Source organism: Streptomyces sp. NPDC090798, from assembly GCF_044768965.1.
GTDB lineage: Bacteria > Actinomycetota > Actinomycetes > Streptomycetales > Streptomycetaceae > Streptomyces.
The window spans coordinates 228,700-340,140 of the sequence record NZ_JBIVXA010000008.1 but is presented as its reverse complement, the minus strand read 5'-3'; the positions used below and the strand labels follow the sequence as shown (position 1 = coordinate 340,140).

Sequence of the window (111,441 nt, the reverse complement as noted above, 5' to 3'; positions counted from 1 at the left end):
AGGGGACATGGCCTCCGGGTTGCCGCGTATCCGCGGATGAAACCCGTGGGGAACGGAACCCGAACGGGTCGCTCGAGTGGCGCAGCGGCCGTGTTCGGGTGAGCCTGCTGGAAGAGCCGTGTCTCCCGGAAACCGGGAGAACCGTTCCTTTCCCCGGAGGACCCCGTGCCCGTACCGATACGGCGCCTCGTCGTGGCGCTCACCGTCTGTTGCGCCCTGCTCGCCGGCGCCACGGCCTGCGGCAGTGGCAGCAGCGCCACCAAGGACACCGCCGCCGTCGTGGCGGCCGCCACCCCGTCCAGCAGCAGCACCGTGGAGAAACAGAAGCTCTCCAAGACCCGCTTCGTGGCGAACGCGGGCCTCGCGGCCGGAGCCACCTACCAGTGGATCGTGAAGCCCTGGAAGGCCGGCAAGTTCAAGAAGGGCGCCAAGGGCCGCAGGACCGCCCTGATCAAGGCGGCCCTCGCCGGCACGTTCGCCTACAACCGGCTCAAGGCCGCGAGCCGGAACGCCCAGGGCGACCCCACGCTCTCCAAGGCCGTCGCCCCGCTCACCGCGGGCATCGACGCCCTCAAGAACCTTCCGTCCAAGCTCCGCAAGGGCGACTCGACGGACGCGACCGTGGGCTCGTTCGACGACATCATCAACAAGGTGAAGGACGCGGGCAAGAGCGCGGGCGCCCCGGTCACCGACAAGGTGCCGTCGGCCTCGCAGCTGTCCGGCGGCTGAGCCCCACCCGCCGTACCGTTCCCAGGAGCCGGGACAGCCGAGGACGTGGACCGTGCCGCGCCGCTAGGAGTTGAGCTCGGCGAGAACCCGCAGCGAGTGAGGGTCCGGTGACAGCGCCAGCAGGTCTGTCACCGGACCCTTGCGCCACAACTCCAGCCGCTCGGCGATGCGTTCACGTGGTCCGACGAGGGAGATCTCGTCGGCGAACGCGTCCGGGACGGCGAGCACCGCTTCCTGGCGGTGTCCCGCGAGGAACAGCTCCTGGATGAGCCGGGCCTCCTCCTCGAACCCCATCCGTGCCATCAGATCGGCGTGGAAGTTGCGCGCCGCGTGACCCATCCCGCCGATGTAGAAGCCGAGCATCGCCTTCACGGGCAGCAGTCCCTTGGCGACGTCGTCGCAGACACGGACATGGGCCATGGGCGCGACGAGGAAGCCGGCGGGGAGATCGCTCAGCGCGGCCTCGTACGCCCCCGAGCGGGTCGGCGACCAGTACAGCGGCAGCCAGCCGTCCGCGATCCGCGTCGTCTGCGCGATGTTCTTCGGCCCCTCGGCGCCGAGCAGGATCGGCAGGTCGGCGCGGAGCGGATGTGTGATCGGCTTCAGCGGCTTGCCGAGCCCGGTGCCGTCCTCGCCACGGTAGGGGTGCCTGTGGAAGCGGCCGTCGAGCTCGACGGGCCCTTCGCGCCTGAGGACTTGGCGTACGACATCGACGTACTCCCGGGTCGCGGTCAGCGGCGACTTCGGGAACGGACGCCCGTACCAGCCCTCCACGACCTGTGGCCCCGACAGCCCGAGGCCGAGCATCATGCGTCCGCCCGAGAGGTGGTCGAGGGTGAGCGCGTGCATCGCGGTGGTGGTGGGCGAGCGGGCGGCCATCTGCGCGACGGCCGTGCCGAGGCGGATACGGGTCGTGTGCGCGGCGATCCAGGTCAGCGGGGTGAAGACGTCCGAGCCCCAGGACTCGGCGGTCCACACGGAGTGATAGCCGAGCCGCTCCGCCTCCTGGGCGAGCGGCAGATGGTCCGCGGAGGGGCCGCGCCCCCAGTAGCCGAGTGCGAGGCCGAGCCGCATGAACCCTCCAGGCGTTTGGTTCTGACGAGACGTCAGTCACGTGCGGGCCAGCCGACTGTACGGCAACGGCCCCCCGCCCGGAAGGACGAGGGGCCGTAGAGGGCCTGATGGAGCGGACGCGACAGCTCAGCCGCGCTGGATCCCGGAGGTGTCCTGCAGCACACCGCGACGGCCGTCCTGCGTCTGCGCCACCAGGTTCGCACCGCGCTGCTCCACGGCCAGGTACCAGGTGCCCGGCGCGAGTTCGGCGATCGGCGCCTGCGAGCCGTCCTCCGAGAACAGCGGACGCGGCACCGGCACGGCGAACCAGAACGGCGAGAAGTCACCGGCGGGCGGCTGCGCCTGCGGGGTCGGCGCCTGCTGCGGCTGGCTGGGCTGACCACCGAACGGCTGCCCCTGCTGCGGCTGACCGCCGAAGGGCTGACCCTGCTGCTGGGCACCGGGGTAGCCGTAACCCCCGGGCGGCTGGGCGCCGTAGGGCTGGGGCGCGGCCGGCTTGGGAGAGGGGACGAGCGCGGCCTGGAGGGCGGGGACGAGCGGGGTGGCGATCGCGGCGCCGGCCATGATCAGCGTCGCGATGAACGCGAGGATCAGGCCGGTGCCGGCGCTGATACCACTGTCTTCGCTGCCGGCGATCGGGTCGAACACGTTCCCGAGCGCACTCCACGCGGCGAAGACCGTGAAGGCGACGCCGAACTGGCCGAGGTCGAGCCCGACGATCTTGGGCACCTGCGGCAGGCCGTGGGAGACGACGACCAGCGCGGCCCCGATGATGCCGGCCAGGACCACGCTCAGCAGGACCGGTCCGCTCGACCAGGCGCTGGGGATGCTGGCACTGCTGGAGACCCCGTCGATGGAAAAAAGGTCGAGGAACGACGCGATGAACAGCAATACCGCTGCTCCGATCACCACGCCGTCGCCTCGAGTGAGGGAGCGGATATTCACTTCAGGTCCTTCGTCAGTCGTCTCGTCGTCGGTGGAGGCGTCGCTGACACCATGTCGCCGTAAGGCCCGGGTGTGAAGCGCGGGGGTGGCCCCTCATCGTAGGGATGACACTATCGCCCGTCCGATCGGGGTGTCCGTCGGGTTCGATCCGCCGATCACTACCCGCGCAGGAAACTCACGATTCCCTCAGAGATCCCACGCGCCGCCTTCTGCCGCCATGCGCCACTGGTCAGCAACGCAGCGTCCTTGCTATCGCGCATGTTGCCGCACTCGATGAACACCTTCGGAACCGTTGACAGATTGAGACCGCCGAGATCACCGCGGACGTCGAGTCCGGTGCCGCCGCCGATGTAGTTGGAGGGCGCGCTGCCGGTGTCGCGGACGAAGTTGCCCGCGATGCGCTCGCCGAGATCGCGGGAGGGGGCGACGATCGCGCGGGTGTCGGCGGCGCCGGAGTGGACGGACGCGGGGAGGATGACGTGGAAGCCGCGGTTGCCGGCCGCGGAGCCGTCCGCGTGGATGGAGACGACCGCGTCGGCGTGCGCGTCGTTGCCGATGCGGGCCCGCTCGTCGACGCACGGGCCCCAGGGACGGTCGCCGTCCTGGGTGAACTTCACCGTGGCGCCCTCCTGTTGGAGGAGCGTGCGCAGCCGGCGGGCGACGTCGAGCGTGAACCGTGCCTCCGTGTAGCCCGCGTTGGTCGACGTGCCGGTCGTGTCGCATTCCTTCCTGTTCGTACCGATGTTCACCTTGCGGTTGATGTCGGCCGAGTGCTGGAAGTTGCCGGGGTTGTGGCCCGGGTCGATGACGACGATCTTGCCCTTGAGGGGCCCCGCGGCGGCGGGCAGGTCCGAGGCGGCGGGAGTGGCGGGGCCGGAGAAGGTCGAGTTCGGTGGCTTCCCGTCGTCCGTCCCGGACGCGCTCGGTGTCCGCGCCGGGGTGGAGGAGGATCCGGATGCCGCGGAGGAGGACCCGGGTGCGCCGGCCGAGGCCGTCGACGTGGCGGACGTACTGCTCCCGCCGCCCGAGTCACCCACCGCCTGCCACACCAGCCACCCCACCAGCGCCCCCGGCACCAGCGCGGCCACCGCCACCGTCAACGGCCCACGCCGGGGGCGACGGGGGCCGGGAGGATCGAAGTCAGGACCTACGTACGACACGTCAGCGACTCTAACCGCGCTCTCAGATCCCCGCTCCCGTTCGCCGCAGGACGCGCAGTGAGTCGGTCACCGAGACCTCGGTGAACGCGCCGGACTCCAGGGCGCGGAGGTAGACGCGGTAGGGGGCCTGGCCGGTGAACTCGTCGGCCGGGTCGGGGAACACGTCGTGGATGAGGAGCAGGCCGCCCTCGGCGACGTGCGGCGCCCAGCCCTCGTAGTCGCCGGAGGCGTGCTCGTCCGTGTGACCGCCGTCGATGAAGACGAGACCGAGGGGCGTGCGCCAGAAGGCGGCGATCTGCGGCGAACGGCCGACGATCGCGACCACCTGATCCTCCAGGCCCGCCTTGTGGAGGGTGCGGCGGAAGGTGGGAAGGGTGTCCATCCGGCCGATCTCGGGGTCGACCGTGGCCGGGTCGTGGTACTCCCACCCGGGCTGCTGCTCCTCGCTGCCCCGGTGGTGGTCGACGGTGATCGCCGTCACCCCGGCCGCGCGCGCCGCGTCCGCGAGCAGGATCGTGGAGCGCCCGCAGTACGTGCCGACCTCGAGCAGGGGCAGTCCGAGCCGGCCCGCCTCGACCGCGGCCTCGTACAGCGCGAGCCCTTCGCCGAGCGGCATGAACCCCTTCGCGGCCTCGAAGGCGGCCAGGATCTCCGGCTTGGGCGCCGCGGGTGTGGGGTCCTGCATCGGGGTCCTCCATCGGGTGCGAACGGCAGCGTCGCACGTCTGCCTGTGCGGGTCCGCGCGCAGCTGTGTGCGGGTCCGCGTGTACGTGACTGTGAGCGCCCCATGCTGCACCACACCCCCGCCGCGTCGGCGACGGGGGTGTGGTGCGGATGGGCCGGGCCCCAGGGCCTGTCGGTCCGGATCAGGCCTGGGCCGCAACGGTCTCGCTCGGCAGTGCGAGGTCAAGCTCGACCGGGCGGTCGTCGCCGGAGTGGGTCGCCGAGGAGGCGAGCGGGCCGTGGCCCGGTGCCCTGGCGGCGAGGACGTACGCGCCCTCGGCGGGCACGGCGAGCGCGTAGCTGCCGTCCGCCTCGGAGAGCGTGGCGCCCGCCTGGCGGCCCCGCCGGTCGATCAGGGTGACCTTGGCACGGGCGACCGTGCCGCCGTCGGCGTCCAGCACCCGGCCGCGGAAGCCGCGGAGCACCTCCTGGGCGCGCTCCAGGGCCGCGTCCTCCTCGCTGCTCGCGCGCAGCTGCGGCTTGGTCGCCTGGCGCCGGCCCGGCAGCAGCAGGGCGAAGAGCAGACCGATGGCGACCGCGCCGGTGGCGATCAGGAAGGAGACCCGGAAGCCGTGCATGGTGGGGACCTCGAGGCCGCCGACGTTGTTCGCGGTGTTGGCGAGGACCATGCCGATGACGGCGCTGGAGACCGACGTACCGATCGAGCGCATCAGGGTGTTGAGGCCGTTGGCCGCGCCCGTCTCCGAGGCCGGGACGGAGCCGACGATCAGCGCGGGCAGCGAGGAGTAGGCGAGACCGATGCCCGCGCCCAGGACCACCGAGATCACGATGGTCTGCCAGGCGGCGCTCATCAGGCCGAGGCCGGCGCCGTAGCCGATCGCGATGATCAGCATGCCGAGGATCAGGGTGACCTTGGGGCCGTACTTGGCGGAGATCCGGGCGTAGACCGGCGCGGTGAACATCATCGTCAGGCCGAGCGGCGCCACGCACAGACCCGCGACCACCATCGACTGGCCGAGGCCGTAGCCGGTGGCCTTCGGCAGCTGGAGCAGCTGGGGCAGGACGAGCGAGACGACGTAGAAGGAGACGCCGACCATGATCGAGGCGAGGTTGGTGAAGAGCACCGAGCGGCGGGCGGTGGTGCGCAGGTCGACCAGCGGCGCCTTCACACGCAGCTCCATCACGCCCCACAGGAGCAGGACGACGGCCGACGCGGCGAACAGGCCGAGCGTGGTGGTCGAGGTCCAGCCCCAGTCGCTGCCCTTGGTGATGGGCAGCAGGAAGAGGACGAGGCCCGCGGACAGGCCCGCCGCGCCCAGCCCGTCGAAGGTGCCCTCGGCGCGCATCGGGGACTCCGGTACGGCGACGAGGGTCAGGACTATCGCGACGACGCCGAGACCGGCGGCGAGGAAGAAGAGGGCGTGCCAGTCGGCGTGCTGCGCGACCAGGGCCGCGACCGGCAGCGCGAGTCCGCCGCCGACGCCGATGGAGGAACTCATGAGGGCCATCGCCTCGCCGAGCTTCTCGCGGGGAAGCATGTCGCGCATCAGGCCGATGCCGAGCGGGATCGCGCCCATGGCGAAGCCCTGCAGGGCGCGGCCGACGATCATCACCAGCAGTTCGCTGGTGAAACCGGCTATGAGCGAGCCGACGACCATCACGGACAGGCTCGCGAGCAGCATCCGCCGCTTGCCGTAGAGGTCACCGAGCCGGCCCATGATCGGCGTGGCCACGGCTCCCGCGAGCAGCGTCGAGGTCATCACCCAGGTGGCGTTGCTGGGTGCGGTGCCCAGCAGCTCCGGCAGGTCCTTGATGACCGGAACGAGCAGGGTCTGCATCACCGCGACAACGATGCCCGCGAAGGCCAGTACCGGCACGATCGCGCCGCCGGGCCTCCGGGTGGGCTGGTCGGTCGTCGTGTGGGTCATTACGTGAGGCCTCCAGGCCAAAAGAGAGAGGGAGGAAGGTGGAGAAGGGGGGGCGGGCGATCCATGCGTGACAGGTGTCCGTGCGGGATACGTGCAAGAGGAACCCGGTGCGCCCGGGCAACTATTCCGATGCTTCGGCGTGCTAACAAAATCTTGACCTTCCCATGAGGAACTGACCCGGCGTCAGACCTGGCGGCCAACTGAAACGTGTTCTAGTCTGCGCGCCATGAAGGCCTATGTCGCCGGGGTCGGGATGACCAGGTTCGAGAAGCCCGAGACCCGTGATTGGCAGTACTGGGACATGGTGCGGGAGGCGGGGAGTGCCGCGCTCGCGGACGCCGGGATCACGTATGCCGAGGTGGAACAGGTTCCTGTCGGCTACTGCTTCCAGCCCTCGACCGCCGGCCAGCGCGCCGCGTACGAACTCGGACTGACCGGCGTCCCCGTCTACAACGTCAACAACAACTGCGCCACCGGATCGAGCGCGCTGATGCTGGCCCGGCAGTTCGTCGAGGGCGGGGTCGCGGACTGTGTGCTCGCGCTGGGGTTCGAGAAGATGAAGCGCGGGGCGCTGGGGGGTGGGGCGGACGGGGGAGACTTCTCGACGTCCCCGGTGGCCCGCCACTACGGCGTCATGGCCGCCCGGCACGGCTTCGAGATGTCCCCGCCCACCGCGCAGATCTTCGGCGACGCGGCGCGCGAGCACATGGAGAAGTACGGCACCACCGAGGCGCAGCTCGCCGCCGTCGGCGCCAAGAACCACCGGCACTCGGCGAACAATCCGTACGCCCAGTTCCAGGACGTGTACGGGGTCGACGAGATCCTCGCCGCCCGGGTCGTGCACCGGCCGCTGACGAAGCTCCAGTGCTCGCCCACCTCGGACGGGGCCGCCGCCGCGGTCGTCGTGTCCGAACGGTTCGTGGAGCGCCACGAGTCGGCGGACCGGGCCGTCGAGATCGTCGCGCAGGCCATGACCACCGACACCGAGGAGTCCTTCGCGTCCGGCTCCTGTATCGACGTCGTCGGACAGCCGATGTCGCGGGAGGCCGCGCGCCAGGTCTACGAGCGGTCGGGACTCGGCATCGACGACGTGGACGTCGTGGAACTGCACGACTGCTTCTCCATCAACGAGCTGCTGACGTACGAGGCGCTGGGGATGTGCGAGAAGGGGGAGTCCGGCAAGCTCGTCGAGTCGGGGGCCACGACGTACGGCGGGCGGTGGGTCGTGAACCCGTCCGGCGGCCTGATCTCCAAGGGGCATCCGCTGGGGGCGACCGGGATCGCCCAAGTGGCCGAGCTGGTATGGCAGTTGAGGGGCGAGGCGGGACCCCGGCAGGTACCTGGCGCACGGGTCGGGCTCGCCCACAACATCGGGCTGGGCGGGGCGGCGGTGGTCACGCTGCTGCGGGCGGCGGGCTGATCACTCGGGGTCCGCTCGAGGCTGCCTCGACGTCCGGTGCACGGGTGGCCCTAGGTCCTGTCGCCGAGGGGCGAGTGCGGCTAAATCCCGATGCGGGGGCCGTAGGGCGGTTGAGAGCATGACAGTCATGCTTCGAGCCGCGGAAGACACCCGAATATCAGCTCGCGTCGCGCCGCCCACCTGGCTGGTGGTGGCGCTCGCCTGCGCCGGACAGTTCCTCGTGGTGCTCGACGTGTCCGTCGTGAACGTCGCGCTGCCGTCCATGCGGACCGACCTGGGGCTGAGCGCGCCGGGGCTGCAGTGGGTGGTCAACGCGTACGCGATCGCCTTCGCCGGGTTCATGCTGCTCGGCGGGCGGGCCGGTGACCTGTACGGGCGCAAGCGGATGTTCCTGGTCGGGCTCGCGCTGTTCACGGTGGCCTCGCTGGGCGGCGGTATCGCCCAGACGGGCTGGCAGCTGCTGGTCGCGCGGGCCGCGCAGGGGCTCGGAGCGGCGGTGCTCGCCCCCTCGACGCTGACGATCCTCACCTCGGCGGTCCCGGAGGGCGCCGCCCGCGCACGGGCCATCGCGACCTGGACGGCGGTCGGCGCCGGGGGCGGGGCGGCCGGTGGCCTGGTCGGCGGGCTGCTGGTGGACGGGCTGTCGTGGCGGTGGGTGCTGCTGATCAACGTGCCGGTGGGCGCGGTGGTGCTGGCGGGCGCCGCACGGTGGCTCGTGGAGAGCAGGGCCGGGGACGGGCGGCGGCTCGATCTGCCCGGCGCGCTGCTGGTGACGGCGGGGCTCGCGACCCTCGCGTACGGGATCGTGCAGACCGAGGCGCAGGGGTGGGCGGCGGCCGCGACCCTCGTGCCGTTGTGCGCCGGGCTCGCGCTGATCGGCCTGTTCCTCCTGGTCGAGGCGCGGACGCGGGTGCCGCTGATGCCGCTGCGACTGCTAGGTGCGCGGGCGGTGGCGTCGGCGAACGCGGCCATGTTCGTGTGCGGCTCCGCGATGTTCTGCATGTGGTTCTTCATGACGCTGTACGCGCAGAACGTGCTCGGCTACTCGCCGCTGGGCGCCGGGCTCGCACTGGTGCCGAGCTCGCTGGCGGTGGTCCTCGGCTCGAAGTTCGCACCGCGGCTCATGCCGGTGGTCGGGGCGCGCAACGTCGCCGTCATCGGGTCGCTGGTCGCCGCGGCGGGTTTCGGCTGGCAGTCGACGATGACGGCCGACGGCACGTACCTGACGGCGATCATGTTCCCCGGGATCCTGATGATGGCGGGCGCGGGGCTGGCCGCCACCCCGCTCGCCTCGCTGGCGACCTCGGGCGCGGCGCCGGGGGACGCCGGTCTGGTGTCCGGACTGGTCAACACCTCCCGCACGATGGGCGGTTCACTCGGACTCGCCGTCATGTCGACCATCGCGGCCTCGCGTACGGGGGGCGGCTCGTCGGCCCAGGCGCTGACGGAGGGGTACGCGCTGGCCTTCCGTACGGGCGGGTACGTGCTGCTCGGCGGGGCGGTGCTGATGCTGCTGTGGCTGCCCTCGAAGATCTCCGCTCGCTGAGGCAACGAAATCCGGTCCTCGTGGACTCCTTTGTACATCTAGGAGGTGCCCATGGGGGATCGGAAGCAGGCTCGGGACGAGGAGTTCCAGCGCTTTGTCATCGGCCGCTGGCCGCGGTTGATGCGTACGGCATTTCTCCTTACGGGGGAGCAGCACGCCGCCGAGGACCTGGTCCAGACGACGCTGGAGCAGGTCTATGTGGCCTGGCGCAGGGTCGGCGCGGCCGACGACCCGGAGGCCTACGTACGGCGCGTGATGATCAACGCGCATGCCCGGAAACACCGCAGAAGGCTCAAGGAGTTCCTGGCACCGAAGGACGACTCGGGGCTCACGCGCGAGCTGCCCGACCAAGGTGACCGCATCGCCCAGGCCGACGACCGCAGCGCCCTGCTGACGGCGCTCGTCCAACTGCCGCCGCGCCAGCGCGAGGCGGTGGTCCTGCGGTACTGGGAGGACCTGAGCGAGAGCCAGGCGGCGGAGGCGATGGGGTGTTCGGTGGGCGCGGTGAAGAGCAACGCGGCGAAGGGGATCGCGAAGCTGCGCGCCATACCGGGTCTGGCGGACATGGTGACACACGGAGGGCGGAAGTGATGAGCGCGGACCGGGAGACGAACCACGACATGACACACAGGGACATCGCCTTCCTGCTGGCCGACGCCGCGGACGAGGCGGAGATCGGCATAGCCCCCTACCAGGCGGTGGTCCGCGGCGGCCGCCGCCGCAAGGCCCGCCGCTGGGCACTGGCGGCAGCGGCGGCGCTGGTGATCGCCGGTTCGACGGGGACGCTGGCGCTGGCCGGGGTGACGGACGGCGACGCACGGCGGGTCGCGCCGGCGGCGACGCGGCCGACCACGGGAGAGGAGCGGCATGTGTACGAGCCGCAGCGGACCATGCTCGCGAAAGGGGACGACGGCGGCAATGGCTGGGAGGTCACCATCGACGTGTGGGGGGCGTCGAAGAACGGGTCGGAGGCCCAGCGCCAGTGGACCGCCATGAAAGATTACGGCGGGACGCCGATGGGAGCGCGAGACGCCAAGGAGCTGGTCGGCAAGGCCTGGTACTTCGTGCACGCGAGGGTGGGCGACCGGACGTCGATGGTGATGACCGGTCAGTTCGACAAAGGCGACTCCCTGTCGGGCGCGGAGTTCGAGGCGGGTGCAATCCGCATGCCGTCCAGTGAGTCCGCCCGACCCGGCGCGTCCAACCGGCTCGTGATCGGCGACGTCGCCCCGACCGCCCGGCAAGTCACCTGCACGTGGAACGACGGCACGAAGACCGAGGTCCCGCGCGCGCCCGAGGGCGCCGGCTTCGGCCCGGACTCCAAGCCGTACATCCGCCCTGTCAAGGGCTCCCAGCCGAACTGGTTCGTGTGCGTGGCCCCGGAGGGCAAGAGCTACAAGTCGGTGAAGGTGACGGGCTGATGTGAGCCGACCGGATGGGCCGGGGGAAGAGAGGCGGGGGCTACAGCCACCCTTGTTGGCGGGCCTCCCGCATCGCCTCCATGCGGTTGCGGGTGCCCGTCTTGCCGATCGCGGAGGAGAGGTAGTTGCGGACGGTCGACTCGGAGAGGTGGAGCTTGGAGGCGATGTCGGCGACGGTGGCGCCGTCCACCGAGGCCTTCAGGACGTCGCACTCGCGGGCGGTGAGCGGATTGGGTCCGGCGCTGAGCGCGGCGGCGGCGAGCGCCGGGTCGATGACCGTCTCGCCGGTCAGCACCCGCCGGATCGCCTCGGCCAGGTCCTCCACGGGGCCGTCCTTGACCAGGAACCCGGCGGCGCCCGCCTCCATCGCGCGGCGCAGATACCCGGGCCGACCGAAGGTGGTGAGGATCAACACCCGGCAGTCGGGCGCCTGTTCGCGCAGTACGGCGGCGGCGTCCAGGCCGCTGATCCCGGGCAGCTCGATGTCCAGCAGGGCCACGTCCGGGCGGTGCGTCAGCGCCGCGTCCACGATGGCGTCGCCCGCCGCCACCTGGGCGACGACCTCGATGTCCGGCTCCATCCCCAGCAACAGGGCGAGCGCGCCCCGCATCATTCCCTGATCCTCGGCAAGCAGGACACGCACGGACTTCGTGGGCCGGTGGTCCCGGGGCATCTCGTTCACGGGGCCAAGCGTAAGGCGGGGGAGGGCGCGTGACCCGTCGTGGTGCGCACTTCGCCGGTCGTTAAAAACTCTCCATGGTTCGACTCCGCGCGTCTTGACGGCCCTTGACTCCGGGCAAACAATCGCCTCGACATTCCGTGATCGCCTTTGCCGTTCCTGTGCCGAGCCGATATCCGCAAACGTTCGACATTTCGACCGGGAATGGGTTCGGTATTTCGATCGAACGATGTCCGGTATTTCGACCGGGTACCCGCACTGTCCTACCAGGAACGGAAGAGGTGCACCGTGTTCCCCAGATCGTCGCGCTTAAGAAGCGCCGTGCTCGCCGTGCTGTCGGTGCTGGCGGCCGTCGTCGCGCTCGCCGTCGGCGCCCCGGCGGCCACCGCCGCGGGATCGCTCCCCTGTGACGTCTACGCCGCCGCCGGCACGCCCTGCGTCGCCGCGCACAGCCTCGTCAGAGCGCTCTACTCGTCGTACAACGGCTCGCTCTACCAGGTGCGGCGCGCCTCCGACAGCGCCACCGCGAACATCGGTCTCCTGGCGGCGGGCGGGTATGCGAACGCGGCGGCGCAGGACTCCTTCTGCACCGGCACCACCTGCGTCATCAGCAAGATCTACGACCAGTCCGCGCGCCACAACGACCTCACCGTCGAGGGCGCGGGCGGGGCGGGCGCGGCCGATGTCGGGGCGCCCGCGGACGCGCTGCCGGTGACCGTCGGCGGCCACCAGGTCTACGGCCTGGAGATCTCGGCCGGCATGGGCTACCGGGACAACTCCACCTCGGGCGTGGCCACCAACGGGGCGGCCGAGGGGATGTACATGGTGACCTCCGGCACCCATGTGAACGGCAGCTGCTGCTTCGACTACGGCAACGCCGAGACCAACAACAAGGACACCGGCAACGGTCATATGGACGCGATCAACTTCGGCACCGAGTGCTGGTTCGCGCCCTGTTACGGCCAGGGCCCCTGGGTGCAGGCCGACCTGGAGAACGGGCTGTTCCAGTCGGACTCCGGCTACAGCAAGAACACGTCGAACACCGGCACCGGATCGACACCGTTCGTGACCGCTTTGCTGAAGAACAACGGTCAGGACCATTTCGCGCTGAAATACGGCAACGCCCAATCGGGAGGTCTCACGACCACTTATTCCGGGGGTGAACCCACCACCAGTGGTTACTCGCCCATGCATCAGGAGGGCGCGATCGTCCTGGGCACCGGCGGCGACAACAGCAACGGCTCCATCGGGTCCTTCTTCGAGGGCGTCATGACCTCGGGCATCCCGACGGACGCCGCCGACGACTCCGTCCAGGCCAACATCGTCTCCGCCGGCTACGGCGGTGCGACCGGCAGCGCCGGTTCGCTGACGGCCGGGTCGGAGATCTCGCTGCGCGCGACCACCTCGTGCTGCACGGCCGACTACATCCGCCACCAGAACAACGCGGCGGTCATCTCGGCCATCACGTCCAGCAGTTCGACGCTGGACAAGAGCGACGCCACCTGGATCGTCCGCAAGGGCCTCGCCGACAGCTCCTGCTACTCCTTCGAGTCACGGAACTACCCGGGCGACTTCCTGCGGCACTACAACTACCAGCTCTACCGACAACCCATGGTCGGCACCACACAGTTCAGACAGGACGCCACGTTCTGCGCCGGGACCGGCAAGAGCGGGACGGGGACCTCGTTCGCGTCGTACAACTACCCGACGCGATACCTCCGGCACTACAACTACAACGTCTACATAGCGAGTGACGGCGGCTCGAACACCTTCGACAGCGCCACCTCGTGGACCGACGACGTGAGCTGGGCGGTCACGGCTCCCTGGGCGCCGTAGCCACCGAAGAAGACGCCAGGTCCGCCGCCTCCACCGGGAGTTCGGCGGTGACCGTGAAGCCGCCGCGCGGCGACGGGCCGGCCCGCAGCGACCCGCCCGCCGCCGCGAGGCGTTCCGTCAGGCCCTTCAGACCGGTGCCGCCGATGCCCTCGGCGGGACCGGTCACGCAGGAGCCTCCCGTGCCGGCGCCGTCGTCCGTGACGGTCAGGCGGACGTGGCTGTTCAGTACGCCCTCGACGGTGATCTCGCAGCGGGCCGCGCCGCTGTGCCGTACGACGTTCGTCACCGCCTCCCGGACCACCCAGCCCAGCAGGGCCTCGTTCTGCGGGGTCAGCGGGGCGCCGGACTGGCGGACCACGGGCTCGACGCTCGCCGCGGACAGGGCGGAGCGGGCCCGGTCCAGTTCCGTGGTGAGGCTGCCCTCGCGGTAGCCGGTCACCGCCTCACGGATCTCGGTCAGCGCCTGCCGGCCCACGGACTCGATGTCCGTGATCTGCGTCAGGGCCGCGTCCAGGTCGCGCGGGGCCAGCCGGCGGGCCGCCTCCGACTTCACCACGATGACGGAGAGCGTGTGGCCGAGCAGGTCGTGCAGGTCGCGGGAGAAGCGCAGGCGCTCCTTCTCGACGGCACGGCGGGCCAGCTCCTCGCGGGCGGCGCGCAGTTCCCGTACCGCCTCGGAGAGGGAGAGGATCGCCGCCGTCACCATGGTGGACAGGAAGGTGCCGTACGCGACGTTCACCGCGTCCCAGCCCGCGCGGACGAAGGAGACCACCGCCGCGAGCGCGGTCAGGCCGAGACCGATCTGACCGAGCCGCGGGCCCCGCAGCACCGCGCCGGTGGCCAGGCCGAGGAGCGGGAAGAAGTACAGCCAGCTGCCGCCGTACCCGAGGGCCAGCCCACAGGTGACCAGGCCCATCAGGACGAGCGCCACCTTGGTGGAGCGGGCCTCGCGGGCCTCCTTCACGAAGGCGCGGAACGTCACGTAGATGTAGAGGGAGTTGAAGGTGAACAGACCCAGGCCGCCGATCCAGGGGTTCGCGGTCTTGCCCTGGAGGAGGTTGGAGAAGGCGCCCATCCCCATCAGCAGCCACGGCAGCAGCGCGAAGCCGGTGGGTGGCGGCCCCGGGTTCTCGGGCATCTTCCCGCCGCTCTTGCGGGCGGCCCGCTGCTCGGCCTTGAAGCGTTCCATGTCGGCCCGCCAGCGCGCCCGCGCCGCCCGCCACTCCTTCACCTGGCAGGTGACCTCTCGCATCCAGGACATGTCCCCGCTCCCCCTTCAGACGGTCCGCGTGGCCCTGCGGTACGAGACCACAGCGTACGAACCGAAGGCCAACAGCCAAGCTGTGAGAACCACCACCGCACCGAGCGCCGGCGCGTCGCCGTCGGCGACGGATGTGCCGAGCTGGGCGATGCGGTTGGTGGGTGTGTAGTCGGACAGGGACTGGAGCCAGCCCGGGAAGAGCGTGAGCGGGAACCACAGGCCGCCGACCACCGAGAGCCCCAGGTTGCACACCATGTTCGCGACGCCGGTCGTCTGCGCGGTGAGCCGGTAGCCGTTGCCGAGGCCGAGCAGGGTGAAGGGTATCGAGCCGAGCCACAGCAGCACCGCGACCGCGGCCCACTGCCAGACGTCCAGCCGCACGCCGTTGACCAGACCGCCCGCCGCCAGCACCGCGGCGATCGCGGGCAGCACGGTCACCGCGCCGGTCAGCGTCCGCCCGAGCACCACCTCGCGCGGGGTCATCGGTGTCACCCGCAGCTGCCGCAGCCAGCCGATCACCTTGTCCTCGGCGACCCCGCCGCCGGTGTTCAGGGCCGAGCCCACCGCCCCGTACGCGGCCATGCCGATCATCGAGCCGGTCTTCCAGCCGCCGTCGCTGTCGTCACCGAGGTTGGTGAACAGGAGGTACATCATCACGGGCATCGCGATGCCGCCGATGACGAAGCCGGTGTCGCGCAGCGTCCGGCGCACTTCGAGGCGCAGATAGTCCAGCATCACACCGTCTCCAGAACATGCGAGGTGAGCGCCATGAACGCGTCGTCCAGGGAGGCGGGGACGACCTCCAGAGAGCGGATCGCACCGAGCTCGGCCAGTGCGAGCACCGTCGCGTCCGAGTCGTCCGTGCGCAGCCGGGCCCGGTCCCCGCGCACCTCCACCGACACCACACCGGGCAGCAGGGTCAGCCCCTCGGAGCCCCGGCCCGCGAGGTCGAAGGAGACCAGGTTGCCGCCCACCGACCGCTTGAGCTGCTCGCCGGTGCCGTCGGCGACGAGCCGGCCGTGGTCGATGACGAGGATCCGGTCGGCGTGCGCGTCGGCCTCCTCCAGGTAGTGCGTGGAGAACAGGACGGTGTGGCCACGCCGCGCATAGGACCGCATCGAGTCCCAGAACGCGCGCCGTGCCTCCACGTCCAGCGCGGCGGTCGGCTCGTCGAGCACGATCAGGTCGGGGTTCCCGGCGAGCGCCACCGCGAACCGCACCCGCTGCGCCTGTCCGCCGGAGAGCCGGTCGACGCGCCGCCCGGCCAGCTCCGGGATCCCCGCGAGCTCCAGCGCGTCGGCGACCGGCAGCGGCGCGGGATAGCGGCCCGCGACGAAGGAGACCAGCTCGCGGACGGTCACGCGGGGCACCGGCCGGGTCTCCTGAAGCATCGCGCCGACCCGCCCGGCACGCACGGCCGCCTCCGGGGGGCCGCCGAAGAGCGCGACCGTCCCCTCGTCCGGCTCGTTCAGACCGAGCAGCAGGGAGATCGTGGTCGACTTCCCCGCGCCGTTGCGCCCCAGCAGCGCCACCGTCTCGCCGCGCCCGATCTCCAGATCCACCCCGTCCACGGCGCGCACCGCGCCGAACGCCTTGACCGCCCCCGTGAACGACACGGCACGCTCTGTCCCACCTGTCTGTGTCATGCCTCAGACGGTACGAATCCGCCCCCCGTGCCCGGCAGATGCGCTTGTACGGACTCCGGCAGGACAAATGTCACGGCCGGGCGAACGGACCACTCGCCTGACACAGCGTCAGGAGCCTTCACAACTGCCGAGTGCTGGGCTATACAAGGGTCGCCGGACTGGAACGCGTTCTAGATCGGCCAGTGTCGACCTCGGTGCGGCCGACGGTGCGGACGGCCGCACCGAGGTCTTTCGCGCGCTACTGATCAGGAGCCCCATGCCCATCGACGCCGCCAAGGCCCTCGCCGCCGAACCCCACCGCGGTGAGATCACCTGGGACCGTAAGGACGTCCTGCTCTACCACCTCGGCCTCGGAGCGGGCGTCCCGGCGACGGATCCCGACGAGCTGCGCTACACCCTCGAATCGAAGCTGCACGTCCTGCCGAGCTTCGCCACCGTCGCGGGCGCCGGTTCCCCCGGAGTGATCAGCGGTCTGTCCATGCCCGGTGTCGACGTCGACCTCGCCCGCGTCCTGCACGGCGGCCAGACCATCGAACTGCACCGTCCGATCCCGGTCGAGGGCAGGGCCGTGGCCACCGGGCGGATCGCCGCCGTGTACGACAAGGGCAAGGCGGCCGTCCTCGTCATGCGCACCGAGGTCGCCGACGCCGAGGGACCGTTGTGGACGAACGACGCCCAGATCTTCGTACGGGGAGAGGGCGGCTGGGGCGGCGACCGCGGCCCCTCCACCCGCCTCGAGGAGCCCGCCGGTGCGCCGGACCGGACCGTCGAGCGCCCGATCCGCGAGGAGCAGGCGCTGCTCTACCGGCTCTCCGGCGACTGGAACCCGCTGCACGCCGACCCCGAGTTCGCCAAGCTCGCCGGGTTCGACCGGCCGATCCTGCACGGGCTGTGCACGTACGGGATGACGCTCAAGGCGGTCGTGGACACGCTGCTCGGCGGGGACGTGGCGCGCGTCCGCTCGTACACCACGCGCTTCGCCGGGGTCGTGTACCCGGGCGACACCCTGCGCATCCGTATGTGGCGGCGGGAAGGCGGCGTCCGGGTGGCCGTGAGCGCCGTCATGGGGGTCCCCCCGCTCGAGCGAAGCCGAGAGTGGGGGAGTGACGACGCGCCTGTCCTCGCCGACACCGTCGTCACACACTCCTGAGCCAAGTCCGTCAGTGACCAGCCCGTTGTCGAGGGGAGCCGCACCATGCGCGCAGCCGTACAGCACGAGATAGGCCAGGACAAGCTGGAAGTCCTCGACGACATCGAGGCGGTGGGCTTCGGGCCGGGCAGGGTGCGGATCCGGATACGGGCCACCGGGCTGTGCCACTCCGACCTGTCCGCGATGAGCGGCGTACTGCCGCAGCCCGCGCCGTTCGTACCGGGCCACGAGGGCGCCGGGGAGATCGTCGAGGTCGGCGAGGGCGTCACCCATCTCAAGTCCGGCGACCGGGTCGTCGTCTGCTGGCTGCCCGCCTGCGGCGTCTGTCCCGCCTGCAAGCGCGGCCAGAGCCAGCTGTGCCTGGCCGGGTTCATGAACGCCGGCACGCCCAACTTCCGGCGCCCCGGCCAAGACGTCTTCGGCTTCGCCGGCACCGGCACCTTCACCGAGGAGGTCGTGGTCGACGCGGGCTGCGCCGTGCCGATCCCGGACGACGTGCCGTTCGACATCGCGGCCCTCATCGGCTGCGGAGTGACGACCGGCCTCGGCGCCGCCCTCAACACCGCGGACGTGGCGGCCGGTTCGTCGGTCGCCGTGATCGGCTGCGGAGGCGTCGGCATCTCCGCGATCCAGGGCGCGCGCCTCAAGGGCGCCGCCGAGATCGTCGCCGTCGACCCGGTCGCCTCGCGCCGGGAGGCCGCGCTGCGGTTCGGCGCGACGAAGGCGGTCTCGCCGGACGAACTCCCGGGCGCGAAGCAGTCGGTGACCGGCGGCGAGGGTTTCGACTACGTCTTCGAGGTCGTCGGCCGCTCCGCCACCGCCCGCACCGCGTACGAGAACACCCGCCGCGGCGGCACCCTCGTCATCGTCGGCGCGGGCGCCATGGACGACTTCCTGCAGCTCAACATGTTCGAGCTGTTCTTCGACGAGAAGCGGATCCTGCCGTCCATGTACGGCGGCGGAGACGTCCTGCGGTCGTACGAGCGGACGGTCGCCCTGTGGCGCGCGGGCCGCATCGACCTGGAGAGCCTGATCACCCACCGGGTGCCGCTGTCCGGGATCAACGAGGCGCTGGACCAGATGCGGACGGGAACCGCGCTGCGTACGTGCATCGAGATCTGACCCCCCACGGCTGCCGCCACCTGACCCCCAGGACCGCCCCCACGACCGCCGCGACGATTGCTGAGGACTTCGATGTCACTGCCACTTGAAGGGCTCGCCGCGATCGTCACCGGCGCGGGGCGCGGGCTCGGCCGGACCGAGGCGCTGGAACTGGCCCGCCTGGGTGCCGCCGTCGTCGTCAACGACTACGGACAGCCCGGACGGGACGGGTCCGGCGCGGCCTCGGCCACCCCCGCCGAGGAGGTCGCCGCCGAGATCGGCGCCGCGGGCGGTCGCGCCCTCGCCCACACCGGGGACGTCTCCGACCGCGAACGGGCCCGTGAGCTGATCGACCTGACGATCGGCGAGTTCGGGAAGCTGGACATCCTCGTCAACAACGCGGGCATCCTGCGCGACCGGATGGTCTTCTCGATGTCCGAGGACGAGTGGGACTCCGTCATCCGCGTACATCTGAAGGGGCACTTCAACACGACCCGCTTCGCGTCCGCGCACTGGCGGGCCCGGTCCAAGGCGGCGGACGGGCCGGTGTACGGGCGGATCGTGAACACCTCCTCGGAGGCGTTCCTCGCGGGCTCGGCGGGACAGCCCAACTACGCGGCGGCCAAGGGCGGGATCGTCGGGCTGACGACCTCGACCGCGCTGGCGCTCGCGAAGTACGGTGTGACGGCCAACGTCATCTGCCCGCGCGCCCGGACCCGGATGACCGAGGACGTGTTCCACGGGTTCGAGGTGCCCGAGCAGGGCCTCGATCCCCTCGCCCCCGAGCATGTCGCCCCCCTCGTCGGCTATCTGGCCTCGCCCGCCGCCGCGCACGTCAACGGACAGCTGCTCGTCGTGCACGGCGGCATGGTCGCGGTCGTCGAACGGCCGCGGGTGGCCGCCAAGTTCGACACCAAGCAGGACGCCTTCACCTACGACGAACTCGACGCGCTGCTCGGGCCGTACTACGCGGAGCGGCCACAGGGGGAGACGTTCGCGGCGGCGGAAGTACTGGGACTCAAGCACACCTAGTGCCGCGGCACTAGTCGGCCCGGCCGTCGTGCTCCGGGCTGAGCAGTCGGCCGTCGGTCGACAGGGGTGGGTGTGCCAGCTGGGGCAAGTAGTGCCGGAAGAACAGTTCGGCGACCAGCTCGCGGCGGCTGCGCACCCCCACCTTGTCGAAGACCTGCTTCAGATGGTCCTGCACCGTGTACTCGGAGACCCCGAGGTGCCCGGAGATCTCGCTCGTCGAACGGCCCAGCAGGACGTGCTGGGCGATCTCCCGGGCCCGCGGCGACAACCCGTACACGTCCAGGACCAGCGCGGTCAGTTCGGCGGGCTCGGTGGGGCCGATGGAGACCACGACGGACGGCTCACCGCCCTGTTCGAGGGGCCAGGCCCGCAGGGAGATCCACCGGCCGGTGCCCGTGGGCGCCCGGACGTGCGCACCGGCCCCGGCCTGCTCGCCCCGGGCCTGCACGGCCAGCGCCCGCAGCAGATACGGGCCCCCTTCGCCGCGCCCGGGCGCGTGCTGCTCCTGGAGCTGGTCGAGCCAGTGCCGCGCGGTCGGTGACATCGATCGGATGCCGAGGTCGCCGTCGAGCACCACCCAGCCGGGTGCGTCCGGCAGCGGTCCGCAGTCCACACCGGACAGCAGCAGCGAGCGGCGCAGCGCGGCGCACGCGGGCACGCTCACGGCCTCGGCGACGGCGAGTTCGGCCGCGGAGAAGGGGCGGGTGTGCGCGTCACGGCACAGCACGAGCAGGCCCCAGGTGCGCGGTCCGTGGCGCAGCAGGATCCGCAACTCGTCGGCCAGGCCGAGAGGTCGGAGGATCTCCCGGTAGTACTTGCTGTCGTCCAGACGCCCGTCGGTCGATCTGCTGAGCAGGCTCACCTTGCCCGAACGCCGGGTCAGCGCCCGCAGGCTGTCGACGTCGTCCTGCTCCACGTGCTCGATCTCGAAGAGCCGTCGCATGCTCGACTCGGGGAACCCCGACTCGTGCCGGCCGCCCGTGTCGAGGAGGGTCGACGGATCGAGGACGACCCCGCACCACACATCGGCCGGTACGGCGTCCAGCAGCACCCGGGTGGTGTGGTCGAGCACGGCGAGGGCGTTCAACTCGCCCCGCAGTCCGCGTTCGAGGCGGCTGGTGGTCTCGGAAAGGATCATAGGCGTGTCCCGGAAGCTGGAATACCTTGATTGCCTTGAATATCCGGAATGGCTGGAAGAGCTGGAATATCGGTCTGTCATATCCCAGGAATCTGGGATACCCCCGTGGATGTCGGTTCCGTACCGTGGGACTCGATTGTGGGGGTCGGTCCACGCTCCGACAAGAGGACGTCACCCGCGCGTGGGGTTCGGGGGAGCCCCGCACAGAACGGCCCCGCTCGCGCCGAGCGCGAGCGGGGCCGTATCGCTGGTCCTGCTTACCGTCAGACCGACGTGTTCTGCTGGTCGGACGGCTTGCGGTGGCGGCCGTGGGGGGTCGCCTCGTCGTCCCGGCCGGAGACCGGGCCGCGGTGCTTGCCGTGGCCTTCGGCCCGGTTCGTCGCCTCGTGGGCGTCGGTGGCCGGCGGTTCCATGGTGCTGATTTCGCTCATGTGGAAGTGTTCACCCCGTCAACAAGATCCTTCTTTGCAGCCGGGGGATTCTAACCGGTCGCTCACGCGGGGACGGGGGCGGGTGACCTGTTCTCGCCCCCGGGCCCCCCTTCGGTCCGGACGGCCTCGTCCTCGGGCGCCGGGCGGGCCGCAAGGGGCCGCCTCTTCGCAGAAGACTGCCCGCTCAGAGGTGCCTGTTGGAGGGGGACCGGGCGTGCCGCGGGCCGTTCCGGCGGAGGGGGCGCCTCCGCCGGAACCGCAACGGCGGGCGCCGTCACCTTCGTCACCCCGCACGGCACCGCCCCCGTCGCGTACGGCAGTTGGAGGACCCCCTCCCTGGTCCACAGCCCCGTGCCTGCCAACCAGCCCTCCGGGGGCGAGAGATGGTGCACCTGGCGCTCGATCGGCCGCCACACGCCCACCCAGCTGCCGGCCGGGCCGTCGATGCACAGGGCCACCGCGCAGCGCTCCGGCGTCAGTACCTGCCCCGGCTGGATCGCGAACGGCGTCACCGCGCAGTCGGTGGCGCGCAGACAGTCGGGGAAGCGGATCGGCAGGGTGCTGCCGAGGACGCCCCAGCCGAGGCGGTCGTGGCCCGGGGACGGCGCGTCGGAGCGGATCAGCAGCAGCCCGCTGTCGGCGTCCGCGAGCAGCAGCCGGTCGTCGCTGTCCTCGGAGATCTGCAGCAGTGGCGTTACTTCACCGCCGCGCCCCAGATCGACGGCCACCGTCTTGGTGCGGCCGTCCAGGCAGCGGTCCAGGGCCAGCAGGCGCCCCGTGCCGTCCAGCCAGACCCCGCCCGAACAACGGCCCGGCACCTCGGCCAGGTGCTCGGGCCCGAAGGCCCCGCCCGCCACCAGCCACACCGCCGTGGAGTCCCGGCTCACGGCGAGGGCGTACGCGTGCTCTCCGTCCGGCGCGGGCGGCAGCAGCCACAGCCGGCTGTCCTCGTCGTGGCACTCCACCGCGCCGAGGAGCAGCTCCCCGGTGCCGGGCCCGGTCGGGTACAGCAGCGAGAACGTGTGCCGCCCGTCCGCGACGCGGTGGATCAGCACCCGCCCGTCGGTCATCGGCAGCACCTCGGTGCCGGGCTCCTCCGGCTGGTGGGACGGCAGCGGTACGGCGTAGGGCTCGGGGCCGTCCAGCGTCCAGCGCTCGGGGAACCAGCAGTCGCCGTCGAGGGCGAGGCGGGCCGCGTAGGTTCCGTCCGCGGCGATCACACAGGTGGGGCGGGCGATCACATCTCCGGGGCGGGTGGTCGCATCCACGGGTCGGGTGGTCGCGTCCGCGGGGCGAGTGGCCCGCTCGTCCCCGGGTTCCGCCGCAGGCTCGGTGGCACAGGCCGTCATCGTTCGGTCACCTCCGGCGACGAAGCTAGTTTTCGCACGCACAGACGTGGGACCGGCGGGCGGGCGCTTCACACATAAGGGTGGCCGTCCCGCGATTCGCCTGAGGGAACGGGGACGCGTGTGCTGAGCGGGGCGGGGAGAAGGCGGTGGGGCCCGGCTCACCGAGGTCCGTCCGCCGCCGGGACCCCTGGTCGCGCACCCCGGGAGCGGTCCGCGACCGGTGGGGCACCGGCCCGAGCCAGGTAGCCTTTTCCCCGTGCCCCGTCTGTCTGAAGTCATCGCCGCGCTCGACACCCTCTGGCCCCCCGAGAGGGCCGAGGGGTGGGACGCGGTCGGCACCGTCTGCGGCGAGCCCGACCAGGAGATCACCCGCGTCCTGTTCGCCGTCGACCCCGTTCGCGAAATCGTCGACGAAGCGGTGAAGCTGGGCGCGAACCTGCTGGTCACCCACCATCCGCTCTATCTGCGCGGGACGACGACGGTCGCGGCCGACACCTTCAAGGGCCGGGTCGTGCACACCCTCATCAAGAACGACATCGCGCTGCACGTCGCCCACACCAACGCCGACCGTGCCGACCCGGGAGTCAGCGACGCCCTCGCCGGGGCGCTCGACCTCCGGGTCGTAGGGCCGCTCGTGCCGGACCCCACCGACCCCGAGGGCCGCCGGGGCCTCGGCCGCGTCTGTGAGCTGGACCACCCGCTGACCGTCCGGGAACTCGCCGCGCGCGCCGCCGGGCGACTGCCCGCCACCGCGCAGGGCATCCGCGTCGCCGGTGACCTGGAGGCGGTCGTACGGACCGTCGCGGTCAGCGGCGGCTCCGGCGACAGCCTCTTCGACGACGTGCGCGCCGCCGGCGTCGACGCCTTCCTCACCGCGGACCTGCGCCACCACCCGGCATCAGAGGCCCGCGCCCACAGTCCTCTCGCGCTGCTCGACGCGGCGCACTGGGCCACCGAGTGGCCCTGGTGCGAGCTGGCCGCCGCCCAGCTCGACGAGATCTCCGACCGCAAGGGATGGGACCTGCGGGTCCACGTCTCCAAGACGGTCACCGACCCCTGGACCGCCCACGCGGCGTCCACCGAAACACCTAACGCAATGGGAGCCCCCAACTGAACGCCGCGCCCGCCGACCAGATCCGACTTCTCGACGTCCAGGCCCTCGACGTACGCCTGCAGCAGCTCGCGCACAAGCGGAGGTCCCTTCCCGAGCACGCCGAGATCGAGTCGCTGAACAAGGACCTCACGCAGCTGCGCGACCTGCTCGTCGCCGCGCAGACCGAGGAGAGCGACTGCGCCCGCGAGCAGACCAAGGCCGAGCAGGACGTGGACCAGGTGCGCCAGCGCGCCAACCGCGACCAGCAGCGCCTGGACTCCGGTGCCGTCACCTCCCCCAAGGACCTGGAGAACCTCCAGCGGGAGATCACCTCCCTCGCCAAGCGGCAGGGCGACCTGGAGGACGTCGTCCTCGAGGTCATGGAGCGCCGCGAGTCCGCCCAGGAGCGGGTCGCCGAGCTGACCGAGCGGACCTCCTCCGTGCAGTCGAAGATCGACGACGCGACCGGCCGCCGGGACGCCGCCTTCCAGTCCCTCGACGGCGAGGCCGCCTCGGTGACCAAGGAGCGCGAGGTCGTCTCGGCCTCCGTCCCCGCCGACCTGCTGAAGCTCTACGACAAGCTGCGCCAGCAGCAGGGCGGTGTCGGTGCCGCGCGGCTCTACCAGCGCCGTTGCGAGGGCTGCCGCCTGGAGCTCAACATCACCGAGGTCAACGACGTGAAGGCGGCCTCCCCGGACACCGTGCTGCGCTGTGAGAACTGCCGCCGCATCCTGGTGCGTACGTCCGAGTCCGGTCTGTAAGGGGCGCTGGGCGTGCGGGAGTTCATCGTCGAGGCCGACGGCGGGTCCCGGGGCAACCCGGGACCGGCGGGGTACGGCGCCGTGGTCATCGACGCGGCCACGGGGGAGACGCTGGCGGAGCGTGCCGAGTACATCGGCATCGCCACCAACAACGTCGCCGAGTACCGGGGCCTGCTGGCGGGCCTGCGCGCCGCCCACCAACTGGACCCGGCCGCGCGCGTCCGGGTCCGGATGGACTCCAAGCTCGTCGTCGAGCAGATGTCCGGCCGCTGGAAGATCAAGCACCCGGACATGAAGCCCCTGGCCGCGGAGGCGGCCCGCGTCTTCCCGCCCGACCGGATCACCTACGAGTGGATGCCGCGCGAGCAGAACAAGCACGCGGACCGACTGGCCAACGAGGCGATGGACGCGGGCAAGCGGGGCGAGCAGTGGTCGCCCTCGGCCTCGACGGCGGAACTGCTGACGCCGGGTTCCGCAGCGCCCCTTCAGGGGCGCGGGGAACCGCGCGAGCAGCCCCCACAGACCCGCACTCGGACGACTCCCGGTGGCGAAGCCGCGAAGGCCGACGCCGATGTGCGGGCCGCGCGGCACGTGGCTACTGCCCCGCAACCGACCGTCGGCTGGGGCGCGGCCCCCGACATGGGCGCCCCCACCACCTTCGTGCTCCTGCGCCACGGCGAGACCCCCCTCACCCCCCAGAAGCGTTTCTCCGGCAGCGGCGGCACCGACCCGTCGCTCTCGGACGTGGGCCGGGAACAGGCCGAGCGCGTCGCCGCCGCGCTGGCCGCGCGCGGCACCGTCCAGGCGATCGTGGCCTCGCCACTCACCCGTACCCGCCAGACCGCCGCCGCCGTCGCCGCCCGCCTGGGACTGGACGTCGCCATCGAGGACGGCCTGCGCGAGACGGACTTCGGCGCCTGGGAGGGCCTCACCTTCGCCGAGGTGCAGGAGCGGTACCCCGACGACCTGAAGACCTGGCTCGCCTCCCCGAAGGCCGAACCGACCGGCGGCGGCGAGAGCTTCGCGGCGACCGCCCGCCGTATCGCCACCACCCGCGACAAGCTCATCGCCTCCTACGCGGGCCGCACCGTCCTGCTCGTCACCCACGTCACCCCGATCAAGACCCTCGTACGGCTCGCGATCGGTGCCCCGCCGGAGTCCCTGTACCGGATGGAGCTGTCCGCGGCCTCCCTGTCGGCGGTGGCGTACTACGCGGACGGCAACGCCAGCCTGCGCCTCTTCAACGACACCTCTCACCTGCGCTGAGCGGGACGGGCCCGGAGGTCACCCGCGCTGAGCGGCCCGGGCCCGGAGGATCTCGGCGGTCTCCCGGTCCGCCGGGAGGAACGCCTCCAGATGGAGCTCGGCGAGCGTCACGTCGACCGCGGTCGCGAACGACGTCAGCGTGGTGAGCAGTCTCAACTCGCCCTCCGCGCACCGAAGTCGCAGCGGCACGGCGAAACCGAGATAGTCGGCGCCGGGCTCACCCGCCGGCACGTAGTGCGCCAGCTCCTCGGCCAGGGAGTCGAGTCGGGGATCGGGGCTGCGCACGGCACGGGCCCGCAGGTTCTCCACGATGTGCTGCCCCCACGCGTCCAGGTTCACCACCCGGGAGCCCATCCCGCGCGGATGCAGCGCGAGCCGCAGCACATTGACGGGCGGCGCGAGCAGCGCGGGGTCCGCGCCCTCGGTGAGCACGTCGAACGCCTCGTTCGCCGCGACGAGTTCACCCCGCGGCCCCGCCACCACCGCCGGATACGGCAGATGCCCTTCGAGAATGCTGTCCAACGCCTCCCGCACGGGCCTCAGCGCGACCGCGTCGAGCGGTGACTCCGCGAACGCGGGTGCGTAACCCGCCGCCAGCAGCAGCGAGTTGCGCTCCCGCAGCGTCAGACCGAGCGACTCGGCGAGCCGGATCACGATCTCCCTGCCGGGCACCGAACGCCCACGCTCGATGAAACTGACGTACCGCTGGGTCGTCCCCGCCCGGGAGGCGAGCTCCAGCTGACTGACCCGGCGCGCGGTGCGCCAGCGCAGCAATTCCCGCGCGAAGGGCGGGGGTTCGGTCACCGGGGCGGCGGCGGTGCTGATGGTCATGGCTCAGTTGTACGTCACGGGTACGACAGTCCCGCCATACCTCACGGGGAATTGAGCGGCGTACCCCGTCCGAGCAGCATGGACGCATCCACGCAGCACACCCCAGGGAGCCGACATGCGCGCCTACCACCTCGAAACACCCGGCACCGTCGACGGCATCGCCTCGCGCGAGACGGACCGCCCCGAGCCCGGCCCCCGCGACATCCTCGTCCGCGTCCGCGCCGTCTCCCTCAACAAGCGCGATCTGCTGATCCTGACGGGGACCTATCCGCTGAAGGCCGTGCCGGACGTGATACCGGCGAGTGACGGAGCGGGCGAAGTCGTCGCGGTGGGCGCGGAGGTGACCCGGTTCGTGGTCGGGGACCGGGTGGCGAGCACGTACTTCCCGAAGTGGATCGACGGCCGGATCACGCCCGCGCAGATCGACCAGCCCGGCGCCACCCTGCCCGGCATGCTGACCGAGTACGCGTGCCTGGACCAGGACGCGGCGGTGCGGGTGCCCGACCACCTAGGCTGGGAGGAGGCCGCCTGCCTGCCCTGCGCGGGCGTCACGGCCTGGCACGCGCTGACCGGCGGCGAGGCGCTCACCCCCGGGCAGACCGTGCTCACGCTCGGTACCGGCGCGCTGTCCCTCTTCGCGGTGCGGTTCGCCAAGATGCTGGGCGCCGAGGTCATCGCCACGACGTCCAGCGCCGCCAAGGCCGACCGTCTCAAGGCACTCGGCGCGGACCACGTCGTCAACTGTGCCGAGAACCCCGAATGGGGCACGGTCGTGCGAGAGTTGACCGGCGGGCGCGGCGCCGACCTCGTCGTCGAGACCAACGGCCCCGACACCATCGAGCAGTCGATGCGCGCCGCCGCGCTCTACGGCCAGATCGTGCTCCTGACCACCGGCAACGCGCGCCGGCCCGGTATCGAGATCTCCAACGCGGTGTACGCGGCGAGTCTGGCGACGATCCGCCGGGTGTTCGTGGGCAGCCGCACCCACTTCGAGTCCATGAACCGGGCCCTGACCCTGCACGGCACGCGCCCGGTCGTCGACCGTGTCTTCGGCTTCGACGAGGTCCACGAGGCGTTCCGCCACTACGAGTCCGGCGTGGCCTTCGGCAAGGTCGTCATCCGCGTGGCCTGAGCGCCGCCGCCTCGCGCGCCAGGCTCTCCACGCGCCCCCAGTCCTTCGCCGCGATCGCGTCCTCGGGAAGCATCCACGTCCCGCCCACGCAGCCGACGTTGGGGAGGGCGAGATAGTCCGGCGCGTAGGTGGGGCCGATACCGCCCGTCGGGCAGAAGCGGGCCTGCGGCAGCGGTCCGGCGAGCGACCTGAGGTACGCCGTGCCGCCCGCCGCCTGCGCCGGGAAGAACTTCATCTCCCGCACCCCGCGCTCCAGCAGCGCCACCACCTCCGAGGTCGTGGACACCCCCGGCAGGAACGGCACCCCGGACGCCTTCATGGCATCGAGCAGTACGTCGGTCCAGCCGGGACTGACCAGGAAGCGGGCGCCCGCGGCCACGCACTCCGGCACCTGCGCCGGCGTGATGACGGTGCCCGCGCCGACCACCGCGTCCGGCACCCCGTCCGCGATCGCCCGGATGGCGTCGAGCGCGCACGGCGTCCGCAGGGTCACCTCGATAGCGGGCAGCCCACCCGCGACGAGTGCCGCAGCCAGGGGTACGGCGTCCTCGACCTCGTTCACCACGACGACGGGGACCACGGGGGCGAGATCCAGCACGGAGAGCACGGAGGCGGCGGGAACCGAGGGCAGCGGTGAGCTCATGGCCTCATCGTGCCCTCGTCGTGCAACATGCGCAAAGAGCGTTGCATATGCTGCAACGGCACTTCTGGTGCACCTCTGGCGCACCGCTGGTGCACCCCTCTCTGGTGCACCTCTAGCGCACCTCTGGTGCACCTCTAGTGCACCTCGTTCACCAGCACATCCAGCGCCCAGGCCGTCCCCGCCCGCGCGGGCGCCTGCACCTCCACCTCGTACCCGAGGTCCCGCAAGGCCTCCACCAGCTCCGCCGGATCGGCGGGCGCGGCGCCCGCGGCCAGCAGACTCCGTACGATCCGCCCCTTCGTCGCCTTGTTGAAGTGGCTGACCACCTTCCGGGTGGGCGCGTGCAGCACCCGGACCGTCGCCGTCCGCCCGGCCACCTCGCCCTTCGGCTTCCACGCGCCCGTGTACGCCGAGGACCGCAGGTCGAGCACCAGCCCGCCGCCGGCCGCCTCGGGGAGCGCGGCGGCCATCGGCGTACGCCAGTGCGCGCCCAGCGCCCCGAGCCCCGGCAGCCGCACCCCCATCGAGCAGCGGTACGACGGGATCTTGTCCGTCACCCGGACCGCGCCCCACAGCCCGGAGAAGACGAGCAGCGAGCGGCCCGCGCGCCGCTTGGCCGCCGTGTCCAGCGAGGCCAGGTCCAGGGCGTCGTACAGCACCCCCGTGTAGATCTCCCCGGCCGCACGCGCGCCCGAGGTGCGCAGCTCCGTGTTCTTGGCGATCTCGCCGCGCAGGCCCTCGCTCAGCCCGAGCACCTCGCGTGCCTTCGCCTCGTCGCCCGCGCACAGCTCGGCCAGCTCGTCGAGGACCGCCCGACGCGCCTCGGTGAGCCCGGGCAGGGACAGCGACTCCAGCTTCAGCGCGGTTCCCCGGCCGGAGGGCGCCTTGCCCTCGGAAGGCGGCAGCAGCACGAGCACGGTGGTGTTCTCCTAACGGTGGGTGTGGCCCGGCGCCAGCCTAAGGGGTCCTCCCGGACGTCGAACGCGCTCGGGGCGCCGCCCGGATGTCCACCCGCTCGGGGTGCCGCCCGCAGGCGCGCGACCTACGCTCGACCCATGCCGTGCCGCCACATCCGCGCCAGCTGCGTACCGGGGGCTCCTCTGCAGGCCGCCCTGTGCGCCCTGCGGACCGAGCTGGGCGTGCCCGGGAGCTTCCCGCCCGGCGCACTGGAGGAGGCCACCCGGCCACCCCGCCTGCCTCCCCACGACGCGACGGACATCCCCTTCCTCACCATCGACCCGCCGACGTCCACCGACCTCGACCAGGCGATGCACCTGTCCCGCCGCGAGAACGGCCGCGGCTACCGCGTCCGGTACGCGATCGCCGACATCGCCGCCTTCGTCGCCCCCGGCGGCGCCCTGGACGCCGAGGCACACCGCCGCGTGACGACCCTCTACTTCCCGGACGAGAAGGTCCCCCTCCACCCGACCCGGCTCTCCGAAGGCGTCGCCAGCCTCCTGCCCGACCAGACCTGCCCGGCCGTGCTCTGGACGATCGACCTGGACGCGGACGGCCGCACCCGGAGCGTCGACGTACGCCGGGCCCTCGTCCGCAGCCGCGCCAAGCTCGACTACGCGCACGTACAGAAGTGGATCGACGACGGCACGGCGGAGGAGCCGCTCGCCCTCCTCAAGGACATCGGGACGCTGCGTGAGCGCCTTGAGGTGGAGCGCGGCGGGATCTCCCTCAACGTCCCCGAACAGGAGATCCTCGAGACGGACGGGACGTACGAACTCGTCTACCGCGCCCCGCTCCCCGCCGACGCCTGGAACGCGCAGATCTCCCTGCTCACCGGGATGGCGGCGGCCGAGCTGATGCTCGCGCACGGCACCGGCGTCCTGCGCACGCTGCCCGCCGCCCCCGACGGCGCGGTCGGCCGCCTTCGCCGCACGGCCAGGGCCCTGCACATCGACTGGCCGCACCACGTCTCGTACGCGCGGCTCGTCCGCTCCCTCGACCCGCACCTGCCGCGCCACGCCGCCTTCCTCCAGGAGTGCACGACGCTGCTGCGCGGCGCGGGCTACACGGTGTTCCGAGGCGGCGCCCTCCCGGAGGTCACCTCCCACGCCGCCGTGGCCGCGCCCTACGCCCACTGCACGGCCCCCCTGCGCCGTCTCGTCGACCGCTACGCCTCGGAACTCTGTCTGGCCGCCGCCGCGGACGAACCACCCCCCGACTGGGTCCTCACCGCCCTCGACACCCTCCCCAAGGAGATGGCCGAGGGCTCCCGACGCGCGGGCGTCGTGGAACGCGAGTGCGTCGACATCGTCGAGGCCGCGCTCCTCAGGGACCGGGTCGGAGACATCTTCGACGGGTGTGTGGTGGACGTGATGGAGCGTCAACCCACGGTCGGAACCGTCCAGTTGGCGTCACCCGCAGTCGTCGCCCGCATCGAGGGCGGCACGGTGACGCTGCCGCTGGGGGAGCGGCTGCGGGTACGCCTCACCCAGGCCGACCCGGGGACGGCGAAGGTGCGGTTCGCGCCCGTGTGAGGGCCCGTACGAGCTCGTCGGGGTCGTCCGCGTGCAGCCGTACGAGACGGACGCGACGTTCCCGGCCCAGGAAGGTGAAGTGCGGTACCGGGGCGGTCAGTTCGAGGGTCACGTCGGTCTGGGCGCCCACCGCGAGGTTCAGTTCGTCCTCGGCGGGCTTGTGCGTGGTGCGCAGCTCGCGGCGCACCGCCGCGATGTCCGCCAGGGGTATCCGCAGATCCACGTGCGCGCCGTCGCGGACGCGCAGGTGCGCGGAGTCGAGGATGTGCGGCCGCGTCACGCAGGCCGCGTGCACGCCGACGACCAGCAGCACGGTGTAGACGTCGAGGACGAGGACGACCGCGTGGACGACCGGCCACCCGCGCAGCAGCACCGCCATCCCGGCCGTCTCGACGACGCACACGAAGGTGAGCCCCCACGTCATGGCGCCCTGACCTCGCGCGTGACCGAAGGGGCGCCCGTCGCGCGTGCCGTGCGTCCGCCGGGTCAGCCACAGCAACAGGCTCGCGAACAAGCGCAGTTCATGCCGTACGAGGGCGCGCGCGATCCTCATCGCCCGCGCTCCGTGAACATCCGCATCGCGCGCCGGACCGCCTCCGCCTGGGCCGGGGCGACGTCGGCGTAGAGGGAGCGCAGAAAGCCGTCGTCGAGGCCGGGAGCGAGGTCGCGCTCCGTGAGCAGGGAATCGGGCAGGCAGTCGGCGAGCGCCCGGGCCGCCTCGTCCACGCGCGGGTCGGCAGGGTCGTGCGGGTCGGCGTCGGCGAGCGCGTCGAGCAGCGCGTACACCTCGTGCGCCCGCGCCACGGCGGCGGGCGTTTCGAAGGCACTGCCCAGCGCCGCCATCAGCCGCTTCCGGTTCTCGGGCGAGGCCACGGTGTCGATCAGAGCGAGCACCTCGCGGTCCCTGGCGGCCATGGGGGACTCGGGGCCGTGCGCCATCCCCGTGAGCAGCGCGGCCAGTTCGGGAGAGACGGGGCCCTCGGCGGGCAGGTTCGCGCCCCGGTCCAGCAGGGCGCGCAGCCGGTCCCGCCGCTCCCGGATCGCCGCCTCCTGCCGGGCGAGATCGGCGTCGAGCTCCTCGAGCACTTCGGCGAGATCGCGCCCCGCGTCGTCCGCGAGCACGTCCCGCACCTCGGCGAGCCCCAGTCCCAGCTCGGTCAGCCGCCGGATCCGGGCGAGCACGACGACGTGCCGCAGCGTGTAGTCCCGGTAGCCGTTGGGGCGCCGCTCGGGCTCCGGCAACAGCCCGAGATGGTGGTAGTGCCGTACCGTCCGCGTGGTGACACCGACGGCGACGGCGAGTTCTCCGATCCGCATGCCCTCAGTAGAAACGTTGACGTTGCGGCAAGGTCAAGCGAGGAGTTCCCTGTCGGCATGGAAACGCGGGCCGGCGGCGTTGCACCCTTGACGAGACCAGGGGAGGCGGCCATGGGGGCACGACGTGAGGAGGCCCGCTGGGCCCGGGCCACTCTCGGCCGTGACGGTCCGCCCCTCGACCTGCTGACCGCACACTTCGACCAGCACCGCTACGCACCACACGCCCACGACGAGTTCACCATCGGAGTCTGCGTCGGCGGCTCCGAGGTCATCGACTACCGGGGCGGCCGCATCCACACCGGCCCCGGCTCGATCGTCGTCCTGGCTCCGGGCGAGATGCACACCGGCGGCCCGGCCGCTTCCGACGGCTACGCCTACCGGGCCCTGTACGCCGAGCCTTCCCTGCTCACCGAGGGGATTGTGGGCAGCCCCCCGCACTTCCGGGACCCGGTCCTGGACGACCCCGAACTGGCCGCCGCCCTGCGCACCGCCCACACGGACCTGAGCGCCTGCCCCGACCCCCTGGAGGCCGAGTCCCGCCTCCCCTGGCTGCTGGCCGCCCTCGCCCGCCGCCACTCCACGGCCCGCCCCGCGTGCGACACGGTCCCGGGAGCCGCCCACATAGCCCACGCCGTACGCGACCGCCTCGCCGACGAAGTCACGACTCCGCCCTCCCTCGCCGAACTCGCCACCGACCTGGGCCTCTCCCGCTACCAGCTCCTGCGCGCCTTCCGTACGACGATGGGGATACCGCCGTACGCCTGGCTGGCCCAGTACCGGGTGAACCGGGCCCGCGCCCTGCTGGAGAGCGGCCTGCGCCCCGCCGAGGTCGCCCCGCTCGTGGGCTTCGCGGACCAGGCGCACCTGACGCGCTGGTTCCGCAGGGTGCTGGGAGTGACCCCGGCGGCGTACCGCAACAGCGTTCAAGACGGCGGGCGCTGACGCCGCCGAAACTGCACCCATGACTGCACGCGGCTGGTTCCTGTTCTCCCTGATGGGAGTGGTCTGGGGCATCCCCTACCTGATGATCAAAGTGGCGGTGGACGGTGTGTCCCCGTCGACGGTGGTGTTCACGCGCTGCGCGGTGGGCGCCGCGCTGCTGCTCCCCTTCGCGATCCGCCAAGGGGGCCTTGCCGGTTTCGGCCGGACCGTACGGACGCACTGGCGCCCCATGCTGGCCTTCGCGTGCATCGAGATCATGGTCCCCTGGTGGACCCTCACGGACGCCGAGCGTCATCTCTCCAGCTCCACGGCGGGCCTGCTGATCGCGGGCGTACCGATCGTGGGCGTGGCCGTGGCCCGTCTCTTCGGCGACACGGAACGCCTCGGCGCCCGCCGCGTGTCGGGCCTGACCCTCGGTCTGTCCGGCGTGGCGGTCCTCACCGTTCCGCACCTGACCGGCGGGGACGCCCGCTCGCTCGCCGAGGTGCTGCTGACGGTGGTCGGGTACGCGACCGCCCCCGTCATAGTCGCCCGCCACCTCAAGGACGTCCCCTCGCTCCACCTCACGGCCGCCTGCCTGACCCTGGCGGCCCTGGTCTACGCCCCCGCGGCGGTCGTCACCGGCCCCACCGGGCTCCCCTCCCCGCAGATCCTGGCCGCCCTCGCCGGCCTCGGCGTCATCTGCACCGCGGTCGCCTTCGTGGCCTTCCTGGAACTGATCAAGGAGGCGGGCCCGGCGCGGGCGATGGTGATCACGTACGTCAACCCGGCCGTCGCCGTCGCCGCGGGCGCCCTCTTCCTCGACGAACGCCTGACCCCCGGCACCCTCGCGGCCTTCGCCCTCATCCTCGCGGGCTCGGTCCTGGCGACGGCGACGGCCGGACCGAGGCGCACCGCGCGCCCGGTACCATGGTCCACACGGCAGACGAGCCGGGCGGACGGCCGCGTGGAGGTTCTTGTGAGCCTTCCCGAGGAACGTCCGGGCTCCACAGGGCAAGGTGGTGGCTAACGGCCACCCGGGGTGACCCGCGGGACAGTGCCACAGAAAACAGACCGCCCGGCGCTTCGGCGCCGGGTAAGGGTGAAACGGTGGTGTAAGAGACCACCAGCGCCTGAGGTGACTCAGGCGGCTAGGTAAACCCCACCTGGAGCAAGGTCAAAAGGAGCCGCTGTGAGAGGCGGCTCTGCGCGGACGTTCGAGGGCTGCCCGCCCGAGTCCGCGGGTAGACCGCACGAGACCGGCGGCAACGCCGGTCCTAGATGGATGGCCGTCTCCCCGGCCGCCGCGAGGCGACCGGGCGACAGAACCCGGCGTACAGCCCGACTCGTCTGCCGGCGTGGCCCTGACCGACTCATGGTGCGGTCGGGGCCTCTTTCGATCTGACCGCCGACCGTGAGCTGACGGCGTTCGTGCTCTTCTCCTCGATCGCCTCCCGGTTCGGCGCGGGCCTCGGTCTCGGCTCGTACGCCGCGGCCGGCGCCCACCTCGACGCCCCGGCCGCCCAGCGGGCCTTCACGAAGGTATGGCAACTGAGGGGTTGCCCGACCGTCTGCCGCTTCACGTCTCCGCAGGTCCAAGGCGCGGTCCACCCGGTGGGGTGTCCTCAGGCCGGACGGGCCGGTACCGCTGGCTGCGGGCCAGCAGGGCGGTGGACGTCAGGTGCAGCACATTGACCACGAGAATCGCCGGGGCGACGATCGCCACCGCGGCGGGCAGCCCGGGCTCCAGGAGGAGCGCCAGAATGATCGCCGTGATGCCGTTCTGCTGGCTCAGACAGAGCGCGGCCCGGTCGTGGCGCGAGAAACCGAGGCCGACCACGGCGGCGACAAGCATCTGCGCCACGAAGGTGGCGACCCCCAGCACCGCTCCCACGGCGAAGTCGGCACCCCCGGCCAGCAACACGCCCAGCAGGAAAGTGGCCACGACCAGCGCGGTGTTGGTCGCCCGCCCCAGCCACGCGCCGAGCGCGGGCCGGAAGAACAGCGCGGACAGTGCGAGCCCGAGCATGAGGAACTGCCAAGTGGCCGTGGCGAGCAGGGCCGCCAGGCCCGCGTACTGGAGGATCCGCCGGACCTGCCGTGGCCCGCGCAGGGCGGGGAACGGGACGGCGTCGGCCGGTCCGCGCTCCCGCAGCGCCGCCCACACCACCGCCGCCACCGACAGGAAGACAAGGTTGCCGATCAGTGTCGTCGCGTAGTCCTGGGTGCCGGAGGCGACGCTCACGGTGTTCTCCAGAACCAGTGACCCCAGGATCACCACCAGGACGGTGGTCACCGGGTCGTCGAACGAGGCCCAGGCCGCGAGCAGGGACTTCGCGCGCGCAGACATGTCACGGCTCTCCAGCATCGCGGACACGGACAGCGGGTCGATCTGCGCCATGGCCACCGCGAGGACGAGGTACTCGGGACGGTCGGGGAACGCGAGCCACAACGCCCCCGCGATGAACGCCGCCTTGACCACCACACCGAAGGTGATCGCGACGACGATCCGGTAGAGGTCACCCCGCACCTGCGGTCGGCTGATTCCCTGGGCGCTGCCGTACAGCCCGACCGCGAGGAGGCCCGAACTGAGCCAGCCGTACCACCCGCCGTGCGCCCGGACGTCGAGCGTCAGCCACTGGCCGACCAGACAGCCGGCGCCCGCGAGGCACAGCGGCAGGAGGAGCGGGCGCAGGAGTGCCCTCAGGGCGGCGCGCGCCGTTCCCGGATCGCTGTTCCGGGACGCCACGACCGTGTCATCCACGACCGTGTCATCACAGTTCTGGGGTGTCACGACCGCGTCCCTCCGGGCCTGCCCGCGCCGCCTGTCAGCCCTCGGCCAACTCGCTCCCGAGCCGGGCGATCCGCTGATCCGCCTCCGTGACCCTCGACTGGTCGAGCGTCACCCCCATGAGGAAGCGCCGGCCGGGAAGGGCGTGGAAGTACACGGCACCCTGCTCCACGTCGAGCACCACCTGGAGCAGCTCGCCCTGCAGGATCGCCCGCAGGGACAGGTTCATGCGCTGCGTGACGCCGGGCAGCAGCTGGCCCATCCGGCCGTACCGGCTACGGCGCCGGTCCGGGGTCTGCACCCGGAAGAAGTCTCCGAGCCCCGGATGATCGAAGATGTCGTAGCCCCAGGCCGTCGTCGGCGACTGGTGGTACGCGATGTAGTGCAGGCCCTGGACGTCGAGCACCGACCGCAGGGCGTCCTCGACGCCGGGCGCCGGGGCCGCGGCCGCGGGCCGATTCTCGGCCACATAAGGACCGGCCGGAAGAGACGCGTCGGGGGAGGGAACGGCATCGGGGGCCGGGGTCCCGGGCAGGGCGGCAGGTTGGCCCGACCACGGCTCGTCGTTGAACCAGGAGCCGTAGTTCAACGGGCTGTAGCGCGCGGGCAGCCGCAGACCATTGACGCATTCGGCCATCCTGGCGTCCAGTTCGTCGAGGCGGTCCATGGCCGCCGTGGCGCCGTAGAGATGGAATCCCGGCTCGACGAGGTAATAGAGGACGGCACCCGTCGGCACGCGCAATACGGTCCGAATGAGTGCGCCGGTGCGCAGCGCCGTGAAATCCGGCTCGAGTTCTTCGAGAATGTAATACAGCTGGCGCCCGGTGCGTTCATGGGAGACGGATTCCGGGGAAAGCGCGAATTCTCCGGTGGACGGTGCCACGGACGCGTCGAGGACGACCTTCGCCGTGTCGCCGTCATAGAGCACCAAGTGCGCCAGCCCCTCGGAGTGGAGCAACCCATGTAACTGTGCCGCCAGTTGAGCCATCTGTGGTGTCTCCCCGTCCGGAAATCGAGCCGTGGCGCGCGCGGTGGCGCCCTGGGGGTCAGACATCCTGCACCTCCAGGTCCGCGCCCACCCTCCGATACGGATCGGCCGGCAGCGCGGCGGCGAGGGGGTGCCCGGCAGGGAGGTATTCGGAGACCCGCTGCCGGAGGATTGCCCGCAGCTCGACCTGGTCGTCCGAACCGGAGGCCAGCCGGTTGGCCAGCGCGGTCAGCGTCACCGGATGCCGCTCCCCCCATGCCGTGGCCTGCTCGCAGTCCTCGTGGATCCCGATGTCCTCCGTGCTGGTGTCGTACCCCAGCACGGATCGGCAGTTGCTCTGGTTCATGCGTGCGACCAGCGTGTAGCGATGACCGGACCCGAACGAGTTCTCGAGCTGGTACACGGCCTTCCGTGCGTGGGACAGTGCCTGGTCGGGAGCCTCGGCCGCCAGTAGGTACAAAGCCATATTGCTGAGGCAGATGCTCGTGAAGGGATGCGTGGGACCGAACACCTCGACATAGCGGTCGTGCAGGTCCGGCATGCTGTCCGCCGCGTCGGCGAGCCGGCCGGAGGCGTGCAGGCCGATCGCGATGGACAGGTCGCAGGCCATGGTGCTCGGATGGCGGTCGCCCCACTGCCGGCTGAAGCCCGCCCGCGCGTCCTGCAGTCGCTTCAGCCCCTCGTCGGTGTCCCCCCTGCGCACCATGGTCATGCCCAGGCTGGCCAGCACGCCCAGGTAGCGGTGGGAGTCCTTCCCGGTGAGGGTGAGGAACCGCTCGCAGCTACGGGCCAAGTACCTCTCGGAGTCGCCCAGTTCACCGAGCTCCCGGAAGTACGTGCCGAGATTGGCGTACGAGATCCAGGGCCGGAAGTCGTTCTCGCCGTACTGCCGCTTGCGGATCGCGTAGGTGTCCCGGTCCAGATCGACGGCGGCCTTGACCGTCTCCATGTAGAACTTGGACAGCGCCAGGTTGATGGAGGCGTCGAGCGTCGCGTTGTGCTCCTGGCTGATCTCCCTGACCAGGCCCTGATAGGTGCGGCTGTCCTCGACGAAGGCCTCCCGGAAGCGGCCGGTGGCGCGCAGGTCGGCGGCGTAACCGCGGGCCGCCATCAGGGTGTAGACGTCGCTGCTGTTGCGCTCGCGCAGGATCTGGACCGAGTGCTGGGACAGCCCCAGCGCGCACTCGTACTGGCCGAGCGCCCGGCAGGCCGCCGCCACCTCGGATTCCAGAAGCAGCACCATGGTGTGGCTGTCGCCCATGGCCGGATCCGCGCGCCAGTGGTCCAGGATGCGGTTGCCCAGGGCGCGTGCCTCGTCCCACAGTCCCGACGTCCGCCGGTGGTAGACCTGGCTGACGAGCCAGCGGTGCACCTGGCGGTCGGAGCTCTCCAGCGCGCCGGAGGGCTCCAGATGCCGGTCGAGTTCGGCGAAGTCCGACCAGTGCCGCTGCTCGTGCCGCTGGAGGTCCGTGGGCACCATCGCGGCCAGTACGGCCAGGACCTCCGCGCGGGTCTCCTCCCGCGCCTCGGGGGTCATCCAGCTCCGTACCAGGTCCTGGAGGATCCGGTGCACCTTCAGCCGCCCGGCCTTCTGGTCCACCACGGCGAGCGTCGCGCGCGAGAGCTGGTTGACCACGTTCCGCAGGCGCAGGGTGTCCTCAAGGCTCTCGTCGAACCGGACCAGCCGCTCGATCATGCCCGGTGACTCGATGACCCGCATGCCCACGCCGTCCGCCGACAGGAAGGAGCACAGCTCCAGCAGCCGGGCCGCGGCGGGGAACCGCCGGCGCAGCCCTTCGTAGATCCCCCGGTAGATCGTGTCCATCGTCCGGTACTGCGGGAGCACCCCGTCGGGGGCGTCGGACTCCCGCCGGTCGATGAGTGCGATGTAGTCGTCCGCGCGCGCGGGATAGGAACTCAGCTCGGCCACGGCCGCGTTGAGCATCAGCGGGTGGTCCCCGAGCCGCTCGGCCAGCCGGTCCAGGGCGGCGGTGTCCGCTCCCGGGAGCCCGCTTCGGAGCAGGCGCAGGCTCTCCTCGCGGGTGAACGAGTCGATCTGCTGGGTCTCGAACCCGGGAGACCACACGGGGTTGAGCGAGGTGATCAGCACATGGCCGGGGCCGGTGGTCGGCAGGAACGGCTCGAGGGCCTCGCTGTCCTTCGCCCCGTCGAAGACGAGCAGCCAGCGGGAGCAGTACCGCCCGGTCCGCAGGTCCGCCAGCAGGGCGGCCGGGTCGTCGCCGCTGCGCGCGCCGCCCTTGGCGCCGTTGAGCTCCCGGGCCAGTTCACGCAGCGCGGCCCGGATGTCGTCGTCGCTGCCTGCCGGGATCCACCACACCAGGTCGTACTGGGAGGCGAAGCGATGCGCGTACTCCAGGGCCACCTGGCGTTTGCCGGTCCCCTTCATGCCCCACAGGACGCGCGGAGCGACGTGGTCGGCCGTCGAGAAGGCCAACAGCCGGTGCAGTTCGGCGAGTTGGCGGGTGCGTCCGACGAAGCGGACGTCGCGCATCGGCAGGGACACCACCTCCGGCTGCCGGCCCGGGAAGCGCGTCCGGTCCGCCGGACAGAACGGGGCGCCGGTGACCTCAGGGGAGAAGCGGGAGAGCAGGGCCTGGTGGGCCGCGCGTTCCTGCTGTCCGGCGAGGTTGACCGCGTCCGGCCAGTCGAAGTGCGGGGCGAGTCGCGCGGTGCTGATTCGCAGGCCCACGACCTTCGGCGGCTGGGCGCCCCCCACGGGCGCCCCCACCGCGAGGCTCGCGATCGTCTTGCCCGCCGCGGTGCCCTCCAGACGCCGGGAGAGCAGGGCGACGACGTAGTCGGAGTCGGGGCCGCAGTCCAGATCGCGGTCCTCGTCGGCGTCCAGGCCGCCGGGGAACGGATCGGTGTCCGGCTGGGCCAGCTGCGCCTTGATGCCGGCGGCGCCGAGCTGTTCGCCGATCCAGTCGGCCCACAGCTGGTCGTCGGGAGCGTTCAGCACCGTCACGGTCGGCGGAGTCACGTCCCGCTCCGCGTGACCGTTCCAGCCGGCGTACTCCTCGCGCAGATCCTTCGGCGGCAGCTCGAACGCGGCGACGGCACCGTCCGTGATGCGCTGAGCGGCCTTGACGCAGGCGTGCAGCAGGGTGCGGGTCTGGAGCGGGTTCTCGATCATGACAGCGAGTTCCTCGCTGAAGGAGAAACGGGGCTGATAGGGGATCAGCACCCCGTTCCAGTAGGCGTTCAGCGCCTCCTCCCCGGTGATGCCCAGATACGGGTCGAGTGCCGTGCGGGCCTCGGCGAGAGCGCGTTCGAAACGGGTCGGCTCGGTGGTGGTGTCGACGCGCATGGGCACCACATGGAACGCGATGGGTCTTGGCTGCGCCTCGATCCGCCGCGCGATGTCCCGGGCCCCCTCGACGGCCTGCCGGTTCAGACCCAGGCCGATGACGACGGTGTCCGGCAGGGCCAGCGTGCAGATGCCGGCGTCCGCGGAGAACCCGGCGCGGCTGTCGATGAGGATGTAGTCGTACTCGCTCTCGCGCATCCGGGCCCGCAGCGCGGCGAGGAACTCCTTGCCGTCGTCGGTGCCCTGGAACCGGTCCCAGTCGAAGGCGCGCAGCCGGTCGCGGTACCGGTCGTCCTGCCGTCCGGGCCCCAGGTAGTACAGGTGGCCGCCGTTCGGGAACGGATAGTGGACGTCGACGTCGTAGCGCTTGAAGTCGGTGTGCTGGAGGTGCAGTCCGCGCAGATGCTCCGAACCCCGCTCCTGGCTGGTCGCCGTGGCGGCGAAGGTGGAGAACATGTCCAGGATGCCGTCGCTCGTGCTCAGGTCACGGTTCGGGAGGTACTTGGAGTAGTACAGGTGCAGTGCGGGATCCTCCAGATCCCAGTCGACGGTGAGCACCGACTTGCCCTGACTGGCCATGATCCAGGCGATGTTCGCCAGCGTCATGGTGCGGCCCGCGCCCGCCTTGTGCGAGTAGAACGTGATGATCTTCGTCTGCCGACCGGGTGTGCTCATCCCCCGCCCCACGATTCCCTGGGTGTTCCACTGACCAACGGCGGCCAGGGCGCTCGGTGCCTGAGCCAGCCGGCCCGTTCGCGCTCCTTGCGCACGATCCGCTCCGCCGCGTTCTCCAGAGGCGGCTCAGCCGCTCTGCCCGGCAACGGGCCCTCCTCCCCGACGTCGGTGAAGGCATCGGCGATCACCGCCGCCATGGCGTGCTTGAGTGAGCCGGGTGTGCCCGCCTCGTGGTGCGCGGCGCCCAGTTGCCTCGCCGGAGTACGGGCCAGCGCCTCGCGCAGCTCGCCCGCGTGGCGATGGCTCTCCTCGTCGAACTGCGGCAGCACGGTGATGACCGCCGCGACGCGCGCCCCCGAACGCGCCAGTCGCTCCCACAGCACCGACAGGTACGAGTCGCCCGTCATCCACGGGTCGACCAGCACCACGACCACGGCGGACGCGTCGACCTCGCGCAGCGGGTCCGCGCCGGTGTCGTCCAGGGCGACGACGGTCAGCCGCTCGATGCCGCAGGCGTGCGCCGCCCGGCCGGCGATGGCAGCCGCGGGCTCGTCGCTGTGGGGGCGAAAGGGGCGCCACTCCGCCGTGGTCTCCGCGTAGGTGTCGACGGACTGGCGCAGCCCCTCCATCCCGGCTCGGGTGCCGGCCAGCATGGCCAGGACCAGATGGCGTTCACCGGGCCGGCGCGGCGGGGGCGGGGGGGCGGCGCGGGAGGTGCGCTGCTCGTGCGGGGGCCCGAAGTACGGCTCCACGGTGGCGCTGTCGGTCGTGGCCATGGCGGGCAGCGGTGTTCGTGCGGCACGGGTGAGGCGCTCGGCGACCCGGCGCACCAGCCCGCGGTACCGCTCCCAGGCGCTCGGGTCGCGTTGCAGCCCTGCCACGCCCGGTCCCTGGTAGCCCTCCCCGAGGTCGTCCAGCAGCTGGCCCGTCTTCGCCACCGCGCGGGGCAGTACCAGGGAGTCGGCCCGCCACAACACGCCGACCAGGGCGTCCGCGGGCTCCCCGGTCCGCCACAGCCGGCGCTGCATGCGCTCACGGAAGACGGACCATTCCCGCGCGCACTGGGCGTCGTTCAGGTAGTCGGCCGAGTAGAGCACCAGCAGGGAGCGACAGATGAGGACGGCCGGGTCGGGGCCGAGCGCGGGCTCCGCGCGCTGCAGGCTGCCTTCGTTGCGGGGGTGTCGGCCGAGCATGCTGAAGATCTCGTTCTGGACGTCCGCGTGGAACCGCTGGACCGGTCCTCTGTCACCGGTCGAGCCGGCGTAACTGGTGTAGAACAACGGCCCCACAGCAACCCCCCAAGGGACCAGCCTCCCGTACGACGATGGCCTGTCACCGCCCCATTGCCCCCCATCGGCGTCGGCTCGCGCGTCGGTCTGCCCGAGCCTGTCCATCGACGCCAATTCAGGTCTATGATAGGCAATTTTGCCCTCATGGGGGCTGGTTTGAAACCGAGCCATCTCTCGGATTCCTTTGAAGTGGCTAAAATTTCGGATATCTGGACGAGTTGACACACGATTTCGGGCGCATGTTCAAGCTCGGCTCAGCGGTGCTGTTCGGCGGCCGATGTGCTGGATGAGCCAAGTGAGGTCCAGACAGTACACCGACGGATTGGCGAAACCCTGTTCCTTGCCATAGCGGTGAGCACGGAGTCCGCCGCCGCAGATGTCGACCAGGGCGCAGGACCGACAGGTGGCGCAGAGTGATCCGACTCCGTGCTCCGGAGCGCCGGGCAGCGCCAGTACACCGTCGAAGGAATGGCTGAATATGTTCGCACCGGTGTGTGAGGCGCCGTCGGCGACGACATTGAGCGAGTCCGTCCACACGAGGGCGCCGTCGGTCTCGATCACCGCGACGGCGGCGGGCAGGGTGCCGAGCGTCTCGGCGCTGCTGCCGGTGTGGTCCCGGCACATACCGATGACCGACTCGAACAGCCGCACCCGCACCGGACGTCCGGTGTCGTCCCACCGGTCGAACACCTCGCACAGCCAGGCCCCGTACGGCGCCCGGGTGCCCCCCGCGCCCACCGGTGGGGCGTCCCAGGTCCCGTGGGGCAGCAGGAAGTCGACGGCCGGCGGGCGGTGCGACACCAGGGCGTCGTAGGTATCCCGGGGCGGGTTGGCCAGGTCCACCGTGCACAGCAGGCCGCCGAACAGTCCCCGGTGGCGCGGGGTGTCGAGCCGGGCGAGGGCCGCGGCCACCTGGGCGTGACTGCCGTGCCGTGCGCCGCTGTCCCTCCCGCGCCGGCCACGGTGGCGGTCGTGGGCCTGCGCGTCGCCGTCGAGGCTGACGCCGACGCATATCCCGTGCCGCAGCAGCACCTCCAGCATGGCGTCGGTGAGCAGGGTGCCGTTGGTCTGGACGGCCAGCTCCACGCGTGCGCCCGTCGCCGCGAGGGCCCGGCGCACGGAACCGGCGAACTCGTCGATCACCGCCGCGCCGGCGAGGAGTGGTTCGCCCCCGTGCAGGATCACTCTGATCCGGCGCAGACCGTGCCGGCGTACGTGCTCGGCTATTCGGCGCACGACCCGCTCCCGAACGGCCGCCGGCATCGTACGCGGACGGCTGCGCCAACCGGTGTCCCGCAATTCGAAGACGTAACAGTAGTCGCATGCGAGATTGCATCGGCTGTGGAGCTTGACGACGAATTGGTCGAATGCCGTCAGTGTGGTGTGCCCGTCCCGCGTCACGGAAACGCGAGGCATTGGCCAATGCCCCGTCGGCGGGCAGTTCTGTTCGAAAGTGGGACCCTGCCATCGGTGCGGAAGGACCGCGCGTGTCGTACTGTCGGTGAGTGGCCGAACGGGCGGAAGCGGAGTGTCCGAAACCGAAGTCGGTTTCCCTGGAGGAAGGTTCCGTGAACTCTTCATCTCTGCCCCCGATCGACCCGTTGGGGCACGCGCATCTCTCGCCGAAATGATCGACGTCACGGTGATGAGAGTCCCCCATTCAGTTTAGGGACGACTCTTCGATCGCGGTGAGACGTCAACTGGCCAACGTTTCGTGGCTCCCAGGCGTAAGAGGGGGCGCTCGTGGACAAAGGGGAGTGAAGGGGGTTGTCCATGGCAAGCTACTTCGTCACGAGTTTCGCCGCCGCCGAGAATCCCTCGTATGCGGCGCGCTTCCACGACGACCTGGCGAGGGAGGTGGCCCGGCAGCTGGGCAAGAAGGTCGACGCCCGCAGGTGCGACCCCAACATGACGGTGGAGGAGCGCCGCCTGCTCGTTGCCGGGACGGGTGTACTGGTCGTGCTGTGGTCGCCGGACTACTTCGAGGACGGTGGCTGCGTCGGCGACTGGACGCTGTTCGACCACCGTTTGGCCCGCGTTCCCGCCCAGCGGCGCCCGAGCTGCTCGCCGACGCGGGTGCTGGTCCGCTGGCGGACCGTCGACAGCCCCCCGCCCGGCCTGCCCCGACCTCCCATGATCGCCGGGGACGTGATGGCCGATTACAACAAGGACGGGCTGTACAAGGTCGTACGCAAGAGCCCCGGCTCGTCCGCCTACCAGTACGCCCTGAGACAGCTGGCCGAGCGGGTGCGCGCCGGACTGGCCGCCTCCCTCCCGTCGTTGGCGGCCGACGACATGCCCCTGCCGAACGCGGTCTTCCCCAGGCCCCGACCCACAGGATCCGCCGTGTCCCAGCCGAAGGTTTCCCACCCGGCCAAGCCGCCGGCCCCCGCACCGCGTGTGCTGATCTCCTACGCGCACGACGAGAACGACCCCGCGCACGCCAAAGAGGTCAAGTCGTTGTCCGAGTTATTGAAGCGCGAGGACATCGACGTGCGGCTGGACCAGGACGTGGACGACGAACCGCAGAACTGGCTGCGCTGGATGCACGACGAGATGAAGGCGGCGGACTACATCCTGACCGTGGCTTCCCCCGCGTACAAGCGCCGGGTCGAGCACCGCGAGAAGCCGGGGACGGGCCGGGGCGCGACATGGGAGGGCGGTTACATTCTCGACGAGGTCTACGAGAACTGGGGAACCTGGCAGAAGCGCATCCTCCGGGTCGTCTTCCCGAGGTTCGACGTGGGCGACCTGCCCACGTTCCCCGGCTCCGCCTCCGTCTCCATCTATGAGATCGACCCCGCCACGGGGGACGGGCACCTGGACCGTCTGCTGAAGTACCTGAGGAAGGGCCCGGCGGCGCCATGACGTCCCGGCCGCCGTGTCATCAGGGCGCCAGACGTCCCAGACCCAGGGCCACCAGCTCGGCGACCTCGCCCGGGGAGCGGGAGGCGGACAGGCGCCGGTTCTCCTCCCGCGTCAGGCCGTTGGACGGCCCGGCGGCCTCCGCGCGGGCGCGCAGCCGCTCCAGCCCCGAAAGCAGCCGGGGATCGTCCGGGGCCGCGTCCGGATCGGCGGGCAGCCAGGCACAGTCGTCGATCCCGAGGGCGCGCACGATGTCGACGGTCACACCGCCGAAACCGGCCGCCGGATAGAGGGGCCGGGGATCCCCGGGGTCCAGCGAGAGGAACGCCTCCTCCAGCAGACCCGGAAGCTCGCCCTGGAAACCCGCGCGCCGTCCGCCGACCAGGAGCCGGGCGGCGGTGTGGTCCCGCAGGTAACGGCGCATGGCGGTGAGCGAAGTACGGGCCAGTTCGGGGTCGACCGTCTCGGCCGGCTCCCCGCGCCCCGCGGCCGGGTCGGTCTCACGACCGGCCGGATCGAGGCAGACGACGCGGCCCGCCCGGCCGAGATCGAGGCGGCCCCGCAGCTGCGACAGGGGCACCCTGCGGTGTTCCGGCCAGGCCAGGCACACCAGCAGCGGCTGATCACCGCGGCCGTGCCGAGCCGCCTCGGCGGTGAGTGCCGGGGTGTAGCCACCGGGGCCGAGGTGCCCGCCGTAGGCGATGTGCCCGCCCGCGCCCAGGACAAGCCGGGTGATCTCCCCGAGCGTCAGAAGCAGTTGCTCCTCGCTCAGTCCGAGGCGGGCCAGATCGGGGCTCTGCGAGACCGACAGGGCGAGGGTGCGGCCCTTGAGAGTGTCAGGAGGAAGTGAAGTCGCCATACCTCATCCTCACAGGCCGGTGTCCGCGTCGTCGTCACCCCACCCCGCGTCCTCGTCACCCCACCCGGAGCCGTCGTCACCCCGTCCCGAGCCGCGTCAACCACCCTGGGGAAAAGGGGACTTCACGACTACACTCCTGCGAGTGATCTCCGGACTCTCTGGTAGTCGTGTCGTTCGCGTCCTCGTCGCGGCCGTCGGGGGTGGTGCCGCCGGAGCCGCCGTGTACGGACTGCGCAGCGTCGGTGGCGTCTACGCGTTCGGGGCCATCGGCGCCGTGCTGGGCGCCCTGGCCGTACTGGCGGCCGAGTTCTACCGCAGGACGGCCAGCCTCACCGAGGTGCGGATCACCGTGCCGCAGCTGAGCGAGCTGACCTTTGTCGTCAACGACCACACCCGGGCCGTCTCCTGGCAGCTCTTCGTCGAGTCGGTCACCCGTATCTCCACCCAGCGCCTCGACGACGACGAGGGATTCCTCCGCGAGGCCCTCACCTCGCTGTACGGACTGTTCGCCACGACCCGCGACATCCTCAAGGCCGCACGGCCGACCTCGCACAGGGACGGTGTCACGGTCGAGTACCTGGCGGTGAACCTGCTCAACCGCGAGTTGAGGCCGTTCCTGTCCAAGTGGCACCCGCGGCTGCGGGAGTTCGAGAACGCGCACCCTGAACTGAACGAGTCCGCCTGGACGGAGGCGGCGGAGTGCCGCCGTGAACTGGCCCGGTTGCAGGTCAACACCAGGGAATACGTGCTGAGTTTCGCCCGTCTGGCGGGTGTGCGTGATCCCGATCTGATGGTCGGCGCCCTCGCCTCCTCCGGATAGGCGTCACCGGCCTCAGCCCGAGCTGCCCCGGCCGGCCTCCTGGCTGCCCGCCGCCCAGGACGCGAGGAAGCGCAGGCCCTCCTGGGTGGGAGTGTCGGGGGCGGCGGTCCAGATGATGAGTTGTTGGTCGGGGTCCGTTCCGGCGGTGAGGGTGTCCCATTCGAGGACGAGGGTGCCGGCGATCGGATGGTTGAGGGTCTTGGTGCCGGTGGTGCGAGCGGCCACGTGGTGGGCGGCCCACCAGCGGCGGAAGTCGGGGTCCTGCTCGGAGAGGTCGTTCACGAGGGCCGTGAGGCGGGGGGAGACGACGTTGTGGGCGGCCTCCATGCGGAGTTGGGCGACCGTCGTGCGGGCCGTGGTCTCCCAGTCCGCATACAGCTCGCGCATGGCGGGGGAGAAGACCATCCGGGCGTAGTTGCGTTCCTCCGCCGGGATCCGGGCGAAGTCGCCGATCAGGGCGGCGGCCAGCGGATTCCAGGCCAGTACGTCCATCTGACGGCCCAGGACCATGGCGGGGATGGAGGCGAGGTCGTCGAGCAGCCGCCGCAACTGCGGCTGGACCTTCTGCACGCCCTGCGGGCGCGGGCGCGCGGGTTCCTTGCCGGCCAGTTCGAACACGTACGCGCGCTGGTCCTCGTCCAGGTCCAGGGCGCGGGTGATGGCGTCCAGGACGGGCTCGGACGCCTGGATGCGGCCCTGTTCCAGGCGGGTGTAGTAGTCGGTGCTGATCGCGGCCAGCATGGCCACTTCCTCCCGGCGCAGGCCCGGCACCCGCCGGACGGCCCCGCCGGGCAGCCCCACGGAACGGGGGGTGAGCTCCGCGCGCCGGGCCCTGAGGAATTCGCCCAGTTCGGTGGATGCGTTGCGCGTCATGGCCCCTATTTTCGCAACAATCGCAGGAACCCCGGTAGCGACCGCGGGGTTTCAGGCGCGGTGTTCGGACAGCGCGTGCACCGCGGTGGTCAGGAAGTCGTCCACGTGCCCGTCGCGGCGGCCTTCGAGCACGGCGAGGCAGATCTCGGCCGGCGGTACGTCGGTCACCGGCCGGTGTGCGAGGTCGGGGCGTGAGTAGGAGCGGGCGACGCTGCGCGGCAGCAGTGCGATGCCGCGCCCGGCGGCGACGAGTTCGAGTTTCTCCTCCACCGTCGCGGTGCGGCGCGCGTGGAAGTCCAGGATCGTCTCGGCGTCGAGGGCGGCCAGGGTCATCCGGCGGCGGGACGCCAGGGGGTGCGTGGTGGGCATGCACACGACCTTCGGCTCGCTGCCCACCGCAACGGTGCGGAGCCCGGCCGCGTCGAAGGGGTGGCGCAGGAAGCCGACGTCGGCCCGGCCGTCCCGGAGCGCCTCACCCTTCTCGTACCAGTTCAGGTGGAGCAGTTCGACCTCGATGTCGGGGTGGGTCCGGGCGAACGCGCGGACCGCGGGGGAGACGCTCAGACCGGGGGCGAAACCGACGACCAGTCGGTCGGCGCGAGCGGCGCCGTGCACCCGGCGGGTGGCGGCCCGCGCGGCGGCGAGCACGCCCGGGGCGTCTTCGTAGAGTTGCCGGCCGGCCGGGGTCAGGCGCACGCTGCGGGTCGTACGCACCAGCAGTGTGCAGCCCAACTCGTGTTCCAGCGCGCGGATCTGACGGCTCAGTACGGGCTGCGCGATGTGCAGTTGCGCGGCGGCGCGGCCGAAGTGCTCGTGCTGCGCGACGGCCGTGAAGTACCGCAGTTTACGCAGGTCCAGATCCATGCCCTGAGGGTATCAATGTGCCCGAAGAGGTATTGGACGCGTGACATCGGGCGAGCGCAGAGTGACGGGGCACGGTGTTCGGGCAGCCCGTTCGCCGGTTGTCAGGAGGTTCCTTTCCATGATTGTCATTACCGCGCCCACCGGGCAGATCGGCCATCAGGTTCTCGACAACGTCCTCGACGGCGACCTCGGTGGCGTCCTCGACGGAGGGGAGTCGGTTCGGGTGATCGCGCGCGATCCCGCCAGGCTCTCGCCGCGGGTGCGCGAGCGGGTCGAGGTCGTGACCGGCTCGCACGGCGACCCCGACGTCGTCGACGCGGCGTTCGCCGGTGCGGACAGCGTCTTCTGGCTGGCACCGCCGAACCCGGGGGCCGAGCGGGTCGAGGACGCCTACGTGGGCTTCAGCCGGCCCGCGTGCGAGGCCTTCAGGAGCCGGGGAGTCCGGCGGGTCGTGGGGATCTCGGCCCTGGGGCGCGGGGTGCCCGGCAACGCCGGGCTGGTGTCGGCGTCCCTGGCGATGGACGACCTGATCGCGGGCACGGGCGTGGGTTACCGGGCGCTGACGATGCCCTCGTTCATGGACAACATGCTGCGCCAGGTCGAGTCCATCAAGAACCAGGGCCTGTTCTTCCAGCCGGTCGGCGGGAACCTCAAGGCGCCGACCTGCGCCACCCGCGACATCGCCGCCGTGGCCGCCGGGCTGCTGCTCGACCACTCCTGGAGCGGGCAGGGCGAGGTCCCGGCGCTCGGGCCCGAGGACCTGTCCTTCGAGGACATGGCGCGGATCATGTCCGAGGTGCTGGGGAAGCCGGTGCGGTTCCAGTACGTCCCCGTCGAGTCGTTCAGGGACACACTCAGGCAGCGCGGGATGTCCGAGGCCGTGGCTCAGGGCATGGCGGACATGATGACGGCCAAGGACCGCGGCCTCGACAACGCCGAGCCGCGCACCCCGCAGGCCACCACCCCCACCACGTTCCGCCAGTGGTGCGAGGAGATCCTCAAGCCGGCCGTTCTCGCCTGACCGCGCAACGCGCGAGGGCCGGAACGGCGCCCCCGAGTCCGCGGGCGCGCCGTCCGGCCCTCCTGCGTTCGGCGGTCACGCCTGGCGTACCTCCTCCAGGCGTACGGGGCGGTGCTCGGCCAGCGAAAGGGCGCAGGCCTCGGCGATCCAGCCGGCCTCGATGGCGTCGGCGACCGTGCACGCCGAGGTGGCGCGGCCCGCGACGACCTCCGTGAAGGCGGTGAGTTCGGCACGGTAGGCGGGGGCGAACCGGTCCATGAAGAAGTCGTGCGGCGGGCCCGCCGGGAAGGTGGCGCCCGGCTCGACGGAACGCAGCGGCAGCTTGTCCTCCAGGCCCACCGCGATGCTGTCGCGCATGCCGTGCAGCTCCAGGCGGACGTCGTAACCCCGCGCGTTGTGGCGGGAGTTGGAGACCAGGGCGATGGTGCCGTCGTCGAGGGTGAGGATCGCGGAGGCGGTGTCGACGTCACCCGCCTCGGCGATGTACTCGGCACCCCGGTTGCCACCGGCCGCGTACACCTCGACCACCTCGCGGCCCGTGACCCAGCGCACGATGTCGAAGTCGTGCACGCTGCAGTCACGGAAGATGCCCCCGGAGACCGCGACGTACGCGGCGGGCGGCGGCGCCGGGTCCAGCGTGGTGGACCGTACGGTGTGCAGCTTGCCGAGTTCGCCGCTCACCACGGCCTTGCGGGCGGTCACACAGCCCGCGTCGAAACGCCGGTTGTAGCCGATCTGCACCTCGACACCGCTGTCCCGGACGGTTTCCAGCACGTCGAGGCTCTCCTCGACGGTCCGCGCCACCGGCTTCTCGCAGAACACCGGGATGCCCGCCTTGACCGCGGCGAGGATGAGCGCGGGGTGCGCGTCGGTGGCGGCCGCGATGACGATGCCGTCGACCCCGGCGGCGAGCACCGCTTCGGGGGAGTCCACCGCCGTCGCCCCGAACCGCTCCACCGCCGCCGCGGTGGCCGCCGCCACCGGGTCGCTGACGACCAGGGTGTCCACCGCGTCGAGCCCGGCCAGGGTCGCCGCGTGGAAGGCGCCGATCCGGCCCAGTCCCAGGATGCCGATACGCATGAGATTGCTCCTAAAGCCAGTGAGGGTGTGCCCGCGGAGGGAGGGGCGAGAGGTCAGGGGGAGGAGGGGGAGTCCGGCGGGGGACCGGGGGTCAGTCGAGTCCGCCGAAGACGATCTGGTCCCAGTCGATGACCGAGCCCGTGACCACCCCACTGCGGTCGGAGAGCAGGAAGACGACGAAGTCGGCGATCTCGTCGACCTGGCCCAGCTTGCCCATCGGCTGGGTCTTCGCCGCCTTCTCCCGCCAGTCGTCGCCCGCGCCGTGGAAGGTGCGCTGGATCTCCTCCTCGCCCTCGGTGTCCGTCCAGCCGATGTTGAGGCCGTTGATCCGGACCCGGTCCCAGCGGTGCGCGTGGGCGGCGTTGCGGGTGAGGCCCATGAGCCCGGCCTTGGCGGCGACGTACGGGGCGAGGAAGGACTGGCCGCCGTGCGCGGAGGACGTGATGATGTTGACGACGGTGCCCGGCGCCCCGCGGTCCACCAGGTGCTGGACGGCGGCCTGCATCGCGAAGAACGGCGCGCGCAGGTTGATCGCCATGTGCGCGTCGAACAGTTCCGGCGTGGTGTCCAGGAGCGTGCCGCGCGACGTCAGCCCGGCCGCGTTCACCAGGCAGTCGATCCGCCCGTGGGCGGCCACGACCTGCTCGACACTGCCACGCGCCTGCGCGGGATCGGTCAGATCGGCCCGTACGAACGTGGCGCCGGTCTGAGCGGCGAACTTCTCGCCGAGCTCGGTGCGACGCCCGGTGAAGGCGACCGTGGCGCCCTCGCGCAGCGCCGCGCGCACGATGCCCGCGCCGACGCCCTGGCTGCCGCCGTTGACGAGGACGACCTTGTCCTCGAGCAGTTGGTTCATGGGTGTGCTGCCGTCCTATTCCGTTCCAGCTACGAGTACACGTCCAGGTAGAGCTGCGACGTCAGGCTTCAGACTTCAGGCTCGAGCTTCAGCTCCGGCGGCGTTTGGCGCCGTCCCGCAGTTCCTGGCGCAGCCGCTGCGCGCTCCAGTCCTCCGTCAGGGCCCGCCACACCGTGTCGGCCTGGGAGGGCGGGGCGAGTCCGTCGACCGGCGGGTCCAGATCGAGGTCGGTGGGGAAGGGATAGCCCTCGGCGCAGGCCGCCACCACCCGCCGCAGCCATCCCTCGTCCGCGCCCTCCTGCCTGCGGCGCAGCAGCACCGGGAACAGCGCGTTCGCCATCCCCTCCCGGTCGACGCTCTCCATCGCGCGGCCGAAGGCGGAGGAGATCTGGAGCAGGTTCGCCATCCGCCGGATGTCCGCCGAGCGGTTGTGGCCCGCCGCGTGGAAGAGCGCCGGGTTGAAGAAGACCGCGTCTCCCTTCTCCAGCGGGAGCTGGACGTGGTGCTCGTCGAAGTAGGCGGTGAACTCCGGCCGCCGCCAGGCCAGATAGCCCGGCTCGTACTTCTGTGAGTGCGGCAGGTACAGCGTCGGGCCGGACTCCACGGGCATGTCGCAGTGCGCCACCGCGCCCTGGAGGGTGAGTACGGGGGAGAGACGGTGGACGTGCGCCGGGTAGCGGGCCGCCCGGTCGTCGGTGAGGAAGCCGAGGTGGTAGTCCCGGTGCGGGCTCTGGGCCGCGCCGCCCGGGTTGACCACGTTGATCTGCGAGGTGACCTGGTAGGCGGGGCCGAGCCAGGCCTCGGCGGCGAGCGCCAGCATGTCGTTGGCGTAGTAGTCGGCGAAGACCTCGGGGGCGCGCAGAGCCGCCTTGTCCAGCGCGTTCCACACCCGGTCGTTGGCGCCCGGCGCGGCGAAGTGGTCCCCGCGGGCCGCGCCCGTCGCCCGCTCCTCCTCGATCAGCGCGTCGAAGACGGCGGTGGCCCGGTCGACGACGTCCAGGTCCGTGAAGGCCCGCCGCAGCACGACCACGCCCGGCCCCTCCAGCAGCGCCCGCACCAGTTCCGCCCGCACCGACCGGCCGTCGTCCGAGGCGCGCAGCCGCTCGCTGTCGTACACGAGGACGTTCTGTACGACCTTCTCGGCGGTCGGGTAGTCACGCGCCTCCGTCCGCTGCTGGACCAATGGGCGGAATGTGTCGAGACGGCAGTCGTCCCCGGTGAACCACATTCGTGACCCCCTCCTTCCGGCGCGGTGACATTTCTGCCAGTCTCATGACGCCGGGGCCGTCAATCAATCCGCAGAGAACCATCAAAAACCCCTCATCGATCTCCGCGATCGCGGGACACAGCGAAGGGAACCCATGGGACATCCGTATACGATCCGCGAGATCGCCCGGCAGGCCGGCCTGAGCGAGGCGACGGTCGACCGGGTCCTCAACCATCGCGGCGGCGTGCGCGAGAGCACGGCGCGGGAGGTGCAGCAGGCCATCAAGGACCTGGACCGGCAGCGCACCCAGGTCCGCATCGGCGGCCGCACCTTCATGATCGACATCGTGATGCAGACCCCGGAGCGGTTCTCCTCGGCGGTGCGCGACGCCCTGGAGGCCGAACTGCCGTCCCTGCACCCGGCGATCGTGCGCTCACGGTTCCACTTCCGCGAGACGGACCCCGCGGCGGAGCTGGTGAAGGACCTCGACAGGATCGCCGCGCGCGGTTCGCAGGGAGTGATCCTCAAGGCCCCGGAGGTTCCCGAGGTCACCGCCGCGGTCGGCCGGCTGGTGGCGGCCGGCATCCCGGTGGTCACGCTGGTGACGGATCTGCCCAGCAGCCCGCGGCTGGCGTACGTCGGCATCGACAACCGGGCCGCCGGAGCCACCGCCGCCTACCTCATACGCCAGTGGCTCGCCGACCGTCCGGGCCATGTGCTCGTCACCATCAGCCGGGGGTCCTTCCGCAACGAGGAGGAGCGCGAGATGGGGTTCCGCAGCGAGATGCGCGGCGGCGGGCCTGCGCGCCGACTGGTCGAGATCACCGACAGCGACGGCCTGGACTCCACCCAGCGGGCTCTGGTCCTGGCGGCTCTGGAGCGGGATCCGGAGATCAACGCCGTCTACTCCATCGGCGGCGGCAACACCGCGACCATCGACGCCTTCGCGGCGCTCGGCCGGGGGGTGCTGGCCTTCGTCGCGCACGACCTGGACCACGACAACACCCGGCTGCTGGCGGAGGGGAAGCTGTCCGCGGTGCTCCACCACGACCTGCGCCAGGACATGCGGCGCGCCTGCCAGACCATCATGCGGGCCCAGCAGGCGCTGCCGGACGAGGGCCCGTTCCTGCCGTCGGCGATCCAGGTGGTGACGCCGTACAACATGCCGCCGGCGTGAGAATCCCGCACCCGCGAGGGGAGACGTCTACGCGGTCGGGCCCAGCGGCTGTCCCGCGGGGCCGCTCTCCCGCGCGTGCGCCGCGCCGCCGATGTCCGTGCCCGCCCAGGTCAGCGCCGTCCAGCCGGCTTCGGGGGAACCCTCCAGGATCACGATGTCGGTGTTGTCCAGCCGGTGGTCGGCCGCGAAGGACATGTCGACGTTGTGCGCCCGGGCCGCCGTCCACACCCGGATCGCCGCGCCGTGGCTGACCATGGCGACGCTGCCCGCGCCGGTCGCCGCGGCCTCCGCGACCACCGCGTCGAACCGGCCCAGCGCCTCGGTGCCGTTCTCGCCGCCCGGCATCCGCAGCCCGGTGTCCCCGGCCACCCAGGCGAACGCCGTCGTGAAGTACGCCCTGGCCGCCTCGGTGTCGCCGCGCATCATCTCCAGGTCCCCGGCCTCCAGCTCACGGATGCCGTCCCGTACGACCACCTCGAGGCCGCGGGCGGCCGCCAGCGGGGCGGCCGTCAGCTGGGTACGGGTCAGTGTGGAGACGTACAGCAGGTCGATGTCCACGTCCGCGAGCGTCTGGGGCAGCGCGGCGGCCTGCTTCTCGCCGAGGGCGGTCAGACCCGGTCCGGGGACGGCGGTGTCCAGGAGGAACGCCACGTTGGACGGGGTCTGGCCGTGGCGGATGAGGATCAGGCGCATACGGTCACCTTCTCAGACGGCGCTACGACGGACGCGGCGGCCCGGGCGGTCGGGTCCGCCCTGCGGGGCAGTGCGGCCCTGCGACCCGGGTGGTCGGGTCCGTCCTACGGAGCAGAACCGCCCCGCGCCCCGGGCGGTCGCCCCGCGCTTCAGCCGCCGACCGTGAACCAGGTCGACCGGGACTTCTTCCACTCGGCGTGGGTGAGGTCCTTGGCCTGCGTACCGTCGCCGTACAGGTCGGCGGAGCCGTCGTCGGTGATCAGCTGGGCGCGGGCGCCGGGAACGGTGAGGTCCGGGACGTCGACGACCGACTCCCAGCCGCCCGGGTCCGAGGTGGGCAGGTCGAGCCGCTTGACCGGGGCGTGCGCCGGGTCGCCGTCCCAGGAGTAGAGGGCGTACGGGTCGGAGTTGTCGTCCGCGGCCCAGGAGCCCGCGACGATCAGGTACTGGTTCGCGGCGTTCTTGCGCAGGTCGCGCACGGAGAGGCCGCCGAGGTCCAGCTCGATCGGCGTCCCGAAGACGGCCGTGGCGCCGCCGGCGACCACCTTGTCGATGTTCGTGACGGGCACGAGGAGCGCCTTGCCGCCGGCGACCGCCGGGGCGAGCGGCGCGCGGAAGCCGAGGTACGCGGTCGTCGTCGACCCCGGCGCGAACTCCAGCCCCTCCACGTTGAACCCGTCGATCTGCTTGGGAACCTGGCCGTTGGCGGTGCCCGCCGCGAAGCCGTAGCGGTCGCCGTGGGCCTCGTCCCAGGCGACGAGGTCGTCGCGGAGCTTCCCGTACGAGCCTCCGTACGACAGCACGGTCGCCGCGCCCGAACCGCTGACCTTGGTGGTGAAGACGGTGTTGCGGGCGGACTTGTACTCGCCGTCCTTGTTGTTGCCCAGCGAGCCCGTCCAGTAGATCGTGTCGCCCACGCGCGTGGCGCCCTCGATGTCGATCTCCTTCGAGACCCCGATGTCCGAGCCGAAGTCCCAGGTCTTCACGGGCGCGCCCGAGACCGAACGGTCGTACAGGCGCAGGGTGTTGGACTCGTCGTCCGCCACCACCGCATAGCCGTCCCCGACGTCCACGGCGGCGGAGGCGTCGCTGGAGCCCGTGAAGTACCTGCTGTCCGCGGCCTGTTGGACGGCGGCCGACGCGGCGTAGTGCAGGGTCTTGGTGGCGGTCCCGCCGTCCACGCCGGTGACCTTCACGGTCAGATCGGTGTAGCCCCGGCCGCGCGCGGCGACCGCGACCTGGCGGGTGGCGCCGGTGCCGGTGACCGTGACGTCGGCGGTGGTCGCCACGGAGGCCTTGCTGCTCTTGGTCACCGTGACGGTGAGCGCCCCGGCGTCCGCGCCGCTCTGTGCGACCGTCACCTTCACGACCGGATCCCCGCTCGCCCCCACCGCGCCGGACAGGTAGGCCGCCGACAGCGACAGCGTCGGAGTCCCGTAACTCGCCGCCTGGGCCTGGCTTCCCAGCCCCATGACGGCGAGCGCGAGCACCCCACTGGCGGCGGCGAGCGTCCTGCGGCCACGGGGGAGAACGTAGTCCTGCACGGGGACCCTTTCGTCGGCGTGATGTCGACGAGAAGGCTCGGCCGTCCCCACCAACTGCCGACGGCCCGCACACGTCCACGGGGTGAACAAGTGCGGGCGCGGCTCACCGAGTTGGATCCGCCCCGAGCGACCGCTCCGTGACGCCCGCCAGATGGGCCATGAAGACCTCGCGCGCGTCCGGCGTCAGCGTGCGCAGGGCGACCAGGGCCGTGATGACGACGTCGCAGAGCTCGGACCGCACGTCGTCCCAGGTGTGGCCGACGCCCTTGCGCGGGTTCTGGCCGGTCGCGCCGATCACCGCCTCGGCGACCTCGCCGACCTCCTCCGACAGTTTCAGGATGCGCAGCAGCAGGCCCTCCTGGCCGCCGTGCGTGCGGTGGGCGTCCAGCCAGGCGTGCAGGCGGGCGATGGATTCCCAGACGTCGTCATCAGTCATGGGGCAAGCTTCCCGCACCGGCCGTGTGTCCCGGCCCACGCCTGCCCCCGCTCGTGCGCCTACTCTTCTGCCTACTCTTCGAACAGCGCCTCCTGCTTGCCCTCGGCCGCCTCGCGCACCCTCTTGTTCCGGGCGCCCACCACGGCCAGCGTGGCCGCCGCCGTCACGCCGAGCGCGACGGGGACCATCCAGGAGCGGTTCACGGTGTGGCCGAGCGCGTGGTCCACCGAGAGGCGGCCGGGTCCCGCCACCGCGAGGCCCGCCGCCGTCAGGGCCAGCGACGCCGCGTACTCGTAGCCGCCGTCCATCGCGAAGAACCCGTTGGGCAGATGCACCGCGGCCGCGCCGACCATCGCCCCGGCCGCCGCCGCGCCCGCCGCGGGGGTCGCGAGGCCCAGTGCCAGCAGGGTGCCCCCGCCGGCCTCGGCCAGCCCCGCCGCCGCCGCGCTCGCCTTGCCGGGCGTGTAGCCCATGGCCTCCATGGCGGTCCCGGTCCCCTCGAGGCCGCCCCCGCCGAACCAGCCGAACAGCTTCTGCGCCCCGTGCGCGGCCAGTACCCCGCCCGTGCCCAGACGGAGCAACAGCAGTCCCAGATCTCTTCGGTCGTAACAGGTCACGGTGGCTCCCAGAGCAGACAGACGGCGGCGACGGGCAACGGTCCCTCCCGTGTCTCCACCGTCGCACCGATGACGCGTGACCGACGTGTTCGGGGTGTCGTTCGGGTGGCGGCCATCTGGGACCGGTGTGAGGGTGACTCCCATGACGATTCAGGTAGCGAAACTCAGCGACCCGGCCGTCCGGGCCTTCGTCACCGCTGTGAACGCCCATGACCGTGACGCCTTCCAGGCCGTCCTCGCACCCGGCGCGACCATGTCCGACGACGGTGCCGACCGCGACCTCGCCGACTGGACCGATCGGGAGATCTTCTCCTCCCGCGGCCACATGGAGGTCGACAACGAGTCCAACGGCGGCCGTGCCCTCCTCGCCCGCTACAACAACGACACCTGGGGCGAGATGAAGACGAGGTGGAGCTTCACCGTCGACGACGGCGGCAGGATCACCCGCTTCGAGACCGGCCAGGCGTAGCCGAACCGTCCAGGGGGCTTGCCTTCGCTTGCGCTCCAACTCCTAGCGTGCGCAGGCATGGAGAGCATCGGGAACAGGACGCTGGGACGGACCGGTATCGAGGTGAGCGCCCTCGGCTTCGGCTGCTGGGCCATCGGAGGCGAGTGGGCGACGCCCGACGGGCAGCCGCTCGGCTGGGGAAAGGTCGACGACGAGGAGTCCGTACGGGCCATCCGGCGGGCCCTCGACCTCGGCGTGACGTTCTTCGACACGGCGGACGCGTACGGGACGGGGCACAGCGAACGCGTCCTCGCGCGGGCGCTGGGCAAGCGGCGCGCGGACGTGGTCGTCGCCACCAAGTGGGGCAACGTCATCGACGAGGAGCGCCGGCTGTGCACCGGATCCGACGACTCCCCGGCGTACGTCCGGCGCGCCCTGACCGCCTCACTGCGGCGCCTCGACACCGACCACGTCGACCTCTACCAGCTGCACCTCTCTGACGCCGACCCGGAGCGCGCCGCTCAACTCCGCGACGTCTGCGAGGAGTTGGTACGGGAGGGACTGATCCGCTCGTACGCCTGGAGCACCGACGACCCGGCGCGGGCCGCCGTGTTCGCGCGGGGCCCGCACTGCGCGGCCGTACAGCACCGTCTGAACGTCCTTCAGGACGCGCCGGAACTCCTCGCGCTCTGCGAGGAGTCGAACCTCGCGAGTATCAACCGCAGCCCGCTCGCCATGGGGCTGCTCACCGGCGCGCAGCGCGCCGGGCGGGCACTGGAGACCGGAGACATCCGCAGCGCGCCGCCCGTCTGGCTGCCCGGCTTCCGGCGCGGCAGCGGCGCCGACCCGGACTGGCTGGCCCGGGTCGACGCCCTCAGGGACATCCTCACCAGCGGCGGCCGTACCCTCGCGCAGGGCGCCCTGGCCTGGCTGTGGGCGCGCAGCCCGCGTACCGTCCCGATCCCCGGCTTCCGCTCGGTCGCCCAGGCCGAGGAGAACGCCGGCGCGATCGCGCGAGGGCCGCTCACCGCCGCGCAGCTGGCCGAGACCGACCGCGTGCTGGGACGGTGAGCGGCCCCGGGACACGGCCCCGGACGCGCCTACCGCTGGACGTACTGCTGCTGGGACAGGGGGCGCCGGCCCCCCTGCTCGGTCAGCGTGATCTGCCCGGCCTTGATGGTCGCCAGGCGCGGCGCCCGGCGGGCGATCGACGAGTCGTGGGTGACCATGATGAAGGTCAGGCCGTACTCGTGCCACAGCCCTTCCAGCAGCCCCATGATGTCGTCGCGGGTGCCCTCGTCGAGGTTGCCGGTCGGCTCGTCCGCGAGGAGTACCTTCGGCTTCTTGACCAGCGCGCGGGCGATGGCGACACGCTGCTGCTGACCGCCCGACAGCTCGGACGGCGCGTGCGTCAGCCGCTCGCCGAGACCGACCGAACGCAGCGCCTCGGCGGCCCGCTCGCGCCGCTCCGCGGGCTTCACCCCGAGCGGTACGAGCGCGGTCTCGACGTTCTCCTGCGCGGTCAGCGTCGGGATGAGGTTGAACGACTGGAAGATGATGCCGATCTTCTCGGCACGCAGCCGGGTCAGCTTGGCCTCGCTGATGGAGGCGAGGTCGACGCCGTCCAGCTCGACGCTGCCGGCGGAGGGACGGTCCAGGCCGCCGATCATCTGGAGCAGGGTGGACTTGCCGCCGCCCGTGGGGCCCTGGATGACGAGCTGGTCGCCGTCCTCGATGGTGAGGTCGATGCCACGCAGCGCCTCCACCGTCTCCTTGCCCCGCGTGTAGCGCTTGGTGACGCCGGTGAGCTTGTACATGAGGTTCTCCGAAGATGAAGAAGGCGTAGAAGTGGAAGAGGAGAGGAAGGGGTGGGGCGCGAAGGGATCGCCCGAAGGAACGAGGGGATCGCCCGAAAGGACAACGGGATCGCCCGAAGGGACAAGGGGATCGCCCGAAGGGGCTAGGAGACGCTGCGCAGCGCGTCCGCCGGGCGCATCCGCGAGGCGCGCCAGCCGCCCATCGCACCGGCGATCAGACCGCCCGCGATGGCCAGGCCCGCGGCGAGCGCGATGGTGGTCACCGAGACCGGCGCGGAGAGCGCGATCTCCATGGTGTTCTTGACCGCCTGCCGGCCGGGACCGCCACCGCCGGGGCCGCCGCCCATGCCGCCACCGCCACCGGTGTTGCCGAGCTCCGCGGTCAGCTTCGGGCTGATCGCCGTCACCGCGTACGCCGCGCCGAGGCCGATGGCGATGCCGAGCGCGCCGCCGATCAGGCCGTTCACGATGGACTCGCCGACGACCTGCCGGGTGACCTTGCGGGAGGGCCAGCCGAGCGCCTTGAGGGTGCCGAACTCACGCACCCGGCGGGACACGGCGGAGGAGGTCAGCAGCGCCGCCACCAGGAACGCGGCGACGAGCACCGCGATGGACAGCCACTTGCCGACGCTGGTCGCCAGGTTCGAGGCGGTCGACAGGGAGCCGGAGACGGTGGAGGCGAGGTCGGCGGAGGTGGTGACCGTCGTACCCGAGATGTTCTTCTGGATGGTCGCCTTGACCGTGGTGATCTGCTTGGAGTCGGTCGCCTTGACGTAGATCGTGGTGACCTTGTTCTTCGCGTCGCCCAGCGTCTGCGCCTGCTTCAGCGGCAGGTAGACGTCGGTCGTCGACTCACTGCTGTCCGGCGTCGCGATCCCGATGACCGTGTACTTGGTGCCGGAGATCTTGAAGGTCTTGCCGACCGTGTACTTGTTCTCCTTGGCGTACGACTTGCTGACCACCGCGACCTTCGCGTTGGTCTGCGCCGCCGTGAAGGTCTTGCCCGAGGTGATCTTCGAGGTGGCGAGCGGGCCGAGGTCCTGGTCGGTGACGTCGACGCCCGCGACGGAGTACGAGTTCACGTCGAAGGAGGCGCCGCCGCCCTGCACCTGGGGCGCTCCCGTGCTGCCGCCGCCCTGGCCGCCACCGGGGCCGCCCTGCTGGGAGGAGCCGCCCGACCCGGAGGACGTGGAGGACTTCGCGGTGCCCTGGGTGAAGGAGCCGTCGACCTTGGTGACGTTCAGGCTCAGCGCGCCCACCGCGCTCGCCACGCCCTTCTGCGCGGAGACCTTGGTGACCAGGGAGGAGGCCAGGGACTGGCCGCCCTGCGTCATCACGCGGTCCGAGCTCTGCTTGGTGGAGCTGCTCGACTTGGCGTTGAAGTCGAACTTCGGTCTGCCGGAGGAGTTGCCCGAAGGCGCCGCCTGGGCCTTCGTCACCGTCATGTCGGTACCGAGCCCGTACAGCGACTTCAGGACCTTGTCCTGCGCCTGCTGCATGCCGGCCGACACCGAGTTGACGGTGATGACCAGCGCGATTCCGAGCGCCAGACCCATGGCGATCACCAGGGCCGCCTTCTTGCGCCGGCTCAGCTCACGCTTGAGATAGATGCCAAACATCCCGTTCCCCAAAGGTTCTTGGCGCCCGCTGTGGGCGCGGCCACAAGCTATGGAGAAACCTTTGAGCGGGGCTGAGTAAGAGATGTGTGAGAGCTGAGAAAGTAGGGTCCGGAATCAATATTCCGTAAGACAGCTGATTCCTAAGGTCCGGAGGGGTTATTGCCAGGAAACCCCTGTTGGATGGGGTGCTGAGGGCAGGAGTCGGCCGCACGTACGGGCAGGGGCGCTCCTTGGCCCTGCCTTTGGGTGCGCCGTGCCCTTTCTTTGAGACCCCGCCGTGCGGCGACTCTTCGAGACCCCGCCGTACGGCGCCTTCGAGACCCCGGCGTACGGACCCACGAACTACTTTTGTACGGTCCCGGGATGCGCGATTCCTCTCCCGTCCCCCCGCGTGCCGCCCCGTTGTCCCGCCGTGCCGCTCTCGGCCTCGCCGTGGCCGTCCCGCTGGCCGCGGCCTCCCCGGCGTCGGCCGCCACGCCCGTGATCGGCGGTGAGCGGCTCGTCCGCGCCGGCGTCCAGGTGCGCGATGCCGCGGGGCTGCCCAAGCGGCTCACCGCCCGCTCCTGGCTCGTCGCCGACCACGAGAGCGGCGAGGTGCTCGCCTCGTACCACGCGCACACGCATCTGGCGCCCGCCTCCACGCTGAAGATGCTCTTCGCGGACACCGTGCTGAAGAACTTCGAGCGGACCGAGCGCCACAGGGTGACCGACGCCGACCTCGCCGACATCCCCTCGGGCTCCAGCATGGTCGGCGTCAAGCCCGGCATCACCTACACCGTCGAGCAGTTGTGGCTCGGCGTCTTCCTGCGCTCCGGCAACGACGCGGTGCACGTCCTCAGCCACATGAACGGCGGCCTCGCCAGGACGGTCGCCCAGATGCAGGCCAAGGCCCAGGACCTGCAGGCCCTGGACACCCACGTGGTCAGCCCCGACGGCTTCGACCACAAGGGACAGGTGTCGTCCGCGTACGACCTGACGCTCTTCGCCCGCCACGGCCTCGCCGACGCCGACTTCCGTGCCTACTGCCACACGAAGACCGCGAACTTCCCGGCGGGCGGCAAGAAGACCTTCCAGATCCAGAACACCGACCGCCTGCTGACGGGCGCGTGGGGTGTGCCGACGTACGACGGACTCATCGGCGTGAAGAACGGCTACACCAGCAACGCCGGCAACACCTTCACCGGCGCCGCGACCCGCGGCGGGCGGACCCTTCTCGTCACCGTGATGCACCCCAAGAGCGGCGGCAGCGGTGTCTACGAGGAGACGGCCGCGCTGCTCGACTGGGGGTTCAAGGAGGGCGCGAAGGTCCAGTCCGTCGGCACCCTCGTCGATCCGCTCAGCGAGGGCGGTGCCTCCGCGGCGCCCACCCGGAGGGCGGCGAAGGCGGCGGCCGGAGCGCCCGCGGCGGGGGGCGGCGACTCGTCGTCGTGGGGGCTGGTCGGCGGGGCCGGGGGAGCGGTCGCGCTGCTCGCGGGCGGGGCGTACGCGTGGCGCAGGCGGCGTCGTGTGGTGGGGGACGAGGCTCCGGAAGAACATCAGGACCGTCAGGACCGTCAGGACCGTCAGGACCGTCAGGACCGTCAGGACCGTCAGGACCGTCAGGACCGTCAGGACGGTCAGGACCAGCGGGGCCGGCGCCAGGGCTGACCGTGGCGGCCGCTGGGGCCGGTCGTTATTGGGGCAGCCGTTCCGAGGCCCGGAGCTCACCTCGCGGTCCCGCGCGAGGTCCGCCCCCACCCGGGCCACGGAACGGCTGCCACCACCCCCCTCGGTGTGGACCGTGGTCGTACCGAAGTTCTCCACTCCAAGTGTGAAGTTCTGGTGGAGAAGCCACGAGCATAAGCCCGCCACCGGCCCGAACGGTACGGAGATTCAGCTTCCGTTTGTGTAGGTTGAGCCGTTGACAAGCCGTCCGCGGTCCCGTCAGCCGCGTCCGACGTACGGCATCGCGGTGGCCAGTACCGTCGCGAACTGCACATTCGCCTCCAACGGCAGCTCCGCCATGTGCCGCACCGTGCGTGCCACGTCCGCCACGTCCATCACCGGCTCGGCCACGGTTTCCCCGTTCGCCTGCAGCACTCCGGTCCGCATGCGCTCGGTCATGTCGCTCGCCGCGTTTCCGATGTCGATCTGACCGCAGGCGATCCGGTACGGACGCCCGTCCAGGGACAGCGACTTGGTCAGCCCCGTCAGCGCGTGCTTGGTCGCCGTGTACGCCACCGACAGCGGGCGGGGCGTGTGCGCCGAGATCGAGCCGTTGTTGATGATCCGGCCGCCCTGCGGATCCTGCTCCTTCATCTGCCGGTACGCCGCCTGCGCGCACAGGAACGCGCCGTTGAGGTTCGTGTTCACGACGTGCAGCCATGCCTCGTACGGCAGTTCCTCGACCGGGACGCCGCCGGGCCCGAACGTTCCCGCGTTGTTGAAGAGCAGGTCCAGCCGCCCGAAGCGCTCGCGCGTCGCGTCGAACAGGGCCGCCACGTCGTCGGGACGCGAGACGTCGGTGCGTACGACGAGGGAGGGCGCCTCGGGGACGAGGGCCGCCGTCCCCTCCAGCGTCTGCGGCTTGCGTCCGGCGAGCGCCACCGACCAGCCGGTGCGCAGCAGTTCGACGGCCACCGCGCGGCCGATGCCGGAGCCCGCTCCGGTCACCACGGCGATCTTCGCCTGCGAGGCAGGCATGGCGTTCGAGTCGTTGAGGGCGTTCATGGGCCCGCAGCGTACGTCCTGGCCGGGCCGGCGGACGGGCCCCTGCTTGCGGTGTCGGCGTCCTGGTCGGACCGTTCTAGTCGGTCTCTCCGGGGTAGCGGACGCCGATCTGGGTGCGGATCGCGTCGAGTGTGCGCATCACGGCGAGGCTGCCGTCCAGGGGGACGAGGCGGGACTCCTTCGCGCCGGCCCGCAGGGCGCGCATCACCTCGGCGGCCTCGTGCTTGAGGCTGGTGCGCGGGCCGTGCGCCGGGTCGGCCGTGAACTCCTCGGGATCGCGGCCGTCGCGGTGCAGCACGAGTCGGTCCGGGAAGAAGAAACCGCCCGGGATGTCGATGCGGCCCTGGGAGCCGGTGACGGAGGCGGAGACGGGGGTGCCACCGTTGACGGAGCAGTGCACCGAAGCGAGAGCGCCGCTCTCCCAGGTGAGCAGTGCTCCGGTCTGGAGATCGACGCCCTCGTCGGAGAGCACCGCTCTCGCGGTGATGCCCGAGGGCTCGCCGAGCAGCAACTGCGCGAACGACACCGGATAGACGCCGAGATCGAGCAGCGCGCCGCCGCCCTGCGCGGGGTCCCGCAGCCGGTGCGACGGCGGGAACGGGCCATTGATCCCGAAGTCGGCCTGAATCGTGCGGACTTCACCGATCACACCGTCGTCGACGAGGTCCTTGAGACGTCGGACCAGTGGATTGCAGTACATCCACATGGCCTCCATCAGGAAGCGGTCGTGCTCCTTGGCGAGCGCGACCAGTTCCTCCGCCTCGCGCACGTTCAGCGTGAACGCCTTCTCGCACAGCACATGGCGCCCCGCCTCCAGACACATCCCGGCGGCGGCCCGGTGCGCCGAGTGCGGAGTGGCGACGTACACGACGTCGACGTCCTCGTCCGCCGCGAGCGAGGCCCAGTCCCCGTACGCCCTCGGAATCCCGAACCGCTCGGCGAACGCCTTCGCGGAGGCGTCCGTCCGCGAGGCCACGGCCACGACCTCGGCGTCCGGCATGTCCACCAGATCCGCCGTGAAGGCCGCCGCGATCCCGCCGGTCGCCAGAATCCCCCACCGCACCCGCTCGCCCACGCCCGTCATTACCGGCCCTTCGCTCTGCCACTCGCTCTGTCACCTGAAGTTCTGTGACCCCGAACACTCCGTTCGAACTGAGAGCATAGGTGGCGGATTACTCGAAGAGGGAGGGGCTCATGCCCGAGCGCGGGCACACCCGGCGGGACCCGAAGGGCCCACAGGCCCCGGAGGGGCACATACCGAACACGGCGGTGGCCGACGCACCGCCAGTGGCCGACGCACCGGCCGTCGCCGCACCGGCCGTCGCCGCACCGGCGGCGCGGGAAGCGCCGGATGCCGGGGCCCTCCGCCGTACCGGACTCCTCGTCACCCTGATCCTCGGCGGACTCACCGCCACGCCCCCGCTGTCGATGGACATGTACCTCCCGGCCCTGCCGGAGGTCACCCGCGCACTGCACGCCCCCGCCGCCACCGTCCAGCTCACGCTGACCGCCTGCCTCGCCGGGATGGCGCTCGGCCAGCTCGTCGTCGGACCGATGAGCGACAGATGGGGCCGCAGACGCCCGCTCCTCGTCGGCCTCGTCGTCTACGTCCTCGCCACCGCCCTGTGCGCCCTCGCCCCGAACGTCGAACTCCTCGTCGCCTTCCGCCTGGCCCAGGGCCTCGCGGGTGCGGCCGGCATCGTGATCGCGCGAGCCGTCGTACGCGACCTGTACGACGGCATGGCGATGGCCCGCTTCTTCTCCACCCTCATGTTGATCTCCGGCGTCGCCCCCGTCGTCGCGCCCCTCATCGGCGGCCAGATCCTGCGCACCACCGACTGGCGGGGCGTGTTCGTCCTCCTCACGGCGGTCGGCGTCGCACTCACCGCGCTCGTCTGGACGAGGCTCCCCGAGACCCTCGAGCCCGCACAGCGCCACGGCGGCGGCGTCGGTGAGGCACTGCGCGCCATGCGCGGACTGCTCGCCGACCGCGTCTTCACCGGCTACACCCTGGCGGGCGGCTTCGCCTTCGCGGCACTGTTCGCGTACATCAGCGCCTCTCCCTTCGTGATCCAGGAGATCTACGGCGCGTCCCCGCAGACCTTCAGCCTGCTCTTCGGGATCAACTCCGTCGGCCTGGTGATCGTCGGCCAGATCAACGGCAAGATCCTCGTCGGCCGGGTCAGCCTCGACAAGGTCCTCGCCGTCGGCCTCGCCCTCATCGCCCTCGCCGCGACGGCGCTGCTGCTGCTCTCCACGGGCGTCTTCGGCGAGGCGGGCCTCGTCCCGGTGGCCGCGGCCCTCTTCGTGCTCATGTCCGCCATGGGCCTCGCCATGCCCAACACCCAGGCGCTGGCCCTGATGCGGGTACGGCACGCGGCCGGTTCCGCGTCCGCGCTGCTCGGCACCTCCTCCTTCCTCATCGGCGCGATCGCCTCCCCGCTCGTCGGCATCGCCGGGGAGCACACCGCGGTCCCGATGGCCGTCGTCCAACTGGCGGCGGTACTGGTGGCCATCGGCTTCTTCGTGGGACTGTGCCGTCCCTGGCAGACGGGACACACCGTGGACGGAAAGGCGGCGGGCAGCTGAGCGCACCGAGACTGCGCGTGGACACACCGGAACGGGCCGGACTCGACCCGACGGAACTGCGCCACCTCGTACGGGACGTCCGCACCCTCACCCGAGGTCCGCGCCCCTGGGCCGCGGGCCTCGTGCTGGTCGCAGGCCGCGGCCCGGTCATCGCCGTCGAGGAGGCGGCGGGCTGGGCCGTGCGCTACTCCTCGTACGACGAGAAGACCGACACCGGTGTCGAACTGCCGCCCGGGGACCGGCGGCCGATGACCGTCCACACCCCCTTCGACCTTGCCTCCCTCACCAAGCTGTTCACGGCGGTCGCCGCGGTGCAGCAGCTGGAGCGGGGCACGCTGGGGATCGACGCGCGGGTGGGGGCGTATCTGCCGGAGTTCCGCGCGGCCTCGGCCCACGACATCACCGTACGACAGCTGCTCATGCACACCTCCGGGCTGCGCCCCGAACTCCCGCTGTACGACTGCCCGGACGACGCCGCGCGTCTCGCCCTGCTGCGGGCCGAGGCCCCTTCGTCCCGGCCGGGCGAGTACGTGTACTCCGACCTGAACCTGCTCCTCCTGCAACACGTCCTGGAACGGATCACCGGCCGCACGCTCGACGTCCTCGTCCGCGACGGGATCACCCGGCCGCTCGGGATGACCGCCACGTCCTTCGGGCCGTGCGCGGGGGCGGCGGCGACCGAGGACCAGCGGCGGCCGTGGGGCAAGGTGGACCGGGGGATGCTGCGGGGGGTCGTGCACGACGAGAACGCGTGGGCGCTCGGTGGGGTGGCCGGGCACGCGGGCCTCTTCTCCACGGCCCATGACCTCGCGGTCTTCTGCCGGACCCTCCTCGCGGGCGGGTCCTACGGTCCCGCCCGCATCCTCGGCCCCGACTTCGTCGAGCTGATGCTCACCCCGCCGGGCCTCGGCTTCGCCGTCGACCAGCCCTGGTTCATGGGTGCGCTGGCCGGGCGCGGCGCCGCGGGGCACACCGGTTTCACCGGTACGTCCCTTGTACTGGACCCCGCGACGGACACGTTCCTGGTGCTCCTCGCGAACACGGTGCATCCCCGCCGGCGCGCGCCGGACAGCGCGCCCCGGGCGGAGGCGGCGACGCGGCTCGCGCGGGCGGTACGGGGAGCGTGAGCCGGGGTTTTTTCACTGCGGGTGCGTGGTGGCTGGTCGGCAGTCGTTCGGCTGCGGGCCGGTGGGGGCTGGTCGCGCAGCTCCCCGCGCCCCTAAAAGCCCTGGGTCGTCCGGCGTTCCAGGGCGAGGCCGGGGGCCGCACCCCACCCACCCCGGCCCGCATCTCCAGCCCGTCCGGCGTTTGAGGACGAGGCCGTTCAGGCCGGTCGGGGGTCTGGGGGCGGGGCCCCCAGGTGGGGATGGGACGGGTAGGGGCGGCGGGGGCGAGGGGCCCGGGGCGGCGACCGTAGAATCGGCGGGTGAACGTCCCCGTACACCCCGCCGAGACCCTGCGTACCGCCCTCGCCGGACTCCTCGACGGCCTCCCGCCGAAGGCGGCCACACAGGCGGTCGACCGGCTGATCGCGAACTACCGGGGAACGACCCCCACCCACACCCCGGTCCTCCGCGACCGCTCGGACGTGGTCGCGTACGCCGCCTACCGCATGCCGGCGACATTCGAGGCGGTGCGATCCGCGCTGGAAGCGTTCGCGGACGCGGCCCCGCAGTGGACGCCGACGAGCCACGTGGACGTCGGCGGCGGCACGGGCGCCGCGACCTGGGCGGTGAACGCGACCTGGGAGGGCGCCCGCCCCGTGACCGTGCTCGACTGGGCCGAGCCCGCCCTCGCGCTCGGCCGCGAGATCGCCGCGGCGAACCCGGAGCTGAAGTCCGCCGAATGGCACCGCTCTCGTATCGGATCGGCGCTCACCATCGAGAGCACTGATCTCGTCACCGTCTCCTACGTCCTCGGCGAGCTCACCGACGCCGACCGCGCCTCCGTCGTGACCGCCGCCGCGACCGCCGCCCAGGCCGTCGTGATCATCGAGCCCGGTACGCCCGACGGCTACACACGCGTCATCGAGGCGCGGGACCGTCTGATCGCCGCCGGGTTCCACGTCGCCGCCCCCTGCCCGCACAGCGCGGCCTGCCCGATCGTTCCCGGCGAGGACTGGTGCCACTTCTCCGCCCGGGTCGTGCGCTCCTCCCTGCACCGTCAGGTCAAGGGCGGCTCCCTGCCCTACGAGGACGAGAAGTTCAGCTACGTCGCCGCCACCCGCTTCCCGCCGACCCCGGCCCCCTCCCGCGTCGTACGCAAGCCGCAGATCCGCAAGGGCCAGGTACTCCTGGACCTGTGCGGCCCCGACGAGGCCCTGCACCGCGAGACGGTGACCAAGCGTCACGGGCCGCTGTACCGGGCGGCCCGTGACGCGGACTGGGGCGACGCCTGGCCACCGCCGCCCGCGGAGAACCAGTAGCCGGGGCTCAGCCCCGCAGCTCCTGTGTGCAGCACTTCACGCTGCCGCCGCCCTTGAGAAGCTCGCTCAGATCGATGCCGACGGGCTCGAAGCCACGTTCCCGCAACGGACCGAGGAGACCCGTCGCGGCCTGCGGCAGCAGCACGTGCAGGCCGTCCGAGACCGCGTTGAGGCCGAACGCGGCGGCATCCTCGGCACCGGCGATCAGCGCGTCGGGGAACAGCCGTCGCAGCACCTCCCGGCTGCCGGGGGAGAAGGCGGGCGGGTAGTACATGACGTCGTCCGTGGTGTCGTCGAGGACGGCGAGGGCGGTGTCGAGGTGGTAGTAGCGGGGGTCGACCAGGTCGAGCCCGATCACCGGTCGCGCGAGGAACTCCTGGGCCTCGCCGTGCGAGAGGGGGCTCGCGCGAAAGCCACGGCCGGCGAGTACGTAGGAGGCGGTGACCGCGAAGTCGCCCTCGCCCTCGTTGACGTGCACCGGCTCGTGGACGTGCGGGAAGCCGTGCGCGCGGAACCACTCCAGGTGGGCCGCCGCCTCCGGTTCGCGCTCGCGGTGCGCGAACCGGGCGCCCAGCACCCGGCCGTCGACGACCGTCGCCCCGTTCGCGGCGAAGACCATGTCCGGCAGGCCGGGGCGCGGGGTGAGCTCCTCGACCGTGTGGCCGAGCGCGAGGTAACGGCTGCGCAGGTCCTCCCACTGGGCGACGGCCAGCGGCACGTCGACCGGCTTGGCGGGGTTCATCCACGGGTTGATGGCGTAGGTGACGTCGAAGTGTGCGGGTGGGCACATCAGATAGCGCCGGGGTGTGGCGCGGCGGGGAGGCTGCAAGGAGGGCTCCTCACGTACCGCAGGGGCAGGTGATGCCCATGGTGCGGTCCGCGGGGCACGTCGGCAGCCTGGCGAACGGGTGGACTTCGCAGGGCCACGACGGTTCTCGCCCCCGCCGCCCCTACCCGTCCCATCCCTGGGGACTGCCGCCCCCAGCCCCCCGCATCGGCCTGAACGGCCTCGTCCTCAAACGCCGGACGGGCCGGCGGGTGTGGGCCTCCGTCACGAGACGCCCCGTCTTGCCATCCTGTTAGATTCGCCCCATGGCCGACACGCCCCGCCCCTCCGCCAAACCCGCCCCCGACTCCACCCGCCGCAGCGAGAAGTCCCGTCGTGCGATCTTCGACGCCGCCCTCGCCCTCGTCGGCGAGGTCGGCTACCCCAAGACCACGATCGAGGGCATCGCCGCCCGCGCGGGCGTCGGCAAGCAGACGATCTACCGGTGGTGGCCGTCGAAGGCCGCGGTGCTCCTGGACGCCTTCACCGACCTCGGTGAGCGGACCGCTCGCGAGGCGGGCCAGGAGTCGTACGGCATCCCCGACACCGGCGACCTGGCGGCCGACCTCAAGCAGGTACTGCGCGCCACCGTCGACGAACTGCTGGACCCCAGGTTCGCGATCCCCGCCCGCGCCCTGACCGCCGAAGGCGTCGTCAACGAACCGCTCGGCGCCGAGTTCGTGGCGGGGCTCCTCGAACCCCAGCTCCAGCTCTACGTGAAGCGGCTGCGGTCCGCCCAGGACAAGGGCGACCTGCGGCCCGACATCGACCCCCGCATCGCCCTGGAACTCTTCGTCTCCCCGCTCGCGCAGCGCTGGCTCCAGCACACCGGCCCCATCTCGTACGCGTATACGGACACCCTCGTCGACTACGCGCTGTACGGCCTCGCTCCACGGGGATGAATCATGCCAAAGCGCCCCGGATGGGGGGCTCTGTCCATCCGGGGCGCAGGAGGGTGGGACCATAGAGGTTGTCGAAGGCGTTTCGTCGGCACGATCGATCGACGTGAACGTGATGGACGTGGACGCCGCGACACGACCGCTGTCGGCACAACTGCTTGGCGAGGGGATTGATGAGCGCAGAGTTCGGCCGCCGCTCCGGCGCGCAGGGCAGGATCTCCCAGTGGCTGCGTGGTCGCCGACCGAAGGGTGCGACGGAGATCGCTGCCGACGGCGGGCGCGAGGCCCTGCTGGTCGCCGCTGCCGCCGCGGGGCTGCCGCTCGCGCAGGCCGCGTACCCCTCCGGCTACCGATGTTCCTGTGACCGCGTCGGCTGTCCCACCCCCGCGCGCCACCCCGTCTCCTTCGCCTGGCAGACCCAGTCCACGACCGACCGCGCCCAGATCGAGCGGTGGGTCCGGCATCAGCCGCAGGCCAACTTCATCACCGCGACCGGCATGGTGCACGACGTCCTCGACGTGCCCGTCGACGCGGGCCGCGAGGCGCTGGAGCGGCTGCTCGCCTCCGGTGTGGAGGTGGGGCCCGTCGCACAGAGCGGCGACGGCCGCATGTTCTTCTTCACGCTCACCCGCGGTACGCCCGAGGACGAGGACGAGTGGTGGCCGTGCGAGCTGGACTCGCACCCCGAGACGACAGAAGAGCACCCCGGTCTGCGCTGGCACTGTCGCGGCTCCTACGTCCTCGTGCCGCCGGCCCAGCTCCCCGGTGGCCTGACGGTCGACTGGGTACGCGGCCCGGAACACCCCCTCCCCGACCCCCTGAGCCTGCTCGAGGCCCTGACGGACGCCTGCGCCCGTTACGCGGGCGAGAACGAGTCGGACGACCAGCTGGCAGCCTGGCCCCACCGCAACTAGCCGGCTATCCGCCCTTCGCCGCCGTCAGCCCCTCGATCCGCCCCAGCACCGCCACCTGTTGCTTGCGCGCGCTCTTCCCGGGGTCAAGGACCGCCTGGTTGGAGACGAACTCCAGGGTCAGGGACTGCTTGATGTCACCGATGGTCAGCGCCTTGACGTCCGCGCTGGGGGCCGGGATCTCGGTGCCCTGCGCGGCGGTCTGCTTCTCGTAGCGGCGGGTGGTGAAGAAGACCAGCGCGCCGCCGTCCGTGGTGCGCAGCCCCACCGGGGCGTAGTCGCCGGAGGCCAGCGGCTCGTCGATGTACTGCCGGGCGAGACCGGGCTTGGTGGCGTTCTTGGCGCGCTGGGTCCGCCACTGCGAGGTGTGGAGGCCCGGCGCGAAGGTGTCGCCGCCGCTCTTCAGATACGTGGTGTACGACCGGGCCAGCTTGTCCGGCTCGACGGCGAGAGCCGTGTCGTCCCCGGTGACAGGCCGCGCCCAACCGTCCTTGTCCTGCTGGAAGTTCGGTACGTCGGTGGCGGCGAGGACGGTCAGATACGAGGCCTGCCACACGTCGCTCGCGCTGCCCCGGGTGAAGACGAGCAGCCAACGGTAGCCCGCCACGCCCTTGTTGGCCGCGGCGTCGGCCACGAACCAGCGCGGCCAGCCCGCCTTCGCCGGTATCGAGAACTTCGCGTCGCTCAGCGACAGCGGCGAATAGGTCGGGTTGCCGCCCGGATTGTTCTTCTGCCCGGCCGTCAGCTTCGCGCCGTCGATGGCGCCGAGGGCGCCGGTGACCCGGTCCGCGTCCAGGGAGCTGTCGTTCGCCTTGTCCGCCTGGTTGTAGGCGGCGGTGAAGTCCCTGAGCGCACGGGCGGCTTCGGTCCGGGTCGCCGTCGGTACGACCTCCCGCTCCCCGTGCACCACCACGCAGCCGCTCGCCGTCAAGGACAGAACGGTCACCGCCCCCGTTGCCAGGGCGAACCGGTTGAGACTACGAAGCCTTCGTGGGCTGCGACCCGCGCGATCCCTGCTCATCAGGTGCCTTCACCTTCCCCTTCCCGGAGGCGAACCCTACCGGGGCGAGGAAGATCGCGAGTGTCGGGACCAGGTACAGCGCCCACACCGTGACCTGAAGGACCGTCGGGTCGGGCTGGAAGTTCAACACGCCCTTGAGGAGCGTGCCGTACCAGCTGTCCGGCGGGATCGTGCCACTGATGTCGAAGGCGAGGTTGCGCAGCCCCGGGATCCAGTCGGCCTCCTGCAGGTCGTGGACGCCGTACGCGAGCACACCCGCCGCGACCACGACCAGCATGCCGCCGGTCCAGGTGAAGAACTTCGCGAGGTTGATCTTCAGGGCGCCCCGGTAGAAGAGCCAGCCGAGGAGGACCGCGGTGGCCAGGCCCAGGGCGACACCGATCAGCGGGCGCGGGGTGCCGTCGCTCGCCGCGTGCACCGACGCCCACACGAACAGCGCCGTCTCCAGACCCTCCCGGCCGACGGCCAGGAACGCGGTCGCGACCAGCGCGCCCGTGCCCATCGCCAGCGCCGCGTCCAGCTTGCCGTGCAGTTCGGACTTCAGATGCCGGGCGGTGCGCCGCATCCAGAAGACCATCCACGTCACCAGGCAGACCGCGAGGATCGACAGCGAACCGCCGAGCGCCTCCTGCGCCTCGAACGTCAGCTCCTGGGAGCCGAACTCGAGCGCGCAGCCGAAGCCGAGCGCGAGCGCGATCGCGACGCCGATGCCCATCCAGATGGGCTTCAGGGCGTCCTTGCGGTCGGTCTTCACCAGGTAGGCGATGAGGATGCAGACGACGAGACTGGCTTCCAGCCCCTCGCGCAGGCCGATCAGATAGTTGCCGAACACAGGCTAGGCCTCCTTGGAGAACAGCGCGCGCCCCCACCAGTCGTCCTTGTCACGGACGCCGGGCGGGACGGCGAAGACCGCCGAACTCACGTGCTGGATGTACTCGTTGAGCGCGTCGGAGCGCGCGAGGCTGCGCTGCACCGGGATGAACCCCTTGCGCACGTCACGCTGGTAGGCGAGGAAGAACAGTCCTGCCTCCAGCCGGCCGAGGCCGTCCGTGCCGTCCGTGAAGGAGTAGCCGCGGCGCAGCAGGGTGATCCCGTCGTTGGAGTCGGGATGCGCGAGCCGGACGTGCGCGTCGGGCTTCATCGCCTTCAGGAACGGCTCGTCGCGCTCCTTGGCCTTGCCGACCGGCGCGCCCTCGCCCTTGTCCCGGCCGAAGACGTCCTCCTGCTCCTGCAGCGAGGTCCGGTCCCAGGTCTCGATGTTCATCCGGATGCGACGCGCCACGAGGTACGAGCCACCGGTCATCCAGGCCGGACCCTCGCTCTCGCCCACCCACACGAACTTCTTCAGCCGGTCCGGCTCGGTGCCCGCGATGTTGCGGGTGCCGTCCTTGAACCCCATGAGGTTGCGGGGGGTCTGGGCGTCGGGGGTCGTCGAGGAGGTCTTGCCGAAGCCGAGCTGCGACCAGCGGATGGCGACCTTGCCGAAGCCGATCCGGGCCAGGTTGCGGATCGCGTGCACCGCGACCTGCGGGTCGTCCGCGCAGGCCTGGACGCACAGGTCGCCGTCGCTGCGCGCCTTCTCCAGGTTGTCACCGGGGAAGGCCGGCAGGTCGACGAGAGCCTCCGGCCGCTGCCCCGTCAGCCCGAACTTCTCGCCGTACTTCTCGAACAGCGAGGGCCCGAAGCCGATGGTCAGCGTCAGCCGGGACGGCTTGAGGCCCAGGGCCTCGCCGGTGTCGTCCGGCGGCGCCTCGGCCAGTCCGCCGTACGCGCCCTCGCCGACCGCGTGCCCCTCGGTCATCCGGCGCGCGGCGGCCGTCCAGTCCTTCAGCATCTGGACGAACTCGGCGCGGTCGTCCGTCTTCACGTCGAACGAGGCGAAGTGCAGCCGGTCCTGCACGGGCGTCGCGATGCCCGCCTGGTGCGCGCCATGGAAGGCGACCGCGGCGCCGGTCTCGGCACCCGCCGGGTCCACGTCGTTGCCGGTTCGGGTCATCGCCACCGCGCCGCCGGCCGCGGCGGCCCCGAGCGCGAGCCCGGCACCGCCCCAGCCGATCAGCGAACGCCGGGAGGGCGTGGGCCCGTCGGTGGCTTCCGTGGTGTCCGTGGTGTCCGTCGTCATGATGCGTCCCGCCTACTTCACAACTGCCGCGGCGAGCTTGGACAGGGGCTCGGCGAGCGCGTTGACCGCGTCCGAGAGCTCCTTGCGCTGGTCCTTGGTGACCTTGTCGTACGACACGAAGCCGTTCTGCGCCTTCTCCTGCGGATCGTCCGTGCGGTACTTGTCGAGCAGCGTGTTCAGCGCCGAGAACTGCTTGTCGAGCTCCGTGGCCAGCGCCTTGTCGTTCTGCTGTGCGACCGGCTTGAGCAGCTCGTACGACTTCTGCGCGCCCTCGACGTTGCCCTTGAAGTCGCTGAGGTCGGTGTGCGAGTAGCGGTCCTCCTCGCCGGTGACCTTGCCGGTGGCGACCTCGTCGAGCAGTTCCTTGGCGCCGTTGGCCATGGAGGTCGGGGTGATCTCGGCCTTGCCGACCCGCTTCTGCCAGTCCTTCAGGTCGGTGACCAGCTCATCGGCGAGGGTCTTCTGCTCGGTGCCGATCTTCTTGTCCTGCCAGAGGGCCTTCTCCAGGGCGTGCCAGCCGGTCCACTTCTGGCCCTTCTCCAGGTCGTTGACGCGGGTGTCGGTCTTGGGGTCGATGTCCCCGAAGGACTCGGCGATCGGCTCGGTGCTCTCCCAGCCGAAGCGGGAGGGGGCGTAGGCCTGCTTGGCGGCTTCGATGTCGCCGGCCTTGATGGCGTCGGCGAACGTCTGCACCTTCGGGATCGTCGCGTCGGCCTGCTCCTGCGCGTACTCGCGGTAGGCGGCGACGGCCTTGTCGAGGCGCGGGTCGCGCTTGGCGACCGTGCCACCGGTCACGGCGAGCTTCTGGCGGACGCCGAGGCCCTTCATGCCGGGGCGGCAGGCTATCTCGTACGAACCGGCCTTGACCTCGGCGGTCAGCGTGTACTTGGTGCCCGGGCCGATGTTCTCCTTCTCGGAGACGATCCGGTCGTCCGGGAAGAGGATCTCGACCTCGGTGGCCTTCGAGCCCTTGTTCTCGATCTCCAGGGTGACCTGGCCGGCCGGGACGGACTTGGAGGAGGTGTCGCACTTGGAGTCGGCGGCGGTCACCTGAATCGCGTCGCCGGCCCCGGCGTCGCTCTTCTCGGTGCAGCCCGTGACGGCGGTCAGAGCGGCCGCGGTCGCGGCGGCGGTGACAACTGAGAGGCGGACGGCTCGCATTCAGGCTCCAAGAGAACGACGGACAAACCAGACGGAAGGTCCCCGCTGGCATGGTGAGGCTTGCCTAACTTACCTGAGGCTTACCTCACTCTTACCCACCCCTGCGGTGATTCAGCTCTCACGGTTGACCCACAGACAACGACCTGATCACGGTGGCTCAAACTGGACCCCATGGGAAGGTCAAGCGCGAGTCAAGCGCCTGGTTCGGCGGTCACGGCGCCCCTTCGGGACTCACCGGGACGGCACCCGTCCGGGGGCGCGGGTGGTGTTTGAATGCGCGGGTGACTGATTTCGACGTGCTGCGTGTCTTCTGTGGGCCTGGTGGTGAACACGGCAACGAGCTCGGTGTGGTGCGCGAGGGTTCGGTGATGCCGGATCCGGAGGAGCGGCAGGCGTTCGCCGCGAAGCTCGGGTTCAGCGAGACCGTGTTCGTCGACGATCCCGAGCGCGGGGTCGTCGACATCTACACGCCGACCCTGCGGCTGCCGTTCGCCGGGCATCCCTGTGTCGGGGTGGGATGGCTGCTCGACATCCCCGAACTGGTCACGCCCGCCGGGGTCGTGGGGGTGCGGCTGGACGGGGAGTTCAGCTGGATCGAGGCGCGGGCGGAGTGGGCGCCGGGGCGTACGTTGCGGCAGTACGGGTCCGCCGACGAGGTCGACGCGCTGGCCGTGCCGGAGCCGGGGGAGTGGGTGTACGCCTGGGCCTGGGAGGACGAGTTGGCCGGGCGCGTGCGGGCCCGGGGCTTTCCCGGGCGGGACGACGGGATCGTGGAGGACGAGGCGACGGGGGCGGCGGCGCTGCTGCTGACCGACCGGCTGGGCCGCGCCCTGAACATCGTCCAGGGCGCCGGCTCCCAGATCCTCACCGCGCCGCAGCCGGGTGGGTGGGTGGAGGTGGGGGGCCGTGTACGGCTGCTCCGAACCTGAGCCTGCGAGCCGGTGGGGGCGGCCCGCGCTGCTCCCCGCGCCCCTGACGGGGCGCTCTTGTCGGCGCCGGTTCACATTTTCGGCCCGTCCGGCGTTTGAGGGCGAGGCCGTTCAGGCCGATGAGTGGGGTCTGGGGGCGGAGTCGCCGGGTCAGGCCGTGAGGGGGAACTCCTCGCCCAGGGCCTGGAAGACCGCCGTGTTGAGCGCGAACGCCCGCCTGCACTCGGCGACGATCCGCTGCCGCTCCAGTTCGTCCGCCCGCACCCCGTCCAACAACTCACGGTAACCCCGCTTGAACGCGGCCGGATTTCCGATGTCCTCGAAGACGTAGAAGCGGACGCCGTCACCCTTGCGCGCGAAGCCCCAGGTCTGTTCCGCCTTCCCCCGGATGATCTGACCGCCGGAGAGGTCGCCGAGGTAGCGGGTGTAGTGGTGGGCGACGTACCCGCCGGGCCACTCACGCGCACACTCGGCGACCCGCGCCGCGTACGCCTCGGTGGCGGGCAGCGCGGTGAGCGTCGCCCGCCAGTCCGCACCCCGCAGATGCGTGAGGTCACGCTCCAGCGCACCGCGACGCAGCAACTCCGGCCGGATGAACGGCCCGGCGACCGGATCGGACGCCAACCGCCCGGCGTCCGTCTCCAGCGCCTCGTACACGAACCACAGCTGCTCGGTGTAGCGCCCGTACGCCTCGACACCGAGCCTGCCGCCGAGCAGGTCGCTCATGAACGTCGAGGTCTCCGCCTCCATGTGCTGCTCGTGCGACGCGGTGCGGATCAGCGTCGAGAACGCCGTATTCATGGGACCTCCGGTGCCGAAGGGGGCGAGAACCACTCAGAATCTTTTATGGTTAGGCTTACCTAAGTAAACGGTTTCTCGAAAGGTTCCCGACATCCTGTCGGTAAAAACGTACCCCGCCGGGCGACAAAAAAGCCCGCCCTGTGATCAGGGCGGGCCTTGGCGCTACCTACGGGCCATGGGCTGTGAGCCACAGGCGCGCGGCTAGGGCAGCGTGAGGATGTCCGTACCGCTCTCGGTGACGACCAGCGTGTGCTCGAACTGCGCCGTCCGCCTGCGGTCCTTCGTCACGACGGTCCACCCGTCGTCCCACATGTCGTAGTCGTGCGTACCGAGCGTGAGCATCGGCTCGATCGTGAAGGTCATCCCGGGCTGGATGACGGTCGTCGCGTGCGGGCTGTCGTAGTGCGGGATGATCAGTCCTGAGTGGAACGAGGAGTTGATCCCGTGCCCCGTGAAGTCCCGCACGACCCCGTATCCGAACCGCTTGGCGTACGACTCGATCACGCGGCCGATGACGTTGATCTGGCGGCCCGGCTTGACCGCCTTGATCGCGCGGTCGAGGGACTCGCGGGTCCGCTCGACGAGGAGCCTCGACTCGTCGTCCACGTCCCCGACCAGGTACGTCGCGTTGTTGTCGCCGTGGACGCCACCGATGTACGCCGTCACGTCGAGGTTGACGATGTCGCCGTCCCGCAGCACCGTGGAGTCGGGGATGCCGTGGCAGATGACCTCGTTGACCGAGGTGCACAGGGACTTGGGGAAACCGCGGTAACCGAGGGTGGACGGATAGGCGCCGTGGTCGCACATGTACGCGTGCGCGACCCGGTCCAGCTCGTCCGTCGTCACGCCCGGCGCGATGAGCTTCGCCGCCTCGGCCATCGCCTGGGCGGCGATCCGCCCGGCGATCCGCATCGCCTCGATGGTCTCGGGGGTCTGTACCTCCGGACCGGTGTACGGCGTGGGGGCGGGCTTGCCCACGTACTCGGGGCGCCTGATGTTTCCCGGAACGGGACGGGTGGGAGAGAGCTCTCCTGGTACGAGCAGCGACTGGCCAGACATGCCAGCGAGTCTAACCAGCGGGCATGGGGGCACTATGTCCGTGGCGAAAGGAGCAGGTCATGGCCCTCTTCAAGAAGCGGACCGTAGGGAAGCCGGGCGAGTGGTACTACTGCCTCGTCCACCAGAAGGTGGAGGAGGGCCCCGATTGCCCCGCGAAGGACCGCTTCGGCCCGTACGCCACCCGTGAGGAGGCCGAACACGCGATGGAGACCGCCCAGCAGCGCAACCTCGAGTGGGAAACGGACCCCAAATGGCACGACGCGACGGGCCCGACCCCGGAAGACGACTGACGAAACCCGAAACACCGGCCACCGAGGCGCTGGGCGCGCCGGTCGCCGGTCGCCGGGCGCTGAGATCGGACCAGTCGGGGCCGGCCGCCGGGCGCCGAGGCGCGGGTGCCCCAGGCGCCGAGCCGCCCGGGGCACCCAGGGGTTGGAGCAGCAGGCGCTGAGGCAGTGGGAGGCCGGGCACCGGGCGGGGCGCCGAGGCCCCGGACGCTCAGGCTCCAATGGCTCAGCCGCCGGGGTACCGGGGCGGCGTGAGGGCGTTGCGTCATGGTGGCCCGTGGGCGCCGACGGCGCCGGTCCCCGCGGGCGACCCGCACCACCCGATTGACCGTCACGCGCTCACCAGCGAACGCCACCCTCCCCGTGCCGGTGCATGTGCGCGGGCAACGCGCCGGGGGATACGGGGGCGTCGTCGGTCACGACGCCCTACCACCGAGCCGCCGGTGGAGCCGTCAGCTGGTCCGCGAGGCGGGAGAGCCGGTCACGGAACCGGCGCCGCCCCCGCGGTGAGGGCAGGGAGTTCTCCCCGGCCGCCGCGCTGACGAGGTGCTGCACGGTGTCGAGGTCGAGTTCCTGATCCGGCGGCACGGTCAGCGACTCGTGTGCCATCGCCCCCAGCTCCCGGTCACCGGCGTCGAGCGCGAGCACGGTCGCCCCGGCCCGTCGCGCGTCGTGGACCCGCTCCAGGAGCGGCGCCCCGGGGGCGGCGGGCGACACCACGAGCAGCGTCTCGCCGCGCCGCGCCGCCTCGATACGGCCGAGGCCCACGGCGAGATGGGCCGGGTCCGAGGCCCGCGCCCCGTGCCGCACCAGCGTCGGCGACAGCTCCGGCGTCCCCGACCAGGCCGCCTCGTCCACCAGATGTGCGGCCAGGTGCCACGGCTCGTACTCCGCCGTGCCCACGAGGAGCAGCCCGCCCCCGTACGACACCACGGACCCTCGCAGGCCCTCCGCGAACCGCCGCGTGGCCCCCAACCACTCGGTTCCGGCGAGGACTTCGCGCAGCAACGCGACCCGTACGGCATCCATGCGCACGCATCCTGCCGCAATCGACAACTGATCAGGCGGAGTTCACCATGAATTCGCCCAAGTGGGGCAGATCCCGGCGCATGACGGAAACAACCGGAACCACCACGGCAACAACCGCGGTCACCAGCACCCCCTTCCACGCGGGCCGCGAAGGCTACGCGAGCTTCCGCATCCCCGCCGTCGTCACAACCCGTACACCCGTCCTGCTCGCCTTCTGCGAGGGCCGGGCCGACTCCGCCGCCGACCACGGCCACATCGACATCGTCCTGAAGCGGTCGACGGACGGCGGCCGTACCTGGGGCCCGCTCCAGGCCGTCGCCCGGAACGGGAACAACCTCGCCGGCAACCCCGCCCCCGTCGTCCTCGACACCGGCCGGATCCTGCTCGTGCACGTCCGCGCCGCCGCCGGCGCGACCGAGGACGCCATCCTGCGCGGCAGGGTGAGGCCCGCCGACGGGCGCCGCGTCTGGGTGCAGCACAGCGACGACGAGGGCGTCACCTGGTCCGCTCCGAAGGAGATCACCGGGCAGGTGAAGAAGGCGGACTGGCGGTGGTACGCGACCACGCCCGGCCACGCCGTCCAGCTCGGCACCGGCCGGGTCGTCGTCCCCGGCAACCACACCCTGCCGCCCACCGGCACGGACACCGGCACCGAGGCGAAGTACAACAGCGGCCACTGCCTGCTCAGCGACGACCGCGGCGAGACCTGGTCCCTCGGGTACATCGACGAGAACACCAATGGATACGTCAACGTCAACGAGACGACGGCCGCCGAACTCCCCGACGGGCGCCTCTACTTCAACACCCGTAACGACTCCCCGTCCCCCGGCAACCGTGCCGACGCGTACTCCACGGACGGCGGCAGGACCCTGGTCAAACCCTTCCGGCCACAGGCGGGCCTGGCCACACCCGTAGTCCAGGGCAGCCTGCTCCAGCTCCGCGACCCGGACCTGCTGCTGTACTCGGGGCCCGCCGACCCCGCCGCCCGCGCCCTGATGACCGTCCGCGCCTCCGCCGACGCCGGCACCACCTGGCGTCCCGCGCACACGGTCGACGGGCTGCCCGCCGCGTACTCCGACCTCGTCCGCGTCGACGCGACGACCGTGGGGCTCCTCTACGAGACGGGCGACTTCGGGCCGTACGAGACGATCACCTTCCGTCGTATTTCCGTGACGGCCCTCACCTGAGCCCCCGAAGCCCCCGGGGCGGGAACCGCGCCACGTAAAGTCGGGCCATGACCTCTACTGACAGTGCACAGAAGGCTCCCGCGAAGGACCCCTGGGACCTTCCCGACGTGTCCGGGCTCGTCGTCGGCGTGCTCGGCGGCACCGGCCCCCAGGGCAAGGGCCTGGCGTACCGGCTCGCCAGGGCCGGGCAGAAGGTGATCATCGGTTCGCGTGCGGCGGAACGCGCGCAGACCGCCGCCGAGGAGCTGGGCCACGGTGTCGAGGGCGCCGACAACGCCGAGTGCGCGCGGCGCAGCGACATCGTGATCGTCGCCGTACCGTGGGAGGGGCACGGCAAGACTCTGGAATCGCTGCGCGAGGAGCTGGCCGGCAAGCTCGTCGTCGACTGCGTCAACCCGCTCGGCTTCGACAAGAAGGGCGCCTACGCCCTGAAGCCGGAGGAGGGCAGCGCCGCCGAGCAGGCCGCCGTCCTGCTGCCGGACTCCCGGGTCGCGGCCGCCTTCCACCACCTGTCGGCCGTCCTCCTCCAGGACCCGGAGGTCGACGAGATCGACACCGACGTGATGGTCCTCGGCGAGGAGCGCGCGGACGTCGAGATCGTGCAGGCGCTGGCCGGCCGCATCCCCGGCATGCGCGGTGTCTTCGCCGGCCGGCTGCGCAACGCCCACCAGGTCGAGGCGCTGGTCGCGAACCTGATCTCCGTGAACCGCCGCTACAAGGCCCACGCCGGCCTCCGGGTGACGGACGTATAGCGGGCGTACGGGCGTGGGGGGACATGAGGGACACTGGACGCCGTACGACCTCGTCCGAACCGTCCCGACAGGAGCAGACCCCCCATGCCCCGCCTCGCGCTCTATGCCCTCACCGTCTGCGTCCTGTCCGTCGCCGCGGCCGTCGTCTCCTTCGTCCAGGGCAGCTGGCTGGGGATCGTGTGGGTGCTGCTGGCCGGACTGTCGTCCAACATGACCTGGTACTACGCGCGGCGCGGCCGGAGCGGGTCCTCGGTCAGCGGCTGACCGTGCAGTACTCGTTGACGCCGTCCCAGAAGCGGTACAGGTTCTGACCGCAGTAACGCTCGACGTCGTCGATGCCCAGGGCGCCCAGGATCGAGTAGATCGCGTCGAAGAACGCCGTGTTCACCGAGGGGATCCACAGCACCGCGAACACGGCGAGCAGGCCGAACGGCGCGAACGGCTCCACCTGGCGGCGGATGTTGTACGACAGCCAGGGCTCGATCACGCCGTAGCCGTCCAGGCCCGGGACCGGCAGGAAGTTCAGGATCGCGGCCGTGACCTGGAGCAGCGCGAGGAACGCCAGCGCGTAGCGGAAGGTGTCCGGGACGCCGTCCAGGGCGTGCAGCCAGAACGGCGCGGTGCACACGACGGCGAACATCACGTTCGTCAGCGGACCCGCCGCCGAGATCAGACTGTGCTTCCAGCGGCCCTGGATTCTGTTTCGCTCGATGAAGACCGCCCCGCCCGGCAGGCCGATCCCGCCCATGATCACGAAGATCACCGGCAGCACGATGCTCAGCAGCGCATGCGTGTACTTCAGCGGGTTGAGCGTCAGATAGCCCTTCGCGCCGATCGAGATGTCGCCGCTGTGCAGGGCGGTGCGCGCGTGCGCGTACTCGTGCAGGCACAGGGAGACGATCCAGGCGGCCGTCACGAAGAGGAACACGGCCACACCGGGCTCCTCGGCGAACCCGGTCCACGTCGCCCACCCGGTCACCGCCATCACGGCCACGATCCCGACGAAGACGGGGCTGATCCTCCGGTCGCTGCTGCGACGGGAAGCGGCGGTGGTCATGGGGCTCCTCGGACTGGTACGCATGGTGCTGGGCCTGCCCGACCGTACCGGGCTCACGGGGAAAACGTCTCGCGATCGGTCATTGGTTCCGGAGAGGGTGGGGGCCCGAGACAGTGACGTCACCGGAGACAATGGACCCCGTGCGCTACCGCATCCTTGGCACCACCCAGGCACTCCGCCCCGACGGCACGCCCGTCGTGCTCGGCGGGGCGCGGCTGCGCGCCCTTTTGACCGTGCTGGCGCTGCGGCCCGGACGGACCGTGCCAGCGGCCGTTCTGGTGGACGAGGTGTGGGACGGCGATCCGCCCGCCGACGCACCGGGCGCGCTCCAGGCCCTGGTGGGACGGCTGCGCAAGGCGCTCGGGCCGCAGGCGGTGGACTCGGGGGACGGCGGCTACCGGCTGGCCGCGGGCGCCGACGACATCGACCTGCACCGTTTCGAGCGGCTCGCGGGGGAGGGCGTACGCGCGCTCGCCGACGGCGACCCCACGAAGGCGGCCGAGGCCCTCGACGACGCCCTCGCCCTGTGGCGCGGCCCGGCCCTCGCGGACCTTCCGGACCGCGCCGCCGAGTCGGCCCGCTGGGAGACCCGGCGTCTCGACGTACGGCGCGCCCGGTTCACGGCGGCCCTCGCCCTCGGCCACGCCGAACAGTCCCTGCCCGAGCTCACCGCCCTGTGCGATCTCCACCCCCTGGACGAGCCCCTGCACGTCCTGCGTCTGCGCGCCCTGCGTGACGCCGGCCGTTCCGCGGAGGCCCTCGCCGCCTACGAGTCCGTACGGGAGCTGCTGGCCGACCGCCTCGGCTCCGACCCCGGCCCCGAACTGCGCGCCCTGCACGGGGAGTTGCTCAGTCCGGCCGACGGTGACGGCGGGGCGTACGCCCAGGGGCCGCGACCCGGCGCCGAGAGGCGGACCGAGAGCCGGCCCGCACCGGCCGGGCGTGGCCGCTCCGCACCCCCGCCCCCCGGCAACCTCCGCGCCCGGCTCACCTCCTTCGTCGGGCGGGCCGCGGACATCGACACGATCCGGGGGGATCTGGCGGCGGCGCGCCTCGTGACCCTGCTCGGGCCCGGTGGGGCCGGGAAGACAAGGCTGTCCCAGGAGGCGGCGGAGACCATGGCGGACACCGCGCCGGACGGGGTGTGGCTGGCCGAACTCGCGCCGGTCGACGACCCGACGGCCGTGCCCGAGGCCGTGCTCACCGCCGTCGGAGCCCGCGAGACCGTGCTGCGCGGCGCCGGCGCGGAGGAGATGCGGGCCGCCGCCGACCGGCACGACGACCTCCATCGGCTCGCCGAGCACTGCGCCAAGCGCCGCATGCTGATCGTCCTCGACAACTGCGAGCACGTCGTGGACGCCGCCGCGCGTCTCGTCGAGGAGCTGCTCGAGCGGTGTCCGGGGCTGACGGTGCTGGCCACCAGTCGCGAACCCCTCGGCGTACCGGGGGAGTTGCTGCGCCCCGTCGAGCCGCTGCCGGAGCCGTTCGCGCTGCGGCTGCTCGCCGACCGGGGGGCCGCCGCCCGCCCGGGTTTCCGGGTCGAGGACGACCCCGCGGCCACCGCCGAGATCTGTCGCCGCCTCGACGGCCTGCCGCTCGCCATCGAACTCGCCGCCGCCCGGCTGCGGATGCTCACCCCGCGTCAGATCGCCGACCGGCTCGACGACCGGTTCCGGCTGCTGACCTCCGGCAGCCGTACCGTCCTGCCGCGCCAGCAGACCCTGCGCGCCGTCGTCGACTGGTCCTGGGACCTCCTCGACGAGGACGAGCGGGACGTGCTGCGGCGGCTGTCCGTCTTCGCCGGCGGCTGCGAACTCGCCGCCGCCGAGGCCGTCTGCGGACCGGCCGCCCTGGAAGCGCTCGGCTCGCTCGTCGACAAGTCCCTCGTCGTGGCCGCCCCTTCGGGGGACGGCGAGATGCGCTACCGGCTCCTGGAGACCGTCGGCGAGTACGCGGGCGAGCGGCTCGACGAGTCGGGGCAGCGCCCCGCCGCCGAGCGCGCCCACCTCACGCACTACCGCGAACTGGCCCGCACCACCGACCCCCGGCTGCGCGGCCCGGGCCAGCGTGCCGCCATCGCACGGCTGGAGACCGAGTCGGAGAACATCCGCGCCGCCCTCCAGCACGCCGTCGCCGCCCGCGACGAGCAGGAGGCGCTCTGCCTGGTCCTCTCCCTGGCCTGGTACTGGCAGATGCGCGATCTGCGGCAGATGGCCCGCCACTGGTCCCGCGAGGTCATGGCCCTCGGCCCGGACCCCTTCGCCGAGCCCGCGCGGCCGGCCGCCCCGCTGCTGGAGGGCCCCACCGACACCCCGCCGCCGATGCGCCCCGAGGTCCTCGAAGAGGCCCGCCGCGGTGTCCACCTCGTCCATCTCTCCTGCATGGACATGGACATGACGGCCTGGGACTCCCCGCAGGCCAAGCGGAAACTGCACGTCATCAGCGAGACCTACCGCCCGGGCCAGCCGCAGACCTGCCGCAGCCCCGGCAACCTCTGGTTCTACGCCGTGATCCTGACCGGCGCCATCGAGCGGATGCGCTCCGTCATCGACGCGACCGTCCAGACCTGCCGCGAACTCGGCTACGAGTGGGAACTCGCCGTCGCCCTCCAGATGCGTGCCAACATCCTCGCCAACCGGGCCACCTGGGCGGGCGACGCGACCCGGGACGCCGACGAGGCACTGGAACTCTTCACCCGGCTCGGGGACGCCTGGGGCGCCGCCGAGGCGCTCTCCGCACGCGGTGAGGCCCACGAGCGCCAGGGCGAGTTCACGCTCGCCGCCGCGGACTACACGGAGGCCATGACCCACGCCGAAGGGCTCGGCGCGCACGCCCAGACGGCCGTCCTGAGCACCCGGCTCGGCGGTGTGCTCATCGAGTCCGGCGACACCGAACGCGGCGAGCGGTTGCTGCGGGAGGTCCTGGAGCGCGGCGACGGCGCCTACAACGAGGCCATGCCCGCCTCCCGGCTGTTCCTGGCGATGTGGCTGGCCCGCAGCGGCCGGGTCGCCGAGGCACGTGAACACATGCGGATACTGCGCGAGAACTTCGAAGCGGTCACCTTCGTGGTCTTCGACGGCTTCGTGGTGGGCGTCGAGGCCTGGCTGGACGCGCTCGAGGGGCTGCACGAGTCCGCCCTGGAGAAGGTGCGGCAGGCGCTGGCGCGGGCGGGCGACCCGTTGTCGCAGATCATCGCCCCGCACATGCCCTCCGCACATCTGACCACCGCCGCCATCGCCCTCACCGGCCTGGACGGCGGCCGCCGCGTCCGCGACGCGGCCGTGCTGCTCGGGGCCGCCGACCATATGCTGCCGCCCGGCCACTTCGTGGGCCCGATGGAGGACCAGGTGCGCGCGCAGGCGGAGGCCGACGTACGGGCCGTGCTGGACGACGCGACGTACGAGGCCGCGTACGCCGAGGGCGGCGGGCTCTCCCTGGAGGAGGCCGCCGCCCTCGTGTGACGCGGACCGGGGGTGACGCGGACCGGGGTTTGCGTGGTCCTGTGCGCGAACGTCAGCTCTTGGTGCGGAACTTGTGGATCGCGATCGGCGCCATGACCAGGGTGAGCCCTGCCGTCCAGGCGAGGGTCACCCACAGGCTGTGCGTGACCGGGCCGCCCACCATCAGGCCGCGCGTGGTGTCCGCGAGCGCGGACAGCGGGTTGTAGTCGGTGAAGTTCTGCAGCCAGCCGGGCATGGTCCGGGTCGGCGAGAAGATGGATGAGCCGAACTGCAGGGGCATCAGCACCAGGAAGCCCATCGCCTGCACGGACTGCGCGTTCTTCATCGTCACCCCGAGGACCAGGAAGATCCACATCAGGGACGAGCCGAAGAGGACGGAGAGCCCCACGGAGGCGAACAGACCCGGCCAGTTCGTGATGTCGAAGCCGACCAGCACGCCAACGATCATGAGGATCGTCGTCGCGACGAGCATCCGCATCAGCTCCACCACGATCTTGGCGAAGAGCACGGAGCCCTGTCCGATCGGCAGGGTGCGGAAGCGGTCCATCACCCCCTTCTGGAAGTCCTCGTTGAAGCCGGTGCCGACGGCTGTGGCGATGTTCATCGCCGTCATGGCCATCAGACCGGGCACCACGTACTGCACGTACCTGTCCTGGCCGCCGCCGAGCGACTGTCCGATGGAGCCGCCGAAGACGTACACGAACAGCAGGGTGAAGACGACCGGCATCAGGACGGCGTCGAACATCGACTCCGGGTCCTGGCGGATCCACAGCAGGTTGCGGCGGACCAGGGCGCCGATGTGGCGCGCGTGCGCGCGGGGCGAGATACGGGGGTCGCCCTTCGCGGCGAGGGGGGCTTCGGCGACGGCGGTACTCATGCGGAGACCTCCTCGTAGACACGGGCGGGGGTCTCGTCCTGCGGGGCACTGGCCTTGTGGCCGGTGAGGGACAGGAACACCTCGTCCAGGCTGGGCAGTTCGGTGGAGATGGAGCCGATCGTGATGCCGCGCGCGGTGACCGCGCCGACCACGGCGGTGAGCTGTTCGTCGCTGAGGATCGGGACCAGCACGGTGCCGGTCTCGGCGTCCACGACCGAGGCGGCGAGACCGGTGAGGCCCAGCTCGTCGAAGAGGGAGGCCAGCGGGCGCAGCTCCAGCGGGTCCACCGGGCGGATGCGCAGCGTACGTCCGCCGACCCGGGCCTTCAGCTCGTCGATCCGGCCGCTGGCGATGACCTTGCCGCGGTCGATGACCGTCAGCTCGGAGGCCAGCTGCTCGGCCTCCTCCATGTACTGGGTGGTGAGCAGCACGGTGGCGCCGTCCGCGACCATCCGCTTGACCTCCTTCCACACCTCGTTGCGGGTGCGCGGGTCGAGCCCGGTGGTCGGCTCGTCCAGATAGAGGACGGACGGGTGGCCGATCATGGAGGCGGCGAGGTCGAGACGACGGCGCATACCGCCGGAGTACGTCGATGCCGGGCGCTTGGCCGCCTCGGTGAGCGAGAAGCGCTCAAGGAGTTCGTCGGCGCGCCGGCGGGCGTCCTTGCGGGGCAGGTCGAGCAGCCGCCCGATCATGTACAGGTTCTCCCAGCCGGGGAGCTTCTCGTCGACCGAGGCGTACTGACCGGTCAGGCCTATCACGCGGCGCAGCTGGCGGGGCTGCGTGAGCACGTCGTAGCCGGCGACGGTGGCCTGGCCGGCGTCGGGGGTGACGAGGGTGGACAGGATACGGACGAGGGTGGTCTTGCCGGCACCGTTGGGACCCAGCACCCCGAGGACGGTTCCCTCGCGGACGTCCAGGTCCACGCCGTCCAGAGCCTTGGTCTCGCCGTAGTGCTTGACCAGCCCCCGCACGGAGACGGCGCTGCGGGCGCCGCTGTCGGGGTTCTTGTCGATTCGCGTCATGCCCATCAAGGTGCCAGCGCCCACCGACAAACCACCTACAGCTCGCCTACAGCGGCAAGGGGCCGACCGACAGCGCCGATATCTGCCCGACAACCACCGCAACTATCAATTGAGGAACCCCCACGGCGAGCGATTTGGTCCGCGAGAGCGGCGCCGGTTCAGGCGCAAAAAGGGGCGACAGCCCGCCGACGGGGGAAATCGGCGGGCTGTCTTGGTGCCGCAGTGGCTCAGTGGACCGAGTGCTCCTCGAGAGGGAACGTTCCGCCGACGACGTCGTCCGCGAAGGCGCGCACCGCGTTGCCCATGACCTCGCGCAGATCGGCGTACTTCTTCACGAACTTGGGCACCCTGCCGCCGGTGAGGCCGAGCATGTCGGTCCACACCAGGACCTGCGCGTCGGTGTCCGGACCCGCGCCGATGCCGACGGTCGGGATGTGCAGGGTGCGCGTGACCTCGGCGGCGAGCTCCGCCGGGACCAGCTCCAGGACGACCGCGAACGCGCCCGCGTCCTGGACCGCCTTGGCGTCGCGCAGCAGCTGCTGGGCGGCCTCCTCGCCACGGCCCTGGACGCGGTAGCCCATGGAGTTCACGGACTGCGGGGTCAGGCCGATGTGCGCCATCACGGGGATGCCGGACTCCACGAGCAGCTCGATCTGGCGGTGCGAGCGCTCGCCGCCCTCCAGCTTCACCGCTCCGACCCCGGCCTCCTTGACCAGGCGGGTGGCGGAGCGCAGGGCCTGGACGGGGCCCTCCTGGTACGACCCGAAGGGCAGGTCGCCGACGATCAGGGCGCGGCTGGTGCCGCGTACGACCGCGGCGGACAGCATCGTCATCTCGTCGAGGGTGACGGGGACGGTCGTCTCGTACCCCAGGTGGCAGTTGCCCGCCGAGTCGCCGACGAGCATGACCGGGATGCCGGCCTCGTCGAAGACGGACGCGGTCATCGCGTCGTAGGCGGTGAGCATCGGCCACTTCTCGCCGCGCTCCTTGGCTGTGGTGATGTCGCGGACCGTGATGCGGCGGGTGCTCTTGCCCCCGTACAGCGCCTTGCTGCTGTCGGTGGTCTCCCGCGCACCCTGCGCGGACTGCTTCGGGGCAGCCGAAAGCTGCGTCATCGCAACGGCTCCTTCTGTCATCTCGAGGCGCCCTGACGGCGTCCCCGGACCCCCTACATGGTGGCACCTCGTGCCACCGGGTGCCAGACCGGGTCGAGCGACGTACGTCTCGGATGGGCCGGATGCCCATCTCTTCGTAAGGTCTCCGTAAAGGATTTACGATACGAGACGGTCCCGTATCGGAAATCGATAGGCTCCGCCCCATGACAACTCCCGCAGCCCACGTCGAACGGCGCGTGCCCGAAGCGGTACATCGGCGCCGCTGGGCCATTCTCGGCGTGCTCATGCTCAGCCTGTTGATAGTGGTGCTGGACAACTCCATCCTCAACGTCGCGATCAAGACGATCTCGACGCCGGCGCCCACCGGACTCGGCGCCACCCAGAGCGAGCTGGAATGGGCCATCAACGCCTACACGCTCGTCTTCGCGGGGCTGCTGTTCACCGCGGGCCTCCTCGGTGACCGGCTCGGCCGCAAGAAGGTCCTGCTCGCCGGACTCGCCGTCTTCGGCACCGGGTCCGCGCTGGCCGCGGAGGCCGGCTCGCCCGTCCAGCTCATCGTCTTCCGCGCGCTGATGGGCTTCGGCGCCGCCTTCGTGATGCCCGCCACCCTCGCCGTCCTCATGAACGTCTTCGAGCGCGAGGAACAGCCCAAGGCCATCGGCATCTGGGCCGGCGGCGTCGGCATCGCCATCGCCATCGGCCCGATCACCGGCGGCGTGCTCCTCGCCCACTTCTGGTGGGGCTCGGTCTTCCTGATCAACGTGCCGATCGTGCTGCTCGCGCTCGGCCTGATGTTCTGGCTGGTCCCGGACTCCCGCGACCCAAGCCCCGGCCGCATCGACCTCGTCGGCGTCGTCCTCTCGGTCATAGGGCTCGTCCTGCTCGTCTACGGCATCATCAAGGGCGGCCAGCTCGCCTCCTTCACCGACGCGGCGGTCCTCGCGACCATCGGCGCCGGAATCGCCGTCATCGTCTGCTTCGTCGTCTACGAGAAGCGCAGCGACCATCCGTCCATCGACATCACCTACTTCAAGAACAAGGTCTTCTCGGCCGCCATCACCGCCATCGCGCTCGTCTTCTTCGCGATGATGGGCGTGACCTTCTTCTCCGTCTTCTACACCCAGAGCGTGCGGGGCTACTCGCCGCTGAAGACCGGTGTGCTGCTGCTGCCGCTCGCCGCGGCCCAGCTCTTCTTCGCACCGCGCGCCCGTCTCGTCGTCGACCGCTTCGGCAACCGGGCCACGTGCACGGCGGGCCTGCTGCTGCTCGGCGCGATGCTCGGCGCCTTCGCGACCCTGGACGCGGACACGCCGATCTGGCTCCTCGAGGTCATCTTCTTCCTCATGGGCACCGGTATGGCGCACATCATGACCCCGACCAGCGTCGTCATCATGCAGGCCCTGCCGCGCGAGAAGGCCGGCTCCGCCTCCGCCCTGAGCAACGTCTTCCGTCAGGTCGGCGGCGCCCTCGGCATCGCGGTCCTCGGCTCGGTCCTCTCCTCGGCCTACCGCAACGGCATCGAGGACAAGCTCACCCTCCTGCCGGCCGGCCTGCGGCACACCGCGGGCGAGTCCATCGAGGCCACCCTCGGCGTCGCCGCCAAGCTCGGCCCCCGGGGCGAGGCCCTCATCACCCCGGCCAACGACGCCTTCCTGCACGCCATGCACGTCACCGCCCTGTGCGGTGCGGGCATCGCGCTGGTCGGCGCCGTGATCGTGGCCCTGTTCCTGCCGGGCCGCGGTTCGACCCCGCAACAGGGCAAGGAGGAGACGGAGTTGGTGGCCGCCGAGCACTGACAGGGCGCGGCAGGGAGAATTGCGCCAGCACCACCAAGGAAAGGAGCGACACGTGAGCCTCGCGGACAGCCGAGCCAGGCAAGCGGGGTCCCCCCGGGGGCGCCCCCGCAGCGAGGCCGTGGAGCGCTCGATCATCGAGGGCGCGATAAGACTCCTGGAGGACGGCGTCCCCCTCGCGGAGATCTCCATCGAACGCCTGGCCAGGACCGCGGGCGTCGGCAAGGCGACCATCTACCGCCGCTGGAGCGGCAAGGAGGAACTCTTCGTCGACGTCATGCGCGCCACCGAGCCCCCGGACGCCGAACTGCCCGGCACCTCGATGCGCGACGACCTGATAGCCCTTCTGGAGCCGCTGCGCCAGCGGGGCCTGGCCAGCCGCTCCTCGGCGCTCCTGCACAACGTCTACGCCCAGATCAAGTCCAGCCCCAAGATCTGGGCCGCGTACCAGGCGATCGTCATCGAACCGCGGCGCCTGACCACCTTCGAGGTCCTGCGCCGTGGACAGCGGGACGGTGAACTCCGCGACGACGTGGACATCGAGGTCATCAACGACCTCTTCGTCGGCCCCATGCTGGTACGCGCCGTCATGCGCCCGGACGCCGAACTCCCCGAGGACCTGGCCGAACAGATCGTCGACACGGTACTCGCGGGACTGCGTCCCGACAGGCCCTAGTTCATCCTCCCGTTCATCCTCTCGGCCCATGCGCCGAATGTGCGCGTTTCGTCACAGAGGCCGCGCTCCGCCCCGTATTCGGAACTCCGAACGCCGAGTTGTTCGTCCTCGTGCCCGTACGGCCGTCCCGGGACGGCGAGAACGACACCGATCATCCCCTAGGGTCGTAAGCCGAGGGGCTGACGGTGTGCACGGCAGGTTGTGAGGCGACGGTATGGCGCAGGCGTACGTGACGGAGACGGGCAGCGACGGCTCGGGGCCCGAGCGTCGAGGTCCCCGGCTTCGGCGCCTGCTGGACAAGCTCCGGCGCTCGCTGGGCTCCTGGCGCGGCGACCGCGGCATCTGGCGCCGCGGACTGATCCTGGCCGCGCTCGCCCTGGTCCTCGCCCTGGTGATGCTGCTGCACGCGCAGATCCCCAACAGGATCGGCAACCTCGGCAGTCTCACCGAGACGTTCCTGCCGTGGCTCGGCATCCTCATCCCCGTCCTGCTGGTCCTCGGCCTCGTGCGGAAGTCCGCGACCGCCCTGATCGCCGTCCTGCTCCCCGCGACCGTCTGGCTGAACCTGTTCGGCGGACTGCTCACCGACCGGACCGGTGCCGGCGGCGACCTGACCGTCGCCACGCACAACGTCAACGCGGAGAACCCGGACCCCTCCGGTACCGCCCGTGACGTGGCCGCGTCCGGCGCCGACGTGGTGGCCCTGGAGGAGCTGAAGGCCACGGCGGTCCCCACGTACGAGAAGGCGCTCGCCCCGACGTACAAGTACCACTCCGTGCAGGGCACCGTCGGGCTGTGGAGCAAGTACCCGATGACCGGAACCGAGCCCGTCGACATCAAGCTCGGCTGGACGCGCGCGATGCGCGCCACGGTGACGACCCCGAACGGCCAGGTCGCGGTGTACGTCGCCCATCTGCCCTCGGTCCGGGTGAAGCTGCAGGCCGGGTTCACCGCCCGCCAGCGTGACCGGAGCGCCGACGCGCTCGGCGAGGCGATCGCCGCGGAGTCACTGCAGAAGGTCATCCTGCTCGGCGACCTCAACGGCACGATGAACGACCGCGCCCTGAACGCGGTCACCTCGCAGATGCGCTCCACCCAGGGCGCGGCGGGCAGCGGCTTCGGATTCAGCTGGCCCGCGTCGTTCCCGATGGCCCGGATCGACCAGATCATGGTCAAGGGCATCGAGCCGGTGACCTCCTGGACCCTGCCCAGGACCGGCAGCGACCACCTCCCGATCGCCGCCCGGGTCAAGCTCACGGCAACCGGGTCTTAACCTCCTGGAATACTGGGCCTGCGAGACTTTGTTCCACAGGTGAACTTAGAGAGCCCGTGCACACCGGTGTGCACGGGCGCGTCCGTGCGCGCATGCCCCCAGACCACTGGGGCGCACGCCCACGGACCCGGGCTCGTCCCCGCCCGTCCTGTTCTCCTACTGCACTCCGCTCCTCTGAAAGGCCCCTCATGCCTCTGGCCCTGCTCGCCCTAGCCGTGGGCGCCTTCGGCATCGGTACCACCGAGTTCGTGATGATGGGCCTGCTGCCCGACGTCGCGGACGACCTCCAGATATCCATCCCCAGCGCCGGACACCTCGTCTCGGCCTACGCCCTCGGCGTGGTGATCGGCGCCCCGCTGCTCGCCGCGGCCACCGCCCGGATGTCCCGCCGCAAGGTCCTCATCGCCCTGATGGGGCTCTTCGTGGCAGGCAACGCACTCTCCGCCTTCGCCCCCGACTACCACTGGCTGCTCGCCGCCCGCTTCGTCAGCGGTCTGCCGCACGGCGCCTTCTTCGGCGTCGGCGCCGTCGTCGCCACCAGCCTCGTCGCCCCCGAGCGCAAGGCGCGCTCCGTCTCCCTGATGTTCCTCGGCCTGACCGTCGCGAACATCGCGGGCGTTCCCGTCGCCACCTTCATCGGCCAGCACTTCGGCTGGCGGGCCACCTTCCTCGGCGTGAGCGCGATCGGTCTGGCGGCGATAGCCTCGCTCGCGTTCCTCATCCCGCGCGACCACACGCACGCCCCCACGGGCGGCCTGCGCGGCGAGCTGGCCGCCCTGCGTTCGCTCCCCGTGTGGCTGGCCCTCGGTACGACGGTCGCGGGCTTCGGCGCCCTCTTCTCCGCGTACAGCTACATCACGCCGATGCTCACGGACTCCGCCGGGTACGCCGACTCCAGCGTCACGTTGCTGCTGGCGCTGTTCGGCGTCGGAGCGACGGTCGGCAACCTCGTGGGCGGCCGTCTCGCGGACCACTCCCTGCGCGGCACCCTCTTCGGCGGACTCGTCTCGCTGGTCACGGTCCTCGCCCTCTTCCCCGTCCTCATGAGCGCCCAGTGGAGTGCGGCCGTCGCGGTCACCCTCCTCGGTACCGCCGCCTTCATCACCGGCTCACCTCTCCAGCTGATGGTCATGGAGAAGGCCTCCGCGGCGCCGTCCCTGGCGTCCTCCGCCAACCAGGCAGCGTTCAACCTCGCGAACGCCGGCGGTGCGTGGATCGGCGGCATCGCGCTGGCCGCGGGCTTCGGTGCGACGTCGCCCGCGCTGGCGGGGGCTCTGCTCGCCGTCCTCGGCCTCGCGGTCGCCGCGACGGCCTACGCCGTGGACCGCCGGCGCGCCGAGGTCCCCGCCCCCGCGCCGGGCCGCCTGATCGCGACCCACGTCCCTCCGCACCCGGAACACGCGCATCACTGACGCCGGACGAGCGCAGGCTTCTAGGGGCGCGGGGAACTGCGCGCCCAGCCCCCACAGGCCTGCAGACGATGAACTCACCCGGGGGGCCCGGGGCGGAGCCCCAGGGATGGGACGGGAAGGGGCGGCGGGGGCGAAACACCCCCCGCCCCCGACGGCGTCACGCGTGCTCGCGCCACCGATTGGTGATCGGAAGCCGCCGGTCCTTCCCGAACCCCTTGGCGGAGATCTTGGTGCCCGGCGGATACTGCCGGCGCTTGTACTCCGCCGTGTCCACCATCCGCAGCGTCTTCACCACCAGCTCCCGGTCGAACCCCGCCGCGACGATCCCGTCCGCCCCCTCGTCCCGGTCCACATACCGCTCGAGGATCGCGTCCAGCACGGGATAGTCGGGGAGGGAGTCCGTGTCGACCTGGCCGGGACGGAGCTCCGCGCTCGGCGGCTTGGTGATCGAGCTCTCGGGGATCGGCGGGGTCTGCCCCCGCTCGGCCGCCGCCCGGTTGCGCCACTCCGCCAGCCGGAAGACCGACGTCTTGTACACGTCCTTGATGGGCCCGTACGCGCCCACGGAGTCGCCGTACAGCGTCGAGTACCCCACCGCCAGCTCGGACTTGTTCCCCGGCGCCAGCACGATGTGCCCCTCCTGGTTGGAGATGGCCATCAGCATGGTGCCCCGCAGGCGCGACTGGAGGTTCTCCTCGGCCAGTCCGGTCAGCCCCAGCGATGACATATACGCGTCGAACATCGGCTCGATCGGCACCGTCCGGAAGTTCAGACCCGTCCGCCGCGCCAGCTCCGCCGCGTCCCCCCTGGAGTGGTCGGAGGAGTACTTCGACGGCATCGACACCCCGTACACGTTCTGCGCGCCCAGCGCGTCGCACGCGATCGCCGCGACCAGCGCCGAGTCGATGCCACCGGACAGGCCGATCAGCACGGACCGGAACCCGTTCTTCGCGACGTACGCCCGCAGTCCGACGACCAGCGCCGAGTAGACCTCCTCGTCGGCGTCGAGCCGCTCCGCGTACCCGCCGGCGAGCTCCGCCTCGTACGCGGGCAACGGCTCCTGCGACAGCACCAGCCGCTCGATGCGCAGCCCGTCGTCCACCACACCCGTCACCGGCTCGACGGCGCCCGCCGGCAGCTCCAGGTCCAGTACGACGCACCCCTCCGCGAACTGCGGCGCGCGTGCGACGACCTCCCCGTTTCGGTCGACCACGATGGAGTCGCCGTCGAAGACCAGCTCGTCCTGCCCGCCGATCATGGCGAGGTAGGCGGTGGTGCAGCCGGCCTCCTGGGCCCGCTTGCGCACCAGTTCGAGGCGGGTGTCGTCCTTGTCGCGCTCGTACGGCGAGGCGTTGATGGACAGCAGCAGCCCGGCCCCGGCGGACCGGGCCGCGGGCACGCGTCCGCCGTCCTGCCAGAGGTCCTCGCAGATGGCGAGGGCCACGTCGACCCCGTGCACCCGCACGACCGGCATGGTGTCGCCGGGCACGAAGTAGCGGAACTCGTCGAACACGCCGTAGTTCGGGAGGTGGTGCTTGGCGAAGGTCAGCGCCACCCGGCCCCCGTACAGCACCGCGGCGGCGTTCTGCGGGGCGCCGGCCGGCTGCCCGTACTTCGGCTGGGCGGTCTCGGACCGGTCGAGGTAGCCGACGATCACCGGCAGCTCCCCGAAGCCCTCGTCGGCCAGCCGCGCGGCCAGCGCGCGCAGCGCGGCGCGGGAGGCCTCGACGAAGGACGACCGCAGGGCCAGGTCCTCGACGGGGTACCCGGTCAGCACCATCTCGGGGAACGCCACCAGATGCGCTCCCTGCTCGGCGGAGTGCCGGGTCCAACGGACGATCGCCTCGGCGTTGGTGGCGAGATCGCCGACGGTCGAGTCGATCTGATTCAGGGCGAGGCGTAGTTGAGGCACGGGCCCAGTGTAATCGTCAGAGCGACACAATGGGGTGTGGGGCGCCCCACGTGCAGACGCCCCGGCCACCGCCCCTCGACGTACCCCCAGCGGGTATCCGGCACGCGCTCGCCCGGGGAAGCACCGGCACTCGAACGCCAGGAAACGCGGACGCCCGCCCCTCGTCGAGGGGCGGGCGCGGCGGAGATGCGACGGAGAACCGTCAGTGACCGTGGTTGGAGCGGTACGACTCGACGTAGCCCGAGGCGGGCGTGCCCACACCGGTGACGTCGTCGTAGCCGCGCACGGCCTTCAGGGAGCTGTCCTTGCCGAGGCTGCGGACGGAGGTGAGCAGACCGCCCGACGCGTCGATGGAGTTGGCGAAGTCCACGCGCGCCACGGCGAGTTCGGAGCCCGTGGGGGTGTCCGTCACGTCGTGGTAGGCCTTGGAGCCGTACTTCGCGTAGATCGACGGGTTGGCGAAACCGATCGCCTTGCCGCCGCGCGCCTCCTGGGCCAGTGCCTGGACGGCCGCGATCACCGGCGCGGCGAGCGAGGTGCCGCCGATCCGGTACTCGCTGTACTGCTGGGACCCGTCCGGGAAGGTCTGCGTCTGGCCGACCTTGAAACCGGTGTTGGGGTCGGCGACCGCCGCGATGTCCGGCACGGTGCGCATGGCCGTCGTGCCGTTGGCCTTGGCGAGCGCGCCGGGCACGACACCCTTCTGGTAGAAGGGCTGCGCCACGGTCTTGCTGGTGCCGCCGCCCGCGCCCGAGGTGAACGCGCCCGGGAAGCCGGTCCAGCTCTTGCCGTCGGCCGCGAGCGAGGCCTTCTCGGTGCCCCAGCCGGTCTCGAACTGGTACTTGTCGCCCTTGCCGACCGCCAGCGACGTACCGCCGACCGCCGTCACCCACGCCGAGTTGGCCGGGGTGTCGACCTGCTTCGTCTTGGTGTTGGCGACCTCGTCGCCGTTGTCACCGGAGGAGAAGTAGAAGCCGATGCCCTCGACCGCGCCGAACTGGAAGGTCTGGTCGTAGGCGGCCGCGAGGTCCGGCGTCTGGTTGGCCTCGATGTCGCCCCACGAGTTGGAGACGATGTCGGCCAGGTGGTTGTCGACGATCTTGTTCAGCGAGTCGAGCAGATCGTTGTCGAGGCAGGACGCGGCACCCACGTACGTGATGTTCGCGTCCGGCGCGACGGCGTGCACGGCCTCGACGTCGAGGGTCTCCTCGCCGTACCAGCCGGCCGCTCCGCACGCCTCGGTCTGCGTGTAGGTGCCGGGCAGCACCTGACGCAGCTGGCTGCTGCTGTACGCCGAGTCACCGTGCTTCTTGGCGTACGTGGCCGCGTCGAACGCGATGGTCGGCGAGGCGTACGCGTCGGTGATGGCTACCCGCACACCCTTGCCGGTGCGCTTGCCCGCGCCGTAGGCGGCGCGCAGCTGCTTGCCCGTGTAGCCCTGGATCGCGTACGGGATCTTCGTGCCGTACGCGTCCGGCAGGGTGCTCGCGATGTTCGAGCCGAAGTACGAGGAGAACGGCCCGGAGTTCTTGAACACCGCGTCCGGGGGCGGCAGCGTGTCGTCGTGCGTCGCCTTGTGCGGGGCGTTGTCCAGGCCGGTGACGGTCAGGACGGCGCCGTTGAGGGCGGCCGGCGCGGAGGCCGCCTTCGACGGCGCCCGGTAGGTCTTGTTGCCCTTGGCGTAGTTGTGGAGCTGGGTGCCGAACGCCTTCTCGGCGGCGGCCACGTCACCGGTGACGGAGACGTAGTGCTGCGTGGTGCCGGTGACCTTCAGGCCCGCCGACTTCAGCCACGAGGTCACCGCGGCGACCTGCGCCTTGGTGGCACCGAAGCGGGCCTGCGTCTGCTTGGCGCTGAGGTACTTGCCGTACGACGCCGAGTTCGGGTCGGACACGGCCTTGGCGTACGCGGCCAGACCGGCAGCGTTCCGGCCGGCGTAGTAGACCCGGGCGGAGACCTGGGAGTTGTCGGACGAGGCCCCCTTGTCCGCCTTCGCCGTGGCCCACGCGGGCTTGGTGCCCGCGAGGGTGTCCCGGCTGGGACCGTCCGCGGCGTTGGCCGTGGGTATACCGAGCGCCAGCGCACCGGCGAGCAGCGGCAGTGTCGCTGCCATGCTCACCCCGGCGCGCATGGTGGCGCGATTGGATCTCATAAAACCCCCTGCGATGCGGTTCGTCGCATGTGTGGTCGTTCGTGATGTGCGAGACCGCGTGCTGGAACCGAGGGCACGCGGAATGGATCACGCTGGGGTCACTCTGGCGATGAACCGTTCATGCCAGGGGAATGAGAAGGCCAAGGAAACACCAAGTGGCCGTGATTGCAGGGCATTTGATCCGGTATGACGTCACCCTCGCCCCGGATGTAGGGATATCCCTCGTTTTCTTGTAAAGGGGTTCCCAACTTCTGTAAGCGTATTGCGACATCGGCGGGTTCGTGGTTCGTCCCGCCGCCCACAGGCGCATCACGGCCCGGGTCGTGCAGGGGTTCTGAGGCAACTGGCGCTCGAAGAGTTCCACCGCCGCGGCCGACGACCGGCAGTTCGCCGAGGGGCTCGTGGCCGAGGCGTTCGTGGCCGAGGCGTTCGCCCGGGCCTTCGCCGCCTGGTCGATCAGGACGACACGGCGGATGCCGGGCCGGGCGGCCTCGACCCCGCGCTGCCGACCTGGCTCCGCGGGCTGCCTCGGCGTCGGCGGGCGGGGGTCGCCCTGCGGGTCTGCCTCGACCTCGACACAGCGACCACCGCGAAGACCCACGTGCTCGCCCCGGGGACCGTCACCGCCCATCCATCCTTGACCCAGGGGGTGTCCGGCGGATCACCCCGGTCCACGGTGGTCCGAACGACACCACCTAGTCGCGGGCCTTCGCGCCTCGCGCCTTGAGCATGTCCGCCATCAGCTGGATCTCCGACTGCTGCGCGTCGACCATGCCCTGGGCGAGCTTCTTCTCCACGCCGACCGTGCACTTCGCGACGCAGCCCTCGGCCATGTGGATGCCGCCCTTGTGGTGGTCGGTCATCAACTGCAGGTAGAAGACCTCCGCCTGCTTGCCGCTCAGCGTGTTCAGCCTCTTCATCTCGGTGTTGGTCGCCATGCCGGGCATCAGCGCGCCGTCCTTGCCGGACGCCATGTCGCCCATGCCCATCCATGTCATGGGCGCGTCCGCCGTCACCTTCGGCAGCTCCCACAGGTCGAGCCAGCCCAGCAGCATGCCGCGCTGATTGGCCTGCGTCTGCGCGATGTCGTACGCGAGTCGCCGTACCTCCACGTTGTCCGTACGGTCGCGCACGATGTACGACATCTCGACGGCCTGCTGGTGATGGACCGCCATGTCCCGCGCGAAACCCGCGTCCGCCGAGTCGGCCGACGGCACCTTCGTCCCCGAGGACCCGGAGCCGTCGCTCTCGGCGACCGCGTACGTGATCGCCCCGGCGGCCACCAGCACCGCCGCCGTGGTCCCCGCGATCCAGCCCACCTGGCGCATCTGGCTCACTGCGACAGACCGTTGGTGCAGGCGGCGCCCGGCTCGGGCGTCTGCTTGCCCTGCACGAACTCCGAGAAGAACTTGTCGACGTTCGGGTCGCTCGCGCTCGTCACCGTGCGCTGCTTGCCCCACGCGCTCAGCATGATCGGGTCCTTCTGGTCCTCGACGGGGCTCATCAGGGTGTACGGCGTCTTCTTGACCTTCGCTTCGAGCGCCTTCACGTCGGCGTCGGAGGCCTTGCTGTTGTACGTCACCCACACCGCGCCGTGCTCCAGAGAGTGCACGGCGTTCATGTTGTTGATCGCCTTGCTGTAGACGTCGCCGTTGCAGTTCATCCACACCGGGTTGTGGTTGCCGCCGACCGGGGGTTCCATCGGGTACTTCACGGTCTTGGTGACGTGGTTGCGGGACAGCGTCCCCGACCAGGTCTCCACGCCGTCCTTGCCCGCGACGAAGTGCCCCGAGCCGCCCTTCGAGTCGCTCGCCGAGGTGCTGCTGTCGTTGGACTGCGACTTGACCAGGACGACACCGCCGACGACGAGACCGGCGACTATGACCGTGCTGGCCGTGATCGTGAGGATCCGGTTACGACGCTCCCGGGCACGCTCGGCCTTGCGCATCTCTTCTATGCGCGCCTTGCGCTGCGCGGAGGTGGTGTTCTTGGCGGAACCCATGGCGAGTCCTTATGGGGATGGGACGGTCGGGTCCGCTGATCGTAATGGGGCGAGGGTGCTCAGTACGAAGGGAGGCCACAGAATGTCCAAAGGAGACGCCCGGTGGCGCAGCCCCGCAAAGAGGGGACGCGGCCCTGTCCGGATGATCCGTTGATCTGTTACGACCTCCACCACCCGCGAGGTCGCCGCGGACATGGACGTCCCCTATGCCCATGCCGCTATACCCGTGCCGCGAAGGTCGTCGCCGAACTCCAGCACCTCGGACTGCTCGCGGGCCGCCGCGACCGTGGCGGCGGCCTCGGCTCCGGCATCCGATGACGGCTGACAGCTGACGCAATCTGTCATCTGCAATCTGTTATCTGCGATCTGTCATCTGATGTCTGATGCAAATTAAGGCTCCCAGGGAGAGAGTCTGGGGGTCGGCCATTACAGACAGGCGGATGAGCAGGCAGTATGGGCACCAGAGCAGGACACCTGCCGTACGCGAGGCGTTCAGACCGCGGTCGCCCGGGCGATCATGGTCCGCAACGCGCATGAAATGGTGTTGTGGTGGGATGCTCAGGTGCCCCGACCGTCCCCGAGGCGTGGGAGCAGGCGGCCTGACCAGCAAGGATGGGTGGAAGCGGAAGATGGACAAGCAGCAGGAGTTCGTGCTCCGGACACTGGAGGAGCGGGACATCCGGTTCGTTCGGCTGTGGTTCACGGACGTGCTGGGCTTCCTCAAGTCGGTGGCCGTGGCTCCGGCCGAGCTGGAGCAGGCCTTCGACGAGGGCATCGGCTTCGACGGCTCGGCCATCGAGGGCTTCGCCCGTGTGTACGAGTCCGACATGATCGCCAAGCCGGACCCGTCGACGTTCCAGGTGCTGCCGTGGCGCGCGGAGGCCCCCGGCACGGCCCGCATGTTCTGCGACATCCTGATGCCGGACGGCTCCCCGTCCTTCGCGGACCCGCGTTACGTCCTCAAGCGCGCCCTCGCGAAGACCTCCGACCTGGGCTTCACCTTCTACACCCACCCGGAGATCGAGTTCTTCCTGCTGAAGGACCGCCCGCTGGACGGCTCGCGCCCGACCCCGGCCGACAACTCCGGCTACTTCGACCACACCCCGCAGAACGTCGGCATGGACTTCCGCCGCCAGGCGATCACCATGCTGGAGTCGATGGGCATCTCGGTCGAGTTCTCCCACCACGAGGGCGCACCCGGCCAGCAGGAGATCGACCTGCGCTACGCCGACGCGCTCTCCACGGCCGACAACATCATGACGTTCCGCCTGGTCATGAAGCAGGTCGCGCTGGAGCAGGGCGTCCAGGCGACGTTCATGCCCAAGCCCTTCTCCGAGCACCCCGGCTCCGGCATGCACACGCACCTCTCCCTCTTCGAGGGCGACCGCAACGCGTTCTACGAGTCGGGCTCGGAGTACCAGCTCTCCAAGGTCGGCCGCTCCTTCATCGCGGGCCTGCTGAAGCACGCGGCGGAGATCTCCGCCGTCACCAACCAGTGGGTCAACTCCTACAAGCGCATCTGGGGCGGCTCGGAGCGCACCGCGGGCGCCGGCGGTGAGGCCCCCTCGTACATCTGCTGGGGCCACAACAACCGCTCCGCCCTCGTCCGCGTCCCGATGTACAAGCCCGGCAAGACCGGCTCCGCACGCGTCGAGGTCCGCTCCATCGACTCGGGCGCGAACCCGTACCTGGCCTACGCCCTGCTCCTGGCTGCCGGCCTGAAGGGCATCGAGGAGGGCTACGAGCTCCCGCCCGGCGCCGACGACGACGTCTGGGCCCTCTCCGACGCCGAGCGCCGCGCGATGGGCATCGAGCCCCTGCCCCAGAACCTCGGCGAGGCCCTCACCCTGATGCAGCGCAGCGAACTGGTCGCCGAGACCCTCGGCGAACACGTCTTCGACTTCTTCCTCCGCAACAAGAAGTCGGAGTGGGAGGAGTACCGCTCCGAGGTCACCGCCTTCGAGCTCCGCAAGAACCTGCCGGTGCTGTAGACGCAGGTCAGCACCAGTTTTCGGCGCGCGCACGCAGGGCCGACGGTCAGGAACCGTCGGCCCTACGGCCATGTCGGCGTGTGGTGTGCTTCTGAACGAGTCCGTGCTCGCCTGCGTCGTCCTGCAGCAGGTGCCGCAGGTGGTGCCGGGCCCGGTGGATGCGGGAGCCGACGGTGTTCGTGGTCACGCCCGTGAAGTCGGCGGTCTCCTGGTAGGTGAAGCCCTCGACGTCATAGAGGTAGATGGTCACCCGCTGCTCGGGGGAAAGGGCGCGCAGGGCTGCCCGGACGCGTCCGGATCACGGGTCATGCGCATCGCGGCCGAGTACATGCGAGGGCGGAACTCCAGGGCACAGTCGAAGCCGGTCACGTGTGCGGCATCAGACGGCTGGTCTTCGCCGGTGCATGTGGGCATCGATGGTTTCCTCCTTCGACTCACTGCAAGTGCCTTGCCTTGCTTGCCGGCGCCGTGCCTGTCTCCGCTACGCGCTCTTGGTACGCAGCTCCTCCAGTGACGCCGCCGTCAACCGGTGTGGTGTCCGACCGGGTTCGACCAGGACGACGTTGCAGGCCGCGGCGTGGGTCAGCGCGGCGGTGAAGCTGCCGTCGGTGAACTGTGCCACCGGTCCGCGCGGGGACCGGCCGACCGCGATCGTGTGCGCTTCGACCTCGGCGGCGTGCTGGACGAGAACCCTGCCGGCCGTGGCGTGGTCACCGATGCTGGTGAGTACCTGCCCGGTGGCGGTGATGCCGTGCGCGGCAAGGTGGTTGAGGTGGGCGAGGACCGCGGCGCGCGCGTGGTCGGCGTCCTCGGTGTCGATGGCCTGTTCCTCGATCACGGCGGTCTCACGGACGTGGACGACCTCCAGCGGGCTGCCGGTGTCGCGGGCGATGGCGGCGGCCTCGTCGACGATCACGGCGGCGTCTTGGGTGGCACCGACGGCCACGATGAGCGGGCGGTAGCCGGGCGCCGGGGTGGCCCCGACGCGCTCGAGGGTCGGGCGCACCGTCTCGCCGTGGGCCTCGTTCTTCTCCGCGGCGCTGACCAGCTTGTGGCCCGAGGCGAGGACGAAGACCGCGAGGATGAAGGCGGCGCCGCCGAGGTAGAACGGGACGCTGAGGCTGGTGGCGTCGGCGAGCTTGCCGGCGACGAACGGGGCCAGGCCGCCTCCGATGAACCGGACGAAGCCGTAGGTCGAGGAGGCGACCGATCGCTCGACCGGCGAGACGAGCATGACGGCCTGGGTGGTGAGGGTGTTGTTGATGCCGATGAAGGCACCGCTGACGATGACCGCGACGATCACGGCGACGGGGGTGTTGACGCCGACGGCGATGACCGTCATGACGATGCCGAGCCCGATCAGGTTGCCGTAGAGCACCGGGGCGGTGCCGAATCGGGCCTGCAGGCGGGGCGCGACGAACACGCTGAAGGCGGCGACCAGCAGGCCCCAGCCGGTGAAGACCAGGCCGAGCCGCTGGGCGTCGAGCTCCATGGGGTACGGCGCGTAGCCGAGCATGGTGAAGAATCCCCAGTTGTACAGCAGCGCCATGATGCCCATGGTGAGCAGGCCGCGGTGCCGCAACGCCTTGAGCGGGGCGGCCAGTGATGTGCGGTGCTCGGGTTTGGGCAGTGCGGGGACGAACGCGATCGTGGCGATCAGGGCGACGGCCATGAGTACGGCGACGCCGAAGAACGGTCCGCGCCAGCTGATGGTGCCCAGTTCACCGCCGAGCAGTGGACCGACCGCGATGCCGAGACCGAGTGCGGCTTCGTACAGGATGATCGCTCCGCCGAAGCCGCCGCTGGCCGAGGCGACGATGACCGCCAGGCTGGTGGCGATGAACAGGGCGTTGCCCAGGCCCCAGCCGGCGCGGAACCCGACGATGCCGCCTATCGAGCCGGAGGCGCCGGCGAGTGCGGAGAACACGACGATCAGCACCAGGCCCATGACCAGCGTGCGCTTGGCGCCGATCCGGCTGGAGACCCACCCCACCACGAGCATCGCGACCGCTGTCACGACCAGGTAGCTGGTGAACAGCAGCGACACCTGACTCGGTGTGGCATGCAGGTTCTTCGCGAGCGAGGGCAGGATCGGGTCGACCAGGCCGATGCCCATGAACGAGATGACACAGGCGAACGCCACGGCCCAGACAGCACGTGGTTGCTTGAACAGGCTCGCCGTTGTCCCATGCGTTGCGCTCATTGCCTATTTCTCCTGGAAGGTTGTCCCTCATCGATGCCGGCGGTCACTTGGACACCTCGGCCTGGATCAATCGGGCGAGTGCGGGGAGGGCGATGACCACCGCGGACCGCTCCTGCGGATCAAGCCGGTCCATCAGCTCGCGCAGAGCCTCCGCACGCTCGGCACGCCGTCGGCTGACCACGTCGGCTCCGGCGTCGGTCGCTTCGACCAGCACGCCTCGCCGGTCGTCGGTGCTCGCGATGCGGCGCACCAGCCCGTCGCGTTCCATGCGCGTGACCAGCTGTGTCATTCCGGGCTGGGAGACGCCCTCGCCGCGTGCCAGCTCGGTCACCCGCTGGGGGCCCTCGCGGCCGAGGCGGCCCAGCACGGACGAGGCCGCCGAGCTCAGACCCCCGGCCGTGCTGACCTGACGCACGTACCGGACCAGCTGCTCCAAGGCGACGACGAGCTCTTCACCGGAGCCACCGGGATCCATAACCCTGTTATGCATAACTGTATTATGAAAGTGGGGCGAGTCGATCGTCAATGTGACCTGGATCTCAGCTCCGACAGGTCGGCGGCTTGTGGATCGGGGCCGGCGGAGCCGTCGGAGGCTGGATTGCAGAGCCTGTTGGTGGCGCTTAGCGTGATGTCGGGGACTCCCGGGGCTCTCGGGTGCGGTGTGTGCCGCGGACTCACGACGCCGAGGGCGCTCTGCGCAGGGGCCCGCTCCGTCGAGGAAGAAAGGTCCGGAGCCTGGTCGCCGACGGGGATGCCGCCCCCGGCATTGTTCCCGTCCAGTTCAGAACGCCCGCCGAATGTGTCGGGCGCTGAGAGACGAGAGGCCACTCATGCCACAGTCCATGCGCGCGCTCGTAGCCGACAAGGTTGGCGAGCCGGCCGATGTCCTGCGGCTGGAATCCCGTCCTGTTCCCACGCCAGAAGCCGGTCAGGCGTTGATCCGCGTGAAGGCGACTCCGATTCACGCCAGTGATCTGCACGTGCTGCGTGGCCGCTACGGTTTCTCCCCCGAGTTCCCCACGGTCGGGGGGCACATGGAATGCGTGGGCCGTATTGAGGCCCTGGGTCCGGACACCGGGGGACTGAAGATCGGCGAGCGCGTGGTGGCCGTCGCTGTCCCGGCGGTACCCGGGCCGCAGGTGGCCGGCACTTGGCAGGAGTACCTCGTCGCCGATACAAGAAGGCTCCTGCCGGTCCCCGATCATCTGAGCGACTCCAGCGCCTCTCAGCTCGCCGTCAACCCTTTGACCGCGCTGCTCCTGGTGACTCGCGAACTCGACGTACAGCCGGGTGAGTGGTTGTTGCAGACGGCCGCGGGCTCCACCGTCGGCCGGCTCGTCATTCAGCTGGCCAGACATCTGGGTGTGCGCACGATCAATGTCGTGCGGCGGCGCGATGCCGTCGAGGAGATCAAGGCGCTTGGCGGTGACGAGGTCATCTGCACCGAGGACGAGGACCTGTTGCGGCGTGTGGCCGAGATCGCAGGATCGGCCGGCGTGCGCAAGGCCATCGACTGCGTCGCGGGCCACGTGGGTGCCCAGGTGTCCCAGGCACTGGCTCCGGGAGGAGAGGTCGTGGTCTACGGCGCGCTCTCTACCCATCGGCAAACCGACCCGGCCGCGCTGACGATCCCGCTGCTGGCGCGCTCGGTCATCTACGAGACCAAAGCGGTCCGTGGCTTCTGGCTGAACCGCTGGTTCGGCACTGCCTCACCCGCGGATGCGCTGCGCGCGCTGTCCGAGGTTCGTAGTCTCGTCGCTGATGAAGTGCTGAGCATCCCCCGAGGCGAGCCGTTCCCGCTCGAACGCTTCACTGAAGCCATCTCGTTCGCCGAAGCACCCGCACATGGCGCCAAACCGCTCTTCGTCTTCGAGGATGGCCAGGACGAAGACGCCAGGTAGGACGCCGCCCGGCTCGGGCGAAGCGCACCGCTCGGCCGACTTGACCGGGCATCAGGCCGGCGCCCGAGATCAGGTTCGGCTCGCGAACGCGGCAGGGCGGCTCAGAGTGGACAGCCCGGTGTACGCCGGCGTGCCGGGAGCCGGGCTCGGCGGGTGATGCCCGGCCGGTAGCCGGACATCACCCGCCGAGGAACGGCTCAGTGCTTGTCGACCGCGGAGGCCCAGTCGAAGTTCACGCCCATGTCCGAGTACATCTTCGAGTATCCGACATAGCAGTTGAACTTCTCGACCTTGCCGTTGTGCAGGTACCAGAAGTCGGCAGTCGGCGCGTCGACCTTCGCGCCGGTCGGCTTGACGGTGCCCGCCGGTGACTGCAGCGGCCCCTCGAACGTGCCCTGGATAGACAGCTCGATGCTGACCACGTCACCGTTCACGGTGATGCGCTTGAGGTCACGGTGAACATCGGGGAAGAGGTTGGCCATGTAGGGCAGAACGTCACCAAGCGCCTTTCCCCGATAGGCCTGGCCGGCGACCATGTCGTTGAAGACGCCGTCCTTGGCGAAGCTGTTGACGAACGTCTTGACGTCCAGGCTCCTGCCCTCCGCCACGTGGTAGTCGCGCAGGACGACGGCGAGATTCTCCTTCTCGTGCTTGGTCAGGTGGCGGTCCGTGAGTGGCAGCTTCGCCAGGTCGCCGGGAGTCAGGTCCGCGTGGGCCGCCTTACTGCTGTGCGCGGGGCTCGCGGCCTGTGTCGGCGCAGCGGCGATGGAAAGACCGCCCAGGATCGCTATCGCGGCCGTGGCGGTGATCGACTTCCGGCTGAGCAGCTTCATGTCGTGTTCCTCCAGGTTTGTTCTCAGGATCCGAGATCCGTCGCAACGGTCTCTCGCCCGTCCTTAGTAAATCAAGCGATCGCTTTAATTTATGGACGGCAGTGCAGGCTGTCAAGCCGATGTTTGAATTGTGTGCGGTGGAGTGTGGCTTGCTCCGCTGCTTGCTGCTTGCTGCTCGCTGCTCGGTGGGGTGCCCTGGGGGCCGGATTCGCTCGAGTTCAGCCTCGGTCCGCGAGGTGGCTGTTTGACAATGAAGTCAAGCGGCTGCTTGAGTTCATGCTGTGATACGGGCGAAAAAGACGGACCTGCGCCGAGAGGCTGGTCAGCGCACGCGGGACGGTCTGCAGGCGGCCGCCCTGGAGTTGCTCGCGCAACGAGGCCAGGAGGGCGTGACGCTCCGCGAGATCACAGACCGCGCCGGAGCCAACGTCGCCGCGGTGAGTTACCACTTCGGGTCACTGAAGGCGCTGTGCGACTCGGCGATAGAGCACGCGTTGGAACGGTATCTGGACGCGCAGATCCTGGCACTTGACTCCCTTGGCTCCGCTTCGACGCTCCAGGAGGTGGCGGCAGCCTTCGCCCGGCCGATGGTGCGCGCACTGGCGGCCGGTGGACAGGACCTGGCCGTGATGCGGACTGTGGCGCGCGTCGGGATCGATCCGCCCCAGGGGTGGGAGCGGCTGGCCGGCAAGTTCGACCAGAGTCGCCGGGAGGCCCTCCGGGTGCTGACGCCGAACATTCCCGGAGTCGACGAGCAGGAACTGATCTTCCGTACGCGATGCGCGGCCGGCCTGCTGAACTGGCTCGCGCTGGCACCCATCGGCACCGAGCTGGCCGCCATGTCCGCCGAGCAGATCGAGCGGCAGCTGGTCCCCGTGGTGGCCGGGGCGTTCCGCGGGGACGCCGCCGTCGGCCGCTGACCAGGCCGAAGGCCACCGGAATCCAAGTAGTGGCCTGTCAGGCCGTCACCTTCGTGATGAACGCCGCCAGGTTCGCCACCGTTCGCTGGATCTTTTCCTCCAGCGTGAGTGATTCGTGGAGGCGGGCGCCGGCGCCCGCGTCCTTCTTGCCTCGTACGTACAGGGAGCAGGAGAGGTCGCTGCATATGTAGGCGCCGACCGAGTTGCCCTGCTGGCCGGCCTTGCCCGCCTTCGGGGCGACCATCAGGGAGACGCCGCCGGTGTGGGTGGTCAGGCACATCGAGCACATGCTGCGCCGGGTCTGCCAGGAGGTGGGGCTGGGGCTGCGCAGGACCAGGGCCTTCGGGTGGCCGTTCAGTTCGAGGACGAGGTAGGTGCGTTCGGGTGACTGGGGGTCCCGCCAGCCGAGGTAGTCCAGGTCGTCCCAGGGGCGGTCGGTCAGATCGCGCGGGACGGACAGGCGCTTCGCCTCGCCCTTGGTGCAGTTCACGAACGCGGCGCGGATCTCTTGTTCGGTCAGCGGCTTCATGAGAGCCATGGTAAATTGCCTAAAGGTGTTAGGCAAATGCGTGAGCGGTTAGGGTGAGTGGGAGGAAGGTTATGGCGCGTATCGGGCTGACCACGGAACGTCTGGTCCTCGCGGGGGCGGAGCTGGCCGACGAGGTCGGCTTCGAGCAGGTGACCGTCTCGGAGCTCGCCAGACGCTTCGACGTGAAGGTCGCGAGCCTGTACTCGCACGTGAAGAACTCCCACGACCTCAAGACCCGGATCGCCCTGCTCGCCCTGGAGGAACTCGCCGACCGGGGCGCCGCCGCGCTGGCCGGGCGGGCCGGCAAGGACGCCCTGGCCGCTCTCGCGAACGTCTACCGCGACTACGCCCGGGAGTATCCCGGCCGCTATGCCGCCGCCCAGTTCAGGCTCGACCCGGAGGCGGCCGCCGCCAGCGCCGGTGGGCGGCACGCGCAGATGACGCGGGCGATCCTGCGTGGCTACGCGCTGACGGAGCCGGACCAGACGCACGCGGTCCGGCTGCTGGGCAGCTTCTTCCACGGCTACGTCAGCCTGGAGATGGGGGGCGGGTTCAGCCACAGCGCCCCCGATACGCAGGAGACCTGGGTGCGGATGCTGGACGCCCTCGACGCGCTGCTGCGGAACTGGCCCGCGAGCGCGACAGCAACAGCGACCGCGCCCGCCTCCGCCTCCTGATCGTCCCGCCGGGATCGTCCCTCCGGTCGATTTCCGACACCCGACAGCTTTGACGGACACGCGAGAGTTTTGACGCAGACGCCGAAGCCATGACCACCGACCACGACTGGATCACCACGACCGTCACCGCCGACCTCCTGCGTGGCGCCCTCGACGAGCTGGCCTTCACCACCGAGGGAGCCTTCGCCTGGTTCACCTACGCCTTCGCCTGGTTCACGTACGCCGTCGCCTAGTTCACGTACGCGGGAGACACCGCCGCGGTGCTGATGCGCCGCGGCTTTCCCGTGCCGTCGGACGGGACGGTGTAGAGGTCGGCTCCGTAGTCGCCGGGGAGGGCGTAGACGATCGTGCGGTCGTCGCGCCAGACCACCTGGTCGTCGATGCTGCGGGGCTCGGCCAGCGGGGTTTCGCGCATCGTGCGCAGGTCGAGGACGTACAGGTGCCAGGGGGCGTCCTTCGACAGGCCCGGCACGCGCTTCTTGTAGGCGACGCGCGTGCCGTCGGGGGAGAGGGACGGGCATTCGACGTTGGTGTGGAGGGTGGTGAGGGTGCGGGTGCGGAGGTCTCCCCGGACGAGGTACGTTCTGCCCTTCGTCGCGAGTGTCGCGTAGAACGTGCGGTCGTCGGCCGCGAACGTGACGCCCCAGAAGTTGACGTCCGCCGCGTGGTACGTCCTGCCGTCCTTGACGACGCGGAACGCCTCCAAGGAGGGGGTCAGTTTCCGCGTTCTCGTGTCCACGATCGCCGCACGCGTGGAGAAGTTCGTACCCGCGTACGAGTCGCCGCCGACGAAGACCGTCCACGCGGCGTACCGGCCGCCGGGGGAGACGCGGGCGCGGGACGGGATGCCGGGGACGTCGTAGCGGGCCGTCTCGCGCAGGCGCGCGTCGAGGATGACGGCCCGGTAGGTGTCCCGGACCGGGCCGTGCACCGACTGGAGACAGACGCCGGTGCCCGCGGCCGCGTAGAAGCGGAGGCATTTGACCTTCGACGCCGTTCGGGGCCCCGAGGGGTCCGATGCCGGGACCGTCGTCAGTTCGTCGCGGTGCGGGCCCCAGGCCATGTTCCGGAAGATCATGCGGCTCCCGGACCCGGTGGCGAGCGCGACCGTGCCCGCGGTGATCTCCGGGCCGCCGGGCTGGGTCTGGTTCTTGCGGTCCGCGCGGGCCGAGGCGTGCAGGACGGAGGCCGTGGCCACGCCCGCCAGGACGACCAGCGCCGAGATCAGGACCAGGATGCGGGTACGGAGGGTCATGCGAGGCCTTCTGAAGGGGCGGAGGGGGTGGGGCGGCGGAGTGTGAGCGCGAACAGGGCGCAGAGCGCCAGCGCCACCGTCGACGCCGTGAGCGCCGTACGGTCGCCCCAAGCCGTCCACGCCGCGCCGAAGCCGAGCGAGCAGACGAAACGGGCCATGGCCTGGCCCGTCTGCACGAGGGCGAGACCGGACGAGCGCAGTTCCTCGGGCACGCTCTCCGAGGCCACCGCCATCAGGACGCCGTCGGTGGCGGCGTAGAAGCAGCCGTGCAGGAGCAGGACGGCGTACGGCAGTGCCGTCCCGTGCCAGGAGGTGAGCAGGAGGGCGTACGCGAGGAGCAGGGCGCCGTGGCCGGCCAGGAACACCCGCCAGCGGCCGACCCGGTCCGCGAGGCGGCCGAGCGGGACGGCCAGGAGCAGGAACGCCGCCGCCGTGCCGAGGGGCAGCAGCGCGAACCAGCGGTCCGGTACGCCCAGACGCCGCTGGAGGAGCAGATAGACGAAGGAGTCGCTGACCGTCGCGAGGCCCAGGAGGAGCGCGCAGAGGGTGACGCGGCGCAGGTCGGGGCGGGCGAGGAGGGCGACGGCCGCGCGGAGGGTGGGGCGGGACGCGGTGTCCCCGGGGGTTTTCTCCGGCGCCGTCCCTGTTCCTGCCCTGGTCGCTGTCGTACGCGCGCCGTTCGGTACGAACAGCACCAGGACCAGTACGCCCACCACCGCCACGCAGAAGCTCACCGTGAACACCGCGTCGTATCCGTCGACCGTGGCCCGCAGGATCAGGAAGGCCACGAGGGGACCGAACAGCGCGCCCGCCGTGT

The 111,441-nt window shown here is 71.0% G+C and carries 102 protein-coding genes, 1 other RNA gene and 3 pseudogenes (2 of these 106 cut by a window edge); 46 read left to right on the top strand and 60 right to left on the bottom strand.

Features of this window, described 5'->3' with window-relative positions:
• Window positions 1–9, bottom strand: partial view of a hypothetical protein gene (locus tag ACIQTP_RS20210; RefSeq protein ID WP_067363108.1) — the start only. The gene continues 285 nt to the left of window position 1, outside the view; the window shows 9 of its 294 coding nt (coding positions 1–9); its start codon is at window positions 7–9; its stop codon lies beyond the left edge, outside the window.
• Between the two features lie 156 nt (window positions 10–165).
• Between ACIQTP_RS20210 and ACIQTP_RS20205 the strand changes: the two genes are divergently transcribed.
• Window positions 166–729 (top strand): hypothetical protein, encoded by a 564-nt coding sequence (locus tag ACIQTP_RS20205; protein ID WP_168490953.1) that lies wholly within the window; start codon window positions 166–168, stop codon window positions 727–729.
• Between the two features lie 63 nt (window positions 730–792).
• Here the strand turns inward: ACIQTP_RS20205 and ACIQTP_RS20200 are convergent, their stop codons facing one another.
• The 5 genes from ACIQTP_RS20200 to ACIQTP_RS20180 form a co-directional block, all read right to left on the bottom strand.
• The gene (locus ACIQTP_RS20200; protein ID WP_403401480.1) at window positions 793–1,803 is read right to left on the bottom strand and encodes an LLM class F420-dependent oxidoreductase; all 1,011 of its coding nucleotides are present in this window, start codon (window positions 1,801–1,803) and stop codon (window positions 793–795) included.
• Between the two features lie 126 nt (window positions 1,804–1,929).
• A complete protein-coding gene (locus ACIQTP_RS20195) occupies window positions 1,930–2,748 on the bottom strand; it encodes a hypothetical protein (RefSeq protein WP_403401479.1) in 819 nt (272 codons plus the stop codon).
• A 158-nt stretch (window positions 2,749–2,906) separates the two neighbouring features.
• Entirely contained in the window at window positions 2,907–3,908 is a 1,002-nt protein-coding gene (locus ACIQTP_RS20190) for an N-acetylmuramoyl-L-alanine amidase (RefSeq protein ID WP_403401477.1), read from the bottom strand.
• Between the two features lie 22 nt (window positions 3,909–3,930).
• Window positions 3,931–4,593 (bottom strand): class I SAM-dependent methyltransferase, encoded by a 663-nt coding sequence (locus ACIQTP_RS20185; RefSeq protein WP_403401475.1) that lies wholly within the window; start codon window positions 4,591–4,593, stop codon window positions 3,931–3,933.
• Between the two features lie 181 nt (window positions 4,594–4,774).
• Window positions 4,775–6,520, bottom strand: coding sequence for an MFS transporter (locus ACIQTP_RS20180; RefSeq protein ID WP_402036908.1), 1,746 nt, complete (start codon window positions 6,518–6,520; stop codon window positions 4,775–4,777).
• A gap of 226 nt (window positions 6,521–6,746) precedes the next feature.
• On the opposite strand from ACIQTP_RS20180, the gene ACIQTP_RS20175 reads away from it, so the two are divergent.
• From ACIQTP_RS20175 to ACIQTP_RS20160, 4 genes are all read left to right on the top strand, one after another.
• Window positions 6,747–7,940, top strand: coding sequence for a lipid-transfer protein (locus ACIQTP_RS20175; protein WP_403401473.1), 1,194 nt, complete (start codon window positions 6,747–6,749; stop codon window positions 7,938–7,940).
• A 118-nt stretch (window positions 7,941–8,058) separates the two neighbouring features.
• Window positions 8,059–9,486 carry an MFS transporter gene (locus tag ACIQTP_RS20170; protein WP_403401472.1) on the top strand — a complete coding sequence of 476 codons (1,428 nt, stop codon included), beginning with the start codon at window positions 8,059–8,061 and terminating at the stop codon, window positions 9,484–9,486.
• 51 nt (window positions 9,487–9,537) lie between these two features.
• Window positions 9,538–10,077, top strand: coding sequence for a SigE family RNA polymerase sigma factor (locus ACIQTP_RS20165; RefSeq protein ID WP_403401470.1), 540 nt, complete (start codon window positions 9,538–9,540; stop codon window positions 10,075–10,077).
• The gene (locus ACIQTP_RS20160; RefSeq protein ID WP_403401469.1) at window positions 10,077–10,907 is read left to right on the top strand and encodes a hypothetical protein; all 831 of its coding nucleotides are present in this window, start codon (window positions 10,077–10,079) and stop codon (window positions 10,905–10,907) included. Before ACIQTP_RS20165 ends, ACIQTP_RS20160 begins: the two co-directional genes overlap by 1 nt.
• Window positions 10,908–10,947: 40 nt before the next feature.
• Here ACIQTP_RS20160 and ACIQTP_RS20155 read toward each other — a convergent pair whose 3' ends face one another.
• A complete protein-coding gene (locus tag ACIQTP_RS20155) occupies window positions 10,948–11,580 on the bottom strand; it encodes a response regulator (protein ID WP_402037524.1) in 633 nt (210 codons plus the stop codon).
• 327 nt (window positions 11,581–11,907) lie between these two features.
• Here ACIQTP_RS20155 and ACIQTP_RS20150 point away from each other — a divergent pair, with 327 nt between their 5' ends.
• A complete protein-coding gene (locus tag ACIQTP_RS20150) occupies window positions 11,908–13,422 on the top strand; it encodes an alpha-L-arabinofuranosidase B (RefSeq protein WP_403401467.1) in 1,515 nt (504 codons plus the stop codon).
• On the opposite strand, the gene ACIQTP_RS20145 is transcribed toward ACIQTP_RS20150, so the two are convergent.
• Genes ACIQTP_RS20145 through ACIQTP_RS20135 form a run of 3 tightly spaced genes read right to left on the bottom strand, consistent with a single transcriptional unit; the run spans window position 13,400 to window position 16,329 of the window.
• Window positions 13,400–14,683 (bottom strand): sensor histidine kinase, encoded by a 1,284-nt coding sequence (locus ACIQTP_RS20145; RefSeq protein ID WP_403401465.1) that lies wholly within the window; start codon window positions 14,681–14,683, stop codon window positions 13,400–13,402. The two genes, ACIQTP_RS20150 and ACIQTP_RS20145, sit on opposite strands and share 23 nt — an antisense overlap.
• Before the next feature lie 15 nt (window positions 14,684–14,698).
• A complete protein-coding gene (locus tag ACIQTP_RS20140) occupies window positions 14,699–15,418 on the bottom strand; it encodes an ABC transporter permease (RefSeq protein WP_403401463.1) in 720 nt (239 codons plus the stop codon).
• Window positions 15,418–16,329: an ATP-binding cassette domain-containing protein gene (locus ACIQTP_RS20135; RefSeq protein WP_403401461.1), complete on the bottom strand. Its 912-nt coding sequence runs from the start codon at window positions 16,327–16,329 to the stop codon at window positions 15,418–15,420. Before ACIQTP_RS20135 ends, ACIQTP_RS20140 begins: the two co-directional genes overlap by 1 nt.
• A gap of 256 nt (window positions 16,330–16,585) precedes the next feature.
• Here ACIQTP_RS20135 and ACIQTP_RS20130 point away from each other — a divergent pair, with 256 nt between their 5' ends.
• From ACIQTP_RS20130 to ACIQTP_RS20120, 3 genes are all read left to right on the top strand, one after another.
• On the top strand, window positions 16,586–17,479 hold the full coding sequence (locus tag ACIQTP_RS20130) for a MaoC/PaaZ C-terminal domain-containing protein (protein ID WP_403401460.1): 894 nt from the start codon (window positions 16,586–16,588) through the stop codon (window positions 17,477–17,479).
• Between the two features lie 45 nt (window positions 17,480–17,524).
• A complete protein-coding gene (locus ACIQTP_RS20125) occupies window positions 17,525–18,601 on the top strand; it encodes a Zn-dependent alcohol dehydrogenase (protein WP_403401458.1) in 1,077 nt (358 codons plus the stop codon).
• Between the two features lie 72 nt (window positions 18,602–18,673).
• Window positions 18,674–19,612 carry a 3-oxoacyl-ACP reductase gene (locus ACIQTP_RS20120; protein ID WP_403401456.1) on the top strand — a complete coding sequence of 313 codons (939 nt, stop codon included), beginning with the start codon at window positions 18,674–18,676 and terminating at the stop codon, window positions 19,610–19,612.
• Window positions 19,613–19,622: 10 nt separating this feature from the next.
• On the opposite strand, the gene ACIQTP_RS20115 is transcribed toward ACIQTP_RS20120, so the two are convergent.
• From ACIQTP_RS20115 to ACIQTP_RS20105, 3 genes are all read right to left on the bottom strand, one after another.
• Window positions 19,623–20,750: a LuxR C-terminal-related transcriptional regulator gene (locus tag ACIQTP_RS20115; RefSeq protein ID WP_403401454.1), complete on the bottom strand. Its 1,128-nt coding sequence runs from the start codon at window positions 20,748–20,750 to the stop codon at window positions 19,623–19,625.
• A gap of 263 nt (window positions 20,751–21,013) precedes the next feature.
• Entirely contained in the window at window positions 21,014–21,181 is a 168-nt protein-coding gene (locus ACIQTP_RS20110; RefSeq protein ID WP_402036936.1) for a hypothetical protein, read from the bottom strand.
• A 62-nt stretch (window positions 21,182–21,243) separates the two neighbouring features.
• Window positions 21,244–22,530 (bottom strand): hypothetical protein, encoded by a 1,287-nt coding sequence (locus tag ACIQTP_RS20105; RefSeq protein ID WP_403401452.1) that lies wholly within the window; start codon window positions 22,528–22,530, stop codon window positions 21,244–21,246.
• Between the two features lie 256 nt (window positions 22,531–22,786).
• On the opposite strand from ACIQTP_RS20105, the gene ACIQTP_RS20100 reads away from it, so the two are divergent.
• Genes ACIQTP_RS20100 through ACIQTP_RS20090 form a run of 3 tightly spaced genes read left to right on the top strand, consistent with a single transcriptional unit; the run spans window position 22,787 to window position 25,650 of the window.
• Window positions 22,787–23,644 carry a Nif3-like dinuclear metal center hexameric protein gene (locus tag ACIQTP_RS20100; RefSeq protein ID WP_403401450.1) on the top strand — a complete coding sequence of 286 codons (858 nt, stop codon included), beginning with the start codon at window positions 22,787–22,789 and terminating at the stop codon, window positions 23,642–23,644.
• The gene (locus ACIQTP_RS20095; protein ID WP_403401591.1) at window positions 23,641–24,384 is read left to right on the top strand and encodes a zinc ribbon domain-containing protein; all 744 of its coding nucleotides are present in this window, start codon (window positions 23,641–23,643) and stop codon (window positions 24,382–24,384) included. Before ACIQTP_RS20100 ends, ACIQTP_RS20095 begins: the two co-directional genes overlap by 4 nt.
• Window positions 24,385–24,396: 12 nt before the next feature.
• A complete protein-coding gene (locus tag ACIQTP_RS20090) occupies window positions 24,397–25,650 on the top strand; it encodes a bifunctional RNase H/acid phosphatase (RefSeq protein ID WP_403401448.1) in 1,254 nt (417 codons plus the stop codon).
• A gap of 18 nt (window positions 25,651–25,668) precedes the next feature.
• Here the strand turns inward: ACIQTP_RS20090 and ACIQTP_RS20085 are convergent, their stop codons facing one another.
• Entirely contained in the window at window positions 25,669–26,481 is an 813-nt protein-coding gene (locus tag ACIQTP_RS20085; RefSeq protein WP_403401446.1) for a helix-turn-helix domain-containing protein, read from the bottom strand.
• Window positions 26,482–26,596: 115 nt separating this feature from the next.
• On the opposite strand from ACIQTP_RS20085, the gene ACIQTP_RS20080 reads away from it, so the two are divergent.
• Window positions 26,597–27,613, top strand: a complete 1,017-nt coding sequence (locus tag ACIQTP_RS20080) for an NAD(P)-dependent alcohol dehydrogenase (RefSeq protein ID WP_403401444.1) — start codon at window positions 26,597–26,599, stop codon at window positions 27,611–27,613.
• Here the strand turns inward: ACIQTP_RS20080 and eda are convergent.
• Window positions 27,597–28,256 carry a bifunctional 4-hydroxy-2-oxoglutarate aldolase/2-dehydro-3-deoxy-phosphogluconate aldolase gene (gene eda / locus ACIQTP_RS20075; RefSeq protein WP_403401442.1) on the bottom strand — a complete coding sequence of 220 codons (660 nt, stop codon included), beginning with the start codon at window positions 28,254–28,256 and terminating at the stop codon, window positions 27,597–27,599. The two genes, ACIQTP_RS20080 and eda, sit on opposite strands and share 17 nt — an antisense overlap.
• A gap of 134 nt (window positions 28,257–28,390) precedes the next feature.
• Window positions 28,391–29,173, bottom strand: a complete 783-nt coding sequence (yaaA, locus tag ACIQTP_RS20070; RefSeq protein WP_403401440.1) for a peroxide stress protein YaaA — start codon at window positions 29,171–29,173, stop codon at window positions 28,391–28,393.
• Between the two features lie 138 nt (window positions 29,174–29,311).
• Here yaaA and ACIQTP_RS20065 point away from each other — a divergent pair, with 138 nt between their 5' ends.
• A complete protein-coding gene (locus tag ACIQTP_RS20065; protein ID WP_403401438.1) occupies window positions 29,312–30,748 on the top strand; it encodes an RNB domain-containing ribonuclease in 1,437 nt (478 codons plus the stop codon).
• On the opposite strand, the gene ACIQTP_RS20060 is transcribed toward ACIQTP_RS20065, so the two are convergent.
• Entirely contained in the window at window positions 30,699–31,301 is a 603-nt protein-coding gene (locus ACIQTP_RS20060; RefSeq protein WP_403401436.1) for a hypothetical protein, read from the bottom strand. The genes ACIQTP_RS20065 and ACIQTP_RS20060 overlap by 50 nt on opposite strands.
• Complete coding sequence (locus tag ACIQTP_RS20055; protein ID WP_403401434.1) at window positions 31,298–32,065, bottom strand: MerR family transcriptional regulator; 768 nt, start codon at window positions 32,063–32,065, stop codon at window positions 31,298–31,300. The genes ACIQTP_RS20060 and ACIQTP_RS20055 overlap by 4 nt, the downstream gene beginning before the upstream one ends.
• A gap of 111 nt (window positions 32,066–32,176) precedes the next feature.
• Between ACIQTP_RS20055 and ACIQTP_RS20050 the strand changes: the two genes are divergently transcribed.
• From ACIQTP_RS20050 to ACIQTP_RS20035, 4 genes and pseudogenes are all read left to right on the top strand, one after another.
• Window positions 32,177–33,007: an AraC family transcriptional regulator gene (locus tag ACIQTP_RS20050; RefSeq protein WP_402036958.1), complete on the top strand. Its 831-nt coding sequence runs from the start codon at window positions 32,177–32,179 to the stop codon at window positions 33,005–33,007.
• A gap of 19 nt (window positions 33,008–33,026) precedes the next feature.
• Window positions 33,027–33,863: pseudogene (locus ACIQTP_RS20045) on the top strand (DMT family transporter); the annotation flags it as partial.
• 70 nt (window positions 33,864–33,933) lie between these two features.
• Window positions 33,934–34,339: RNase P RNA component class A (gene rnpB / locus ACIQTP_RS20040), an RNA gene on the top strand.
• A gap of 78 nt (window positions 34,340–34,417) precedes the next feature.
• On the top strand, window positions 34,418–34,681 hold the full coding sequence (locus ACIQTP_RS20035; RefSeq protein ID WP_403401432.1) for a hypothetical protein: 264 nt from the start codon (window positions 34,418–34,420) through the stop codon (window positions 34,679–34,681).
• Here the strand turns inward: ACIQTP_RS20035 and ACIQTP_RS20030 are convergent.
• The 5 genes from ACIQTP_RS20030 to ACIQTP_RS20010 all read right to left on the bottom strand — a co-directional run bounded on the left by ACIQTP_RS20030 (window position 34,566) and on the right by ACIQTP_RS20010 (window position 43,473).
• The gene (locus ACIQTP_RS20030; RefSeq protein WP_403401430.1) at window positions 34,566–35,780 is read right to left on the bottom strand and encodes a hypothetical protein; all 1,215 of its coding nucleotides are present in this window, start codon (window positions 35,778–35,780) and stop codon (window positions 34,566–34,568) included. The genes ACIQTP_RS20035 and ACIQTP_RS20030 overlap by 116 nt on opposite strands.
• A gap of 34 nt (window positions 35,781–35,814) precedes the next feature.
• Window positions 35,815–36,831, bottom strand: coding sequence for a hypothetical protein (locus tag ACIQTP_RS20025; protein WP_403401428.1), 1,017 nt, complete (start codon window positions 36,829–36,831; stop codon window positions 35,815–35,817).
• Window positions 36,824–40,768 carry an FxSxx-COOH system tetratricopeptide repeat protein gene (fxsT, locus tag ACIQTP_RS20020; RefSeq protein ID WP_403401426.1) on the bottom strand — a complete coding sequence of 1,315 codons (3,945 nt, stop codon included), beginning with the start codon at window positions 40,766–40,768 and terminating at the stop codon, window positions 36,824–36,826. The genes ACIQTP_RS20025 and fxsT overlap by 8 nt, the downstream gene beginning before the upstream one ends.
• Window positions 40,765–42,048 carry an FxsC protein gene (fsxC, locus tag ACIQTP_RS20015; RefSeq protein WP_403401424.1) on the bottom strand — a complete coding sequence of 428 codons (1,284 nt, stop codon included), beginning with the start codon at window positions 42,046–42,048 and terminating at the stop codon, window positions 40,765–40,767. Before fsxC ends, fxsT begins: the two co-directional genes overlap by 4 nt.
• A gap of 252 nt (window positions 42,049–42,300) precedes the next feature.
• Entirely contained in the window at window positions 42,301–43,473 is a 1,173-nt protein-coding gene (locus ACIQTP_RS20010; protein ID WP_403401423.1) for an FxsB family cyclophane-forming radical SAM/SPASM peptide maturase, read from the bottom strand.
• Window positions 43,474–43,830: 357 nt separating this feature from the next.
• Between ACIQTP_RS20010 and ACIQTP_RS20005 the strand changes: the two genes are divergently transcribed.
• Window positions 43,831–44,925 (top strand): TIR domain-containing protein, encoded by a 1,095-nt coding sequence (locus ACIQTP_RS20005; RefSeq protein ID WP_403401421.1) that lies wholly within the window; start codon window positions 43,831–43,833, stop codon window positions 44,923–44,925.
• A gap of 19 nt (window positions 44,926–44,944) precedes the next feature.
• Here ACIQTP_RS20005 and ACIQTP_RS20000 read toward each other — a convergent pair whose 3' ends face one another.
• Window positions 44,945–45,781, bottom strand: a complete 837-nt coding sequence (locus ACIQTP_RS20000) for a hypothetical protein (protein ID WP_403401419.1) — start codon at window positions 45,779–45,781, stop codon at window positions 44,945–44,947.
• Between the two features lie 142 nt (window positions 45,782–45,923).
• Here ACIQTP_RS20000 and ACIQTP_RS19995 point away from each other — a divergent pair, with 142 nt between their 5' ends.
• A complete protein-coding gene (locus tag ACIQTP_RS19995; protein ID WP_403401418.1) occupies window positions 45,924–46,601 on the top strand; it encodes a hypothetical protein in 678 nt (225 codons plus the stop codon).
• A 12-nt stretch (window positions 46,602–46,613) separates the two neighbouring features.
• Here ACIQTP_RS19995 and ACIQTP_RS19990 read toward each other — a convergent pair whose 3' ends face one another.
• Entirely contained in the window at window positions 46,614–47,474 is an 861-nt protein-coding gene (locus ACIQTP_RS19990) for a helix-turn-helix transcriptional regulator (RefSeq protein ID WP_403401416.1), read from the bottom strand.
• 51 nt (window positions 47,475–47,525) lie between these two features.
• A complete protein-coding gene (locus tag ACIQTP_RS19985; protein ID WP_403401414.1) occupies window positions 47,526–48,338 on the bottom strand; it encodes a LysR family transcriptional regulator in 813 nt (270 codons plus the stop codon).
• Window positions 48,339–48,456: 118 nt separating this feature from the next.
• Here ACIQTP_RS19985 and ACIQTP_RS19980 point away from each other — a divergent pair, with 118 nt between their 5' ends.
• Window positions 48,457–49,359, top strand: coding sequence for an NAD(P)H-binding protein (locus ACIQTP_RS19980; RefSeq protein ID WP_403401412.1), 903 nt, complete (start codon window positions 48,457–48,459; stop codon window positions 49,357–49,359).
• Between the two features lie 75 nt (window positions 49,360–49,434).
• On the opposite strand, the gene ACIQTP_RS19975 is transcribed toward ACIQTP_RS19980, so the two are convergent.
• The 3 genes from ACIQTP_RS19975 to ACIQTP_RS19965 all read right to left on the bottom strand — a co-directional run bounded on the left by ACIQTP_RS19975 (window position 49,435) and on the right by ACIQTP_RS19965 (window position 52,523).
• Window positions 49,435–50,439, bottom strand: coding sequence for a Gfo/Idh/MocA family oxidoreductase (locus tag ACIQTP_RS19975; protein WP_403401410.1), 1,005 nt, complete (start codon window positions 50,437–50,439; stop codon window positions 49,435–49,437).
• A 91-nt stretch (window positions 50,440–50,530) separates the two neighbouring features.
• Window positions 50,531–51,295, bottom strand: coding sequence for an SDR family oxidoreductase (locus ACIQTP_RS19970; RefSeq protein ID WP_403401408.1), 765 nt, complete (start codon window positions 51,293–51,295; stop codon window positions 50,531–50,533).
• An 88-nt stretch (window positions 51,296–51,383) separates the two neighbouring features.
• Complete coding sequence (locus tag ACIQTP_RS19965; protein WP_403401406.1) at window positions 51,384–52,523, bottom strand: phytanoyl-CoA dioxygenase family protein; 1,140 nt, start codon at window positions 52,521–52,523, stop codon at window positions 51,384–51,386.
• A 133-nt stretch (window positions 52,524–52,656) separates the two neighbouring features.
• Here ACIQTP_RS19965 and ACIQTP_RS19960 point away from each other — a divergent pair, with 133 nt between their 5' ends.
• A complete protein-coding gene (locus tag ACIQTP_RS19960) occupies window positions 52,657–53,679 on the top strand; it encodes a LacI family DNA-binding transcriptional regulator (RefSeq protein WP_402037008.1) in 1,023 nt (340 codons plus the stop codon).
• Window positions 53,680–53,706: 27 nt separating this feature from the next.
• Here the strand turns inward: ACIQTP_RS19960 and ACIQTP_RS19955 are convergent, their stop codons facing one another.
• From ACIQTP_RS19955 to ACIQTP_RS19940, 4 genes are all read right to left on the bottom strand, one after another.
• Complete coding sequence (locus ACIQTP_RS19955) at window positions 53,707–54,372, bottom strand: histidine phosphatase family protein (protein WP_403401404.1); 666 nt, start codon at window positions 54,370–54,372, stop codon at window positions 53,707–53,709.
• 149 nt (window positions 54,373–54,521) lie between these two features.
• Window positions 54,522–55,844, bottom strand: a complete 1,323-nt coding sequence (locus ACIQTP_RS19950; protein WP_403401590.1) for a hypothetical protein — start codon at window positions 55,842–55,844, stop codon at window positions 54,522–54,524.
• Between the two features lie 175 nt (window positions 55,845–56,019).
• Entirely contained in the window at window positions 56,020–56,352 is a 333-nt protein-coding gene (locus ACIQTP_RS19945; RefSeq protein ID WP_403401402.1) for a MazG-like family protein, read from the bottom strand.
• A 71-nt stretch (window positions 56,353–56,423) separates the two neighbouring features.
• A complete protein-coding gene (locus ACIQTP_RS19940) occupies window positions 56,424–56,969 on the bottom strand; it encodes a DoxX family protein (RefSeq protein ID WP_403401400.1) in 546 nt (181 codons plus the stop codon).
• A 142-nt stretch (window positions 56,970–57,111) separates the two neighbouring features.
• On the opposite strand from ACIQTP_RS19940, the gene ACIQTP_RS19935 reads away from it, so the two are divergent.
• Together ACIQTP_RS19935 and ACIQTP_RS19930 are read left to right on the top strand one after the other, a co-directional pair.
• A complete protein-coding gene (locus ACIQTP_RS19935) occupies window positions 57,112–57,438 on the top strand; it encodes a nuclear transport factor 2 family protein (protein WP_402037017.1) in 327 nt (108 codons plus the stop codon).
• A gap of 57 nt (window positions 57,439–57,495) precedes the next feature.
• The gene (locus ACIQTP_RS19930; RefSeq protein WP_403401398.1) at window positions 57,496–58,488 is read left to right on the top strand and encodes an aldo/keto reductase; all 993 of its coding nucleotides are present in this window, start codon (window positions 57,496–57,498) and stop codon (window positions 58,486–58,488) included.
• A gap of 29 nt (window positions 58,489–58,517) precedes the next feature.
• On the opposite strand, the gene ACIQTP_RS19925 is transcribed toward ACIQTP_RS19930, so the two are convergent.
• Together ACIQTP_RS19925 and ACIQTP_RS19920 are read right to left on the bottom strand one after the other, a co-directional pair.
• Window positions 58,518–59,234: an ABC transporter ATP-binding protein gene (locus ACIQTP_RS19925; RefSeq protein WP_403401396.1), complete on the bottom strand. Its 717-nt coding sequence runs from the start codon at window positions 59,232–59,234 to the stop codon at window positions 58,518–58,520.
• A gap of 143 nt (window positions 59,235–59,377) precedes the next feature.
• The gene (locus ACIQTP_RS19920) at window positions 59,378–60,853 is read right to left on the bottom strand and encodes an ABC transporter permease (RefSeq protein WP_403401394.1); all 1,476 of its coding nucleotides are present in this window, start codon (window positions 60,851–60,853) and stop codon (window positions 59,378–59,380) included.
• Between the two features lie 363 nt (window positions 60,854–61,216).
• On the opposite strand from ACIQTP_RS19920, the gene ACIQTP_RS19915 reads away from it, so the two are divergent.
• The gene (locus ACIQTP_RS19915; RefSeq protein ID WP_403401392.1) at window positions 61,217–62,500 is read left to right on the top strand and encodes a D-alanyl-D-alanine carboxypeptidase family protein; all 1,284 of its coding nucleotides are present in this window, start codon (window positions 61,217–61,219) and stop codon (window positions 62,498–62,500) included.
• A gap of 276 nt (window positions 62,501–62,776) precedes the next feature.
• Here ACIQTP_RS19915 and ACIQTP_RS19910 read toward each other — a convergent pair whose 3' ends face one another.
• Window positions 62,777–63,562: an SDR family oxidoreductase gene (locus ACIQTP_RS19910; RefSeq protein ID WP_403401391.1), complete on the bottom strand. Its 786-nt coding sequence runs from the start codon at window positions 63,560–63,562 to the stop codon at window positions 62,777–62,779.
• Between the two features lie 76 nt (window positions 63,563–63,638).
• Entirely contained in the window at window positions 63,639–64,646 is a 1,008-nt protein-coding gene (locus tag ACIQTP_RS19905) for a Gfo/Idh/MocA family protein (protein ID WP_403401389.1), read from the bottom strand.
• Window positions 64,647–64,756: 110 nt separating this feature from the next.
• Between ACIQTP_RS19905 and ACIQTP_RS19900 the strand changes: the two genes are divergently transcribed.
• The 3 genes from ACIQTP_RS19900 to ACIQTP_RS19890 all read left to right on the top strand — a co-directional run bounded on the left by ACIQTP_RS19900 (window position 64,757) and on the right by ACIQTP_RS19890 (window position 68,576).
• A complete protein-coding gene (locus ACIQTP_RS19900) occupies window positions 64,757–66,151 on the top strand; it encodes a multidrug effflux MFS transporter (RefSeq protein WP_403401387.1) in 1,395 nt (464 codons plus the stop codon).
• A gap of 17 nt (window positions 66,152–66,168) precedes the next feature.
• Window positions 66,169–67,278, top strand: a complete 1,110-nt coding sequence (locus ACIQTP_RS19895) for a serine hydrolase domain-containing protein (RefSeq protein WP_403401385.1) — start codon at window positions 66,169–66,171, stop codon at window positions 67,276–67,278.
• 299 nt (window positions 67,279–67,577) lie between these two features.
• On the top strand, window positions 67,578–68,576 hold the full coding sequence (locus tag ACIQTP_RS19890) for a small ribosomal subunit Rsm22 family protein (RefSeq protein ID WP_403401383.1): 999 nt from the start codon (window positions 67,578–67,580) through the stop codon (window positions 68,574–68,576).
• 7 nt (window positions 68,577–68,583) lie between these two features.
• Here the strand turns inward: ACIQTP_RS19890 and ddaH are convergent, their stop codons facing one another.
• Entirely contained in the window at window positions 68,584–69,405 is an 822-nt protein-coding gene (gene ddaH, locus ACIQTP_RS19885; RefSeq protein WP_402037040.1) for a dimethylargininase, read from the bottom strand.
• A 263-nt stretch (window positions 69,406–69,668) separates the two neighbouring features.
• Here ddaH and ACIQTP_RS19880 point away from each other — a divergent pair, with 263 nt between their 5' ends.
• Together ACIQTP_RS19880 and ACIQTP_RS19875 are read left to right on the top strand one after the other, a co-directional pair.
• A complete protein-coding gene (locus ACIQTP_RS19880; protein ID WP_403401381.1) occupies window positions 69,669–70,304 on the top strand; it encodes a TetR/AcrR family transcriptional regulator in 636 nt (211 codons plus the stop codon).
• A gap of 170 nt (window positions 70,305–70,474) precedes the next feature.
• Window positions 70,475–71,215 carry a bifunctional DNA primase/polymerase gene (locus ACIQTP_RS19875; protein ID WP_402037044.1) on the top strand — a complete coding sequence of 247 codons (741 nt, stop codon included), beginning with the start codon at window positions 70,475–70,477 and terminating at the stop codon, window positions 71,213–71,215.
• A gap of 4 nt (window positions 71,216–71,219) precedes the next feature.
• On the opposite strand, the gene ACIQTP_RS19870 is transcribed toward ACIQTP_RS19875, so the two are convergent.
• The 4 genes from ACIQTP_RS19870 to efeO are packed head-to-tail and all read right to left on the bottom strand — an operon-like array spanning window position 71,220 to window position 75,516.
• Window positions 71,220–72,233, bottom strand: coding sequence for a hypothetical protein (locus ACIQTP_RS19870; RefSeq protein ID WP_403401379.1), 1,014 nt, complete (start codon window positions 72,231–72,233; stop codon window positions 71,220–71,222).
• Complete coding sequence (gene efeU, locus ACIQTP_RS19865; protein WP_403401377.1) at window positions 72,190–73,065, bottom strand: iron uptake transporter permease EfeU; 876 nt, start codon at window positions 73,063–73,065, stop codon at window positions 72,190–72,192. Before efeU ends, ACIQTP_RS19870 begins: the two co-directional genes overlap by 44 nt.
• 3 nt (window positions 73,066–73,068) lie before the next feature.
• Window positions 73,069–74,355 carry an iron uptake transporter deferrochelatase/peroxidase subunit gene (gene efeB, locus ACIQTP_RS19860; protein ID WP_403401375.1) on the bottom strand — a complete coding sequence of 429 codons (1,287 nt, stop codon included), beginning with the start codon at window positions 74,353–74,355 and terminating at the stop codon, window positions 73,069–73,071.
• 12 nt (window positions 74,356–74,367) lie between these two features.
• Window positions 74,368–75,516: an iron uptake system protein EfeO gene (efeO, locus tag ACIQTP_RS19855; RefSeq protein ID WP_403401373.1), complete on the bottom strand. Its 1,149-nt coding sequence runs from the start codon at window positions 75,514–75,516 to the stop codon at window positions 74,368–74,370.
• A gap of 281 nt (window positions 75,517–75,797) precedes the next feature.
• On the opposite strand from efeO, the gene ACIQTP_RS19850 reads away from it, so the two are divergent.
• Window positions 75,798–76,445, top strand: coding sequence for a PhzF family phenazine biosynthesis protein (locus ACIQTP_RS19850; protein WP_060896285.1), 648 nt, complete (start codon window positions 75,798–75,800; stop codon window positions 76,443–76,445).
• Window positions 76,446–76,595: 150 nt separating this feature from the next.
• Here the strand turns inward: ACIQTP_RS19850 and ACIQTP_RS19845 are convergent, their stop codons facing one another.
• Window positions 76,596–77,246: a heme oxygenase (biliverdin-producing) gene (locus tag ACIQTP_RS19845; RefSeq protein ID WP_403401371.1), complete on the bottom strand. Its 651-nt coding sequence runs from the start codon at window positions 77,244–77,246 to the stop codon at window positions 76,596–76,598.
• Between the two features lie 201 nt (window positions 77,247–77,447).
• Complete coding sequence (map, locus tag ACIQTP_RS19840; RefSeq protein ID WP_403401369.1) at window positions 77,448–78,305, bottom strand: type I methionyl aminopeptidase; 858 nt, start codon at window positions 78,303–78,305, stop codon at window positions 77,448–77,450.
• A gap of 59 nt (window positions 78,306–78,364) precedes the next feature.
• Here map and ACIQTP_RS19835 point away from each other — a divergent pair, with 59 nt between their 5' ends.
• Window positions 78,365–78,595 carry a hypothetical protein gene (locus ACIQTP_RS19835; RefSeq protein WP_403401367.1) on the top strand — a complete coding sequence of 77 codons (231 nt, stop codon included), beginning with the start codon at window positions 78,365–78,367 and terminating at the stop codon, window positions 78,593–78,595.
• A 423-nt stretch (window positions 78,596–79,018) separates the two neighbouring features.
• On the opposite strand, the gene ACIQTP_RS19830 is transcribed toward ACIQTP_RS19835, so the two are convergent.
• A complete protein-coding gene (locus tag ACIQTP_RS19830) occupies window positions 79,019–79,621 on the bottom strand; it encodes a hypothetical protein (protein WP_067363306.1) in 603 nt (200 codons plus the stop codon).
• Between the two features lie 80 nt (window positions 79,622–79,701).
• Here ACIQTP_RS19830 and ACIQTP_RS19825 point away from each other — a divergent pair, with 80 nt between their 5' ends.
• The 3 genes from ACIQTP_RS19825 (at window position 79,702) to ACIQTP_RS19815 (ending at window position 81,824) form a co-directional block, all read left to right on the top strand.
• Window positions 79,702–80,808 (top strand): exo-alpha-sialidase, encoded by a 1,107-nt coding sequence (locus tag ACIQTP_RS19825; protein WP_403401365.1) that lies wholly within the window; start codon window positions 79,702–79,704, stop codon window positions 80,806–80,808.
• 47 nt (window positions 80,809–80,855) lie between these two features.
• The gene (npdG, locus tag ACIQTP_RS19820) at window positions 80,856–81,560 is read left to right on the top strand and encodes an NADPH-dependent F420 reductase (protein ID WP_403401363.1); all 705 of its coding nucleotides are present in this window, start codon (window positions 80,856–80,858) and stop codon (window positions 81,558–81,560) included.
• An 84-nt stretch (window positions 81,561–81,644) separates the two neighbouring features.
• Complete coding sequence (locus ACIQTP_RS19815) at window positions 81,645–81,824, top strand: hypothetical protein (protein WP_101405507.1); 180 nt, start codon at window positions 81,645–81,647, stop codon at window positions 81,822–81,824.
• Here ACIQTP_RS19815 and ACIQTP_RS19810 read toward each other — a convergent pair.
• Window positions 81,814–82,617 (bottom strand): site-2 protease family protein, encoded by an 804-nt coding sequence (locus tag ACIQTP_RS19810; protein WP_403401361.1) that lies wholly within the window; start codon window positions 82,615–82,617, stop codon window positions 81,814–81,816. The two genes, ACIQTP_RS19815 and ACIQTP_RS19810, sit on opposite strands and share 11 nt — an antisense overlap.
• A gap of 131 nt (window positions 82,618–82,748) precedes the next feature.
• Here ACIQTP_RS19810 and ACIQTP_RS19805 point away from each other — a divergent pair, with 131 nt between their 5' ends.
• Window positions 82,749–86,078, top strand: a complete 3,330-nt coding sequence (locus ACIQTP_RS19805; protein ID WP_403401359.1) for an AfsR/SARP family transcriptional regulator — start codon at window positions 82,749–82,751, stop codon at window positions 86,076–86,078.
• Window positions 86,079–86,130: 52 nt separating this feature from the next.
• Here ACIQTP_RS19805 and ACIQTP_RS19800 read toward each other — a convergent pair whose 3' ends face one another.
• The 3 genes from ACIQTP_RS19800 to panB all read right to left on the bottom strand — a co-directional run bounded on the left by ACIQTP_RS19800 (window position 86,131) and on the right by panB (window position 89,095).
• Window positions 86,131–86,955 (bottom strand): ABC transporter permease, encoded by an 825-nt coding sequence (locus ACIQTP_RS19800; protein ID WP_168490818.1) that lies wholly within the window; start codon window positions 86,953–86,955, stop codon window positions 86,131–86,133.
• Complete coding sequence (locus ACIQTP_RS19795; RefSeq protein ID WP_403401356.1) at window positions 86,952–87,980, bottom strand: ATP-binding cassette domain-containing protein; 1,029 nt, start codon at window positions 87,978–87,980, stop codon at window positions 86,952–86,954. The genes ACIQTP_RS19800 and ACIQTP_RS19795 overlap by 4 nt, the downstream gene beginning before the upstream one ends.
• Window positions 87,981–88,207: 227 nt before the next feature.
• Window positions 88,208–89,095, bottom strand: a complete 888-nt coding sequence (gene panB / locus ACIQTP_RS19790; RefSeq protein ID WP_402037075.1) for a 3-methyl-2-oxobutanoate hydroxymethyltransferase — start codon at window positions 89,093–89,095, stop codon at window positions 88,208–88,210.
• Between the two features lie 203 nt (window positions 89,096–89,298).
• Here panB and ACIQTP_RS19785 point away from each other — a divergent pair, with 203 nt between their 5' ends.
• From ACIQTP_RS19785 to ACIQTP_RS19770, 4 genes are all read left to right on the top strand, one after another.
• Window positions 89,299–90,891, top strand: coding sequence for a DHA2 family efflux MFS transporter permease subunit (locus ACIQTP_RS19785; protein ID WP_403401354.1), 1,593 nt, complete (start codon window positions 89,299–89,301; stop codon window positions 90,889–90,891).
• A gap of 52 nt (window positions 90,892–90,943) precedes the next feature.
• Entirely contained in the window at window positions 90,944–91,564 is a 621-nt protein-coding gene (locus tag ACIQTP_RS19780) for a TetR/AcrR family transcriptional regulator (protein ID WP_403401352.1), read from the top strand.
• Between the two features lie 214 nt (window positions 91,565–91,778).
• Window positions 91,779–92,837 (top strand): endonuclease/exonuclease/phosphatase family protein, encoded by a 1,059-nt coding sequence (locus ACIQTP_RS19775; protein WP_403401350.1) that lies wholly within the window; start codon window positions 91,779–91,781, stop codon window positions 92,835–92,837.
• A gap of 188 nt (window positions 92,838–93,025) precedes the next feature.
• On the top strand, window positions 93,026–94,249 hold the full coding sequence (locus ACIQTP_RS19770; protein WP_403401348.1) for an MFS transporter: 1,224 nt from the start codon (window positions 93,026–93,028) through the stop codon (window positions 94,247–94,249).
• Window positions 94,250–94,406: 157 nt separating this feature from the next.
• Here the strand turns inward: ACIQTP_RS19770 and ACIQTP_RS19765 are convergent, their stop codons facing one another.
• The 4 genes from ACIQTP_RS19765 to ACIQTP_RS19750 form a co-directional block, all read right to left on the bottom strand.
• Window positions 94,407–96,161 (bottom strand): NAD+ synthase, encoded by a 1,755-nt coding sequence (locus ACIQTP_RS19765; RefSeq protein ID WP_403401346.1) that lies wholly within the window; start codon window positions 96,159–96,161, stop codon window positions 94,407–94,409.
• Window positions 96,162–96,363: 202 nt separating this feature from the next.
• Window positions 96,364–98,313 (bottom strand): protease pro-enzyme activation domain-containing protein, encoded by a 1,950-nt coding sequence (locus ACIQTP_RS19760; protein WP_403401345.1) that lies wholly within the window; start codon window positions 98,311–98,313, stop codon window positions 96,364–96,366.
• Between the two features lie 695 nt (window positions 98,314–99,008).
• Window positions 99,009–99,641 (bottom strand): DUF305 domain-containing protein, encoded by a 633-nt coding sequence (locus tag ACIQTP_RS19755; protein WP_403401589.1) that lies wholly within the window; start codon window positions 99,639–99,641, stop codon window positions 99,009–99,011.
• A 5-nt stretch (window positions 99,642–99,646) separates the two neighbouring features.
• On the bottom strand, window positions 99,647–100,315 hold the full coding sequence (locus ACIQTP_RS19750) for a DUF3105 domain-containing protein (protein ID WP_403401343.1): 669 nt from the start codon (window positions 100,313–100,315) through the stop codon (window positions 99,647–99,649).
• Between the two features lie 163 nt (window positions 100,316–100,478).
• Here ACIQTP_RS19750 and ACIQTP_RS19745 point away from each other — a divergent pair.
• Together ACIQTP_RS19745 and glnA are read left to right on the top strand one after the other, a co-directional pair.
• Window positions 100,479–100,615, top strand: a pseudogene (locus ACIQTP_RS19745) (transcriptional regulator); the annotation flags it as partial.
• A gap of 329 nt (window positions 100,616–100,944) precedes the next feature.
• Window positions 100,945–102,306 (top strand): type I glutamate--ammonia ligase, encoded by a 1,362-nt coding sequence (gene glnA, locus ACIQTP_RS19740; protein WP_054230834.1) that lies wholly within the window; start codon window positions 100,945–100,947, stop codon window positions 102,304–102,306.
• Between the two features lie 46 nt (window positions 102,307–102,352).
• Here the strand turns inward: glnA and ACIQTP_RS19735 are convergent.
• The 3 genes and pseudogenes from ACIQTP_RS19735 to ACIQTP_RS19725 all read right to left on the bottom strand — a co-directional run.
• Window positions 102,353–102,586: pseudogene (locus ACIQTP_RS19735) on the bottom strand (RNA polymerase sigma factor); the annotation flags it as partial.
• Window positions 102,587–102,787: 201 nt separating this feature from the next.
• Window positions 102,788–104,509, bottom strand: a complete 1,722-nt coding sequence (locus tag ACIQTP_RS19730; protein ID WP_403401341.1) for an MFS transporter — start codon at window positions 104,507–104,509, stop codon at window positions 102,788–102,790.
• Window positions 104,510–104,552: 43 nt separating this feature from the next.
• Complete coding sequence (locus ACIQTP_RS19725; RefSeq protein ID WP_403401339.1) at window positions 104,553–104,999, bottom strand: MarR family winged helix-turn-helix transcriptional regulator; 447 nt, start codon at window positions 104,997–104,999, stop codon at window positions 104,553–104,555.
• A gap of 352 nt (window positions 105,000–105,351) precedes the next feature.
• On the opposite strand from ACIQTP_RS19725, the gene ACIQTP_RS19720 reads away from it, so the two are divergent.
• On the top strand, window positions 105,352–106,410 hold the full coding sequence (locus ACIQTP_RS19720) for a zinc-dependent alcohol dehydrogenase family protein (protein WP_403401337.1): 1,059 nt from the start codon (window positions 105,352–105,354) through the stop codon (window positions 106,408–106,410).
• Between the two features lie 197 nt (window positions 106,411–106,607).
• Here the strand turns inward: ACIQTP_RS19720 and ACIQTP_RS19715 are convergent, their stop codons facing one another.
• Window positions 106,608–107,243, bottom strand: a complete 636-nt coding sequence (locus ACIQTP_RS19715; RefSeq protein ID WP_403401335.1) for a nuclear transport factor 2 family protein — start codon at window positions 107,241–107,243, stop codon at window positions 106,608–106,610.
• Window positions 107,244–107,524: 281 nt separating this feature from the next.
• Between ACIQTP_RS19715 and ACIQTP_RS19710 the strand changes: the two genes are divergently transcribed.
• Window positions 107,525–108,163, top strand: coding sequence for a TetR/AcrR family transcriptional regulator (locus ACIQTP_RS19710; protein ID WP_403401333.1), 639 nt, complete (start codon window positions 107,525–107,527; stop codon window positions 108,161–108,163).
• A gap of 37 nt (window positions 108,164–108,200) precedes the next feature.
• Here the strand turns inward: ACIQTP_RS19710 and ACIQTP_RS19705 are convergent, their stop codons facing one another.
• Window positions 108,201–108,692: an FBP domain-containing protein gene (locus ACIQTP_RS19705; protein ID WP_403401331.1), complete on the bottom strand. Its 492-nt coding sequence runs from the start codon at window positions 108,690–108,692 to the stop codon at window positions 108,201–108,203.
• 71 nt (window positions 108,693–108,763) lie between these two features.
• Here ACIQTP_RS19705 and ACIQTP_RS19700 point away from each other — a divergent pair, with 71 nt between their 5' ends.
• Both ACIQTP_RS19700 and ACIQTP_RS19695 read left to right on the top strand, forming a co-directional pair.
• On the top strand, window positions 108,764–109,369 hold the full coding sequence (locus ACIQTP_RS19700; protein ID WP_403401329.1) for a TetR/AcrR family transcriptional regulator: 606 nt from the start codon (window positions 108,764–108,766) through the stop codon (window positions 109,367–109,369).
• A gap of 89 nt (window positions 109,370–109,458) precedes the next feature.
• On the top strand, window positions 109,459–109,602 hold the full coding sequence (locus tag ACIQTP_RS19695) for a hypothetical protein (RefSeq protein WP_403401327.1): 144 nt from the start codon (window positions 109,459–109,461) through the stop codon (window positions 109,600–109,602).
• On the opposite strand, the gene ACIQTP_RS19690 is transcribed toward ACIQTP_RS19695, so the two are convergent.
• Both ACIQTP_RS19690 and ACIQTP_RS19685 read right to left on the bottom strand, forming a co-directional pair.
• A complete protein-coding gene (locus ACIQTP_RS19690) occupies window positions 109,599–110,624 on the bottom strand; it encodes a TolB family protein (RefSeq protein ID WP_403401325.1) in 1,026 nt (341 codons plus the stop codon). The two genes, ACIQTP_RS19695 and ACIQTP_RS19690, sit on opposite strands and share 4 nt — an antisense overlap.
• On the bottom strand, window positions 110,621–111,441 hold the 3' portion of the coding sequence (locus ACIQTP_RS19685) for an MFS transporter (RefSeq protein ID WP_403401323.1). It continues 502 nt past the right edge of the window; only the last 821 of its 1,323 coding nucleotides appear in the window; its start codon lies beyond the right edge, outside the window; its stop codon occupies window positions 110,621–110,623. Before ACIQTP_RS19685 ends, ACIQTP_RS19690 begins: the two co-directional genes overlap by 4 nt.

Coding starts and splice junctions, on each gene's coding strand:
- ACIQTP_RS20200 (WP_403401480.1), bottom strand. CDS start 1,803: ATGCGGCTCGGCCTCGCACTCGGCTACTGGGGGCGCGGCCCCTCCGCG.
- ACIQTP_RS20185 (WP_403401475.1), bottom strand. CDS start 4,593: ATGCAGGACCCCACACCCGCGGCGCCCAAGCCGGAGATCCTGGCCGCC.
- ACIQTP_RS20180 (WP_402036908.1), bottom strand. CDS start 6,520: ATGACCCACACGACGACCGACCAGCCCACCCGGAGGCCCGGCGGCGCG.
- ACIQTP_RS20175 (WP_403401473.1), top strand. CDS start 6,747: ATGAAGGCCTATGTCGCCGGGGTCGGGATGACCAGGTTCGAGAAGCCC.
- ACIQTP_RS20170 (WP_403401472.1), top strand. CDS start 8,059: ATGACAGTCATGCTTCGAGCCGCGGAAGACACCCGAATATCAGCTCGC.
- ACIQTP_RS20165 (WP_403401470.1), top strand. CDS start 9,538: ATGGGGGATCGGAAGCAGGCTCGGGACGAGGAGTTCCAGCGCTTTGTC.
- ACIQTP_RS20160 (WP_403401469.1), top strand. CDS start 10,077: ATGAGCGCGGACCGGGAGACGAACCACGACATGACACACAGGGACATC.
- ACIQTP_RS20155 (WP_402037524.1), bottom strand. CDS start 11,580: ATGCCCCGGGACCACCGGCCCACGAAGTCCGTGCGTGTCCTGCTTGCC.
- ACIQTP_RS20145 (WP_403401465.1), bottom strand. CDS start 14,683: ATGTCCTGGATGCGAGAGGTCACCTGCCAGGTGAAGGAGTGGCGGGCG.
- ACIQTP_RS20140 (WP_403401463.1), bottom strand. CDS start 15,418: ATGCTGGACTATCTGCGCCTCGAAGTGCGCCGGACGCTGCGCGACACC.
- ACIQTP_RS20135 (WP_403401461.1), bottom strand. CDS start 16,329: ATGACACAGACAGGTGGGACAGAGCGTGCCGTGTCGTTCACGGGGGCG.
- ACIQTP_RS20130 (WP_403401460.1), top strand. CDS start 16,586: ATGCCCATCGACGCCGCCAAGGCCCTCGCCGCCGAACCCCACCGCGGT.
- ACIQTP_RS20125 (WP_403401458.1), top strand. CDS start 17,525: ATGCGCGCAGCCGTACAGCACGAGATAGGCCAGGACAAGCTGGAAGTC.
- ACIQTP_RS20120 (WP_403401456.1), top strand. CDS start 18,674: ATGTCACTGCCACTTGAAGGGCTCGCCGCGATCGTCACCGGCGCGGGG.
- ACIQTP_RS20115 (WP_403401454.1), bottom strand. CDS start 20,750: ATGATCCTTTCCGAGACCACCAGCCGCCTCGAACGCGGACTGCGGGGC.
- ACIQTP_RS20110 (WP_402036936.1), bottom strand. CDS start 21,181: ATGAGCGAAATCAGCACCATGGAACCGCCGGCCACCGACGCCCACGAG.
- ACIQTP_RS20105 (WP_403401452.1), bottom strand. CDS start 22,530: ATGACGGCCTGTGCCACCGAGCCTGCGGCGGAACCCGGGGACGAGCGG.
- ACIQTP_RS20085 (WP_403401446.1), bottom strand. CDS start 26,481: ATGACCATCAGCACCGCCGCCGCCCCGGTGACCGAACCCCCGCCCTTC.
- ACIQTP_RS20080 (WP_403401444.1), top strand. CDS start 26,597: ATGCGCGCCTACCACCTCGAAACACCCGGCACCGTCGACGGCATCGCC.
- eda (WP_403401442.1), bottom strand. CDS start 28,256: ATGAGCTCACCGCTGCCCTCGGTTCCCGCCGCCTCCGTGCTCTCCGTG.
- ACIQTP_RS20065 (WP_403401438.1), top strand. CDS start 29,312: ATGCCGTGCCGCCACATCCGCGCCAGCTGCGTACCGGGGGCTCCTCTG.
- ACIQTP_RS20060 (WP_403401436.1), bottom strand. CDS start 31,301: ATGAGGATCGCGCGCGCCCTCGTACGGCATGAACTGCGCTTGTTCGCG.
- ACIQTP_RS20055 (WP_403401434.1), bottom strand. CDS start 32,065: ATGCGGATCGGAGAACTCGCCGTCGCCGTCGGTGTCACCACGCGGACG.
- ACIQTP_RS20050 (WP_402036958.1), top strand. CDS start 32,177: ATGGGGGCACGACGTGAGGAGGCCCGCTGGGCCCGGGCCACTCTCGGC.
- ACIQTP_RS20025 (WP_403401428.1), bottom strand. CDS start 36,831: ATGTCTGACCCCCAGGGCGCCACCGCGCGCGCCACGGCTCGATTTCCG.
- fxsT (WP_403401426.1), bottom strand. CDS start 40,768: ATGAGCACACCCGGTCGGCAGACGAAGATCATCACGTTCTACTCGCAC.
- ACIQTP_RS20010 (WP_403401423.1), bottom strand. CDS start 43,473: ATGCCTCGCGTTTCCGTGACGCGGGACGGGCACACCACACTGACGGCA.
- ACIQTP_RS20005 (WP_403401421.1), top strand. CDS start 43,831: ATGGCAAGCTACTTCGTCACGAGTTTCGCCGCCGCCGAGAATCCCTCG.
- ACIQTP_RS20000 (WP_403401419.1), bottom strand. CDS start 45,781: ATGGCGACTTCACTTCCTCCTGACACTCTCAAGGGCCGCACCCTCGCC.
- ACIQTP_RS19990 (WP_403401416.1), bottom strand. CDS start 47,474: ATGACGCGCAACGCATCCACCGAACTGGGCGAATTCCTCAGGGCCCGG.
- ACIQTP_RS19985 (WP_403401414.1), bottom strand. CDS start 48,338: ATGGATCTGGACCTGCGTAAACTGCGGTACTTCACGGCCGTCGCGCAG.
- ACIQTP_RS19980 (WP_403401412.1), top strand. CDS start 48,457: ATGATTGTCATTACCGCGCCCACCGGGCAGATCGGCCATCAGGTTCTC.
- ACIQTP_RS19975 (WP_403401410.1), bottom strand. CDS start 50,439: ATGCGTATCGGCATCCTGGGACTGGGCCGGATCGGCGCCTTCCACGCG.
- ACIQTP_RS19970 (WP_403401408.1), bottom strand. CDS start 51,295: ATGAACCAACTGCTCGAGGACAAGGTCGTCCTCGTCAACGGCGGCAGC.
- ACIQTP_RS19965 (WP_403401406.1), bottom strand. CDS start 52,523: ATGTGGTTCACCGGGGACGACTGCCGTCTCGACACATTCCGCCCATTG.
- ACIQTP_RS19960 (WP_402037008.1), top strand. CDS start 52,657: ATGGGACATCCGTATACGATCCGCGAGATCGCCCGGCAGGCCGGCCTG.
- ACIQTP_RS19955 (WP_403401404.1), bottom strand. CDS start 54,372: ATGCGCCTGATCCTCATCCGCCACGGCCAGACCCCGTCCAACGTGGCG.
- ACIQTP_RS19950 (WP_403401590.1), bottom strand. CDS start 55,844: ATGGGGCTGGGAAGCCAGGCCCAGGCGGCGAGTTACGGGACTCCGACG.
- ACIQTP_RS19945 (WP_403401402.1), bottom strand. CDS start 56,352: ATGACTGATGACGACGTCTGGGAATCCATCGCCCGCCTGCACGCCTGG.
- ACIQTP_RS19935 (WP_402037017.1), top strand. CDS start 57,112: ATGACGATTCAGGTAGCGAAACTCAGCGACCCGGCCGTCCGGGCCTTC.
- ACIQTP_RS19930 (WP_403401398.1), top strand. CDS start 57,496: ATGGAGAGCATCGGGAACAGGACGCTGGGACGGACCGGTATCGAGGTG.
- ACIQTP_RS19925 (WP_403401396.1), bottom strand. CDS start 59,234: ATGTACAAGCTCACCGGCGTCACCAAGCGCTACACGCGGGGCAAGGAG.
- ACIQTP_RS19920 (WP_403401394.1), bottom strand. CDS start 60,853: ATGTTTGGCATCTATCTCAAGCGTGAGCTGAGCCGGCGCAAGAAGGCG.
- ACIQTP_RS19915 (WP_403401392.1), top strand. CDS start 61,217: ATGCGCGATTCCTCTCCCGTCCCCCCGCGTGCCGCCCCGTTGTCCCGC.
- ACIQTP_RS19910 (WP_403401391.1), bottom strand. CDS start 63,562: ATGAACGCCCTCAACGACTCGAACGCCATGCCTGCCTCGCAGGCGAAG.
- ACIQTP_RS19905 (WP_403401389.1), bottom strand. CDS start 64,646: ATGACGGGCGTGGGCGAGCGGGTGCGGTGGGGGATTCTGGCGACCGGC.
- ACIQTP_RS19900 (WP_403401387.1), top strand. CDS start 64,757: ATGCCCGAGCGCGGGCACACCCGGCGGGACCCGAAGGGCCCACAGGCC.
- ACIQTP_RS19880 (WP_403401381.1), top strand. CDS start 69,669: ATGGCCGACACGCCCCGCCCCTCCGCCAAACCCGCCCCCGACTCCACC.
- ACIQTP_RS19875 (WP_402037044.1), top strand. CDS start 70,475: ATGAGCGCAGAGTTCGGCCGCCGCTCCGGCGCGCAGGGCAGGATCTCC.
- ACIQTP_RS19870 (WP_403401379.1), bottom strand. CDS start 72,233: ATGAGCAGGGATCGCGCGGGTCGCAGCCCACGAAGGCTTCGTAGTCTC.
- efeB (WP_403401375.1), bottom strand. CDS start 74,355: ATGACGACGGACACCACGGACACCACGGAAGCCACCGACGGGCCCACG.
- efeO (WP_403401373.1), bottom strand. CDS start 75,516: ATGCGAGCCGTCCGCCTCTCAGTTGTCACCGCCGCCGCGACCGCGGCC.
- ACIQTP_RS19845 (WP_403401371.1), bottom strand. CDS start 77,246: ATGAATACGGCGTTCTCGACGCTGATCCGCACCGCGTCGCACGAGCAG.
- map (WP_403401369.1), bottom strand. CDS start 78,305: ATGTCTGGCCAGTCGCTGCTCGTACCAGGAGAGCTCTCTCCCACCCGT.
- ACIQTP_RS19835 (WP_403401367.1), top strand. CDS start 78,365: ATGGCCCTCTTCAAGAAGCGGACCGTAGGGAAGCCGGGCGAGTGGTAC.
- ACIQTP_RS19830 (WP_067363306.1), bottom strand. CDS start 79,621: ATGGATGCCGTACGGGTCGCGTTGCTGCGCGAAGTCCTCGCCGGAACC.
- ACIQTP_RS19825 (WP_403401365.1), top strand. CDS start 79,702: ATGACGGAAACAACCGGAACCACCACGGCAACAACCGCGGTCACCAGC.
- npdG (WP_403401363.1), top strand. CDS start 80,856: ATGACCTCTACTGACAGTGCACAGAAGGCTCCCGCGAAGGACCCCTGG.
- ACIQTP_RS19815 (WP_101405507.1), top strand. CDS start 81,645: ATGCCCCGCCTCGCGCTCTATGCCCTCACCGTCTGCGTCCTGTCCGTC.
- ACIQTP_RS19810 (WP_403401361.1), bottom strand. CDS start 82,617: ATGACCACCGCCGCTTCCCGTCGCAGCAGCGACCGGAGGATCAGCCCC.
- ACIQTP_RS19805 (WP_403401359.1), top strand. CDS start 82,749: ATGGACCCCGTGCGCTACCGCATCCTTGGCACCACCCAGGCACTCCGC.
- ACIQTP_RS19800 (WP_168490818.1), bottom strand. CDS start 86,955: ATGAGTACCGCCGTCGCCGAAGCCCCCCTCGCCGCGAAGGGCGACCCC.
- ACIQTP_RS19795 (WP_403401356.1), bottom strand. CDS start 87,980: ATGACGCGAATCGACAAGAACCCCGACAGCGGCGCCCGCAGCGCCGTC.
- panB (WP_402037075.1), bottom strand. CDS start 89,095: ATGACGCAGCTTTCGGCTGCCCCGAAGCAGTCCGCGCAGGGTGCGCGG.
- ACIQTP_RS19785 (WP_403401354.1), top strand. CDS start 89,299: ATGACAACTCCCGCAGCCCACGTCGAACGGCGCGTGCCCGAAGCGGTA.
- ACIQTP_RS19775 (WP_403401350.1), top strand. CDS start 91,779: ATGGCGCAGGCGTACGTGACGGAGACGGGCAGCGACGGCTCGGGGCCC.
- ACIQTP_RS19770 (WP_403401348.1), top strand. CDS start 93,026: ATGCCTCTGGCCCTGCTCGCCCTAGCCGTGGGCGCCTTCGGCATCGGT.
- ACIQTP_RS19760 (WP_403401345.1), bottom strand. CDS start 98,313: ATGAGATCCAATCGCGCCACCATGCGCGCCGGGGTGAGCATGGCAGCG.
- ACIQTP_RS19755 (WP_403401589.1), bottom strand. CDS start 99,641: ATGCGCCAGGTGGGCTGGATCGCGGGGACCACGGCGGCGGTGCTGGTG.
- ACIQTP_RS19750 (WP_403401343.1), bottom strand. CDS start 100,315: ATGGGTTCCGCCAAGAACACCACCTCCGCGCAGCGCAAGGCGCGCATA.
- glnA (WP_054230834.1), top strand. CDS start 100,945: ATGGACAAGCAGCAGGAGTTCGTGCTCCGGACACTGGAGGAGCGGGAC.
- ACIQTP_RS19730 (WP_403401341.1), bottom strand. CDS start 104,509: ATGAGCGCAACGCATGGGACAACGGCGAGCCTGTTCAAGCAACCACGT.
- ACIQTP_RS19725 (WP_403401339.1), bottom strand. CDS start 104,999: ATGCATAACAGGGTTATGGATCCCGGTGGCTCCGGTGAAGAGCTCGTC.
- ACIQTP_RS19720 (WP_403401337.1), top strand. CDS start 105,352: ATGCGCGCGCTCGTAGCCGACAAGGTTGGCGAGCCGGCCGATGTCCTG.
- ACIQTP_RS19715 (WP_403401335.1), bottom strand. CDS start 107,243: ATGAAGCTGCTCAGCCGGAAGTCGATCACCGCCACGGCCGCGATAGCG.
- ACIQTP_RS19705 (WP_403401331.1), bottom strand. CDS start 108,692: ATGAAGCCGCTGACCGAACAAGAGATCCGCGCCGCGTTCGTGAACTGC.
- ACIQTP_RS19700 (WP_403401329.1), top strand. CDS start 108,764: ATGGCGCGTATCGGGCTGACCACGGAACGTCTGGTCCTCGCGGGGGCG.
- ACIQTP_RS19695 (WP_403401327.1), top strand. CDS start 109,459: ATGACCACCGACCACGACTGGATCACCACGACCGTCACCGCCGACCTC.
- ACIQTP_RS19690 (WP_403401325.1), bottom strand. CDS start 110,624: ATGACCCTCCGTACCCGCATCCTGGTCCTGATCTCGGCGCTGGTCGTC.